89 protein-coding genes, 3 tRNA genes and 3 rRNA genes (2 of these 95 only partly in view) are annotated in these 115,343 nt (G+C 46.7%); 57 read left to right on the top strand and 38 right to left on the bottom strand.

All coding sequences use genetic code 11. From position 1 onward, the window contains the following. From J2S36_RS03900 to J2S36_RS03875, 6 genes are all read left to right on the top strand, one after another. Positions 1-759, top strand: the 3' portion of a protein-coding gene (locus J2S36_RS03900) for a hypothetical protein (protein WP_309955766.1). The gene continues 102 nt to the left of window position 1, outside the view; 759 of the gene's 861 nt are visible here — the last part of the coding sequence; its start codon lies off the left edge, out of view; its stop codon occupies positions 757-759. Between the two features lie 34 nt (positions 760-793). Beyond that, positions 794-1,822: a VirB6/TrbL-like conjugal transfer protein, CD1112 family gene (locus J2S36_RS03895; protein WP_309955765.1), complete on the top strand. Its 1,029-nt coding sequence runs from the start codon at positions 794-796 to the stop codon at positions 1,820-1,822. 40 nt (positions 1,823-1,862) lie between these two features. Then, positions 1,863-2,651 (top strand): LPD11 domain-containing protein, encoded by a 789-nt coding sequence (locus J2S36_RS03890; RefSeq protein WP_309955763.1) that lies wholly within the window; start codon positions 1,863-1,865, stop codon positions 2,649-2,651. Between the two features lie 48 nt (positions 2,652-2,699). Next, complete coding sequence (locus J2S36_RS03885; RefSeq protein ID WP_309955761.1) at positions 2,700-3,278, top strand: hypothetical protein; 579 nt, start codon at positions 2,700-2,702, stop codon at positions 3,276-3,278. Between the two features lie 94 nt (positions 3,279-3,372). Then, positions 3,373-3,975, top strand: a complete 603-nt coding sequence (locus J2S36_RS03880) for a hypothetical protein (RefSeq protein ID WP_309955759.1) — start codon at positions 3,373-3,375, stop codon at positions 3,973-3,975. A 16-nt stretch (positions 3,976-3,991) separates the two neighbouring features. Further along, positions 3,992-4,387, top strand: coding sequence for a hypothetical protein (locus J2S36_RS03875; protein ID WP_309955757.1), 396 nt, complete (start codon positions 3,992-3,994; stop codon positions 4,385-4,387). 194 nt (positions 4,388-4,581) lie between these two features. On the opposite strand, the gene J2S36_RS03870 is transcribed toward J2S36_RS03875, so the two are convergent. Genes J2S36_RS03870 through J2S36_RS03860 form a run of 3 tightly spaced genes read right to left on the bottom strand, consistent with a single transcriptional unit; the run spans position 4,582 to position 6,718 of the window. Continuing rightward, the gene (locus J2S36_RS03870) at positions 4,582-5,103 is read right to left on the bottom strand and encodes a hypothetical protein (RefSeq protein ID WP_309955755.1); all 522 of its coding nucleotides are present in this window, start codon (positions 5,101-5,103) and stop codon (positions 4,582-4,584) included. Between the two features lie 45 nt (positions 5,104-5,148). Beyond that, positions 5,149-6,339, bottom strand: a complete 1,191-nt coding sequence (locus J2S36_RS03865) for a relaxase/mobilization nuclease domain-containing protein (RefSeq protein WP_309955751.1) — start codon at positions 6,337-6,339, stop codon at positions 5,149-5,151. Further along, entirely contained in the window at positions 6,326-6,718 is a 393-nt protein-coding gene (locus J2S36_RS03860) for a plasmid mobilization protein (RefSeq protein ID WP_309955749.1), read from the bottom strand. The genes J2S36_RS03865 and J2S36_RS03860 overlap by 14 nt, the downstream gene beginning before the upstream one ends. A gap of 1,168 nt (positions 6,719-7,886) precedes the next feature. Between J2S36_RS03860 and J2S36_RS03855 the strand changes: the two genes are divergently transcribed. Genes J2S36_RS03855 through J2S36_RS03845 form a run of 3 tightly spaced genes read left to right on the top strand, consistent with a single transcriptional unit; the run spans position 7,887 to position 8,990 of the window. Continuing rightward, complete coding sequence (locus tag J2S36_RS03855; RefSeq protein WP_309955747.1) at positions 7,887-8,135, top strand: hypothetical protein; 249 nt, start codon at positions 7,887-7,889, stop codon at positions 8,133-8,135. Between the two features lie 24 nt (positions 8,136-8,159). Continuing rightward, complete coding sequence (locus J2S36_RS03850; protein WP_309955745.1) at positions 8,160-8,480, top strand: hypothetical protein; 321 nt, start codon at positions 8,160-8,162, stop codon at positions 8,478-8,480. Between the two features lie 51 nt (positions 8,481-8,531). Continuing rightward, on the top strand, positions 8,532-8,990 hold the full coding sequence (locus tag J2S36_RS03845) for a hypothetical protein (RefSeq protein WP_309955743.1): 459 nt from the start codon (positions 8,532-8,534) through the stop codon (positions 8,988-8,990). Positions 8,991-9,162: 172 nt separating this feature from the next. On the opposite strand, the gene J2S36_RS03840 is transcribed toward J2S36_RS03845, so the two are convergent. The 10 genes from J2S36_RS03840 to J2S36_RS03795 form a co-directional block, all read right to left on the bottom strand. Then, entirely contained in the window at positions 9,163-10,191 is a 1,029-nt protein-coding gene (locus tag J2S36_RS03840) for a HipA domain-containing protein (protein WP_309955742.1), read from the bottom strand. Between the two features lie 88 nt (positions 10,192-10,279). After that, a complete protein-coding gene (locus J2S36_RS03835) occupies positions 10,280-10,552 on the bottom strand; it encodes a hypothetical protein (protein ID WP_309955741.1) in 273 nt (90 codons plus the stop codon). A gap of 325 nt (positions 10,553-10,877) precedes the next feature. Then, on the bottom strand, positions 10,878-11,099 hold the full coding sequence (locus tag J2S36_RS03830) for a hypothetical protein (RefSeq protein ID WP_309955738.1): 222 nt from the start codon (positions 11,097-11,099) through the stop codon (positions 10,878-10,880). A 6-nt stretch (positions 11,100-11,105) separates the two neighbouring features. Further along, on the bottom strand, positions 11,106-11,390 hold the full coding sequence (locus J2S36_RS03825; RefSeq protein WP_309955736.1) for a hypothetical protein: 285 nt from the start codon (positions 11,388-11,390) through the stop codon (positions 11,106-11,108). Between the two features lie 32 nt (positions 11,391-11,422). Beyond that, positions 11,423-11,755, bottom strand: coding sequence for a hypothetical protein (locus J2S36_RS03820; RefSeq protein ID WP_309955734.1), 333 nt, complete (start codon positions 11,753-11,755; stop codon positions 11,423-11,425). Between the two features lie 10 nt (positions 11,756-11,765). Further along, entirely contained in the window at positions 11,766-12,530 is a 765-nt protein-coding gene (locus J2S36_RS03815) for a ParA family protein (RefSeq protein ID WP_309955731.1), read from the bottom strand. Positions 12,531-12,590: 60 nt separating this feature from the next. After that, complete coding sequence (locus J2S36_RS03810) at positions 12,591-13,511, bottom strand: tyrosine-type recombinase/integrase (protein ID WP_309955729.1); 921 nt, start codon at positions 13,509-13,511, stop codon at positions 12,591-12,593. A 425-nt stretch (positions 13,512-13,936) separates the two neighbouring features. Beyond that, positions 13,937-14,710, bottom strand: a complete 774-nt coding sequence (locus J2S36_RS03805; RefSeq protein WP_309957475.1) for a dihydrofolate reductase — start codon at positions 14,708-14,710, stop codon at positions 13,937-13,939. 130 nt (positions 14,711-14,840) lie between these two features. Next, positions 14,841-15,656: a thymidylate synthase gene (locus tag J2S36_RS03800; RefSeq protein ID WP_309955727.1), complete on the bottom strand. Its 816-nt coding sequence runs from the start codon at positions 15,654-15,656 to the stop codon at positions 14,841-14,843. Positions 15,657-15,717: 61 nt separating this feature from the next. After that, on the bottom strand, positions 15,718-16,440 hold the full coding sequence (locus J2S36_RS03795) for an SRPBCC family protein (protein ID WP_309955725.1): 723 nt from the start codon (positions 16,438-16,440) through the stop codon (positions 15,718-15,720). A 153-nt stretch (positions 16,441-16,593) separates the two neighbouring features. Between J2S36_RS03795 and J2S36_RS03790 the strand changes: the two genes are divergently transcribed. After that, positions 16,594-18,216 carry a GAF domain-containing sensor histidine kinase gene (locus J2S36_RS03790; RefSeq protein ID WP_309955723.1) on the top strand — a complete coding sequence of 541 codons (1,623 nt, stop codon included), beginning with the start codon at positions 16,594-16,596 and terminating at the stop codon, positions 18,214-18,216. 176 nt (positions 18,217-18,392) lie between these two features. Here J2S36_RS03790 and J2S36_RS03785 read toward each other — a convergent pair whose 3' ends face one another. From J2S36_RS03785 to J2S36_RS03765, 5 genes are all read right to left on the bottom strand, one after another. Continuing rightward, positions 18,393-18,635 (bottom strand): WhiB family transcriptional regulator, encoded by a 243-nt coding sequence (locus J2S36_RS03785; protein ID WP_309955721.1) that lies wholly within the window; start codon positions 18,633-18,635, stop codon positions 18,393-18,395. Positions 18,636-18,910: 275 nt separating this feature from the next. Then, the gene (locus J2S36_RS03780) at positions 18,911-21,613 is read right to left on the bottom strand and encodes an ABC transporter permease (protein WP_309955719.1); all 2,703 of its coding nucleotides are present in this window, start codon (positions 21,611-21,613) and stop codon (positions 18,911-18,913) included. Positions 21,614-21,622: 9 nt separating this feature from the next. Further along, the gene (locus J2S36_RS03775; RefSeq protein ID WP_309955717.1) at positions 21,623-22,396 is read right to left on the bottom strand and encodes an ATP-binding cassette domain-containing protein; all 774 of its coding nucleotides are present in this window, start codon (positions 22,394-22,396) and stop codon (positions 21,623-21,625) included. Between the two features lie 146 nt (positions 22,397-22,542). Next, positions 22,543-23,280 carry a response regulator gene (locus tag J2S36_RS03770; protein WP_309955715.1) on the bottom strand — a complete coding sequence of 246 codons (738 nt, stop codon included), beginning with the start codon at positions 23,278-23,280 and terminating at the stop codon, positions 22,543-22,545. A 25-nt stretch (positions 23,281-23,305) separates the two neighbouring features. Beyond that, complete coding sequence (locus J2S36_RS03765; RefSeq protein ID WP_309955713.1) at positions 23,306-24,574, bottom strand: sensor histidine kinase; 1,269 nt, start codon at positions 24,572-24,574, stop codon at positions 23,306-23,308. A 157-nt stretch (positions 24,575-24,731) separates the two neighbouring features. Between J2S36_RS03765 and J2S36_RS03760 the strand changes: the two genes are divergently transcribed. Beyond that, positions 24,732-27,356, top strand: coding sequence for an NAD-dependent DNA ligase LigA (locus J2S36_RS03760; protein ID WP_309955711.1), 2,625 nt, complete (start codon positions 24,732-24,734; stop codon positions 27,354-27,356). A 106-nt stretch (positions 27,357-27,462) separates the two neighbouring features. Here the strand turns inward: J2S36_RS03760 and J2S36_RS03755 are convergent, their stop codons facing one another. After that, positions 27,463-28,779 carry a phospholipase D-like domain-containing protein gene (locus J2S36_RS03755; protein ID WP_309955709.1) on the bottom strand — a complete coding sequence of 439 codons (1,317 nt, stop codon included), beginning with the start codon at positions 28,777-28,779 and terminating at the stop codon, positions 27,463-27,465. Positions 28,780-28,994: 215 nt separating this feature from the next. Between J2S36_RS03755 and gatC the strand changes: the two genes are divergently transcribed. From gatC to J2S36_RS03710, 9 genes are all read left to right on the top strand, one after another. Beyond that, positions 28,995-29,291 carry an Asp-tRNA(Asn)/Glu-tRNA(Gln) amidotransferase subunit GatC gene (gene gatC, locus J2S36_RS03750; protein ID WP_309955707.1) on the top strand — a complete coding sequence of 99 codons (297 nt, stop codon included), beginning with the start codon at positions 28,995-28,997 and terminating at the stop codon, positions 29,289-29,291. A 36-nt stretch (positions 29,292-29,327) separates the two neighbouring features. Continuing rightward, positions 29,328-30,839: an Asp-tRNA(Asn)/Glu-tRNA(Gln) amidotransferase subunit GatA gene (gatA, locus tag J2S36_RS03745; RefSeq protein ID WP_309955705.1), complete on the top strand. Its 1,512-nt coding sequence runs from the start codon at positions 29,328-29,330 to the stop codon at positions 30,837-30,839. Continuing rightward, on the top strand, positions 30,839-32,332 hold the full coding sequence (gene gatB / locus J2S36_RS03740) for an Asp-tRNA(Asn)/Glu-tRNA(Gln) amidotransferase subunit GatB (protein ID WP_309955703.1): 1,494 nt from the start codon (positions 30,839-30,841) through the stop codon (positions 32,330-32,332). Before gatA ends, gatB begins: the two co-directional genes overlap by 1 nt. Continuing rightward, a complete protein-coding gene (locus tag J2S36_RS03735; protein WP_309955701.1) occupies positions 32,332-33,726 on the top strand; it encodes an NAD(P)-dependent malic enzyme in 1,395 nt (464 codons plus the stop codon). Before gatB ends, J2S36_RS03735 begins: the two co-directional genes overlap by 1 nt. An 831-nt stretch (positions 33,727-34,557) precedes the next feature. After that, positions 34,558-36,079 (top strand): 16S ribosomal RNA (locus J2S36_RS03730). Positions 36,080-36,323: 244 nt separating this feature from the next. Then, positions 36,324-39,409: ribosomal RNA gene (locus J2S36_RS03725) — 23S ribosomal RNA — on the top strand. A gap of 162 nt (positions 39,410-39,571) precedes the next feature. Next, positions 39,572-39,689 (top strand): 5S ribosomal RNA (gene rrf, locus J2S36_RS03720). The 16S, 23S and 5S rRNA genes sit together here, the layout of an rRNA operon. A gap of 323 nt (positions 39,690-40,012) precedes the next feature. Further along, entirely contained in the window at positions 40,013-45,013 is a 5,001-nt protein-coding gene (locus J2S36_RS03715) for a S8 family serine peptidase (protein ID WP_309955699.1), read from the top strand. A gap of 235 nt (positions 45,014-45,248) precedes the next feature. Continuing rightward, on the top strand, positions 45,249-46,607 hold the full coding sequence (locus J2S36_RS03710) for an MFS transporter (protein WP_309955696.1): 1,359 nt from the start codon (positions 45,249-45,251) through the stop codon (positions 46,605-46,607). 2 nt (positions 46,608-46,609) lie between these two features. Here the strand turns inward: J2S36_RS03710 and J2S36_RS03705 are convergent, their stop codons facing one another. Beyond that, entirely contained in the window at positions 46,610-47,614 is a 1,005-nt protein-coding gene (locus tag J2S36_RS03705) for a LacI family DNA-binding transcriptional regulator (RefSeq protein WP_309955694.1), read from the bottom strand. Between the two features lie 69 nt (positions 47,615-47,683). Here J2S36_RS03705 and J2S36_RS03700 point away from each other — a divergent pair, with 69 nt between their 5' ends. The 4 genes from J2S36_RS03700 (at position 47,684) to J2S36_RS03685 (ending at position 53,446) form a co-directional block, all read left to right on the top strand. Then, entirely contained in the window at positions 47,684-49,129 is a 1,446-nt protein-coding gene (locus J2S36_RS03700) for a sulfatase-like hydrolase/transferase (RefSeq protein WP_309955692.1), read from the top strand. A gap of 114 nt (positions 49,130-49,243) precedes the next feature. Then, entirely contained in the window at positions 49,244-49,981 is a 738-nt protein-coding gene (locus tag J2S36_RS03695; protein WP_309955690.1) for a class I SAM-dependent methyltransferase, read from the top strand. Between the two features lie 133 nt (positions 49,982-50,114). Continuing rightward, on the top strand, positions 50,115-51,947 hold the full coding sequence (ilvD, locus tag J2S36_RS03690) for a dihydroxy-acid dehydratase (protein WP_309955689.1): 1,833 nt from the start codon (positions 50,115-50,117) through the stop codon (positions 51,945-51,947). Between the two features lie 170 nt (positions 51,948-52,117). Continuing rightward, positions 52,118-53,446 carry a threonine/serine exporter family protein gene (locus J2S36_RS03685; protein ID WP_309955687.1) on the top strand — a complete coding sequence of 443 codons (1,329 nt, stop codon included), beginning with the start codon at positions 52,118-52,120 and terminating at the stop codon, positions 53,444-53,446. Between the two features lie 131 nt (positions 53,447-53,577). Here the strand turns inward: J2S36_RS03685 and J2S36_RS03680 are convergent, their stop codons facing one another. Then, the gene (locus J2S36_RS03680) at positions 53,578-55,179 is read right to left on the bottom strand and encodes an aspartate:alanine exchanger family transporter (protein ID WP_309955685.1); all 1,602 of its coding nucleotides are present in this window, start codon (positions 55,177-55,179) and stop codon (positions 53,578-53,580) included. 400 nt (positions 55,180-55,579) lie between these two features. Here J2S36_RS03680 and J2S36_RS03675 point away from each other — a divergent pair, with 400 nt between their 5' ends. The 4 genes from J2S36_RS03675 to J2S36_RS03660 all read left to right on the top strand — a co-directional run bounded on the left by J2S36_RS03675 (position 55,580) and on the right by J2S36_RS03660 (position 59,323). Continuing rightward, positions 55,580-57,415 carry an acetolactate synthase large subunit gene (locus J2S36_RS03675; protein WP_309955684.1) on the top strand — a complete coding sequence of 612 codons (1,836 nt, stop codon included), beginning with the start codon at positions 55,580-55,582 and terminating at the stop codon, positions 57,413-57,415. Positions 57,416-57,436: 21 nt separating this feature from the next. Then, on the top strand, positions 57,437-57,961 hold the full coding sequence (gene ilvN / locus J2S36_RS03670; protein WP_309955682.1) for an acetolactate synthase small subunit: 525 nt from the start codon (positions 57,437-57,439) through the stop codon (positions 57,959-57,961). A gap of 84 nt (positions 57,962-58,045) precedes the next feature. Then, complete coding sequence (gene ilvC, locus J2S36_RS03665; RefSeq protein WP_309955680.1) at positions 58,046-59,071, top strand: ketol-acid reductoisomerase; 1,026 nt, start codon at positions 58,046-58,048, stop codon at positions 59,069-59,071. 120 nt (positions 59,072-59,191) lie between these two features. Next, on the top strand, positions 59,192-59,323 hold the full coding sequence (locus J2S36_RS03660; RefSeq protein WP_309955678.1) for a hypothetical protein: 132 nt from the start codon (positions 59,192-59,194) through the stop codon (positions 59,321-59,323). Between the two features lie 149 nt (positions 59,324-59,472). Here J2S36_RS03660 and J2S36_RS03655 read toward each other — a convergent pair whose 3' ends face one another. After that, a complete protein-coding gene (locus J2S36_RS03655) occupies positions 59,473-59,964 on the bottom strand; it encodes a hypothetical protein (protein ID WP_309955676.1) in 492 nt (163 codons plus the stop codon). 170 nt (positions 59,965-60,134) lie between these two features. Between J2S36_RS03655 and J2S36_RS03650 the strand changes: the two genes are divergently transcribed. The 5 genes from J2S36_RS03650 to pflA all read left to right on the top strand — a co-directional run bounded on the left by J2S36_RS03650 (position 60,135) and on the right by pflA (position 66,433). Then, positions 60,135-61,250, top strand: coding sequence for a 3-isopropylmalate dehydrogenase (locus tag J2S36_RS03650; protein WP_309955674.1), 1,116 nt, complete (start codon positions 60,135-60,137; stop codon positions 61,248-61,250). Positions 61,251-61,342: 92 nt separating this feature from the next. Then, on the top strand, positions 61,343-62,494 hold the full coding sequence (locus tag J2S36_RS03645) for a branched-chain amino acid aminotransferase (protein WP_309955672.1): 1,152 nt from the start codon (positions 61,343-61,345) through the stop codon (positions 62,492-62,494). Between the two features lie 392 nt (positions 62,495-62,886). Then, a complete protein-coding gene (gene pflB, locus J2S36_RS03640; protein ID WP_309955670.1) occupies positions 62,887-64,983 on the top strand; it encodes a formate C-acetyltransferase in 2,097 nt (698 codons plus the stop codon). Positions 64,984-65,134: 151 nt separating this feature from the next. Beyond that, positions 65,135-65,383, top strand: coding sequence for an autonomous glycyl radical cofactor GrcA2 (gene grcA2, locus J2S36_RS03635; protein WP_309955668.1), 249 nt, complete (start codon positions 65,135-65,137; stop codon positions 65,381-65,383). A gap of 159 nt (positions 65,384-65,542) precedes the next feature. Beyond that, on the top strand, positions 65,543-66,433 hold the full coding sequence (pflA, locus tag J2S36_RS03630; RefSeq protein WP_309955666.1) for a pyruvate formate-lyase-activating protein: 891 nt from the start codon (positions 65,543-65,545) through the stop codon (positions 66,431-66,433). Positions 66,434-66,606: 173 nt separating this feature from the next. Here the strand turns inward: pflA and J2S36_RS03625 are convergent, their stop codons facing one another. Further along, positions 66,607-67,377 carry a YggS family pyridoxal phosphate-dependent enzyme gene (locus J2S36_RS03625; protein WP_309955664.1) on the bottom strand — a complete coding sequence of 257 codons (771 nt, stop codon included), beginning with the start codon at positions 67,375-67,377 and terminating at the stop codon, positions 66,607-66,609. 133 nt (positions 67,378-67,510) lie between these two features. On the opposite strand from J2S36_RS03625, the gene J2S36_RS03620 reads away from it, so the two are divergent. From J2S36_RS03620 to J2S36_RS03610, 3 genes are all read left to right on the top strand, one after another. Further along, positions 67,511-67,633 (top strand): hypothetical protein, encoded by a 123-nt coding sequence (locus J2S36_RS03620; RefSeq protein ID WP_309955661.1) that lies wholly within the window; start codon positions 67,511-67,513, stop codon positions 67,631-67,633. A gap of 16 nt (positions 67,634-67,649) precedes the next feature. After that, positions 67,650-68,852, top strand: coding sequence for a cobalamin-independent methionine synthase II family protein (locus tag J2S36_RS03615; protein ID WP_309955659.1), 1,203 nt, complete (start codon positions 67,650-67,652; stop codon positions 68,850-68,852). 353 nt (positions 68,853-69,205) lie between these two features. After that, on the top strand, positions 69,206-71,368 hold the full coding sequence (locus J2S36_RS03610) for a beta-glucosidase family protein (RefSeq protein ID WP_309955657.1): 2,163 nt from the start codon (positions 69,206-69,208) through the stop codon (positions 71,366-71,368). 161 nt (positions 71,369-71,529) lie between these two features. Here J2S36_RS03610 and J2S36_RS03605 read toward each other — a convergent pair whose 3' ends face one another. The 3 genes from J2S36_RS03605 to J2S36_RS03595 all read right to left on the bottom strand — a co-directional run bounded on the left by J2S36_RS03605 (position 71,530) and on the right by J2S36_RS03595 (position 76,698). Then, positions 71,530-74,322: a DEAD/DEAH box helicase gene (locus tag J2S36_RS03605; protein WP_309955655.1), complete on the bottom strand. Its 2,793-nt coding sequence runs from the start codon at positions 74,320-74,322 to the stop codon at positions 71,530-71,532. A gap of 143 nt (positions 74,323-74,465) precedes the next feature. Further along, positions 74,466-75,830 carry an MFS transporter gene (locus J2S36_RS03600; protein WP_309955653.1) on the bottom strand — a complete coding sequence of 455 codons (1,365 nt, stop codon included), beginning with the start codon at positions 75,828-75,830 and terminating at the stop codon, positions 74,466-74,468. A gap of 130 nt (positions 75,831-75,960) precedes the next feature. Further along, complete coding sequence (locus J2S36_RS03595; RefSeq protein ID WP_309955651.1) at positions 75,961-76,698, bottom strand: glycerophosphodiester phosphodiesterase family protein; 738 nt, start codon at positions 76,696-76,698, stop codon at positions 75,961-75,963. Between the two features lie 331 nt (positions 76,699-77,029). Here J2S36_RS03595 and orn point away from each other — a divergent pair, with 331 nt between their 5' ends. Beyond that, entirely contained in the window at positions 77,030-77,689 is a 660-nt protein-coding gene (orn, locus tag J2S36_RS03590) for an oligoribonuclease (RefSeq protein ID WP_309955649.1), read from the top strand. Between the two features lie 233 nt (positions 77,690-77,922). On the opposite strand, the gene J2S36_RS03585 is transcribed toward orn, so the two are convergent. After that, positions 77,923-77,995 (bottom strand) — tRNA-His (locus tag J2S36_RS03585). 163 nt (positions 77,996-78,158) lie between these two features. After that, on the bottom strand, positions 78,159-79,088 hold the full coding sequence (locus J2S36_RS03580) for an ATP-grasp domain-containing protein (protein WP_309957473.1): 930 nt from the start codon (positions 79,086-79,088) through the stop codon (positions 78,159-78,161). A gap of 18 nt (positions 79,089-79,106) precedes the next feature. Here J2S36_RS03580 and J2S36_RS03575 point away from each other — a divergent pair, with 18 nt between their 5' ends. The 9 genes from J2S36_RS03575 (at position 79,107) to pyrB (ending at position 89,104) form a co-directional block, all read left to right on the top strand. Continuing rightward, positions 79,107-79,325, top strand: a complete 219-nt coding sequence (locus J2S36_RS03575) for a hypothetical protein (RefSeq protein ID WP_309955647.1) — start codon at positions 79,107-79,109, stop codon at positions 79,323-79,325. Positions 79,326-79,422: 97 nt separating this feature from the next. After that, a tRNA-Lys gene (locus J2S36_RS03570) sits at positions 79,423-79,495 on the top strand. 605 nt (positions 79,496-80,100) lie between these two features. After that, positions 80,101-81,357 carry a dihydroorotase gene (locus tag J2S36_RS03565; RefSeq protein ID WP_309955646.1) on the top strand — a complete coding sequence of 419 codons (1,257 nt, stop codon included), beginning with the start codon at positions 80,101-80,103 and terminating at the stop codon, positions 81,355-81,357. A gap of 111 nt (positions 81,358-81,468) precedes the next feature. Next, complete coding sequence (gene carB, locus J2S36_RS03560) at positions 81,469-84,672, top strand: carbamoyl-phosphate synthase large subunit (RefSeq protein ID WP_309955644.1); 3,204 nt, start codon at positions 81,469-81,471, stop codon at positions 84,670-84,672. After that, positions 84,669-85,517: a dihydroorotate dehydrogenase electron transfer subunit gene (locus tag J2S36_RS03555; RefSeq protein WP_309955641.1), complete on the top strand. Its 849-nt coding sequence runs from the start codon at positions 84,669-84,671 to the stop codon at positions 85,515-85,517. The genes carB and J2S36_RS03555 overlap by 4 nt, the downstream gene beginning before the upstream one ends. Beyond that, positions 85,514-86,476, top strand: a complete 963-nt coding sequence (locus tag J2S36_RS03550) for a dihydroorotate dehydrogenase (RefSeq protein ID WP_309955639.1) — start codon at positions 85,514-85,516, stop codon at positions 86,474-86,476. Before J2S36_RS03555 ends, J2S36_RS03550 begins: the two co-directional genes overlap by 4 nt. 76 nt (positions 86,477-86,552) lie before the next feature. Continuing rightward, positions 86,553-87,254: an orotidine-5'-phosphate decarboxylase gene (gene pyrF, locus J2S36_RS03545; RefSeq protein ID WP_309955637.1), complete on the top strand. Its 702-nt coding sequence runs from the start codon at positions 86,553-86,555 to the stop codon at positions 87,252-87,254. A 34-nt stretch (positions 87,255-87,288) separates the two neighbouring features. After that, positions 87,289-87,936, top strand: a complete 648-nt coding sequence (gene pyrE / locus J2S36_RS03540) for an orotate phosphoribosyltransferase (protein ID WP_309955635.1) — start codon at positions 87,289-87,291, stop codon at positions 87,934-87,936. Positions 87,937-87,994: 58 nt separating this feature from the next. Further along, complete coding sequence (pyrB, locus tag J2S36_RS03535; RefSeq protein WP_309955633.1) at positions 87,995-89,104, top strand: aspartate carbamoyltransferase; 1,110 nt, start codon at positions 87,995-87,997, stop codon at positions 89,102-89,104. Positions 89,105-89,209: 105 nt separating this feature from the next. Here pyrB and J2S36_RS03530 read toward each other — a convergent pair. After that, positions 89,210-89,285 (bottom strand) — tRNA-Arg (locus tag J2S36_RS03530). A 274-nt stretch (positions 89,286-89,559) separates the two neighbouring features. On the opposite strand from J2S36_RS03530, the gene J2S36_RS03525 reads away from it, so the two are divergent. The 5 genes from J2S36_RS03525 to J2S36_RS03505 all read left to right on the top strand — a co-directional run bounded on the left by J2S36_RS03525 (position 89,560) and on the right by J2S36_RS03505 (position 95,743). Beyond that, on the top strand, positions 89,560-91,128 hold the full coding sequence (locus tag J2S36_RS03525) for a GTPase domain-containing protein (protein WP_309955631.1): 1,569 nt from the start codon (positions 89,560-89,562) through the stop codon (positions 91,126-91,128). A 133-nt stretch (positions 91,129-91,261) separates the two neighbouring features. Next, positions 91,262-92,728: a GTP-binding protein gene (locus tag J2S36_RS03520; RefSeq protein WP_309955629.1), complete on the top strand. Its 1,467-nt coding sequence runs from the start codon at positions 91,262-91,264 to the stop codon at positions 92,726-92,728. 199 nt (positions 92,729-92,927) lie between these two features. Next, entirely contained in the window at positions 92,928-93,554 is a 627-nt protein-coding gene (locus J2S36_RS03515) for a single-stranded DNA-binding protein (RefSeq protein WP_309955627.1), read from the top strand. A 226-nt stretch (positions 93,555-93,780) separates the two neighbouring features. Next, positions 93,781-95,463, top strand: a complete 1,683-nt coding sequence (gene ettA, locus J2S36_RS03510; RefSeq protein ID WP_309955624.1) for an energy-dependent translational throttle protein EttA — start codon at positions 93,781-93,783, stop codon at positions 95,461-95,463. Positions 95,464-95,548: 85 nt separating this feature from the next. Further along, complete coding sequence (locus J2S36_RS03505) at positions 95,549-95,743, top strand: hypothetical protein (RefSeq protein WP_309955622.1); 195 nt, start codon at positions 95,549-95,551, stop codon at positions 95,741-95,743. Between the two features lie 68 nt (positions 95,744-95,811). Here J2S36_RS03505 and J2S36_RS03500 read toward each other — a convergent pair whose 3' ends face one another. Next, positions 95,812-96,723: an acyl-CoA thioesterase gene (locus tag J2S36_RS03500; RefSeq protein ID WP_309955620.1), complete on the bottom strand. Its 912-nt coding sequence runs from the start codon at positions 96,721-96,723 to the stop codon at positions 95,812-95,814. Between the two features lie 387 nt (positions 96,724-97,110). Here J2S36_RS03500 and malQ point away from each other — a divergent pair, with 387 nt between their 5' ends. Beyond that, positions 97,111-99,282 (top strand): 4-alpha-glucanotransferase, encoded by a 2,172-nt coding sequence (malQ, locus tag J2S36_RS03495; RefSeq protein ID WP_309955618.1) that lies wholly within the window; start codon positions 97,111-97,113, stop codon positions 99,280-99,282. A gap of 92 nt (positions 99,283-99,374) precedes the next feature. Beyond that, entirely contained in the window at positions 99,375-99,659 is a 285-nt protein-coding gene (locus J2S36_RS03490; RefSeq protein WP_309955615.1) for a PTS sugar transporter subunit IIB, read from the top strand. A 288-nt stretch (positions 99,660-99,947) separates the two neighbouring features. On the opposite strand, the gene pepN is transcribed toward J2S36_RS03490, so the two are convergent. Next, entirely contained in the window at positions 99,948-102,551 is a 2,604-nt protein-coding gene (gene pepN, locus J2S36_RS03485) for an aminopeptidase N (RefSeq protein ID WP_309955613.1), read from the bottom strand. Between the two features lie 101 nt (positions 102,552-102,652). Beyond that, complete coding sequence (locus J2S36_RS03480; protein ID WP_309955611.1) at positions 102,653-104,710, bottom strand: M13 family metallopeptidase; 2,058 nt, start codon at positions 104,708-104,710, stop codon at positions 102,653-102,655. A 74-nt stretch (positions 104,711-104,784) separates the two neighbouring features. On the opposite strand from J2S36_RS03480, the gene J2S36_RS03475 reads away from it, so the two are divergent. Next, entirely contained in the window at positions 104,785-105,240 is a 456-nt protein-coding gene (locus tag J2S36_RS03475) for a ribose-5-phosphate isomerase (protein ID WP_309955609.1), read from the top strand. 101 nt (positions 105,241-105,341) lie between these two features. On the opposite strand, the gene epsC is transcribed toward J2S36_RS03475, so the two are convergent. The 3 genes from epsC to J2S36_RS03460 all read right to left on the bottom strand — a co-directional run bounded on the left by epsC (position 105,342) and on the right by J2S36_RS03460 (position 108,193). Next, positions 105,342-105,914 carry a serine O-acetyltransferase EpsC gene (epsC, locus tag J2S36_RS03470; protein WP_309955607.1) on the bottom strand — a complete coding sequence of 191 codons (573 nt, stop codon included), beginning with the start codon at positions 105,912-105,914 and terminating at the stop codon, positions 105,342-105,344. A gap of 140 nt (positions 105,915-106,054) precedes the next feature. Continuing rightward, positions 106,055-106,990 carry a cysteine synthase A gene (gene cysK, locus J2S36_RS03465; protein ID WP_309955606.1) on the bottom strand — a complete coding sequence of 312 codons (936 nt, stop codon included), beginning with the start codon at positions 106,988-106,990 and terminating at the stop codon, positions 106,055-106,057. A 555-nt stretch (positions 106,991-107,545) separates the two neighbouring features. Further along, entirely contained in the window at positions 107,546-108,193 is a 648-nt protein-coding gene (locus J2S36_RS03460) for a YigZ family protein (RefSeq protein ID WP_309955604.1), read from the bottom strand. Positions 108,194-108,462: 269 nt separating this feature from the next. Here J2S36_RS03460 and rpmF point away from each other — a divergent pair, with 269 nt between their 5' ends. Beyond that, entirely contained in the window at positions 108,463-108,624 is a 162-nt protein-coding gene (gene rpmF / locus J2S36_RS03455; RefSeq protein WP_309955603.1) for a 50S ribosomal protein L32, read from the top strand. A gap of 105 nt (positions 108,625-108,729) precedes the next feature. Here the strand turns inward: rpmF and J2S36_RS03450 are convergent, their stop codons facing one another. The 3 genes from J2S36_RS03450 to J2S36_RS03440 all read right to left on the bottom strand — a co-directional run bounded on the left by J2S36_RS03450 (position 108,730) and on the right by J2S36_RS03440 (position 112,948). After that, entirely contained in the window at positions 108,730-108,918 is a 189-nt protein-coding gene (locus J2S36_RS03450; protein ID WP_309955601.1) for a hypothetical protein, read from the bottom strand. 242 nt (positions 108,919-109,160) lie between these two features. Next, positions 109,161-110,954: an amino acid ABC transporter ATP-binding/permease protein gene (locus tag J2S36_RS03445; protein ID WP_309955599.1), complete on the bottom strand. Its 1,794-nt coding sequence runs from the start codon at positions 110,952-110,954 to the stop codon at positions 109,161-109,163. Further along, positions 110,954-112,948: an ABC transporter ATP-binding protein/permease gene (locus J2S36_RS03440; protein WP_309955596.1), complete on the bottom strand. Its 1,995-nt coding sequence runs from the start codon at positions 112,946-112,948 to the stop codon at positions 110,954-110,956. The genes J2S36_RS03445 and J2S36_RS03440 overlap by 1 nt, the downstream gene beginning before the upstream one ends. 315 nt (positions 112,949-113,263) lie before the next feature. On the opposite strand from J2S36_RS03440, the gene putP reads away from it, so the two are divergent. Together putP and J2S36_RS03430 are read left to right on the top strand one after the other, a co-directional pair. Next, entirely contained in the window at positions 113,264-114,835 is a 1,572-nt protein-coding gene (gene putP / locus J2S36_RS03435; RefSeq protein ID WP_309955593.1) for a sodium/proline symporter PutP, read from the top strand. A 228-nt stretch (positions 114,836-115,063) separates the two neighbouring features. Next, positions 115,064-115,343: the 5' end (the start) of a bifunctional proline dehydrogenase/L-glutamate gamma-semialdehyde dehydrogenase gene (locus J2S36_RS03430; RefSeq protein ID WP_309955589.1), read on the top strand. 3,200 nt of this gene lie beyond the right edge of the window; only the first 280 of its 3,480 coding nucleotides appear in the window; its start codon is at positions 115,064-115,066; the stop codon falls past the right edge of the window.

Genomic DNA, 115,343 nt, shown 5'->3' with positions numbered 1-115,343 from the left:
AAAGTGTCATACCATCGTGCGGAAACAGCTAAAGAAGTAGAAGTATCAAAACAAGAGAGGAAAACAAAAGAAGGATCTCTCGAAGTAGATGCTGTTTCTTTGACCGATAAGCAAAAAAGCATTATCGAAAAGTATGATGGAAAAACAAAAGAAATTATTCAGATTCTGATTTCGAAACCGTGGGTGAGTCAGGATAATAAAAATGTCATTACTTTTCATGACAATTATTTTGAAGAATCTATTAATGGCACTATTATGAAGGTTCCTTTTGCCATTAGTGCTATAGAAGAAAGCAGTAACGGGTCAGATACGCTCATTAACACTCTCGTTTTTGAAACAGATGTGAAAACTCATGTAGTTATTTTTACGCAAATGAAAGCAAAGAGTGCCACCGATAGCGGGGTTTCCACGCTTCTTTCCAACACTTTATTTAAGCAAGTCAATACTGCTTATAGTCGGGTAGAAACTTTTACTAAGGTAACGATTAATGGCTTGAATAACGAAGCCACCATGCTTTTAGGAAACATTTCTGAGCTTTCTACAAAACTGAGTGAATGGTGTGCAACGCATTATCCTACGATGACAACAGCGGTATGGAACAAAAATATGAGCCTTTCTTTCAATGAAAAAACGATGACAGTTACGACAGCTTTCTTTCTTGGAGTTTCCACCGATGATGCCAGTAATCCACGCTCACGTGCTCCGCTCGTGACCGTTATTTTTGACAAATCCGCTAATACTTACACATTCAAAATGTAAAAACAACAACGAATAAAAGGAAGGAGGGTTTTCAATGGATATTTTGAACAAAATTAGTGAGCATAAGAGTAAGAGCGCGAAAGCAGTGGTCGCTATTTTTAGTGGCAGTTTATTTTTTCTTTTATTTTCCACACCTGCTTATGCTTATGATGGCGGGGCGTGGTGGTGGGACGTCGGCGGAAAAATTAGCAATATGGTTTGCATATGGTTACTTGATTTGGCTGAGTGGGTTTTCAATGGGTATTTTGAGCTTGTTACTGCCACGACGAACGTGAGTTATTTAAGTGGGACTTTTTCGACTTTGTTTGGGTCAGAAAGCGTCTATGGTCTTGTTGAAACAGTTCATTCTGCTGCCGTGATTCCTTTAGCGGAATCAATTCTTGCGCTTTTTATGCTGGTACAGCTTGTGAAGATAAGTCAGAGGATTGATGCTACTGCAACGTTGCCTGCGGTGAAAGATATCGTCATACTTGCAGTTGCTTACGTTATTTTTCATTGGCTGATAGTTAATTCGCTTGAGATTATGGCAGCTATTTTTGATGAATTTAACAAGATTGTTACTTCGTTGCAAGGTAACCCTGCAATTCAAAAGCTTTCTGTCGATTTTTCATCTATTAATTTAGATGATGTGACTGTTGGGAATTGCTTTGTGTTAGTTATATGTGGGATTTTGTCTTATTTTGTAGGGCTTGTAGCTTACGTTATTTCCCTGCTGGTTTCAATGGCGCGGATCATTCAGGCTTATGTTTTTGCAGCTTTTTCGGCGTTACCAGTAGCGCTTTTGGGTTTTGAAGAAACGCGGCAAACTGGCATCAATTTTATGAAGAATTTTTGTGCGCTTTGCCTTGCAGGTGCGATTATCATGTTTTTGTTTATTTCTTATCCGATTATTATTGCAAGTACTGTCGCAACCGTTGGCAGCGATGCTTTCAACGGTATTGCGCAAGGAGCCACTGATCAAACACCTATTTATTCATTATTGACTTGGCTTAGTATGTCCATTCTTTTATGCATCGGGTTAGTTAGGTCAGGTGCGTGGGCGAAAGAAATTATTGGAAGCTAACTTCGCTCCCTAAATACTTATTGAAAGAGAATGATTTATTATGACTAATTTAGACACTCTAGAAACTGTGCCAAAAGGATTCACGGTTATCGAAGTTGATTTGGGTGACTTTGGTGGACAGAATGCTGATTCTGGGGTTTACATGATTTTTTCAGACGATCTAGCAGATAGTCTTGCTGTGCGTGGTGAACAAGCAGATCGTTTAGAAGTAGACACGATCAAGGATGAAATCCGTAACCGGTTGATTGAGCATTTTGAAGAAATGTATGGCGAAGAGAATGAATTTATATATGAAATGGCTGATAAAGTCATTGATTCAAACTTTACTATGGTCAATCCCTGCGTCATGCACGTAGCAACAGCGAACATTGTCAATGAAAAAGGCTATGAGCAAGCTTTTGAAGACCAGTGGAAAGACTATCTAATAGAACACCGATGCAGTGCCATTAATGCTTCAGATTTAATTCATTATTATAACTTCTTAGACCGCTTGCAATCTGATTGTAAGTATTATCTTGGTGCTTGTGTAGAGGATCAGGTAGATATGGTTATTGCTCAAAAGCATCTGTGGGCTGGCACAATCGAAGGACAAATAGACAAGATGCGGGAGATATATGAAAATCTTCCTGAAAATGAAAAACCAGTATGGCTTTCTTTGTCTGACATTAACGAGTATGAGAAGAAAATGCTCGCTGCTCGTGACAAGAACATTCCTTCCCACAATAAAATTTCGCAAAGCCTTAGCTCTCTTGTCAAGGAAACACAAAATGCATCCGACAGTTTACGACAAGATAATGCACAAAATCGTAACAATAGTCATGAAAGATGAAACGGAAAACTTACACCAAACTTTAATAAATAGAATAGGAGAATATTGATGATAGAAAAAGAACCAGTGCAGAACATTGCCCATGATGAGGCACTCTCTCAGCAGGACTTTTCTTCTCTGGAAGAATTAGAAGCGTGGGAAGATGGTTGGCAGAAGAATAATTTTGCGCATATAAAAATACCGGCAGCCTTTTTAACTCCTCACACCATGACTGCTAAGGATGGGCGTGAGTTTGATAAAGCATTTGTTTCTTTCCCAAAAGGAACAAAAATTAATGGCGTAGATATTGGCAGTTTTTCTTGTGATGTTTTTGTGAGCGACCGTATGAAACAGCAAATGTTGAATGGTGAGGCTGTGACACTTTCTTTTAAGGGAAACGAGCCTGTATCTATTTGGATTGGGAAAAAGGATAGTGAACAGTATCCGTACAAGCAGTTTCATGTCAAGCCTTGGGATCTTGTCAAAGGAATCAAACGACAACTGGATGCTTACAAGGAAAGTAAAGTTACAGAGCGCAGTGAAGAACAGTTTAAACCTAATAGTCTTTCTTCAGCCGTGAAAGATGCTCGCAGTGCGTCTAATGCGCTTACTCAGAAAGATCAAAACAGTCAAACAGTAGATAGATAGGCAAAGTAGCATAATAATTCAATAAAAAGGCAGTCCTATTTCATTGTAATTTTAAGTGGGGCTGCCTTACTTAATACGCTTATGTGGGTGATGTATGAGAATTGAAGTTTTATACAAGAATCATTGTTATGAAGAGTTTGACTCTAATATTCACACTGCCTCAGAACCCTACAAGCAGGGGGTGAATATTTTAACTGATTGGATACTTTATCTAGACAAACTGGTGGAACGGGGAATTGTGCTTGTTGAGCATTGGCATGACGTTAAAAACAGCGTTTCTACTGTGGATATTGACGGCTTTTCTATTCCCGTTGCTCGTCGTAGTTTAGGCTCTGCTATTCTTCTTGTCGCGCCACATGAGCTGAATGAAGTTGTGTGGCTGAAAAAGGACGGTGAGAAAATCTTATGGAGAGAAGGCGAAGACCTTATCAATGGGGAACGGTTCTTCGCTATGGAACAGCTCTGCTACTCAGACAGTTCGGTAATATCCATCAACAAGCGTGCTCTTGCCGTATTTGATTATCTTACTAATGCTCACCCAGAAGAATCTAGTGAGCAGATTGCGTCGAGTATGGGTTACACTCTTTCAACTATTGAACGTATCCGTGATGCGGAAATAGCACAGATAGACCTAAATGAAACTAATACCGCCGATTTAGAAACAAACGGCGGTATTGAAGAGTATGCTTTTTCTTAGACTTAGGAAGGGAATAATGGTTATGTTGAAAAAATCTATCAAACTAGCAGCTCTACTCCTCGCTACAAGCGTTATATCTGCCTGCAATAGTAATAGTTCGAGCAACGGTTATGTAGGTGATTGGCATGCTGTAGAAGATCCCGATGGAATTCATTTTACTCTTCACCCTGATAAGACATTCGAAATTTTTGCTAAAAATGATTATTACAAGGGGGAGTATAAGATTGAAAATCAGCGACTGTGTATGTACATAAGTGCTTCACAAAACTTCTGCGGAGAGGTTAAAACCGTTGATAACATTAACATTTTAGATATGGGTGGTGGTCATCGTATGGTGCAGGGAAAGGAAAATGCTGAGAAACTACATAGCGAAGGTATTAGCAAATCGGATAGTAAAAAGAAAAAGAAATAGTATTCGATACCGACAGCGTATGTCATCTCAGTGGGATTCATTCCCTCGCGTATCTGTTACCTAAATAGAGCTGTATGTAATATGCCTACTTTGCAGCACATATCAGCTTCCTATTTAGGTAAATTTATATTGCTGTATTCCCATGCTTTTTAGTGATTGTGATACGAAATTATCTTCATTTTAGGTATTGTTTGTTACTTAAAGTTGTAGATGAGTAAGCCGACGATGAGTAGTTGCATCAGCCATGTTGTGACGGGAATAAACATACTCTGGCGACTGCTTCTTTTTAATCGTTCCGTGCGTTTTTGGGCTTGCTCTACCAATGTTTGAACATAGGTGACATATTTTTCTTGTGCTTTATTCAGATGGCTGATTGTCATTTTTTCTGCTTTTTTGTGTGCTTGACTTACACCGTTGAGTGTCAATTGTTGTGCAAATGATTCAATATCACTTATTTCCTTTTTGATGACACGGATTTCTTCAACCATCTTGTTTATGCTGCTTAACACTTGTTCCTGACGTTTTTGATATTCATACAAAAGATGTTCCATCCGGGCAGTGTCATTTCGTCCATGTGTATCATCTGTCGCAAGTTTTTCTCGTGCCTTGATAGCCTCTTTCGTTGTCTCACTCAGTGATGGTTTATTTTTAGATGTCTGTTTTTGTTCGTTATCTTGCTCATTCATGTGTGTTAATTTTTTAGAATCAACTGCCATAATTCACCCCTACGCGTTTATAGCAACATTGTAGCTATAAACTTTTTATTTCTTCTTATCCTTATTATTAAGCATCTTCTGTTGCTTTTGCTTTTGTCGTTGCTGTTGTTGGTAGCTATGTTTGCGTTCTGGTCGTCCTGAGAGTTTTATCTTGTGTGGTGTTCCTGTAAGGCTGGTTCGTAGTTCGTCTGCGCCTCGCCAGTAGGCAAGAATATATTTCTTTATCTGTTGATCGTTAGCGATTTCTGTGGGTGGTTTTGGTAAAGAAAACTGCGGTATCTTATCTATGTTTTTTCCATCTGTTTTCAGTGCTTGTAGTTGTTTACGATAAGCAAGGTATTGTTCTTTAATTGTGTTCTTATAGTCGTTTCTCATTGCTTCTAAAGTGCTAGGCGGAAGTCCGTTATCTTGTCGTAAAGCATAGGGTGCTAATTCAGCATCAAGTTTGATGACGGAGAAAGAATAGTTAGCGTTGTCTCTATCGGTTGCATACATTCGTCCGTGTCTAAACTCCGTGTCTACGCCCCAGCTTTCTAAAAGTGTACGATAATCGACAAGATCTTCTGCCTTTTTTGCTGCGATGCGAAGTAGTTCTCGCAAATTTGTTTTATAAGAAGCTATCCCTTTTTCCTCTAAATTTTTTTCAACCTGTGAGGTTTGCTTATGGTGAACTATAGAATTTATTTTCCCTTCTTGTACCTGTTTTAGATCCCATTTTGCGTCCATCTTACGGATTCTTGAAGCTCTTGCTTTTTTCGCTTTAACACCTAATCCTTCATGTAAACGTTTCCCCGTTGCAAGGTCACTGCGATTGATGACCATGTGTACGGCATAGCGATGTGTTTGATCTTCTTTGCAGTATTCGTTATGTAAAGCAAGCACGATTTGCTGATTTGGATAATAGGTTTGGATATATTCTTTCGCATAACGCATACAATCATTTGGAGATAATTTTCCACCATTAACATCGCATTCATCAGGATTAAAACCTAAAATTTGATGATACAAAATTGTATTCTTAGCTTCTTCTCCGTCCTTGCCTTTGCGTGATGCTTTATTATGACCGAACATGTCTCTGGTCTGTGACATGAATGATGTCCACTGTTTTATATTGTCGCAGGCTTCCATGTTTTGTGATTCACGAAGAAGAACCTTCTCATCATTATTAATATAGTTACGTAAATTTTTCTGATGAGATGTTCCACTTATAACGCTTCGCTGTTTAATAATCGTCATTCGGATGGCTCGTTTCTTTAAAGTGAAGATTATTTTTTTCTAACTCTTGTTGAAGATTGGTTAAGATAATGTTTCCCTTTTTTAAGAGTTTTATTTCCTCATCTAAAACTTTTTGTGCTTCCCTGATATGGAATTTTGATAACTGATATGTGTTTAAAAACTTCATGTACTGATTCAAATTTGTTCCTTGTTTTGTCAGTTCGTAAACGAACTGGCGAACAGGTTTAACATCAATCAGTTTGATGTTTGAATCATCAGAATAGATACACGTTCCACGGATAAAAGAAGAAACACTCATTCCTGATTTATGAGCTTTTTGCTCTAAAATCTTTTTCTCATTTTCACTGACACGTAATTCAAATCTATACGTTCTACTCACTATAAAAACCTATTTCTTTCTTCCACTGTTCACTAAAAACTGTTGGCAATATCGTATATGCCAAGCTGTTTTTTTATTTCGTCTTTATATAAAAGGCTCCCTAAGAGCTACACTATCTAACCCCTCGCTTGTGTCTTTATTGTAAACATTTTATGGCATCAGTTGTTATTAAAAGAACACGCGGTTGTAAAATCTTTCCTGTTATTGTGCGCTCCTGGAACAAATAGAAACGATCTACGTTAATCATTTTTTCTTTAGAATTGTTCGGGATCAATGTTGAAAAGTTTTCGTTTCTATCCAAGAAAAAATTTTCATCCTGACATCAAAATAGTGAATCACGTTCATAAAATAATGTCAGTATGATTCCCAAAACACTTATCTCATTCTTCAATAATTTCATGAGTAGTGTCGCCACTGTTCACTAAAAACTGTTGGCAATATCGTATATGCCAAGCTGTTTTTTTATTTCGTCTTTATATAAAAGGCTCCCTAAGAGCTACACAAAGCGACCCTAGCACGCCTCGCAGAGCAAGATCGAAGTGAACGTACAAATGCGGCATAGCCGCTTTTGTACGGACGCTTCGTACATCTTGCTAGTGAGTGCGTGCCTTCAGGTACGTGCGAGAGATTGCGTGGTATTTGGGTTGAGTGTCGCCACTCAGTCCAAATACCACGCAATCGGATCAGTCACCGATGAAGAAGAATGAAGTCAATGTGGAAAATGAAAAATTCTCTTGTAGCTATGTCGCCATAGTTACAAGAGAATTTTTATTTTATTTGCTTATTTCTATTTTTATGACGATTAATAAAATTTTATTTACTTGGGATGGTGAAAAATAAGCAGTGAATAGAATTAAATAAATAACTTTGATTAGCATTCAAGTTTTAATGAAATTTAAGATTTTGTTTCTGAAATTTATGCCTCATAATCTAGTTCTTCTCTTATTTAATTAGCGTATTAATTGTGTGGTATTTCCCTTGTTTCTAAACGATACTTTTTCATTAGATATATTAAATTGTTATGAATTAACAAACTAATTTGCAATAATTATTTTCTTTTTTGTTTTTCAATTTTTCTTGCTCACATTTCATATATCGAATCGATATGGAATCCGATATACTTTAATAGTTCATAGTCTTCAATATGTAAGAAAAGAAAGGTACTCATATGCCCCGCAGGAAGACGGCTTTAACGATCGCTGATATTGATATGAAGATTGAAAATGGGAAAAAACAGCTTCAATCACTTGTCCAGCAGCGGCAGGAATTAATAGAGAAAGAAAAAGGTTTGATTGCTATTGCGAGTATCTTTACTGAAGTATTCGACTGTTCGTATCAAGACATTGGTATTGAAAAATTACGTACCTATCTCAATGATCGTTATGACGAAGTGAAAGAAACAGTAATCTGTAACTAAGTATTTTAGTGGTGGAGGTTTTTCGTGAATGGGGTAAGCAAGGGTTATTGTTTTGAGATTGTTTTTGATGAAAATATAGCTATGCGATGTGGTGAATCTGTTGATGATTGGTATGGGGATGTAGCTGATATTGTTATGCCTTGGGGTGTGCAGGAAATAAGCCGTGGTGTATGGTCTCCGATCCGTGGCGTTAGGGCTGATGATCTTTCTACACACTCTTTCGCGTTGTGTGCCTTGGAAAAATCTAAGTGGTTTATGGAACGTGTAAAAGAAGTGAAAATTTTTGAAGATGGTGTGCAGACAAGTGAACTTTTAGAGGTGCTGCATCGTCACCAGTTTGTGTAGTCACTATTAGTTTAACGATTACCCATTATTGATATTGTTAAAGGTAGAGGGATGGCAATAACTCGTAAGGCTTTTAACTTTGATTTCGATATAAGCCAGCTAAAAGAGCATTACCCATCAGCTAGTCCTTTTGGATATAAGCGGGCATGGTCGGATGTTAAAACATTTATGGAATCACATGGGTTTCAACATTCACAGTATTCAGGATATGAATCTGCACAACTTTTAGACGATTTTGAAGCATATCGTATTTTTTATGGTTTGCAAGAAAAATATCCGTGGTTTTCTCAATGCGCACGAGTTGCTACTATGACCGATATTGGTAAACGCCATGATGTTCTCAGCTACCTGAAAGAGCATGAAAAGGAAAACGGTTTAGCAACGTCTCCTGCGAGAGACGAGAAAACTTCTCTTGCTGGTGAGATTAACATGGCTCGGTGTGCTGCGCAGGAACTTAATGCAGAATGTTCTTTATTTAGTCAGACTAGAGAGCACTTCACTATTCTTTAGACTCTTTTCCGTGTTTGAGGAAACATGGAAAAGAGTCTGACGCACCACGCTATTGACCTGCCCTCATAGGTGAATCGTGTGAAGGTAGAAACAGACAAGCATTGATGGACAACAGGTATTCCCGAATCAATGGATTGATAGCTCTCTGTTTCTATATCTGTTTTTAGATATATTATCTTTCTAGTTCATCATGATTAAGTACTGCATCCTTTGACAGTTGCTTTGATGCTGTACGTGCATTCTTCACTGCATTCTCTAACGATAATATGTTTTCTTTATCGAGTTGATTCTTTTGAATTTCTTTTGCTACAGGATATAGAACTTCATTTAATCTAATATGCAAAATTGATTTATAAAATTCTTTTTGTTCCAAAGGCATAACAGAAAGATTGCCATATTTTTCGGGAATACTATCAATTAAATCATCAATCTTTTGAAGATTAACTCGTTCAGCAAAGCGTAATAAAGCTAGATTACAGTCTGAATTTACTTGGCTTTTTATAAATTCAAAAGGATTGATTTTATGTGATTCATTCCTGTTATCTAAAAATTTGAAGGCACAAACAGGAGCATGATAAGCATCTTCACGAATTAAATTAACATCGTGAATGCGCCTTTCCATTTGTATAATTCCGCGTTTGTTAAAAAAGGCATTCCCATTGTCATAAACAGGAGCTAATTTTTGATTGCCAGTACTTTCGTCAATCAAAATACCCCAATTACCATTGTTGCGGTCATTATTGCCAATAAAAGCATCGACTATAAACATATCCCAAAACCATTCAGAAGCATTACCTACTTCTTGTAAATTTTCTTGTCCTGAAATAGTGTCAAGGACTTCTTCTAATAATGTTTCTGACCCTGTTCCACTAATAGATGCTAAATCGGATGGCATATAAGCATTCTTTATCTCGTTGAATGGAAATAGTCTTGCGATTTTTTGACCATTCTTGTAAGTGAAATCTTTACAAGCTACTACAACTTTTCCATTGTATTGACCTAGAAGAGTTTCATGAACAGGAATCCCTAATGTCTCATAAATTTTTGAACCTAAATATTCACTTAATGGACTAGTTGTATAAGAAAGTTGTCTCTTTTTATAGTCTCGTGTTGATTTAGGCATTTTCAACATCCAAATGTCGTTATCGTGAAAAATGGCAAATTTTACGCCAGCATCTCCACCATAAAAGATATTTCTCATTCTTTTAGATTCATTAAAATCAATGAAAGATATCATTCAACCCACCAGCCTTTAATCTCTTTTATTTTATTTTTCGACTTCTATGGGGTTAGTATACATGACGATCAAACGCCCACTCGTCATTTAAAGCCTCATCTAGCGTTGCGTAAGAGCCATATTTGTAGACAAGATTTCCATCAAAATCGATTTCAACCCCTGCCCATACATCGATAAGCTCCGCAAAGCCGAAAATAGTATCTTCACTAGCGCAATCAACAAAAAATTCAAGCGTATCCCACTGTTCTCTACCGCCCCCGCCAGCGACGATTTGCACAAAATGTACGCACTCACCAGAACGTAATTTTTGTAAAAAGTTTTCCATTTTTAATCTCCTTCTTGATCCCTGTCTTGTGTGACATTTGTTTTTGCCTGCTGGCGAGAATGTAATGAATGGCTCTAGTGGGCAGGTTGTGCAACCCGTAGGGTGGCAGTAGTGTTTTGTGTATGCACATCACATGGAAACGAAGTTGGAATGTGAATGTGTGTCACAAAACCAGCGGATGCCAACACTTGTGTTTGCGCGTTCTGCATAAGAGCCAATAATGGAATGCCAGCAGGAACAACAAAAACATTCAGAAAAATAATGCTCTGCTCAATAAGGCAGAGCATTCCGAATTAAAATATCTGTTCCTTTTCTTTAAAGAGTTTTATTTCTTATTCCAAGTTTCTTGAAGTGATTCTCTCGAAATCTTAACGATTAGAGTAGCGAAATCGATTCCGAGGATTTCCCCTTGAACAAGTAGACTTGTATTAAAATCTTCTTCAGCTTCGTACTTCTTTTGATCCTCGATATAGGCTTTGCGCTCTTTCGCGAGCTTTTCAAGGATGAGATCGAGTTCTCTAAGAGTCAAAATTTTGTCGTAGTTCATGCTGCTCTACTTTCCCTCTAATTTATCGAAGTGTTTTTCTAGCCGGTCAATAGCATGTGCTGCCTCACTCAAGCGGATAAGAAGATCAAGTTTTGCTTGAAAATCTTGTGAATCAATCACGTTTTTCACTATTTCGCTTTCGCGTTTTTGAATCGTTAAATAGTCTCTATATCGGATGAAGTTAAAAGCGTTTATAATGTCGTGGCTAACTAATTTTTGATATATTTCTTTTCTGGATGAATCAGCATTTTTATAATGGTATAGATGTGCTTTTCGAGAAATTTTTCCCATGATTTAACTCCTTTTTCTTTTCCTTAAATTTTCTAGATTAGCGGTAGCCGTGGTACATGCCCGGCTGGTAGTGATTCAAATCGTGTGCCGTTATTGTGGGCGTTTTCTATTTCCTCGACAGTGCTTTCTAAGATTCCTGCTGCCCATGCAGAAAGAGATTGCGCCTTTGCCCCTGGCTTATATTGGGCTAAATAAGCGGAGCGAATCCTGCCCATCAAATCTTTTGAAAGCCGAATCGTAAACTTAGTCTGCTGCTCGCTGGCGTAGTCAGTAGTGCTGGCTTTGCTGGCGTGGCTGGCTGTGCTGTCAATGATTGGATCTTTAACGGTGGCTTTGCTTAATAAATTAGTATTTGGAATTTTCATTACTTTTTCCTTACCTGCTTCGAATTGTTTGATATATCTGTGTAAAAGCGTTTTGTGTAATTTCATCGATAAACGGGATTGGCTGGTGGCTGGTTGCTGCGCGTGCGATCGCTTCACGTTCTGGAATAGGTGGTTTTATAATGTATTTCCCGTAATATTTTTCAAGATTTTCCAGCCAATGCTTGCGGTCTTTCCGGTCATCACGATAAGCATTGACCGCTATTCCGCTTAGCCGTAGCTGCGGATTGTAATGCGCTCTTACTTGCGCGATAGTCTCAACAATTTCAGCTACACCGTCAAAGCTGGTTTCACGCGGTGTTGTCACCACAAGTGCCTTATCGCAAGCCACAAGAGCATTAGTAGTCAACATGCCAAGAGATGGCGGGCAGTCAATGACTACATGGTCATAATCAAACCGTAGAGCGTCTACCAAGGTGCGGATGCGGCTTTCTCTGCCGAGAGAGGTATCCGTTTCGCGCGACGCAAGTAGGCGATCAGCTGGAAGAACATCAATAAACCAGTTATTTACATTCGGTTCAATAGCTTGCAAAGCTATCTCTCCAGATGCTCCTGAAGCAATGGCTGCAAGAACGTCATTTAACGTCAGACCTTGCGAATCTAACTCAATCCCTACAGTTGTAGTCGCATTCCCTTGTGGGTCTGCGTCAATTAAAAGCACTCGCTTCACACCTTCTTCAGAAAGCATTTGTGCAAGATTAGTTGCAAGCGTGGTTTTACCGACCCCGCCTTTTTGGTTGCAAATCGAAATGATCATTTTTCCTCCTAAATTACGACGCTGCCAGTAGTGCTGGCTTTGCTGGCATGGCTGGCTTGTTTATATGGCAATTGAAATGACGGTATTGCGCACCGCGTCTTTCGGTGGCTCCACATACCTTTGAGTAGTAGACACATCTGCGTGACCTAGTAGGCGTTGTACTGTGATGAGATCTCGGTCTTTTCGATAAGACTGAGTACCAAAGCGATGCCGGAGAGTATGCAAAGTCCATTTTCCAGGTAAAGCATTTGCGCCAATCTTGCTGACCCACCGGGCAGATAGATGCCCATCTTTCCCTCCTGTGAAAATCCAGCCGGTAATCGGATCTGCTTGTACAAGCAAAGCCCTGTGCATTTCAGGAACTAGCGGTAGTAGTCTTATTCGCCCGCCTTTCCCGTTAATCCTTAATGAGTAATCAAATAAGTCAGGCACAATATCATCAATATGCAGCCGAGAAATCTCATCTGCCCGTAAACCAAGATTCCCAGCCAGCCGTAAAATTAACTTTGTGCGGGGACTCTCTGCTTTTTCCAATGCTTGAATGTAAATATCTTCCGGAGTTGGTCTAGGGGGTGGAACTAACCGGCGTACTGAAGGAAGCCGTTTAGCAGGATCTTCACACTTGTATTTTTCTGCATACCATGCAAAGAAAGCACGCAAAGTAATGTAAGCACAGTGCCTGGTTTCTGCTGCCCACGTCTTTTGCCCGCAATAATCAAAAATCATTTCTTCAGTAACTTTGGCAGGTGGCAAATTAAACGCTCTGGCGAAATACCGCATTCTCCTTATTCGCGTATCTATAGTGCGTTCTGCTTTATTAGCAGCATTCAGATAGATTGCCCATAATTTTAATTCTTCTTCCCAGCCCTCTGGGACACTCATCATTTGTAATCTCATGATGTAATCATGCGGTGCAAACCGGAAAGAAAAAATATTTGCTGGCTTTGCTGGCGTGGCTGGTGCTGCCGTAGATGCTGGCATTATTTGGATGTGTAACATCTGCCCACGCCCAAACGTGCTAAATAAGCAAGTTTTATAATTAGAATAAGTGTCGTATGAAAAATAAAACCGGAGGTCGCAGGTTCAAATCCTGTCTCCGCAACTGATACAAGATCCCTGGACTCGTAAGAGTTCGGGGATTTTGCTTTTTCAAAAGCAACCGACTCATTCGGTAGGAGATCTTCAATGTCGAGATCGAGAAACGCAGCAGTTTTCACAAGGTCAGTGACCGACCAACCTGCACGTCCGGGCTAAGTGCCATAAGACCCACATTTTGGCGCTTAGCCCCGCGAAAATCACAAATAGAGACGCTCTGGGAAACTCAGATAGTAATGCGCTAAGCTCCGAAAATTGGGGACGAGCGGAATAATCGGTTTGTTGTTTGCCGGCGGAGAAAAGATTGCTCGTTATTGGATGTGCTCAAAGATATCTTGCAGCCGCGTAATCAACTGGGAAACTTGGAGTTTTCGCCCAATCTCAGCATCTTTGCCAGCTGCTTGTCGGATTTCGTTTTTGGTTTCCGTACTAGTTGCAGTATCTGCAAGAGTTGCACCACGCACAGAAGTTTCGGTGCGGAATGCGCGCCCAGCCGCCAAATCGCGCTGAGACATCCGGAAACTCTTATTTGCATAAAGCGAAAAACGATATTGGATTCCATCAGCGCTCGTATGCCATCCCCGATTTGGGGAAGCTACACACAAATCCCAGTCAAGCCCAAAATCCGGTGCATATGCGTACTGGGCAGATCCAACCTGCGCAAATTTTTTATTATTTTCCACTTGCGCCATTTCACTAGCTGAGGCGTCTCGATCAACAGCATAATCTACATCCGTTACCAGTAACACATCAGCGTATGCAAGTGTTTGTGCATAAATTTGTGCTCCACCCATCACCCACAGAATTTTGTCCGGATTTTCAGATCCGGCACGGGAAAGCAGCTTTTCCAGTTGATTCCCAACGACGGCTCCCGCTGCATGAAAATTCGGATCCCGTGTGAGAACATAATTGACCCGCTGTGGCAAAGGGCGTACCTTCGGCGGAAGCGAATCCCACGTTTTACGCCCCATCAATACCGGATTACCTGCAGTAACTTGCTTAAACAATGCCAAATCTGCTGGTAAATGCCACGGAAGTGCGCCGTTTTTTCCGATTATTCGATTGTGCCCCTGCGCCCAAATCATGCCAATCAACGTAAAAATTCTCCTAAATAAAATTATTGTGGGTGAAGCAAACCGTGCAGCACGGGAATGCGTATATCACTGGAGTTACCGCAGGAAGCAGCGCATCTTTTCGCGCGTACATGAGCAAAGCTCAGACGGCTACTGGCGCAGTTATCGCCGGATGATGCTGATATCCATGCGATGCTGCAATATCGTCCATTTCGTATTCAAAGATCGACGGAGCCCGTTTTAATTCGAGCTCTGGAAATGGGTACGGCTCGCGAGAAAGTTGCTCACGTACTTGCCCCAAATGGTTCAGATAGAGATGGCAATCGCCACCCGTCCAGATAAATTCGCCAACTTCCAGTCCGCATTGTTGCGCGATCATATGTGTGAGCAGTGAATAGGAAGCAATATTGAATGGCACCCCCAGGAACAAATCTGCTGAACGCTGATAAAGCTGGCAGGAAAGTTTTCCGTCAGCCACATAAAACTGGAAAAAGGCATGGCAGGGCATGAGTGCCATTTCGTCTAAATCTGCCACATTCCATGCCGATACGATCATGCGTCGTGAATCTGGATTAGTTTTCAAAGTATCAATAAGGCCAGCTATTTGATCAATGTGTGTACCGTCGGGTGCAGGCCAGGAACGCCACTGGTAACCGTACACTGGACCAAGTTCGCCGTCCTTATCAGCCCATTCATCCCAAATCGTGATTCCGCGTTCTTGCAGCCATTTTACGTTGGTGTCGCCACGTAAAAACCAAAGCAGCTCGCCTTTTATTGCTTTCATTGCCACAAATTTTGTGGTGATCCGCGGAAAACCCTCGGCGGCTAGATCGTAGCGTAATTGCCTGCCAAACACTGAAAGTGTACCGGTGCCGGTACGATCACCTTTTTGTGTTCCGTGATCAAGCACGTCTTGCAATAAATCTTCGTATTGCCGGTTGATTGGTTTTTTGCTCATGGGCTCATTTTAGGTGATAAATGCGGGGAATTGCTGAATCATGAGTTTAATTACTGGGGAACTATTGCTGTGCAACGAAAATCGGCAGCTTGTTTTTTGCAATCTGCATAATCAAATCATGATCAGCGCGCAAGATTTCTGGAATCAACTTGCTTGCAGCAGTCTCGATCGTTTTCCCCAAGAACGGAATTTGCGCGTTAAACTCACCGAGATATTTAATTGTGACGTGCGGGAGTTGCGATTTGTTTCGTGCACAAACATTTTGATTACCATGATGTTCCGGATTTTCTCTCGGTTCACTATCCGATATTGCAATTCCTGCGGCAGTATTGACGAAGTTTTCTTGACTCCCTGTAGAACGCGTATTTTCTGTATTTTCAATCTCAGCACATCCGGTGATTGTGAGCGGAACACCGATAATGCGTACCGCAAAATTAAGTGTTCCAGGTGTCGCAGGCTGAGGAATAGTGGAAACCTGATTCAGCTGAATCGCTGGCGGAGTGTATTTTGTGCGCACCTGTAATTGCAGCTCATCACGAAGTAGTAACTGCACTTGAGGCGGCAAATCATGACGAGCAAGTTTTAGTGCAAAGACGGTTTCGCAGATATTGCCGTCTGCATTACGATCCTGTGTGAACTGGCATCTGAGGGAAGCTGCGGAAGTGCGATCTTTTTTAATTTGTTGTAATGCCTGTATGCGAGCATCGATCAACTCTCGCGAAGCAAGAATTGCGCAAAGCTGTACGCGAGTAAGTGGAAAATGATCTGTGATTTCAATTTTCATATCTTCTATTTTGCAAAACTTTTTGTAAAATTTGCGAATGAATTTCAGCAGAAAGTAAAAGTCCCTTGCTGATGAGTGTTTTGCGCAAATAGAAAATGAGAATATTGGCAGACGGTCTTCACATCTGGACCCAAAACCGTCTAGAGTAAATACGTGCCTACATTGACGAATATTCTTGAAAGCGCCGGATACGCGCAGCAGCACACAAATGAATGGCTGCACCAACTGATCGGTGATTGGCAAGCGATTGCTGATCTTGCATTCGCGGATTTGATTTTATTCATCCCGCAAGATGATGATTTTATTGTCGGCGCACATACTCGCCCGGCAACGGCTGCAACCCTTCTTGAGCATGATGTGATTGGTGAGTATGCACGTATTTTGGGTGACGATATCTATCACGGCTTGCAGGCTGCTTATTCCACTGGGGAGATTGCGCAATTCACAAAAGATTTAGTAACTCATAAATTCGTTCCAGTAAATCTCGGTGCTCGCTTTGCGGAGCAAGATTCAGCAGCTCAGGGGATTAAAGCGGCTGATTTGCAGCATCCCGCTGTGCCCAATGCGGAGGGATACAGCAGCGATACTGAAGAAAGCGGGCAAGATCATTTCGCTGCCGATGCATTTGGCGCTGGCAGCAGAAGCAAAGTAGACGATCCGCAAAAGGAGATAATTGCACGCCCGATTGCGGTAATGCATGTTATTTCTGCCGTCTTCCCAGATCTTTCTCCAACACAGTTGCACCAAAATTATGGCGAAGTTTCAGATAATCTGCTTGCGATGATCACTACCGGAGAATTTCCAATGGAAGGTACTCCTTCCAGCTATCGCCACGGTACTCCACGAGTATCAGACGGTGTGATCAGCATGGATGCTGACGGTGAAGTGCTCTATGCAAGTCCTAATTCAGTCTCACATTTCCGGCGGCTCGGGATCGATAAACCGTTGGTCGGGCAAGTGCTTGCGCAGACTGTTTCGGAGTTGATCACTGATAATCAAGTGCCAGACGAACAATTGCCGCTTGTGTTGATGGGGCGTGCTGCATGGGTGAGTGAATTTGATTCACATGGTGTAATTATTTCGATGCGTGCGCTTCCTTTGAAATTGCGCGGAGAAAAACTTGGTGCAGTGTTATTGACTCGCGATATTACGGAATTACGCCGTCAAGAGGCGAAAATTCATTCGAAGGACGCCACGATTCGCGAAATCAACCATCGGGTGAAGAATAATTTACAGACAGTATCGGCGCTTTTACGGCTGCAGGCACGCCGTGCAACGAATAGCGAAAGCCGAGAGGCTTTGGAACAAGCGCAGCGGCGCGTTGCAATGATCGCGATCGTACATGAAGGACTTTCGCAGACAATCGATGAAGTAGTCGAATTCGATAATGTCTTTGGCTCTTTGCTGCGGATGATCCGTGATGTGGCAGTTACCGAAAATGCGGTCGAATTTGAATTTCAAGGAAGTTTTGGACGTATCCGAGCTGAGCAAGCGACGGCGCTCGCAGTTGTAGTTAATGAGTTGATTTCAAATGCGATTGAACATGGTGTGCCAAATGGGGGCAGAGTTATCTTGGAAGCCCGGCGTGATGAGGAAAAACTTGAATTGAAAGTGTTGGATAACGGTGATGGGATCGGTGATGGAAACTTAGGCAGCGGGCTTGGTACGCAGATCGTGCAAACTTTGGTACGAGCGGAATTGAATGGAACTATTGCATGGCGAAATGGTGATGACGGCGGCACAGTAGTTGTAGCAAAACTGCAGATGCGTAAATAGTTTTGGCTCCCAGCAAAGATTGGGAGCCAAAGAAAACATTTTCGATCACGTTAATCCGATATCAGACGTTGCGCAATACGTATTTATTACTGGATCGTAAATTCAGTTTTGAAAACGATCACCATACAGACGAAATTACTTGGATGCTGAAAGTTATGAGGAGCAAAATTATCTGATTACGCGCGGCGACGTGCAGTACGGCGTCTAATTGCGCGCCGTTCTTCTTCGCCCATGCCACCCCAAACACCGGCATCCTGGTTTGTATCAAGCGCCCACTTTAGGCATGTTTCCATTACAGTGCAGGTGCGGCAAATGCGCTTTGCTTGTTCCGCTTGTGCCATTGCTGGTCCGGAGCTTCCAATTGGGAAGAAAAGTTCTGGGTCTTGATCCAAGCATGCTGCTTTGTGGCGCCAATCCATCTCCGTATATCTCCTTGAGGTGCGTATCTAAAATCTATTTTTGTTGAAATTATGATACGTGATGCATTTGCGATTATTTGTGATTTAATCGCTTTCCAATTTTTTCGACTTTACTAACTTTCGCAGGTTTTTAGCGATGAGTAAAGGGGTAAAACTGTGATTATTAGCAAGGTGACTTTGTGAAAAAAAGAAACGTCTTTTGATGAAGTGTGTTATTACAACATCTTTGCACTGATGCATATAGTGAGTAGTTTTAGAACATGAATTTGATTTTGTTACTCAGATAGTTGCCGTGTTGTTTCCAGATGAATCCGCATAGTTAATCCCACGATCATGATTGAGATGAGTGCAAGAATTGCTGCATAGCTCCAAGGAAGGAGCGGGAAGAATGATTCTGTTGTCGCAGTAAGAAAATTATTTGCAATGATCGTACCGCTGATGAATCCTACGCCGATTCCGCTAAATGAGGTCAGTGCAATGAGTCCAAGTGAATTTACAATAGCTGATTTGATCAGGCGTTGCCGTGATATTCCCAGACTCGTAAAGAGACGTAATTGATATCGAGATGATTTGATCGCAGTTACAAACTTAGTTGCAAGATTTAGTAAAGCGAAAACTAGTGTAAAACTCAATAAAAGGGTGGTGAGCCTGGTTGCAATATGGTTATGCACGATTGGCATAGCTGTTTGCGTGGCAATAGCTATCCGCATTGACGGCAGCTTAGTTTGCAAATCTAGCAGGTCTTTGTAGCTTTCTGCGAAATTTGCCTTTCCTTCCGGGGTGAGCCTGATCCAATAAAAGGACTGCAAAATATCACTTGTTTGGCGCGATTGCAGGTTTGCAACTTTTTCTGTTTTTTCACCGAGCGCCAAATTTTGCAGAATCTTATGTGCGTCTGCAGGCGCGATGAGTGGTTTTTTCACATCAGCAAATTCGAGTTGAAAGTCGAGTTTTGTTTTTCTTAACGGTGTGTCTGGTATTTCGATATGAACTAGCGGGGATTTTTGGGGAGCGATCCAATTGTAACTATTGGGAAGCACGATGGTGCCTTGCGGTACTTCTATATTGGCTGACGGATTCGCATCTTGAACAAAAGTTAATAAATCCTGATCGGCTACTGAAAGTGGCACGTCATTAATTAACTGTTTTCCGTCAGCGAGCAGGTGTGCGTTAAAAGTATGAATTTGCGCAACTTTTGCAATATTGGGTTGTTGCCTGAAAAGCTGCAAAATATTCGCTTCACTGATTTGATGCGAAAATGCGGATGCTGCAGTGTCTTGCGTAAACATTACATCGTAGGGAGCAGACTTTTCGTTATTTATTTCAGCTTGGAAATCGTTTATATGTGCAGTTGTCGAAAGGGTGACCATCGCAGTAGTGATCCCGAAAATGAAAATTGCTGAAAGCTGCACTTCTTTCGTATGGAAATAATTGAGTTTTAAATAGTGACGGGGCTTTTTGAAAAAACGGTGCAAAATTATCGGGAAAATACTGATGAGGAATTTTTGAATACCAAATGCGATCAAGAGACCGGTAATTACCACCAGCGTGATATTAGTTAAGTGCGTAAGGTTTTCGATATTTGCGCCGATGCCCGCTACTTGTAGCAGATTCTCTGTGATGATGGCGAGATAATAGGTACCAAAAGAAATTACGAAACAGAAAAATAATACTTCTAATCCGGATAGTTTAATACTGATTTTTCGCATCGCTGGAAGCAGATTTTTCCGGGTCGATTTGGCTTGCTCTGATGCTGTTGATTCAGGTTTTTTGATTTTTTGTGCCTGGATATTCTCGGTGTTGTACACGTTTATATCGCTGATTTTCGGCATCCGAGATTCTCGTGAAAATGCCATGATCAGTGGCGTACTGATCATGATTGCGATAGCTAGCAGTGCATAGGTGAAAATAATTGTGCACAGATATTCTGCAATGTGCACTTGTGGGAAATTTACAATGAATGCACTGGCTGGTGTGGTTTTCAGATATGAAATTGTGATCACCGAAATTGCGCGGCCTAATGCAATTCCCAATGCTGTTGCGACTGCAGTAAACAAAAGCAGTTCACCGGTGATGAGCAGGATCAATAGGTGAGGGCGGGAACCAATACTCTCAAGAAGCTTGCCAAGCGGTTTACGCTTGATGATCATATTGCGCAGATTCATTAAAATGAGGAAGAAGCAAAGCAGTACGGGAACGTTTAGCACCCAATTAATAGATATGATGAGGTAATCGATTGCTTCTTTTTGATCTGCGTATTCCAGTTCTGAAAGTTGTGATTGCGGAATTAGCGGATGCTGGGTAATTGTGGAGATTTCGGTGATCAGAGTTTCGAGATCAAGCGCATCTTCCCCTTGAATTTCGATAAAATGATTGGCGTCAACAGCTTGCGGTGATGATCCTGGTGGTTGGAGTGCAGATAAGTCAGGTGTAAAAATCTCGAATCGGCTGGGGCTTTTTACGAAGGGGCTTCTCTGAGCGATCCCAGTGATTTTGACGGTGCTGGTTTTAATCACGTTTGATTGATCATAAACGAGCGTGATTTCATCTCCTACTTTGGTCTTGAGACTTTGTGCGGCGGCTGCACTGATGAGAATTTCGTTTGCTTTTTGGGGAATTCTTCCTGGCGAAACTACTAATGCATGAAAATAATTTGGGGTAAGTGAAAAAGCGCTGACGGAAGATGCATGGGGACCTTTGATTGCCTGCAAAGGAACAGTGCAATTTGCAGACGCATTCTTTACCCCCGGAAGTGCTGCTATCTTTGTGATTGTTTCATACAGTGGAAGCGCAGACTCAACAGCAATTGCATCTACTCCAGCCGAAGTTTTTGCAACTGAAGTTTGCAGACTTGCATTGAGAAAAGTCGGTGCCGTCACTTGTAAAAAGATGAAGATCGTCGCAATTATGAGTGCTGTGAAAGAGCTGAGATAGTAACGCCATGAACGAAGTGTGAATGCTTTGATCAAATGCAGCATCAATCCTCCTCAGGAGTTGAGTGCTTCAAGTGCGAAGAGAACGGTACGCGTGGTGGGGGATTCAATTTCGCCCACGAGCTGCGAGTCTTGCATCAAATAGGCTGTATCTGCAATTGCAGTGGCGGATGGAAGATCTGTCGAGAAAAGCACAGTGATTTGTTTTTCGCGTGCTGCAATTTGGAGGAATGAGAGTAATTGTTGTTGTTCTTGTGGCGAAATAGCAGCTACCGGATTGAATGCAAGCAATATTGGATTGCCAGTGAGAAAAGCGCGGGCAATTGCAACTTTTCGTGCTGCAAAAAGAGATAATTCTTCAGGATAAGCGGTAAGGATGTGATTCAGCTTAAAAAGTTGTGTGATACTTTCAAAGTCGTATCTTGAAATCTCTTTTTTCGCAAGTATGAATGGGAGTTCAAGATTCTCCTGTACCTGTAAATCGGGAATTAAATTATCAGATTCAAAGACGAATGAGATCAAATTGCGGCGGAAGGAAAGAATCTCATCGCGAGTAAGGGTAGTTAGATCAGTTCCTGCTACAACCACTTCTCCAGCATCAACTTTTTGCAGTCCGCCAATGATCTCTAAAAGATTGCTTTTCCCTGATCCGGAAAAACCAAAAACGGCTCCGATTTTTCCGGATGCTAATGAAAATTCTGCATTTCGGATGACGATTTTTCGCCCCTGCGCCGAAAGTATCTTTTTTGATACACCACGTAAACAAATTGCGGCTTTGGGAGATTCAATTTGCGTGATCGAGGATTGTACGTTGATAGAAGTACTCATTGTGCTGTTTTCTCTTCGATGGGGGGGGGAGTGCACTAGCTTGCAATTTGGTAGCGGCAACGAAATTGCAAACTGCCAGTAAAGTTTGCTTGTTACAGACTACAAATCCAATGGGAACTAAATTTACACAGTCAGCTTTGCCCCTGCTAGTCCAAATCAGTTTCTCCTGGCTTTACTAAGCCCGCCTGGAAAGCCACCACTACCGCCTGCACACGATCTCTTACCCCGAGTTTGGCGAAGATCCGCCCGACATGGGTCTTGATGGTAGCTTCTGCAAGAAATAGTTCTTCAGCAATTTCCGTATTTGATTTTCCGCGCGCGGCAAGCCCCAACACTTGTAGTTCACGTTCGGAAAGCCCGTCTAAAAGCTGTGGATTGATCAGCCGTTTTTGCGCTGCACTAGCAGCAATATGAGCTACGAGGCGTTTTGTTGACGAAGGTGCGATGACGGCATCGCCTTTGTGAATTGTGCGAATTGCAGTAAGTAAATCATCTGGTGGTGCATCCTTCAATAGGAAGCCAGAAGCTCCCGCTTCAATTGCGCTCATCACGTATTCGTCCAAATCAAAAGTAGTGAGAACAATTATTTTTGGCTGTACGCCATGTGCGAAGTGGCTAGCGACAATTTTTTCAGTTGTTTCAATTCCGTCCATTACTGGCATCCGGACATCCATCAGCACTACATCGGTGGGGATTAAGGCTAAGCGATTCAACGCTTGTTGCCCGTCTCCAGCTTCGGCTACTACCTGCATATCGTCTTGAGAATCAATGACCATTGCCAATCCAGAGCGAACGAGGGCTTGATCGTCAACCAAGGCGACACGAATCACCGAAGAATGATCCATTTCTGGTATCTGATCTTTCGGCTGTGCAATACTCTCCATAGTTTTACTCGTCTCTTTTTCTCGTTTATATTTCGTCCGGGCGCTTATTTCCGCGACTCGTTTCCTGTGATTGAAGATACTTAGAGCTTACTCTCTTAATGCTGTCTTGTTGAGTTTCGGCAGGAAATGGAATCACTGCTTTGACACGGAAGCCGCCCTGGGCTTTTGCCCCTGCCTCAATCGTTCCGCCAAATACAGCGGCTCTCTCGCGCATGCCAATTAACCCGTGCCCGTGTCCGTCATTCTTCGTTGCAGCTCCTCTGCCGTCATCAATAATTTCTAACGAGATATTATTTTCTTCCCATTTTAGGATGACTGCGATTGCGGCATTAGGGCCAGCATGTTTCATTGAATTTGTGAGCGCTTCCTGGCAAATTCGATACAGCGCATTCCCTAAACCAACCGGTAAGGAACGTGGTTGGCCAATGCGGATATACGAAATTTCTTTTCCGGCATCTTTGATTCGCGAGATCAGTTCCGCAATATCCGTTCCGATTGGTTGCGGACGCAGTTGTTGTGCACTTTCTTTCGGATCACGCAAGACACCGATAATCGATCTGATATCAGCTAATGCTGCACGTGACATTTCGGCAATATTCTCAAGTGCAGCTGCGGCAGCTTGCGGGTTTGCTTTCGCCGCATACCGTCCGCCATCAGCTTGGGTGATCACCACTGACAAAGTATGTGCAACGATATCGTGCATTTCGCGCGCAATTCGTGTGCGTTCAGCTGCTACTGCAATCTCGGCATTGTGGATTTCATTTCTTGCAGATGCAATTTCTTGACGTTGTAAAGCGGCTAACTGTTCATTACGGAGACGTTTGAGGCTCCCAAGTAGTGCTGTGATCAAGAGTATCGTCTCGCTAAGAAGCAGGATCACAGTAGAATTAAGCGTCATTTGGGAAATGAAGAAAGGTAAAGAAAGAAGTGCTCCTCCGATCAACGCGGCTATTAAACTTGCAAGACGTGCTGGTACGCTACCGTGAACTGAAACATAATATAAAGCAAATATCAGGCATGCATCAGCGGGGAGTAAAAAAGTAGGAGAAATCAGATAGCGAATCAATAGTGCGGAAAAAATTACAAAAGTGGACGTATTTGGAAAACCAGAGCGAAGTGCGAAGGCGAAACAACTGAAGATTCCGGCGAGAATAATTGTGATATTCCCCAACGGTGTAAGCCACGCGGAAACAGCATGAAAAGAAAGTAACCAGAGGACGAAAGCGAGTAATGCGAAGAGCACATCCACTGGAAACTGCGCGCGTTTTAGCTGAAGTTTCTGCTCAAGATTCATGCATCTCACAATACCTTAGCGCATCCCGAAAATTTCTGTGACTTTTTGCTGCAGCACCATTGAACTGGAAATATGTGCAAATATTAGGTGTTTATCGATCGAATTAAGATAAATATGAAAGATATACGAGATCTCTGAAACATGAGATGATGAGAAAGTGGAAAGAGAATTTAAGATGCTCCCGGAAAATGAGCCGTCACGAACACGGGGGAATGATGAAAATGCATCGTCTGCACAAAATCAAATGCATCCCCCGCAGGAAATCATCTTGCAATGGCAGGAGCTTGCAGCACAATTGACGCGCGCGCAAGACGCATATCATTCCGGGGCAGAGCCAATTATGGTAGATGCTGAATACGATCGATTGATCCACCAGTTACGGATACTCGAAGACGAATATCCATTGCTTTGGAAACCTACATCGCCATCAATGCGTGTGGGAGCGAAACCGACGAAGAATGGTATGCGCCAGCTGACCCACCGCAATCGGCTCTATTCCCTGCAAGATGTTTTTTCACGAACCGAATTACGTGATTGGTACGATAATATTTGCACGCAAATCCCGGAAAATTCACGTTTCACAGTTGAAGTGAAAGTTGACGGGGTAGCCCTGAATCTCACCTATCGTGACGGGGTCCTTGATACGGCAGCAACCCGGGGCGACGGCAGTGTCGGCGAAGATGTGACGAAAAATGCGCTGGCGATAGCCGATATCCCGCAGCAACTTCAAGGTCAAGATATCCCGCAAATTGTGGAGATCCGTGGTGAGGTCTTTTTCCCAATTGCAGCCTTCCACGAATTTAATGCCCTGGTTGAGCAGCGCAATGCGCAGATCGAAATTCGCAACCAGCAGGTAAAAGTGGAAAATGCCCGCATTCGTAAAGAAAACGCAAAGCTTCGTGCCGAAAATGAGCAACTTCCAGAAGATCAACGCCACATATTGCAGCCGCTGATTCGGGCAGAAGGAAAACTGAAAACTTTCGCGAACCCGCGAAATGCCGCTGCTGGATCGCTTCGTCAAGATGATAATACTGGTTTCGCAATCAGATCACTTAGTTTTGTGGCGCATGGTATTGGTGCGATCGAAGGTGCTTCCCCCGCGCTGGGAGAGCGTCTTATGCTACAGGAAAATGTGTATGCACAATTCCAGGAATGGGGTTTGCCGATTTCACCGCAAACCGAAATAGTTGATTCGTTTGCACAGATTGAAGCGTTTTTAGAAAAATACGAATATGCGCGCACCAGTCTCGCGCACGAATTTGACGGTGTTGTGATCAAGATCGAAAATCGGCAGATTCAAGATTTGCTTGGTTATACTTCACGCGTTCCAAAATGGGCTGTTGCGTTCAAATTTCCGCCTACTGAAGTGCAAACACGGCTTCTTGATATTCGCGTGCAAGTGGGGCGCACAGGTCGTGTCACTCCTTATGCCGTGATGGAGCCAGTACAGGTAGACGGTTCAACAGTAACGCAAGCGACATTGCATAATCCCACCGAGGTTGCCCGAAAAGGCGTGAAAATTGGTGATCTCGTGATCTTGCGAAAAGCAGGCGATATTATTCCGGAAGTCGTTGGTCCAATTTTGGATGCGCGCGATGGCTCTGAACGTGAGTTCATCATGCCACAGAAATGCCCGGCATGTGGTGGAAAAGTTGCGCCTGCAAAGGAAGGCGACGCAGATTGGCGTTGTCACAATGCGCATTCCTGCCCAGCTCAGCTGACACAAAGAATCATCCATATCGGCTCGCGCGGAGCCCTTGATATTGAAGCGCTCGGAGAAGAAACAGGCACTTGGCTTGCTGATCCTGACCGCCTGCGGGAAACTGCGCTACTTGCATTCGTGCGCGGTAAACAGCTCATTATTGAAGATTTTACTGCCGTGAATCCCGCCGATCAGCGGCAGCCGATCCAATGCACGAAAGCAGAATTAATTGAACTGGGCGTGATCGATACAAACGGCATGATTCTTGACCAGGAAAATATTGTGCCGCCCAAAGTGGCACGCAAGCTGGGAATCCCGGCAGCGCAGAAACCGATTCTAAATACAGAGGCGCAACTTTTTGCGCTCCATGCGGCGGAATTGAAAGATATCTGGCAGTGGCAAGAAATCAAGGAAAACGGAGAACTTACTGGGAATTATCGCTATCAACGTGCGGCGTGGACAAAACCCAAAATCGATCTGGCCACAAATACCGTCATCGTGGAATCTGAGCCAATGAAGAATGTCTGTACGATGCTGGCAGAATTAGAGCAGGCAAAAGAAAAAGAACTTTGGCGGCAGCTCGTGGCATTGAATATTCGTCATCTTGGACCAGTTGCGGCGAAAGTGCTTGCGCGAAAATTTGGCTCATTAGCGGCGATCGAAGCTGCTGAGCTGGATCAGTTGAAAGGCGAAGGTATTGGTGATGTGATTGCCGCTTCAATATCTGAATGGTTGCGGATCGAGTGGCATCGAGAAATCGTGCAGGCATGGCGAGAGTGCGGGGTGCGTTTTGCTGATGATGTGGTGGCGCAAACTGCAGAAATCGCGCAAGTGCCGCAGACACTAGCTGGAAAAATTGTGGTCGCCACTGGCACGCTTGAAAAATTTACCCGTGATTCGGTGAAGGAAGCGATCGAAGCGCATGGTGGTAAGGCAACGAGTTCTGTTTCGAGAAAGACGGACTATCTGGTGGCAGGTGCAAAAGCTGGTTCAAAGGCACTAAAAGCTGAACAGTTTGGAATTCCGGTTTTAGATGAAAAGCAGTTTATTGAGCTGCTTGATACTGGTGAATACAGCTGAGCGGATCAAGTTAAGCCTGTTGATCCGCTCACCATGCGAAATGTGGTTTAGCGGCAGAAATGTGAAATATCGGTCTGAATCAGCTACTTTGCTCCGATTCAGCGGGTTAAAGGAGCGGACCTAGAGGGCGTAAAATCCGTTCGCCGAGTTTTGCTAATTTTCCGCGTTGTTCCCATCTTTCGAGTGTTACCTCAACTGAGTTGCTCAAGTCTACCGCGAAAATCTTTTCCATCTTGCGCGCCATCTCATCGCTAAAAATATCCATATTGATTTCAAAATTTCCAGCCATCGAAAGACGATCGATATTTGTGGTGCCAATAGTGCTCCACGCGCCGTCAGCCGTCATCGTTTTTGCGTGCACCATCGCATCTTTGAACCAGAAAATCCGAACTCCCGCTTTCAGCAGTTCGGCATAATATGGGCGTCCAACCCAGTCGGCAACAATATGGTTTGAATAACGCGGAATTAAAATTCGCACGTCAACACCGCGTTTTGCGGCTTGTTTTAGCGAGTGGCGGAGCCCTTCGTCAGGAATGAAATATCCCATCGTGATCCAGATTCGGTGGGAAGCACGATTGATTGCTTCCAAATAAAGTGCGCGCACTGGATAGGAATTGAAGGCAGGCGTATTTGCGACGGCACGTACTTGCGGATTCCATTCGATTGCGCCACTGTCAGGAATTGCTGGATGATGTTTGCGGGAATGATACATATTCCACATATCGATGAATGAACTTTCTAATTCCCAAACCTGTGGACCAGTGATCCGGATATGCGTATCGCGCCATTGTTTTTTGTAAATTTTCCCGATATTGTATCCTCCTACAAAGCCGAGTTTGCCGTCAATACAGAGAATCTTGCGGTGATCGCGCCCTTTCTGCCGTGGGTTGCCGGTAAAGATTCCTGGACGGATCAAAGGGAACCGAATCACATGCAAATTCGGGAGTTTGGGGTAACGCCGAAAACTTGGTGGTTGATTCAGATTGCCCCAAGTGTCGATGATGATATACACCTCGACACCGCGCAGTGCTGCCTGGATCAGTGCTTTCCGATACGCTTTCCCAACCTCATCTGCTTTCATGATAAAAATTTCAAAATAGATATGGCTCTTTGCTTTGCGAATTGCCTCAAGTTGCGCACGGTAAAGATGCGCGCCGTAAGTGTAGACTGTGATTTCACCTTTCGGAGTATTGACATCCTGTGGCATGAGGAAAGGGAACGTATTTGAGGGGGGATGGCGCTGCTTGCGCCGTTCATCAATTGCCGTCACTGTAGCGATCGCAGTTGCTTGCGTAAGTAATGCGCCACCAATCCCGATCCGGAGCGCTTTCTTGATGCGTTCTTTTGTGAGTGCATCTTTTCCAGCCAGTAGCGGGCAGCTAACTTTTTTTGTAATTATTTCACGCAAGTTCATATTGTTCATGTTAGTCGAATTTTGTTGGTAATCATTCTAACGAAAGGAATTGCGCTGTTTGGATGCATCTTCGGATGCTTCTTTTCCCAAATATCAGGGTTCGCTCCCGCGTTGCGGATTTCTACATGGCAGAGGCGGTACTGTGCAAAACGTTTTGTGTTCGCTGCGCGCTCAGCAAGCGAACTGGTTCACGCCTTTTTGACGGCAGGCATTACACTAAAGGTATGTCTAGTTTTAGTAAAGAAGAGGTCAAGCGAGTAGCTGACCTAGCACGTATTGCCCTGACGGAAGAAGAAATTGCGCAATTTGCTGGAGAGCTTGGTGTGATTTCTGAGTCTGTCGCTAAAATTTCCGCAGTAGTTTCCGACGATATCCCAGCTACATCACATCCGATCCCGCTTACTAATGTATGGCGTGAAGATGAAATTGGCGCGGGTATCGACCGCGAAGAAGTTCTTGCCGGGGCGCCAGATTCCCAAGACGGCAAGTTTAAGGTGCCGTCAATTCTGGGTGAAGAATAATAATTACGGATCGTAATCTAAGGAATAACAATAAATATGACCATCAAAGAAGAACTGTGCCGGAAAAGCGCCCATGAGCTGGCGCAATTACTGCGTGCAGGTGAAGTTACCGCTGTCGAAGTGACGCAAGCTTTTTTGCATCAGATTGAAAAGCTGAATCCAGTGCTGAATGCGTATCTCTACGTGGATGCAGCAGGCGCTTTGCAAGCTGCCGCAGCTGTGGATGAAGATCGTGCAGCAGGCAAGGAGCTACCGCCATTTGCAGGTGTGCCAGTGGCAATCAAGGATAATATTTGCCAACGTGGAATCCCGACCACTTGTGGTTCACGGATGCTTGAAGGCTGGAAGCCGCCATACGATGCTACTGTGGTGCAGCAGATTCACAAGGCTCGCCTCCCAATTCTTGGACACACCAATATGGATGAATTTGCAATGGGCTCATCCACCGAACATTCGGCTTTTGGTCCGACTCGGAATCCGTGGGATCCGTCGCGGATCCCTGGTGGTTCTGGAGGCGGATCGGCAGCTGCCGTCAGTGCATATCTTGCACCTTGGGCTTTGGGCACAGATACGGGTGGTTCGATTCGCCAGCCGTCATCAGTTACGGGAACAGTCGGTACAAAACCGACCTACGGGAAAATTTCGCGTTATGGTGTAGTTGCAATGGCATCATCACTTGACCAAGTTGGGCCAGTTGCGCGTTCAGTTGCTGATGCTGCTGCTTTGCAGGAAATCCTTTCTGCGCACGATCCATTTGATTCAACTTCGTTACCGGAAAAAGATCTGGATTTGCATACTGGTGTAGAAGCTGGTTTGGCGGCAAAAGATCTGCAAGGTAAGCGCTTTGGCGTAGTCAAAGAATTGATTACTGACGGATATGAATCTGGCGTGATTGCGGTATTCCAGGAGATTCGCGCTGCACTCGAAGCACGCGGTGCGCAAGTCGTGGAAGTGTCTTGCCCGTCCTTTGAACATGCGCTTGCAGCATACTATTTGATTATGCCAGCGGAAGTTTCTTCAAATCTGGCACGTTTTGATGGTGTGCGCTACGGTAATCGCGCACTTCCAGAATCCGGTGCGATTACAGCTGAATCTATGATGAGCGCAACGCGTGGCGCAAACTTTGGTGCCGAAGTGAAGCGGCGAATTATTCTTGGTACGCACGTGCTGTCAGCCGGGTTTTTTGATGCTTACTATGGCGCGGCGCAAAAGGTACGGACACTTGTGCAGCGAGATTTGGCGAAAGCCTTTGAAAAGTGCGATGTGCTAATTTCTCCGACCTCACCGGTCGTAGCTTTCCCCTTTGGCGCAAAAGCTGATCCAATGGCGATGTACATCAACGATATTGCTACGATTCCTGCAAATCTTGCGGGGGCTCCGGCGATCAGTGTGCCGGCTGGTCTTTCTGACGGATTGCCTGTTGGAATCCAAATTATCGCGCAGGCACATGAAGATCCGAAACTATATGCATATGCGGCAATGGTTGAAGCAGTTGCTGATCCGGCAGGCGCGCAGTGCCCAGTAGAAAAATTGGAGGCAGCAGAATAATGGATGAACTCATGGATTACGCGGATGTAGTGGAAAATTACGATCCGGTTCTTGGCTTGGAAGTGCACGTTGAGCTGGGTACAAAGACGAAAATGTTTGATGCTGCGCCAAATGCGTTCGGTGGTGCACCAAATACTTTCGTTACTCCTGTGTCGCTTGGACTGCCAGGTGCGTTGCCCGTCGTCAATAAGAAAGCAATTGAATATGCGATTCGGCTTGGTCTGGCGTTGAATTGTGAAATCGCTGAATCTTGCCGCTTCGCAAGAAAGAATTATTTCTATCCAGATTTGTGTAAGAATTTCCAGACTTCACAATCTGATGAGCCGATTGCGTTCAATGGGTACCTTGATGTGGAATTGGCTGACGGTGAAGTTTTCCGCGTCGATATCGAGCGCGCGCACGTAGAAGAAGATGCTGGTAAGAATACGCATATTGGTGGAGAAGGGCGGATCCACGGCGCTGATCACTCGTTAGTTGATTACAACCGTGCTGGCGTGCCGTTGGTGGAAATCGTGACTCGCCCAATTGCTGGTGCAGGAGCTCGCGCACCAGAAGTTGCAGCAGCATATGTGCAGGCAATCCGTGATATTGCGCGTGCAATTGGAGTGTCTGAGGCGCGAATGGAGCGTGGAAATGTGCGCGCTGACGTGAATGTTTCACTGCGTCCAACCCCAGATTCGCCACTCGGTACACGTACTGAGACGAAGAATGTGAACTCATTCCGTTCGATTGCAAAAGCTGTTGAATATGAAATGTGCCGGCAGGCTGCTGTGCTTGCGTCTGGGCAACTGGTGCTGCAAGAAACTCGTCACTGGCAGGAATCTGACGGAACTACGCTTGCCGGGCGGGTGAAGTCGGATGCAGATGATTACCGATATTTCCCGGAGCCAGATTTAGTACCGCTTGCGCCAAGCCGCGAATGGGTGGAGGAAATTCGTGCTTCGCTGCCAGAATTACCTGCCGTAAAACGGAAGCGGTTGAAGGAAGAATGGGGTATTTCTGATTTGGAGATGCGCGATATCGTGAATGCGGGTGCGCTGATCCTGATTGAAGAAACAGTGAAAGCAGGTGCCTCTTCCGCTGGTGCCCGCAAGTGGTGGATGGGTGAATTGGCTCGTTACGCGAAAGATCACGAACTGGATCTGGATGCGGTTCCAGTTTCGATCACGGACGTAGCTGAGTTAGATCAACTTGTAACCAGTGGCAAGCTGACGGATAAACTGGCGCGGCAAGCTCTCGAAGGAGTACTGGCTGGTGAGGGCAATCCTGGCGAAGTGGTTGCAAAACGTGGTCTGGAAGTTGTTTCAAATGACGACGACCTGTTGGCTATTATCGATGCAGCACTTGCTGCGCAGCCAGATGTAGTTGAAAAGATTCGTGACGGAAAACTGCAGGCAGCTGGTGCGATCGTAGGTATTGTCATGAAAGAAACACAAGGAAAAGCGGATGCCGCTCGCGCTCGCGAATTGATTTTAGATCGGGTGAATAATTAATGAAAAGTATTGTTCCTTCATATTCAGTGACGATGCGTTGCAAGATTCCATTTGAATCAAAAGCTACGCCTGCATTGATTCAGTTGATCACGCAGTATGGGGCGCTGGTTTATGGTGTCGATACGGTAAAGACGAGTGCACATCACATTACGGTTGATGTGACGACCTACTGCGATGATTTTGCACATGCAAAAATGATTCGTGAACGTCTTGAGACGCAAGAACATATAAGTGTGCTTGGGATGCACGATGCAGTAGCGCAGGTGCATTTGGGCGGTAAAATTGAGACTGGTTTACGTCGTCCGCTCAAGACGCGTCAGGATTTAGGGCGGATTTACACTCCTGGTGTGGCTCGGATTTGCGATATGATCCATGAGGATCCTGAGAAGGCGTACAAATTTACTTCCAAACGAAATACGGTAGCCGTTGTTACTGACGGTACGGCCGTCCTGGGACTGGGCGATATTGGTCCTGCAGCCGCAATGCCAGTGATGGAAGGGAAAGCAGCGTTATTTAAGAATTTTGCAAATGTTGACGCGTGGCCAATTTGTTTAGATACAAAAGATACCGATGAGATCGTTTCAATCGTGAAGGCGATCGCGCCCGGATTTGGTGGGATCAATTTGGAAGATATCTCTGCACCGCGCTGTTTTGAAATTGAGCGGCGGTTACGTGCAGAGCTGGATATCCCGGTATTCCATGACGATCAGCATGGTACTGCGGTAGTCACACTGGCAGCTTTGATCAACGCTTTGAAAGTTGTTGGTAAGAAGATTTCCGATGTGAAGATCGTGGTTTCTGGTGTGGGGGCAGCAGGCAATGCAATTATTCGGTTGCTGTTGAAGGAAGGCGCAAAAGATATTATCGGTTGTGGGCGTGCAGGATCACTTGGACGTTTCCGTCAAGAAGCAGATCCTGATCGTCAGTGGCTGGCTGAGAATACTAATCCGCGTAATGTTGAAGGGTCGCTGAAAGAAGTTTTAGTCGGCGCAGATGTATTTATCGGTGTTTCTTCAGGAAATATCTTAGATCCGGAAGATATTGGAACTATGGCGTCTGATGCAATCGTTTTTGCGATGGCGAACCCTACTCCGGAAGTGGATCCGATTGCGGCAGCAAAATACGCGAAGGTAGTTGCCACGGGGCGTTCGGATTTCCCGAACCAGATTAACAATGTGCTGGTATTCCCCGGACTTTTCCGCGGCTTGTTAGATTTGCGTGCAAAGGCAATTGATGTTGACTTGTTGTCTGTAGCAGCACGCGCGATTGCGCAAGAAGTGGAACCTGATCAGCTGAATGCAAACTATATTGTGCCAGGTGTGTTCCATCCGGATATGGCTTACCATGTGGCTGACGCAATCAAGCAGACGTTTGCACAGGATGATGAAAGCTGATTTAAGAGTCCATATTTGAACTTATATGTAAGCTGGGATCAGCGAAGTTCAGTTTTGGTGGGAGCAGATTTTGTTTTTCAAAGTCTGCTCCCATTTTGTTTCTGTATGAGGAAATTTTGCTGTTATTGCGATTGTTGGCAGCAAAATTTAGAACTGGGCAAGACGGAGTTCTTTGGTAAGTGGACGGCAGTGGCTACGTAATCGGTATTTATGGATGCAAATGTAGTTCTTGCATCTGGATAGAATATGCATCTATGTAAATAAATTGGAACAGTCAAATTAATTTGATGTGATTTCTGGTGAAACGGTATTCGATAAGTGGAAATTGGCGTTAAAAAGCCGTTTACGACTCTTGTGGCGATGCACACCCTGGAAAAATTTGCGTGATGTGTTGTTTGTGGGTAGAGTATTTATTCGTTGCGAGGGCGATGGAGATTCTTGGGGCTTTGGTTTTGAGGGTTTTGGTTGTTCTTGTGGTGTGCTTCACTGGGGCTGGTTTGGGTTTTGGTTTGACTCGGGTTTGGTTTTGGTGGTAAGCTTATGAAGTTGCTGCTTCGGGTGGCTGTCCTGGTTTTTGGGGTGGTTGCTTGGGTGTTGGTGTGTTGTTTGGAATCTCAATAGTGTGTCAGCTTTTTATGATGATGTTTTTTTGGGCTGGCTGGTTTGATGGTCTGACTTTTTGTGGGTTGGGTTGTTGGGTTGGTTGGTCTGTTTTTTGCCTGGCTGATTTTTTTGGTTGGGTTTTTTGTTTTGCCAGTTTTTCTGGTTTTTTGAGTCTGTTTTTGGGCTTTCCTTTATTGATTGGATGCCTTTTTTTGGGTGTTTGGTTTTTGTTTGGAGAGTTTGATCCTGGCTCAGGACGAACGCTGGCGGCGTGCTTAACACATGCAAGTCGAACGATGAAGCGGAAAGTTTTCTTTTTGTGGATTAGTGGCGAACGGGTGAGTAATACGTGAGTAACCTGCCCTCTTCTCTGGGATAAGCCTTGGAAACGGGGTCTAATACTGGATATTCTGCTTTAACCGCATGGTTTTTGTTGGAAAGGGTTTCTGGTGGGGGATGGGCTCACGGCCTATCAGCTTGTTGGTGGGGTGATGGCCTACCAAGGCTTCGACGGGTAGCCGGCCTGAGAGGGTGACCGGCCACATTGGGACTGAGATACGGCCCAGACTCCTACGGGAGGCAGCAGTGGGGAATATTGCACAATGGACGCAAGTCTGATGCAGCGACGCCGCGTGGGGGATGAAGGCTTTCGGGTTGTAAACTCCTTTCAGTACAGAAGAAGCGTAAGTGACGGTATGTGCAGAAGAAGCGCCGGCTAACTACGTGCCAGCAGCCGCGGTAATACGTAGGGCGCGAGCGTTGTCCGGAATTATTGGGCGTAAAGAGCTCGTAGGCGGTTTGTCGCGTCTGCTGTGTAAGACCGGGGCTTAACTCCGGGGCTGCAGTGGGTACGGGCAGGCTAGAGTGCGGTAGGGGTAACTGGAATTCCTGGTGTAGCGGTGGAATGCGCAGATATCAGGAGGAACACCGATGGCGAAGGCAGGTTACTGGGCCGTTACTGACGCTGAGGAGCGAAAGCATGGGGAGCGAACAGGATTAGATACCCTGGTAGTCCATGCCGTAAACGTTGGGCACTAGGTGTGGGGCCTTTCCACGGGTTCTGCGCCGTAGCTAACGCATTAAGTGCCCCGCCTGGGGAGTACGGCCGCAAGGCTAAAACTCAAAGGAATTGACGGGGGCCCGCACAAGCGGCGGAGCATGCGGATTAATTCGATGCAACGCGAAGAACCTTACCAAGGCTTGACATACACTGGAATACTGCAGAGATGTGGTAGCCTTCGGGCTGGTGTACAGGTGGTGCATGGTTGTCGTCAGCTCGTGTCGTGAGATGTTGGGTTAAGTCCCGCAACGAGCGCAACCCTTGTCTTGTGTTGCCAGCACGTTATGGTGGGGACTCACGAGAGACTGCCGGGGTTAACTCGGAGGAAGGTGGGGATGACGTCAAATCATCATGCCCCTTATGTCTTGGGCTTCACGCATGCTACAATGGCTGGTACAGAGGGATGCGATTCCGTGAGGTTGAGCGGATCCCTTAAAGCCAGTCTCAGTTCGGATTGGGGTCTGCAACTCGACCCCATGAAGTCGGAGTCGCTAGTAATCGCAGATCAGCAACGCTGCGGTGAATACGTTCTCGGGCCTTGTACACACCGCCCGTCACGTCACGAAAGTTGGTAACACCCGAAGCCCGTGGCCTAACTTTTTGGGGGAGCGGTCGAAGGTGGGATTAGCGATTGGGACGAAGTCGTAACAAGGTAGCCGTACCGGAAGGTGCGGCTGGATCACCTCCTTTCTAGGGAGCCTTTGGTCACTGTTTTTTGTCTAGTTGGTGGCTGGCCTTGCTTTTTGTGGGGTTTTGGTTTTCTTGTGGGCGTCATTGTTTTTAGTTGGCATGCTGTTGGGTTTCGGGGTAACACCTGGTTTGACTGCTTGGGCTGATGGATGCTTTTTTGGTGTTTGTTGGTTTGGTGTTGGTTTGGTGGTTGAGAATTGTATAGTGGACGCGAGCATCTTTGGTTTTTAATCAATTTGTTTTGTTGTAAGTGTTTAAGGGCGTTCGGTGGATGCCTTGGCACGCATGGCCGATGAAGGACGTTGTAGCCTGCGATATGCCTCGGGGAGTTGGCAAACGAGCTGTGATCCGAGGATTTCCGAATGGGGGAACCTGGCTGGGGTTATGCCCAGTTACCGGCATCTGAATGTATAGGGTGTTTGGGGGTAACGCAGGGAAGTGAAACATCTTAGTACCTGCAGGAAAAGATATTGCGTGAGTAGTGGCGAGCGAAAGCGTAGGAGGCTAAACCGGGTGTGTGTGATAGCATCGGGCGTTGCACATTCGGGGTTGTGGGACCGTCTTGGACCTTCCGATAAGGGTCTGGCGAGTGATAAAATCAGGGCATAGATGAAAAGGTTGGGAAGCCTTACCGTAGTGGGTGATAGTCCCGTAGTTGAAATGTTTTGGTCTTGTTGGCGTGTTTTCCCAAGTAGCACGGGACTCGTGAAATTTCGTGTGAATCTGCAAAGACCACTTTGTAAGCCTAAATACTGTGCGTGACCGATAGTGGATTAGTACCGTGAGGGAATGGTGAAAAGTACCCCGGGAGGGGAGTGAAATAGTACCTGAAACCGGACGCTTACAATCCGTCAGAGCCTTCTTTGTGGGGGTGATGGCGTGCCTTTTGAAGAATGAGCCTGAGAGTTAGTGGCATGTAGCGAGGTTAACCCGTGTGGGGGAGTCGTAGCGAAAGCGAGTTTTAAAAAGCGTTTAGTTGCATGTTCTAGACCCGAAGCGGGGTGATCTACCCATGGCCAGTGTGAAGCACGTGTAAGAGCGTGTGGAGGCGCGAACCCACTTCAGTTGAAAATGGAGGGGATGAGCTGTGGGTAGGGGTGAAAGGCCAATCAAACTCCGTGATAGCTGGTTCTCCCCGAAATGCATTTAGGTGCAGCGTTGCGTGTTGCTTGCCGGAGGTAGAGCTACTGGATGGCTGATGGCCCTTATCGGGGTACTGAGGTCAGCCAAACTCCGAATGCCGGTTTAAGTTAGCGTGGCAGTGAGACTGCGGGGGATAAGCTCCGTAGTCGAGAGGGAAACAGCCCAGATCATCGGTTAAGGCCCCTAAGCGTGTGCTAAGTGGGAAAGGATGTGGAGTTGCTGTGACAACCAGGAGGTTGGCTTAGAAGCAGCCATCCTTGAAAGAGTGCGTAATAGCTCACTGGTCAAGTGATTCTGCGCCGACAATGTAGCGGGGCTAAGTACACCGCCGAAACCGTGGCAGCAATTTTTTATTGTTGGGTAGGGGAGCGTCGTGCATGAGGTGAAGCAGTCGTGTGAACGGTTGTGGATTGTGTGCGAGTGAGAATTCAGGCATGAGTAACGAATGAAGGGTGAGAATCCCTTCCGCCGTATGACCAAGGGTTCCAGGGCCAGGTTGTTCCGCCCTGGGTTAGTCGGGTCCTAAGGCGAGGCCGACAGGCGTAGTCGATGGGCAACCAGTTGTTATTCTGGTACCGGCGAAGAACCGTCCGTGCTGAAGCTTGTGATACTAACCATCCAATCCTGGCTTTCTTCCTTTTGGGTTGAGAGTTTTGGTGCGCGTGGGAACTGATCTTGTGGTAGGCAAGCGTGTTAACAGGGGTGACGCACAGTGGTAGCTTCCGCGTGGCTTATGGCTTGCCACGTTTAACAGCGCAGCCCGTTTCTTAGGTAAATCCGGGAGACTTTGTGGGTGAGGCTGGATGATGACCGCATTTTTTGTGGGAAGTAGGGTGATCCTGTGGTGCCAAGAAAAGCCTCGACGTTAGGTTCTAGCCGCCCGTACCCTAAACCGACACAGGTGGTCGAGTAGAGTATACTAAGGCGTTCGAGTGAATCGTGGTTAAGGAACTCGGCAAAATACCTCCGTAACTTTGGAAGAAGGAGGACCGGATACTTGAAGCTCTTTTACGGGCTAGGGTTGATGGTGGCACAAACCAGGGAGAAGCGACTGTTTATCAAAAACATAGGTCTGTGCGAACACGTAAGTGGATGTATACGGACTGACGCCTGCCCGGTGCTGGAAGGTTAAGAGGACTGGTTAGCCCTTTTTGGGCGAAGCTGAGAATTTAAGCCCCAGTAAACGGCGGTGGTAACTATAACCATCCTAAGGTAGCGAAATTCCTTGTCGGGTAAGTTCCGACCTGCACGAATGGCGTAACGACTTCTCCACTGTCTCAACCGCGAACTCGGTGAAATTGCATTACGAGTAAAGATGCTCGTTACGCGCAGAAGGACGGAAAGACCCCGGGACCTTTACTATAGCTTGGTATTGGTGTTTGGTACGGTTTGTGTAGGATAGGTGGGAGACTTTGAAGCATTAACGCCAGTTAGTGTGGAGTCATTGTTGAAATACCACTCTGATCGTGCTGGATGTCTAACCTTGGACCATGATCTGGTTCAGGGACAGTGCCTGGTGGGTAGTTTAACTGGGGCGGTTGCCTCCTAAAATGTAACGGAGGCGCTCAAAGGTTCCCTCAGCCTGGTTGGCAATCAGGTGTTGAGTGTAAGTGTACAAGGGAGCTTGACTGTGAGACCGACAGGTCGAGCAGGTACGAAAGTAGGAACTAGTGATCCGGCGGTGGCTTGTGGAAGCGCCGTCGCTCAACGGATAAAAGGTACCCCGGGGATAACAGGCTGATCCTGCCCAAGAGTTCATATCGACGGCATGGTTTGGCACCTCGATGTCGGCTCGTCGCATCCTGGGGCTGGAGTAGGTCCCAAGGGTTGGGCTGTTCGCCCATTAAAGCGGCACGCGAGCTGGGTTCAGAACGTCGTGAGACAGTTCGGTCCCTATCCTCTGCGCGCGTATGAGAATTGAGAAGGGCTGTCCCTAGTACGAGAGGACCGGGATGGACAAACCTCTGGTGTGCCAGTTGTACCGCCAGGTGCATGGCTGGTTTGCTACGTTTGGAAAGGATAACCGCTGAAAGCATCTAAGTGGGAAGCCTGCTTCAAGATAAATTCTCGATACACTCTTTCGAGTGTGGAAGGCCCCCTATAGACCATGGGGTTGATAGGCCAGAAGTGGAAGCATGGTAACGTGTGTAGAGCTGACTGGTACTAATGGCCGATCACTTCATTATAAAACGATTAAAAAAATTTCTTTTGCAACGCGTCTACTATACAATTCTGAACCACCAAACAAAGAACACACACACATATATATGTGTTTAGCGTGTATACGTGTGGAGAGTAGTCAGATTTATGACACATATCTAGATATGAGTATGTGTACCCCAAAGTTTTGACGGTGGTCATAGCAGCAGGGAAACGCCCAGTATCCATCCCGAACCTGGAAGCTAAGCCTGCAAGCGCCGATGGTACTGCACCCGCCAGGGTGTGGGAGAGTAGGACACTGCCGTCACCAAAAATTAAATACACAATAGTTTAAAACCCCCACACAAGCCTCCTCCTGAAATACCAGAGAGCACACGTGTGGGGGTTTTAAAAAAAACAACACCCAAAAAAAGATGGGGTTAAAAACCAACAACACAAAAGAATAAAACGGCTTAAAAACCAACAATACAAAACAAAAACAAAAAGAAAAAAAGAAGAGTGAAGAGAGGAAAAATCCTCTCTTATTTTTTTTGTTTTACAGGCTTATTCATCTCAACAACCGGATAAACCACCCACCTACCTGCACTTTCCACCATAATAAAAAAACCGATTGACGAAAGAGCAGATTTTATGAAATTACCACGCATACTTAGTGTAATCACATCAGTTTCGCTTCTTATCGCAGCTATTCCCAATGCGGTAGCAGCACCAGAAGCACCTCCGCTACCGCCAGATAATAATTTTTCAAGTGCGGTATCTGGCGAAAATATTCGTGTACTAGTTACTTTGAAAGACCAACCAAGATTACCCGGTGAATTTGGTTCAGATACTAGTTACGTCCAAAAACAAGCAAATGCATTTGCAAGTAAATATGGATTTCAGGTTGATCGGAAATTTAGTTATCTTGTAAACGCGATTTCCGGATCAATTGCGGCCCAAGAAATTAGCCATTTGAAACTTGATCCAGCTGTTGCCGCTGTTGAAAAACTGCGCATCTACTATCCTTTAATGGAAAGCGCTAGCACTTTGTCTGGCTCACAGAAGGCACGTAAAGATTTTGGTGTAGACGGGGCCGGTACGGTGATTTCAATCATTGATACTGGTGTAGATATTCATCATCAAGATATGCGATTGGATCCAGATGTAGCTCCACGGATCGCTCCGAGCGAAGGCTTTACCCCAAAGGTTCCATACGGCTACAATTTCGCTGACGAAAATAATATCGTGAAAGACACTACAGCTTCGCAGCATGGGATGCATGTAGCTGGTATCGCGGCAGCTAACGGTGGCAAAGAGGCGAATGTTGCGAAAAATTCACGAATGAATGGGATCGCGCCAAACGCACAAATTCTCGCCATGAAAGTGTTCTCAAATGACCCGAATAAAAAAGGCGCGGGTGCTGACGATGTGATGGCAGCAATTGAAGAATCAGTTAAGCGGGGCGCTGACGTAATCAATCTTTCCTTAGGATATCCGAACGGGCACGAAGCGCAGAATATTGGTGAACAGCGCGCGATCGAAAATGCTCGTGCTGCAGGGGTTGAAGTTATTGTCGCTGCAGGAAATGAAGGCCAAAACGGCTCACCCACTGGAGAAAACAATGATGCGCTGGGCATGCTCGATGACGGCACTGTTGCCTCACCATCAACTGGTGTTGGAGCCTGGTCGGTTGCTTCGATCGAAAATCAGCTGATCGTAAATTCGCTCGGTATCGCAAGAAATACTAAAGCTACACACAAGTTCGGCTTTGATTTACAAACCGGCACTGCTGATGGACAAGAACATGAATTAGTTGATGCTGGTGTTGGCAGCTTTAACGATACTTTCGGAAAAGATTTTTCTGGTAAATACGTGCTGATTCAACGTGGCGGAATGCAAGGTGAAAATCCAATCACCTTCAAAGACAAATTTACAAATGCACAAATCGCAAAAGCTGCTGGCGTGATCATCTACAACCATGCTAAAGGCGGTGACGATTTGCCTGGGATGGGCGGAATTGAGAGCTTCAAAATTCCCGGTATCGCAATCGGGCACAGCGATGGCGTGAAATTGAAAGAACTAATTTCGCAAGGGCTTACCAAAATCAAACTCACTGACGCTCATATTTCACGTACTAACCCAAATGCAATGCGTCCATCTGCATTTTCCTCATGGGGATCTGCCCCAGAACTTGGATTCAAACCGGAAATTTCCGGTATTGGCGGAAACGTCTACTCCACAGTCAATGATCATAAATATGCTACAAAATCAGGCACTTCCATGGCTGCTCCGTATGTTGCTGGTGTGAGTGCACTTATGATCGAAAAAAATACGCAAAAATTTCCAAAGCTAAAGCGGAAAGAACTTGTGGCGCGGAATCGGATTGCACTATCAAATACCGCATCGATTCTAAAACATGATGATATTCCGTTTGCACCGCGGCAAATCGGAGCAGGTTTAGTCCAGACGGATGCTGCTCTGCGTACCTCAGTGCTTGCGACTGTTGACGATTCTCCAGTTCTCGCGCTACGGGAAGTAAAAGGCACTCGTGATTTTACCGTCACACTCGAAAACGAAGCCGACCATGAATTCACCTTTACTCCAGGCGCTACCTGTGTAGTGAATGAAAATAATTCACTTACAGAAACTGCAAATACGCATTGTTCAACTAGCGATACGATTGCGGCAGAAGTTTCAGAGATAAAAGTTCCGGCAAAAGGAACTGCAAAGGTAAAATACACGCTGAAAGTCAGTGGCGCAGATCATTGGACACAAGGCTGGGTAACATTCAAGTCAAAAGATCCGCAGCAACCTGATTTGGCACTCCCATATCTCGGTTTTGCAGGAGACTGGAACGCAGAGCGGATCATCGATACCCCACGCTATGCCGGGTTTGATCAGCCAATTCTTGACCGTCTGGAAAAGAACCCAACTATTACTTCGCTCTACACGCAGATCAATCAAGGAGAGTACACTTTTCGCGACGGTGAACAGTTTATTTCGCCTAATGGTGACGGACTTGCCGATGTGATTTATGCGAAAGTAGCGATGTTACGCAACGCAAAAGAAGTCAAAATCACAGTTGTTGATGAGGATAAAAAGCTTGTGCGCGCGATCGGAAAGCAGGACGATGTGGTGCGTCCAACGATTAAAGCGCAACTTGCAGAAATGACGAATGCGATGCAAACGGATTTTTCGTCGATCGTTTTTGACGGGAAAAAGTATGATCAGCGCAAAGCCAGCTTTGAAAATGTGGCTGATGGTAAATATTTCTTCCGCATCGAGGCGAGGATGGGGGCAGAGTATGAACCGCAGATCCTTGATTTGCCATTTGCAATTGATCGTGTAGCGCCGAAAGTTGAAGTACTTTCGATCCAAAAGAATGCTGCAGGAAATTATGAAGTAAAAGTTTCAGCAACGGATAATGCTTCTGGAGTAAATGCAGTACAGGGCAGATTCACTTGGCCGTCAAGTATAATTACGAAAGACGAAACGATGAAGGATAAAACGCCAGCTGACGGCGTGCATACTTTGATCGTGAATGGACCGATTGCGGAAAAGGTCGGCTATTTTGAAATTTACGCATCAGATTTGGCTACGAATGTGGTGCGTAAAACGGTAATGGTCAGTGACCGGGCGCTAATTGTGGAATCTGCAGACACATTAGCACAAATCGGCACGATCAATGCTTCTGCACAGTCGGAGCAAACTGACGAGATTTTAGTGCAGAATGGAAAGCTAGTGCTCACTGGACGGGCTGGTGAAAAGGTGCGGCGAGTGCGTGCGGGTGATGCGCTTACTGATGTGCCAGAAAGTGGTCGTTTTGAGATCCGTCCGTCAGTGATCGAAGGTGAAAATACTGTTGTCGTAGCAGGCTTGGATACTGCCGGGAATGTAGTTGCGAAGCAGAGTTTCACGTTTACATATGACGGCACTGCTCCCCAATTTTCGCTTAGTGAACCAGCAGGATGGCCAAAGGTGTTGGCACGGTCAGTGAACGGAAAAGTGAAGATTAAAGGTAAAGTAACAGATAATCTTTCACCAGTAAGCAATGTGATGATCGACGGCGAAAGTTTCCCGGTAGCTGAAGATGGCAGTTTTAGTGCAGAGATTTCTGTGGCAGACGGCAGCCCAGCAATTATGCTGAGTGCTTTTGATAAAGCTTGGAACAAAGCGGAGGCGATAGTCCGTCTGGAAAATCCAGATCCGCAGGCAGCTCCACTCCAATTGCTGGCGAATCTTGGGTTTGCACAAGCCTTTAATGTTGTTTCAGGGGAAAATGACGCCTTGCAGCAAAAATCGGAAGATGTAGCCGCAAATGGTCTTTATACCTTCATGTATAAAGGCAAATTCAATCGGATGCCGCAGAAATTTATTGTTGCCGGGAATGATGTATCGGTAGCTCCCGACGGTAGTTTTGAAACTGAAATTAGTCTTCGTGAGGGGATTACTGATGTAAATGTGCAGATTATAGATGTGGACGGTGCCGAGATCGCGAATACCCAGATGAAGGTACTGCTTGATTTGCATGCTCCAAATGTAGAATTTACGAAGCCGCAGATCGATGCAGATGGAGCACTTTATTTGCATCATGCTGGAGATGTGGAATTTTCTGGTTCGGTTGCTGATAACGCTTTTGGCTACCAGCTGACGATCAACGGCAATGCTGTGGAACGCTTTTTGAGTTATGAAGATCCAGATCGTGACGCTGGTAAGCGAGATTTCACGCATCTTGTAACGGCTGAAGATGGAGATAAGCTGCTTGTAGTGTTGAAAGACCATTTCGATAATACGTATCTGCGGATGATCCCTGTAGTCGTCGATAATATTGCTCCTGAGGTTACTGTCAGTGGACTTGCTGACGGGGACGTCCGATATTTTGATCCGGAAGCAAACGGAAATGCTGATCTGAATCAAAATGCAGGTGCGGCAGTATCAGCAAAGGTGCAAGTAAAGGATGCGAATTTGCAGCATATTGCGCTCTATGTGGATGGTAAACTTGTCACAACGAAGCAGGTTGCGCTGGTTCCAGCAGCAGGGGCAGTAACGAAGATCTCGGAAGGATTCGGGAAGCGAAAGCCGCCAGCAAATGGCGATAATCGTGGGGATCAAGCGCGGGCAGCTGCTGATTCGGATGCTGATAATGCAGCGGGAAGTGATCTTTCGAGAGCTGCACATGATGCAACTGAAAAGCCGCAGCAGGAGCTAAGTTTCACGCTTACGCAGAATTTTGCGCCCGGTGAGCATCGTATTTTCGTGGAAGCACGCGATAAAGCGGGTAATACGCAAGTTCAGCAGCTAAGTTTTACTGTAAAGCAGTTAAGCGTACCTGAAAAGGAGCAAAAGCCCGGTGCTGGAAGTGGTGAAGTGATCGTGCCTGGAATTGATCAACAGGATTTAGTTCCGTTGCCTGAATCGAAGCCGCAGGGCTGGGATACGTGGATTCCGTCAGTTATTGTGCCGAGTGCCGAGGCGGGCCGGATATCCGAACGCGGTCAGAGCAGACAGCAGGATCTAGCTTCAGCAATGGCAGAGCGGGCGAAAATGATTGCGGCAACTGGCGCGAATACGGCGCTTGTCTTATTCCTTGCAACGCTACTCGTAGTTACAAGTATTACGGTGCGGAGAATCCAAACGAGGATTGAAAAGTGAAACTTTAGTTTCTTAGTTTAATCCAGTAGATGGTCGTCAGATCGGGCAAATGGAGATGTATCAGCAGCCTGTCTGACGGCCATCTGCTTTTAATAGCTTTCTCCTGCGGGTGAAAGTATCGGGGTGAATATCTGAAAAGTGCTCATTGGAAAAGCTTGCAGCAAAAAATTATCACGTGATAACATTTGGTAAATCAACAATGGTTGTTGATGATGTACTCAAAGAGGAGTTCATTATGAAAAGTCCAAATACTCCGCAATCTGAAATTGCGGAAAAGGATGCTCGATTTATTAAGAAACACGCGTCCACGCTGATTGCCTTTGGCGAGTTTATCGACGGCTATGATCTCGCAGTTATTGGTGTTGCGATGGTCTTTCTGTCTTCGTCATTTGCCTTATCGCCGGTAGATAAAGGATTGCTGGTTGCAATCTCATTTCTTGGGACAGCGGTTGGATTGATTGTTTTCGGTGATTTGTCTGATCGAATTGGTCGGAAACGTGTCTTTGCTTTTAATCTCTGGATTTTTATCGTAACTGCGTTATTGGCAGGTGCGATTACGCAGGTGTGGATGCTTTGGGTGCTGCGTTTTCTGATCGGTGTAGCTGTGGGGATGGATTTATCTACATCTGCAGCTTACCTTGCGGAAATTGCACCAAAAGCTCGGCGGGGGCGGGTCACTGGTTCATTGCTCAATATCATGATGGTTGCTGGGGCGCTATTTGCAATTCTTCTTGCAATGTTCCTGTATTGGGCAGTGCCACAAAATCATCATGATTGGATTTGGCGTGGAATGTTTGTGTTCGCCGCAGTACCTGCAGCGATTGTGTTATTTTTGCGAAAGCGTCTGCCAGAATCTCCCCGGTGGTTATTACAAAATGGTCAAACTGAACGCGCTTGGGTGATTATTCGTGCGCTAGGGATTGAAGATGAAATGCGTCAAGCAAAGCCACGGAAAAGTAACCGTGAATACCGAAAGTTGTTTCATGGCGAAGCACGCAGAAGAGTACTGGTCTGTACGGCTTTCTTCATGCTAAATTCAACTGCAGGCCCGGTCGTGTCGTTCCTCGGTCCGGTGATTTTCCAGGAGGCGGGAGTACCGGCTTCCGCTAATTTAACAGTTTCACTATTGGCCAATCTCGTCGCTTTTATTGCACTTTTCATTGGGGCGTATTTTATCGATCGCGTAAATCGTCGTAATCTCGGGATGGTTACCGCCTTGATTCTTACGCTTGCAGCTGCTGCTTTAGGGCTCTTTGGTGCATTGACGAACGTGGTGCTGTTTGCGGCATTTATTGTTTGGAGTTTTACGACATATTTTGGGCCAGGAATGCTTGCGCTGGTTTGGTCCGTCGAAGCTTATCCAACGGAATTGCGCGGATTTGGTGCCGGATTAACACAGTCGATGGCGCGAGTGATGTCTGCGATCGTGTCTTTCCTAGTGCCAATTCTTGTGGCGGAATACGGATATTACGCAATCGCTCCTTTTGCGATCGTCTATTTGCTGATGTTCATTCTGGTCTTAATGAATCCGTGGCTTGCTTCGACTGCAGAAAGCCTTGAAGAGGTATCTGAAGGAAGTTTGTATCAGGAGTAATCTCAACTCTGACTAGTGGAGCGAAGTGGGCGTGCTTTAGTAGGTAGTGTGAAAACCTGGCCGGGGATCAACGGCAGGTTTTCATCTATCTGCTGCAACAGCAGTTCGATAGCTTTTGTGGCAGCTGCAGCTAATGGCCATTCAATAGTGGAAAATGGTTTCGACGGGATCGAATATAAATCAGTAATATCGCCGAAACCGAATACTGGTACGTCAATTTCTGATTTTTTGGAGGTGTGGCTGAAAAAATGGACGATGCCGCTTGCGAGCTGGTCATTACATGCGAATATTAAATCTGGGTTTAGCTTTGTGATGTGTGCTCCTGAATTGAATCCGTCAGCGGGGAGCCAGCCGTCGGCAATCACTAAGTTTGCGTCAGGAAAAACTTCTTGAAATGCGGCTATTCTGCCAGATTGTTCGCCAGGTCCGCTAATGATTAAGGGGTTGGAAATATTCTTTTGCGGAATCAAATCAAGCATTTGTAATACTCCGGGGCGTTCATCAATCACGATCGAGGTCACATCTGGATTATGCGGAATTGGAAGGCCGGTATTGATCCAGACGGAGGGAGTTTCACTTAAGTCGAGGAGCGTTTGAACTGAGCGTATCGCTGATCCATCACGAAGTATTGCGCCGGCTAAATCTACTTCTCGTAATGTATCTTGAACTGTTTCAAGCGGGTCGCCGTTAATTAAGATGGGAAGAATGAAATATCCAGCATTACGTGCCGCGTCAATGGCGCTAGTGAGGAGTTCGTTAAATACAGGAAGACGAAGGGAAATTGGTACTTCGGTAGTGAAGAAAGCGATGATGCGACTTTTTTGATATCGAAAATTTCGAGCCGATGCCCGAGGGATATAGCCAATCTGCTTCGCGGCAGCTTTCACTTTTGCTTCTGTGAGTTTGGAGAAGCCAAGTTCGCGGCCTCTACCGTTCATAATATGCGAAACAGTTGCGAGGGAAACTCCTGCCAGTTTTGCAACATCTGAACGGGTCGCTCGCGGCATCGGCTTAATCCTCTCAGTATTTGAATACACGTTTCTCTTTGATGTTAGACAAGGAAATGAATTACTGCAATGAAGACTAATTTCGTGATAGTGATAACTGATGATCAAGGCCCGTGGGCGATCAGCGAGCATTGGCCTGAGCTGAAAACACCAAATCTTGATTTGCTTGCAGCGGAGTCTGCTGTTTTCAATAACTTTTATTGTGCTTCTCCTGTTTGCTCTCCTGCGCGGGGTTCACTCTTGACCGGTCGGATGCCGTCAGCGCACGGGATTCATGATTGGCTTGTGGGAGGTCGTCATCCTGATGACCGAGAAGCTAATTTTTTGGCAGGCATGATCACATTGCCAGAGGTGCTGAAAGAGAATGGGTATACCTGCGCAATGGTCGGAAAATGGCATGTGGGCACGTCTCGGCAACCGGCCGCAGGCTTCGATTACTGGTATGCACATCGCTATGGGGGTGGGCCTTATTATGATGCGCCGATTTGGAGTGCGGACGGTACAGAAACAACTGAGCCGGAATATTTTACTGACGCAATTGCGCGAGAGGCATGTGCTTTTCTGAAACAACATCAGGAAGGTGAGAATCATGACGAATCTGCTGAGAAACCGTTTTTCCTGCTCGTTAATTTCACTGCACCACATTCTCCTTGGATCGATAATCATCCCAAAGAGTTGCTTGATCTTTATCAAGACACAGATTTTCCTTCGATCCCCCGGGAAGAGCCGCATCCGTGGGCGCTTACATATAACGATTTTCCTGATGCTTTTGCTGATCCAGTGCCAAGTTTGCGCGGATACGCGGCTGCATTGTCTGGTGTTGATCGTGCTGTGGGCGCGATTCGTGAGTGTCTGAGGCAGATAGCTGCGAGTGATAATACAGTGTTTGCGTATATGTCTGATAATGGCTTTAGCTGCGGGCAACATGGTCTGTGGGGGAAAGGAAATGGTACTTATCCGCTCAATTTTTGGGAAAATTCTGTGCGAGTGCCATTTTTTATTCATCTGCCAGGGCAGACGGATCGCATAAATGTGTCCAACCATGTTTCATCATGCAGCTTGTATGAGACGATCTGTGAAATTGCAGGAGTAGCTGCCCCTGCAGATTCACTGCGGGCTGCCAGGTCGATTGCTGATTTGGTGCGCGGTCAGAAAAGGCGTGATGACGAGACTGTAGTAGTTTTTGATGAATATGGTGGCGGGAGGATGATGCGGCAGGGAAATTTGAAGTTTATTGATCGTTATGACGGGCCGCAAGAGTTATATGATTTGGAAAATGATCCTGAAGAACGTTTTAATTTGGCGGAAGAGCCGGAATGGGCAGAAGTGAAGGAGCATCTTGCGCAAATTCTTAGCTCTTGGTTTGCAGCGCACGAAATTGAGGTAAATTCTGCTTATGATCGGAATATTCGGGGCAGAGGGCAAATTCATCCGCCGCGGATGGGTTTTTCTGATGCACGGACGTACATTTGGGAGGAAGTATCACTTGATGGTGATCATACCCATCAGAAGTAGCAAATAGTGCAAGGCAAGTGTGAAATAATTTTTCGCTACCTTTGACTATCTGGATATATTTATCAAAGTAATATTTTGCTGATCCATGAATGTTATTTCGATAGTTGGTTGATAGTGGCAAAGAATCCGTATGAATTGATCACTGACGGCGCGCAAGCATATCTTGATGTACGTCCTGGATACCCCGACGAGCTTGTTGCCGCGCTCGATATTTATCAAGGTGTGAAAGTGGCAGATATTGGTGCTGGTACAGGAAAACTGACAGCACAAATTTGCTCTCGCACTGCGCAAGTATGGGCGGTTGAACCGTCAGCCGAGATGGAAAGCGCATTTTTCCAGGCGCTTCCAGATTTTCCGCGCTCGCGATTCGTTTCTGCAAGGGCGGAAAATACTGGTTTTTCGCGCCGTGAATTTGATATTGTCTCCTACGGGCAGTGCTGGCATTGGCTTGATGCGCCTGCGGCAAGCCGGGAGGCGGCGAGGATCTTGCGAGCAAATGGGAAGATTGCTATTTTCTGCAATCAGCTTAATGTCTCAATCCCGTGGGTTTTGCAATTAACTCGGATCATGCGCTCGGGGGATATCCAAAAAATCTCAAAGCCGCCGCAGCTTACGCGAGATTTTGGGAAACTGCAGCTGAATAGTGTTGATTGGACTGATTATTTGAGTGTGCGTGAAGTAATGCTGCTTGGTACGACGCGTGCATCCTGGATCAAGTCGAATCCGGAAGATCGTGCGCGGATGCAGGATAATCTGCGCTGGTATTTATGTGACGAGCTTGGGTATGGTGAAGCAGAAAAAGTTCCTTTACCGTATCAAACTTATCTCTGGCTGGCGGAAAAGAAATATTAAATTGGTTTGAAACTATATTTTCACCTGAATTTGGTGCAGGATCTGGCGCGCATGTTTCATGTGGTGAAAGGGAAAGAAATTTCCATGGAAGTACCCGCTAAGATAGTGAAAACACGATTTTCAGGAGAGTTTTATGGTTCAGCTGCGATCTGCAACATCTACATCTGGGCGCAATATGGCTGGTGCGCGTGCACTCTGGCGTGCTACTGGAATGAAGTCTGAGGATTTTGGGAAGCCGATTATTGCGGTAGTGAATTCTTTTACACAATTTGTGCCGGGTCACGTACATCTCAAAGAGCTTGGTCAGCTGGTGATCAATGAAATTGAAAAAGCAGGCGGGGTTGGCAAAGAGTTTAATACGATCGCAGTTGATGATGGGATCGCAATGGGGCATGGCGGAATGCTTTATTCGCTTCCGTCACGTGAGTTGATTGCTGATTCTGTAGAATACATGGTCAATGCGCATTGTGCTGATGCGCTCGTGTGTATCTCGAATTGCGATAAGGTCACGCCGGGGATGCTGATGGCTGCGATGCGGTTGAATATCCCGGTAGTTTTCGTCTCAGGTGGCCCAATGGAAGCTGGTAAGCCAGTGCCTGGAGTCCTTGATCACCAAATTGATTTGGTTGATGCAATGGCTATTTCGGCGAATGAGGCGGTAAGTGATACTGATCTTGCGCAGATAGAGCTGAATGCATGCCCCACCTGTGGTTCTTGTTCAGGGATGTTCACTGCTAATTCGATGAATTGTTTGAGTGAAGCGCTTGGCTTATCACTGCCCGGAAATGGTTCTACACTTGCAACGGCAAAACGGCGAAAGCAGCTCTTTCAGGATGCTGGAAAGTTGATCGTTGAATTATGTAGAAAGTATTACGGGGAAGATGATACGTCAGTATTGCCCCGGTCAATTGCCACACGTGCAGCATTCTTGAATGCGATGGCGATGGATATTGCTATGGGTGGTTCGAGCAATACTGTATTGCACACTTTAGCGATTGCTCGTGAAGGCGAAGTAGATTTTACGATGGCTGATATCGATCAAATATCTCGGAAAGTGCCATGTTTGGCAAAAGTGGCTCCGAATAGTACGCAGTATCATATGGAAGATTTTCATCGTGCTGGTGGGATCCCGGCAATTCTGGGTGAGCTTTTTCGTGGCGGATTATTGCAGCGAAATGTGCATGCGATACATGCAAATAGTCTTAGTGAATGGCTGGCAAAATGGGATATTCGGAGTGCAAATCCAAGTGCAGAAGCGCTTGAATTATTCCATGTGGCGCCAGGTGGGGTGCGCACTACACTTCCGTTTTCGCAAGATCGCCGTTGGGAGAGTTTAGATCTTGATCAGAAAGATGGATGTATTCGCAGTGTTGAACATGCCTATACGGCAGACGGTGGACTATGTATGCTATTTGGAAATCTTGCTGAAGATGGAGCGGTAATCAAAACTGCCGGAATTGGTGAGGAACTTTTTCAGTTTTCTGGGCCGGCACGAGTGCTTGATTCGCAAGAACAAGCAATTGAATTTATTCTTGGGAAAAAAGTAAATCATGGTGATGTGATTGTAATCCGGTATGAGGGGCCAAAAGGTGGGCCAGGAATGCAGGAAATGCTTTATCCTACTTCATTCCTGAAAGGTCTTGGATTTGGGAAGAGCTGTGCGTTGATTACAGATGGGCGTTTTTCTGGAGGTACTTCCGGTTTGAGTATTGGGCATATCTCGCCAGAAGCTGCAGCTGGAGGGCTAATTGGGCTTGTTGAAGATGGAGATATAATTTCGATCAACGTGCCTGAGCGGAAACTGGAACTAGAAGTATCAGCGGAGGAAATTGCGCGCCGGCGCGCAGCAAAAGGAGATCTGCCATGGAAACCGGATCGGCAGCGCGAAGTTTCAAAAGCTTTACGAGTGTATGGCGCAATGGCCACCTCGGCAGCATTTGGTGCGGTTCGTGAGGAGCCGAAGTGATCTCTCGGCCAGGCAATGAAGGATGCATCGGTTTTGTGGCGCTGATCTTTGCTGCGGTTGATGAAAGTGAGCCTCATTGCAAAGGTCTTTGTACTTATCCGTAGTGTTTTTATTTGCTATAAACTCTTGACCGGTAAAAACAGTTTCCAGTTGCAGAAAGAATGCAAAAGATGGATAAACATGAAGTTGAAGTAGTTGCACAAAGGCGCGAATCCTTACGTGAAAAATCGCAAGTATTGCTTTTGCTGGGCACAATATTACTTAATTGCGGAGCAGGAGCGTATCGCGTAAAGTCAGCGATGGCGCGTGCAGCAAAAGCACTCGGGCTCACAAAACATGAATCACAAGTGTCGCTATATGCAATTACGACGATGTCGTGGCAGGGCGAGGAATCGTGTTCTGGATTTGCAGAGCAACGTTATATTGGAATTAACTCGCATAAGCTTGATCGTGTGGCGCATCTGGTATCCACGCTTGAAGAAAATATTACTGCGAGAGAGCTGCGGGCGCGTTTGCAGGATCTTGCGAGCCATGATCGGCATTACACGCTCTGGCAGACGGTATGGGCTTCAGCTATTGCCTGTGCCGGCTTCTGTTTTCTCAATAACGGGCGTGTAATTGAATGTAGTCTCGTTTTTTTGGCTGCTGGTATTGGGCAGCTGGTGCGTAAATTACTGCTGCAACGGCATGCTGCGCACTTCTTAGTGTGGGTAATTTGTGGTATTGCTTCAACGATTCTTTATGTAGCTGGACTCGCCATTATTGTATCTGCTGGTCTGGGTGAATTTGGCGCACATGAATACGGTATTATTTCATCAGTATTGTATTTGATTCCGGGTTTTCCGCTGACTACAGCAATGCTTGATTTTGTGCGTGGTGATTTCCAATCGGCAATTAACCGTTTCGCTTATTGCATTATGGTGCTTGGTTCTGCTGGGCTGTCAATTTGGTTTGTTGCACATATCTTTTCATGGAATGTGAATGGTGTTTCTCCAGAGCCATTGAGTTTGCCTTTAATGTATTTGCTTCGTATTTTAACGTCCTTCGTTGCGGCATATGGATTCGCGGTACTCTTTAATGCCACGTGGAAAGTTTGCCTTGCTGCAGCGACCGTAGGCGCTTTCGCTAACGCCGGGCGGATCTTCCTGCAAGAGTTTGCAAATGTGCCATGGCATGTAGCGGTTGGGTTTGCCGCTTTTGTAATTGGAATAATTGCCACTTTCATTGCCTGGAATACTGCGCATTCGCGTGTTTCGCTTTCAGTGCCTGCTGTTGTGATCATGATTCCGGGTGTTCCTTTTTATCGTGGGCTCGTGGCAATCAACGAAGGGGCAATCAACTATGCTCTGCAAAATATCTTTGAAGTATTCTTTGTTGTAATGGCAATTGGGATGGGGCTTGCCTTTTCACGAGTATTGCTTGACGAAGGCTGGCGGAAGGATAAAGATACTTCACAGTTACCACAAGAATTACACCGGACGCGCTCCGATAGCGTATAAGTTTCCAGCCGTTGCGCTCAGCTGGTTGGAAGTTTGGGGCGCAAGATTAGCTGATTTTGGCAGCATAAAATTGTGGCTTTGCACTTGATGAATTAAATGTGCAAAGCCACAATTTTAGTATTTCCAGGAAACTACATTCCGGCGAAAGCGCCAAGTACTTGCGCGATGAAAATCTTTGCAATCATTGCTACCGGGTACACCATTGCATAGCCGAGGGCAACTTGCGGATTAAACTTAGTCCGATCGTTTGCAAAAGCGAGTACTGCGGGCTGTGTCTGAGCGCCTCCGAGAGAACCAGCAATTTGCATTGCGGGCGAATTGGTGAATAAACGTAGCGAGAAATAGAGGGCAGCTCCGACGATTGAAGTAATAATTGCACCGAGAATGAAAATCTGGATCCACGCGCCGCCTGTAAATGCATTCAAAATTTGTGAACCAGCTGTTGTTCCTGCGTAAGCAAGGAAAATTAACAGACCGAGTTCAGATAGTACTTGGCAGGTAGTAAATGGGATCGTCGTGATCAGTTTTCCGATCCGGCCAATCTTTCCCATGATCAAGCCGACAATCAGTGTGCCGGCAGCTGAACCGATTGAGAAGGTCAGCCCGGATGGAGTGAGGAACTTAAATTCGCCAATCATGATCCCTAAAGCCATCCCGATGCCTAAGGCGAAGGGATTAATATCCGTCAAACCTCGCGAAGAATCGCCAAAATATCCGGAAATCTTTTTCATCGAATGGGTTGGTGCGATCACGCGCACCCGGTCACCAATGTAAACAGGCTCGTCAGGTGTGGCCATAATATCTGTATCGCCACGGCGGATTCGTGAAATCGTACCGCCAAATTTTTGTTCGATATTCAGTTCTGCAACGGTTAAACCGGAAAGTTTTGCATTTGAAAGCGTAATTCGTCGGAAATCAAGATAATGACGATTTTCCAGCAGGGAATGGCTTGAACCGTGCCCCATCAGTTCAATTGCATGCTTTACTTCATTTTCCGGACCAACCACCGTCACTAAATCATCCTTAAATAAGATGTCATCTGGAGTGGGGATATAGATTGGACCTACTTCTCCATGTCGGATCCGTGAAACTTTTACGTCCGGGCCGAGTTTACTCAAGATTTCGGCGATCTTTGGTTGATCAGCACGTTCCACACGAATCGTGCGATTTTTGATCTCCTGCTGTGCTGCAATATCGGACTTCGCCTTCGATAATGCGATCGCAGACCAAATCAGCATCCCGATCACACCAAAAAGATAGGCAATTGCGTATCCGACGGTGGCAGTTGCCGGATCACCAGAAGCGGAGCCGGCAGCTGCCAGCGCTGGAGTATTTGTGACAGCCCCGGAAAATGTACCAGCAATCATCGCCCAGCTCATTCCCATTGCGCTCCCAATCCCGGCAGCTGCGCCTGCGGCAAGTACGAAAGCAAGGATCATGAATATTACCGGTTTGATTGCCGAGCGTAGCGTGTTAAAGAAACGCGGACCAGACGAAATGCCAATTGCAAAGGCAAAAAGCGCTAGACCAAGCACGCCGAGGTCGTGTTCTACCTTGATTTCATATCCGTCTGCCAGTGCCCACGCGGTGAGTATAATCGAGAAAAACAGGACGGCAGCAGCTCCAAGCGAAATCCCCTTCACTCGGACCCACGAGAAAGTGATCCCAATGCCGATCAAGATGAAAAGGAGGAGCACCTGGTTCTCTGCCAGCGCATTAAAGATGATGGACATTTTTTTCCTTAATCAATCCAAAATAACGACGGCGGTGTCGTTTGGCGGACGCCTTGAAACCTTACAATGTTTTAGCCAAATTGCTTTTACATTATACAAAGTGCCGTCTTCTTTGCTCTATTGTATGCAAAATTATGTTAAATAGTTAGGACTTACTTCGGTGCTCTGCCGTTTCGGAGGAAGGAACGAGTATTTTTATCCAGTATTTAAGACAAATCGGATTTTTGTTTACCGGGAAGAAAAATCAGCATACGCTAAGAGCATGGAAATCAAGATTCTAGTCGTCATTATCTAGCGCATCAGCAGATGTGACGATTGCTGGTGCGCTAACCCCTCGAAAAGAAGTCGAGGGGTTTTTGTTACCCAAATCTGCTTAGAAGCAAAGAAGAAAGGGAACACAATGGGGTTTGCTAAAACCGCAGGAGAGACTGCGATTGAGAACTTGCCATCGCAAATTGCGACGGCGCTCGCAAAGCCAGAAATTCGTGAAGCATCCACGGGTGCACGCTCAATTATTCGTGCGCTTGAAGAGCTCGGGGTGACGGATGTATTTGGGCTTCCGGGTGGAGCAATTCTTCCCACTTATGATCCACTTCTTGATTCGCGCCAAATTCGCCATATCCTGGTGCGGCATGAGCAGGGAGCCGGGCATGCTGCCGAAGGATATGCGGTTTCCACAGGGAAAGTAGGAGTTTGCTTTGCAACTTCCGGGCCAGGAGCGACTAATCTGGTGACGGCATTACTAGATGCAAATCTTGATTCGGTCCCAATTGTTGCGATCACCGGGCAAGTGGCAGCAAGTTCAATTGGCACGGACGCATTCCAGGAAGCAGATATTATCGGTGCTGCTCTCCCGCTTACGAAACATTCTTTTTTGATTACCGATGCGGCAGAAATTCCGCAGCGTATCGTGGAAGCTTTCTATATTGCGCAATCGGGGCGCCCAGGGCCAGTGTTGGTAGATATCACCAAATCGGCACAAAATGCTGCGTGCGAATTTGTGTGGCCGCCAAAAATGTCACTTCCGGGATATCATCCGCATCATCGCGTGAATGATACCAAGATCATGGAAGCGGTACAGGCAATTTACGCAGCCAAGCGTCCGGTGATCTATGCTGGCGGAGGAGTGATTCGCGCTGGTGCAAGTGATCAGCTGCAAAAATTTGTGGAGCTGATGAATATTCCGGTTGTTACTACGCTCAATGCGCGCGGCGCTTTTCCTGATCGTGATCGGCATTGCCTGGGGATGCCGGGCATGCATGGTACTGTGCCGGCAGTGCTTGCAATGCAAAAAGCAGATTTGATTATTGCACTGGGAGCTCGATTTGATGATCGCGTGACCGGAAAAGTGGATAGTTTCGCACCGCACGCAAAAGTGATTCATGCTGATATTGATCCAGCTGAAATAAATAAGATTCGGCATGCTGATTATCCGTTAATCGGCGATGTGCGCGATACTCTTGATGCCTTGGTTCATGCTTGTATCGATAATCTTGACTCGTCGAAGCAGGCTGATCTTGCGCCGTGGTGGGATTTTATCGATTCACTGAAAAATACTTACCCGGTGGGGTATGAACTGCCTGAAGATGGACTCCTGAGCCCGCAATTTGTGATCGAAAGGCTGGGAGTGCACGCTCCAGATGCATTTTTTACCACGGGTGTGGGGCAGCACCAGATGTGGGCGCAGCAATATCTGAAGTGTGATCACCCGCGCCGCTTCATCACTTCCTGCGGGGCTGGCACAATGGGATTTGGCGTGCCATCAGCGATGGGGGTAAAGGTTGGTAATCCAGAACAAGTGGTGTGGTGTATTGACGGTGATGGCTCATTCCAGATGACGAACCAGGAACTCACCACCTGCCGATTGAATAATATTCCCATCAAAGTTGCGTTGATCAATAATTCTTCACTGGGAATGGTGCGTCAATGGCAAAAGCTTTTTTACAACGAACGGTATTCAAATACTGAGCTGAATACGGGTGCTGGGAAGGCGCGGATTCCGAATTTTGAAAAGCTTGCTGCCGCATACGATTGCATCGGGATCCGTGTTGAAAAAGCTGCGGATGTAGATGCGGCGATCGCTCAGGCAATGCAGATCAATGATCGGCCGGTAGTGGTTGAATTCGTAGTATCACCTGATGCGATGATTTGGCCGATGGTACCGGCTGGAGTATCGAATGATGAAATCTATTACGCGCGTGATCAACGGCCAGATTTTGGAACAGACGAAGAATAAACGGCAGGAAGAGTTATAAACATGGGAACACGTCATATTTTCTCAGTGCTGGTTGAAAATAAGCCTGGTGTGCTTGCACGTGTATCAGGGTTATTTGCCCGTCGTGCATTTAATATTCATTCGCTTGCAGTTGGGCCAACCGAAGATCAGGCACTTTCGCGGATCACGCTTGTGGTAGACGCAGCTGATATTCCGCTTGAACAAATTAAGCATCAGCTGAACAAGCTCGTCAATATTATTCATCTTGAGCAACTTGATCCCGATACATCAGTGCAGCGACGGCTGCTCCTGGTGAAAGTTGCAGCTAATGATCAAAATCGGACGAATGTGATGCAAGTAGTGGAGATGTTCCGTGCGCACATTGTTGACGTGGATCCAGCTGTGCTCACGATTGAAGCGACAGGATCAGAGCAGAAGATTCAAGCATTTTTGAAAGCACTTGAGCCATATGGGGTGAAAGAGATCGTGCAATCAGGATCGGTGGCGATTGGTCGTGGTGCGCATTCGATTTCAGAACAGGTGCTGAAAGTGTTGCGGGAAAATTAAGTAGTGATAGTTTCGCAGCCAGATTGCGTGATGCAGAAAAAATAAAACCAAAAGTAAGATTCAAGAAAAACTGAAGGAGTAATAATGGCACAGGTATTTTATGATCAAGATGCTGATTTGGCAGTATTGCAGGGAAAGAAAGTGGCCGTCATTGGATATGGTTCACAGGGGCATGCGCATGCATTGAATTTGCGAGATTCTGGTGTGGATGTGGTTGTGGGATTACGCCCGGATTCAAAATCGGTCGCAAAAGCTACAGAGCAGGGTTTAACGGTGGCAAGTGTAGCTGAGGCTACTGCACAGGCTGACGTGGTGATGATTTTGGCTCCAGATCAGCATCAACGCAATCTCTACGCCACCGATATTGAACCGAATTTGAAGCCGGGAGCTGCACTTTTCTTCGCACATGGGTTTAATATTCGGTTTGGATATATTCAAGTGCGCGGTGCGCATGATGTATGTATGGTTGCGCCAAAGGGGCCGGGGCATACTGTGCGTCGGCAGTTTGTGGCGGGCCGTGGTGTGCCGGCAATTGCGGCAGTGGAGCAAGACGCCTCCGGGCAGGCATGGGCGCTCGCGCTTGCTTATGCGAAAGCGATCGGCGCTACCCGTGCTGGTGTGATTAAGACTACTTTCACTGAAGAAACGGAAACTGATCTTTTTGGTGAGCAGGCAGTGCTTTGCGGCGGTGTGGCAAAACTGATCCAGTATGGTTTTGAAACACTCACTGAAGCCGGGTATCAGCCAGAGATTGCGTATTTTGAAGTTCTGCATGAAATGAAGCTGATTGTAGATTTGATTAACGAGGGCGGGCTTTCCAAGATGCGTTGGTCGATTTCAGATACAGCAGAATATGGTGATTACGTTTCTGGTGCGCGGGTGATCACTCCAGCTGTCAAGGAAAATATGCAAGAGGTGCTTGCTGATATTCGCAATGGTGCTTTCGCAAAGCGCTTTATTGACGATCAAAATGCGGGGGCAGAAGAATTTGCGCAAATGCGTGCTGCAGGTGAAGGGCATAGCATTGAGCAGGTTGGTGGGCAGCTGCGGAAGATGTTTGCCTGGGATAGCAAAGATGAGGATTACGTAGACGGGCAAGCTGGGCGATGAGTAACTGCGCTATTGCTTGATCTTTTCAAGTGAAGTTGTGGGAGGATCTCAAACTAGATCCTCCCACATTTTTTCTGCATAGCTGAGAGAGAAATGATCCGGTTTGGGTATATTAGAACTATGAGTGAGCAGAAAATCAACGAGATCCAGTATCGAAAACCGTCAATTCACCGAAAAATAGTTGCCTTGCTGCTAATTTTTGCACTTGCAGGATCTGCATTCGTTAGTGCAGTGGCACTTTTCATCAACTGATAGCGGGTATTCTCCGTGCTTCGATAATGGGCATACTGCTGTGGTGCGGGATAATACTAGTAAATATCAGCTTGGGTTGGTTGAGATTAAAATGAAATCCTGAACCAACCCAAGTTTTTAATTATTTTATTGCAGCGAAATATGAAAGCTTAGTGCTGTTCAATGGATAAGCATTCGCTTAGTGTGCGATCAAAAATTTCGGTATCTGTCTCGCTAAGAGTTGCAGATACTAGCTTATCGATATCTTTTGAAGCAATCACTGCGGCGTATTCTGCAGAAATATGTGGATAGCTTTTTGCGGCGAGGCATTGTGCATAAGCGAAAAGCACTGATTTATCTTCGGCATCATCAGGATCAGTGCCGTCGCTCTCTAAGGCTGCGATAATGCCTGTTTTATAAGCTGTGAAAGCAACTTTTCCAGTTTCGTTAGGTGGATTTGGAATATTTTCTAAATGTGTTAAGCCTGCTGTGGAAAGCTCATCTGAAGCTGCGGCATCATTTTTGGGTGCCGTTTTGGTGGTCGCACGGGGCGATGTATTTTCTTTGCTTTCGTTATTTAGCGCATGCTCGCTGCATGCGCTAAGCGTACAAAGTAGGCCAATGCACGCGATTGCGGCACTCAGACGTCGAATTATCGCCATGGTTTTCTCCTGGGAAAGCTGAACATTGGTGTACAGTTTAGCACTTCACTGTTGGATTGGTTCAACTTCAAATCTGTAGAGATCAACGTTGAATAGGCTCCTGATAAAGAATTGTGATCAGTATCTGGAAGAGGGTATCTCAAATTCTGAAGTCTCGTTAGAATTATTGCATGGTAGAGAAAAGTGTGACGGGAAATAATCACGATACCGGTGTGAAAGAAATCAAAATCGGAGTAATTCCAGGGGACGGGATCGGTCCGGAAGTAATTTCCGAAGCATTGAAAGTGTTTCAGAAAGTTACTGCGCATACCGAGACGGTTTTTCGGCTACAGCATTTTGATTTTGGTGCGCAGCGCTATTTAAAGACTGGCGAAGTATTGCCTGAATCAGAGTACGCCCAGCTCAAAGAGATGGATGCGATTTTACTCGGCGCAGTTGGGGATCCAGCTTTGCCTTCCGGATTGCTTGAACGCGGTTTGCTGCTAAAACTCCGTTTCGATTTTGACCATTACGTGAATCTGCGTCCGGCAAAATACTACGATGGTGTATTCTCGCCGTTAGTCAATCCACAAGGTACTGATTTCGTGGTGGTGCGAGAAGGTACGGAAGGGCTTTATTGTGGAAATGGAGGGGTGATCCGTCTCGATACTCCGCAGGAGATCGCAACCGAAGTATCGGTAAATACTGCATACGGAGTGGAGCGAGTGGTGCGTTTTGCATTTGAGCAGGCGATGGCTCGGCGCCAGAAACTTACTTTAGTGCATAAACACAATGTGCTTGTGCATGCAGGGCATTTGTGGCGGCGCACTGTAGAGCGGATCGGTCAAGAATTTTCTGCAGTGGAAACTGAATACTTGCATGTTGATGCGGCAACGATCCATCTCGTCACCGATCCGCAGCGATTCGATGTGATCGTGACGGACAACCTTTTTGGAGATATCCTCACCGACGAAGCTGGCGCAATCACAGGCGGGATCGGTTTAGCGGCTTCCGCCAATTTGAACCCTACGCGCAAATATCCTTCGATGTTTGAGCCGGTGCATGGATCAGCTCCCGATATTGCCGGGAAGCAGCTTGCAGATCCTACGGCTGCAATTCTTTCCGTAGCTTTAATGTTTGATTTCCTTGGTTTCCCGGATCTTGCGAAATGCGTGGAAGATGCTGTGGAGCAGGATCTGCGGGTGCGGGCAGAGGTGGAGCAAACAGGTGGAAAACTAAACCGTGCTACGAGCGAAATTGGCACTGCGATCGCATCTTTGACGGGAGCTAAAAATTGCGGTCAATAGCGCGCTTTGCCATTGGCAGCTAAAATTTACGTGTCGCAATTGATAGTGTAAAAATATAAGATTTGATTTTAACTCCGCGAAAAGGATCAAGTATGGTACGTCATCTTACAGAACTCGAAAAACTCGCTGGTGCACCTTTGCCTGCTGCTTCTGAAATAGCTGATATCTTCCGCCGTGACGATACTGCGAAATTAAAATCGGCGGCAGAATATGAACGGATCATGCGGGATTTGGCATTTGGGGTAGATTTTACTGATCATATGGCGCGGGCTGTGTGGACGGTGGAGGAAGGCTGGGCGCAAAAAGAGATTACCCAGTATGCTCCGCTTTCGCTGGATCCGGCTGCTGCTGTATTGCACTATGGGCAAGAGGTGTTTGAGGGAATCAAGGCATACCGGCATGCTGACGGCTCGGTCTGGACTTTCCGTCCTGCGTATAACGCTGCGCGATTAAATATGTCGAATCGGCGCTTGGCGATTCCAGAATTACCAGTGGAAGATTTCTTAGCTTCCTTAGTCGGGTTGATTCGTGCGGATCAAAAATGGGTTCCGGAAGGTGCGGGCGCTTCACTGTATTTACGTCCATTTATTATTGCGACGGAAGCGTTCCTCGGGGTGCGGGCGGCGAAACGCTACGATTATCTTGTGATCGCATCTCCGTCAGGCCCTTACTTTAAGAACGGTTTTGAGCCAATCAACGTGTGGGTTGATCGCGAATATCATCGTGCTGGACCGGGCGGCATGGGAAATGTGAAAACTGGCGGCAATTACGCTGCATCGCTCTTGCCGAAGGTGGTTGCCCATGAAAATGGTTATGACGAAGTGCTTTTCATGGATGCAGCTACAAATACTTATCTTGATGAACTAGGCGGGATGAACGTATTTGTGGTGAAAGCTGATGGAAGCGTAGCTACACCGGAGCTGACGGGGAATATCCTTCCGGGTGGTACGCGAGCTTCAATTATTGAACTGCTTACTGATATAGGGGTAGAGGTGCGTGAGGAGCGGATCGCTTTAACACAGTTACTTGCGCAGATTTCGGCTGGAGAAGTAGTGGAGATGTTTGCTTGTGGGACGGCTGCCGTGGTGACCCCAATTGGTTCTTTGACGGGCACAGACTTTTCGGTAGAAGTGCCGAGTGGGGAATTGACCAGGCGGATTCACGATGAGATCACAGCGATTCAGACAGGGAAGCAGCCAGATCGTTTTGGTTGGTTGTATCAGCTTGCAGGATCTGATCGCTGAGCGAACTTTGCTGCAAGTGCAGCTGTGGTGAGATCTGTATTCGGGAAAGGTTGCGTTTTGGCGGCAAAGTAGCTGCAGATCGTGGATTTTGCACTATTTGGAGATGCAGGCGTCTGGGGCAAAAGCCCTTGGTGCTGTGTGATGGCTCTCAATACCTGACGAGTATTGGCTAAATCAAGCGAATCTCAAGATGTGAGTTGCGTCGGATTGCCTGCGTTAAGTGGAGCATTTTTATAGAATGGAATCAATCGAATTAATACGCTGTCGCTGTGGTGGCTTGCTCTGGTTTCGATCGAAGTTTGCCACCGCGTGTAGCGGTGGTGTGTTGGTTTAATACAGATTCGAAGAACATTCGATGACGATTTCACAGATGATATTAAGGAGCGATGCTCGTGGCTAACACAGCAGCTACCGATGCTCCCCAAGAATTTGCCGGTTGGGCAGGTTTTAAGGGTGAAGCTTGGAAAAACGCAATTGATGTGCGTGATTTTATCCAGAAGAATTACACCCCGTATGAAGGCGATGATTCTTTCCTTGCAGGCGCTACCGAAAAGACGCTGAATCTTTGGAAGACGCTTGATGAGGAATATCTTTCCGTAGAGCGGAAGCAGCGTGTCTACGATGTCGATACAGAAATTCCAGCCGATGTTGACGCATTTGGTCCTGGATATATTTCTGAAGATGATGATGTAGTGGTTGGTCTTCAAACAGACGTACCATTGAAGCGCGCAATGATGCCAAACGGTGGTTGGCGCATGGTGAAGCAGGCAATCAAGGAAGCTGGCAAAGAAGTAAATTCTGAGGTTGAAAAAATCTTCACGCAATATCGCAAGACGCATAACGATGCTGTCTTTGATATTTACACTCCACGCATCCGTGCTGCGCGTTCTTCGCATATTATTACTGGTCTGCCAGATGCGTATGGTCGCGGACGAATCATTGGTGATTACCGTCGTGTAGCGCTTTATGGTGTGGATTATCTGATTCAGGAAAAGCAGGCTGCAAAGGATGCGGTTGCTGATCAGCCTTTCTCTGAGCATTGGGCACGTTACCGTGAAGAGCATTCAGAGCAAATCAAGGCATTGCTAAAGCTGAAGAAGATGGCGGAGAGCTATGGTTTTGATATTTCGCAGCCAGCTACCACCGCAAAAGAAGCAGTGCAGTGGACCTATTTCGCATATCTCGGTTCAGTAAAGAGCCAAGATGGTGCAGCGATGAGCTTTGGTCGGCTTTCCGGCTTTTTTGACTGCTACTTTGAACGTGATTTGCGCAATGGTGTAATCACTGAAGAAGAAGCCCAGGAAATTATTGATGCGCTCGTGATTAAACTGCGTATTGTCCGGTTCTTGCGCACGATTGATTACGATCAAATTTTCTCTGGCGATCCATATTGGGCTACCTGGTCAGATGGCGGTATGGGCGAAGACGGTCGGACGCTTGTAACGAAGACCTCCTTCCGGCTATTGCAGACCTTGCGGAACCTTGGTCCTGCTCCTGAACCAAATATCACAATTTTCTGGAACGAAGATTTGCCTGACGGATACAAGCGTTTCTGTGCAGAAATTTCGATTCTTACGTCCTCTGTACAATACGAAGCTGATGATCAGATCCGCTGCCACTGGGGTGACGATGCAGCCATTGCTTGCTGTGTTTCGCCAATGCGTGTTGGCAAGCAGATGCAATTCTTCGGTGCACGCGTGAATACCGCAAAGGCACTCCTATACGCGATCAATGGTGGCCGTGATGAAGTTTCTGGCAAGCAGATCGTAAGCGGTTTTACTCCGCTCGAAGGCGATGGCCCACTTGATTTTGATGAAGTTTGGGAAAAGTATGAAGAGATGCTTGACTGGGTGGTTGGCACCTATGTGGAAGCTCTCAATATCATCCACTATTGCCATGATCGTTATGCTTATGAAGCAATCGAGATGGCATTGCATGATTCAGAAATCTTGCGCACCATGGGGTGTGGTATCGCAGGGCTTTCGATCGTGGCTGATTCACTTTCCGCGATCAAGTATGCAACCGTTACTCCGATCCGTGATGAAACCGGCCTTGTAGTTGATTACAAGACTGAGGGCGAATTCCCGCGCTACGGTAACGATGATGACCGTGCAGACGATATCGCTGCCACGATCGTGCATACCGTGATGGCTAAGATCCGTCAAATTCCAATGTATCGTGATGCTATTCCAACGCAATCTGTGCTGACCATTACCTCCAATGTGGTGTATGGAAAGGCTACCGGCTCATTCCCGTCAGGGCATCAGGCAGGTACCCCGTTTGCGCCTGGCGCAAATCCGGAAAATGGTGCAGATACTCACGGAATGTTGGCTTCAATGCTTTCAGTTGGAAAGCTTGATTACGACGATGCACTCGACGGTATTTCGCTGACGAACACGATCGTGCCTTCTTCGCTTGGTCGCAACCTTGACGAGCAGATCACAAATCTGGTGGGCATTATGGATGCAGGTTTCGTCCCGGAAAACTAAAGCTGAATAAAGTGGTTGCTCCGGTTTCGGATAAATTCTGGAGCAACCATGAAATTGAACCGAACCAAAACAGAATCAACCAAAGCTTCAAAGTGAAAGCCACTACGAAGCAAAAGTTTCCCAGCAGGGAAGCAGAAAACGGAGTAAGAAAATGGCAATGACATACGCAGAGCGCGAAGCTTCAATGAAGGCTGCACGTGTGGAGAAAGACGGTACAAAGGGTCTTTACCATGCAAATATCAATGTTTTGAATCGCGAAACTCTTGAAGATGCAATGGAACATCCAGAAAAGTACCCACAGCTGACGGTACGTGTTTCCGGTTATGCTGTGAACTTCGTTCGCCTCACCCGCGAACAGCAGCTTGACGTGATTTCTCGTACTTTCCACCAGGGAATGTAAGCTGTTGGTTTAATTTCTTTCGCTCTGGCGCTTTTCTGATCTGAGTTGGCGTGAGCAAAGATGATTAAACTAAAGATCCTTGTAGTGCGGCGGCATCCTTGCCGCCGCACTACCCATTTGATTTGCAAATAGTCTAGGCAAAGTCTGGAGTTAGACGTAATGAGTAAGGTGCCGATTCGATTTTCTTCAGAAGGATCTACCGGTGAATATCGTCCTGAACCTTCTGAAATTGAAGTGCCACGTCTCGATGGGGCAGGGATTGACGGTATTGAACCGGCAGAAGATCTTGGTCGTAGTGAACATTTGAAAGCTGTGCGTGCGGGCGAAGTCGGTTCAATCCATTCTTGGGAACTCGTTACTGCTGTCGATGGTCCAGGTACTCGGATGACGACCTTCTTTTCAGGTTGTCCACTACGTTGCGTTTATTGCCATAATCCTGACACACTCCAAATGCGTGACGGGACTGCTGTGACAGCTGAAGCGTTACTGAAAAAAATCAAGCGATATCGTGCTGTTTTTCGCACTTCCGGTGGAGGCGTGACTTTTTCTGGTGGAGAACCTTTGTTTCAACCGGCTTTTCTTGCTCATTTGTTGCGTGAGTGTAAAAAGCTTGGGATACATACAGCGATCGACACTTCCGGTTTTTTGGGTGCTGCACTCACCGATGAGATGATGGAAAATCTCGACTTGGTACTGTTAGACGTAAAAAGCGGAATTTCAGAAACATATAAACGAACTACAGATCGTGAGCTAGAGCCGACACTCCGCTTCGGGAAACGCTTGTCTGATGCGGGAAAACCAATATGGGTTCGTTTTGTGTTGGTACCAGGTTGGACGGATGCTCCAGAAAATGTGGAGGCTGTAGCTGATATCGTAGCGAAATGGAAGAGCGTGGAGCGTGTAGAAGTGCTTCCATTTCATCAAATGGCCCGAGATAAATGGGATAATCTTGGGCTTGAATACCAGCTTGAAGCAGTTGAGCCGCCGTCAAAAGAAGCAACTGAGCAAGTTCGCGAAGTATTTCGTGCTCGTGGTCTGCTGACTTTCTAACACATCAGGATTTTGCATTTTTCAAGTTTACGCTGATTATTATGAGTGCTGTTTAATCGGCGAATCGCTATTGTATTCGGCTTTAGCAGGGGTGGGGTGATGGATTTATCCATCACCCCACCCCTGAAAACTTGCCACCGGTAATTGCTGCCGAATTATTTCATCAGGTGCGATTATTTCATCGGGCGCGCACCGAAAATCGCCGTGCCAATACGCACCTCAGTGCTGCCGTGGGCAATTGCCAGTTCTAGATCGCCCGTCATGCCCATCGAAAGGGTTTTTGCATTGGCGCATTCGGGGATCTGCTGCAGTTCTCTGCTCAGTTCGTGCACACACGCAAATGACTGGGCAACTAGCTGCGGATCAGCTGAATTTGCGCCAATCGTCATCAGTCCTGCAATCTGCACATGCGGGAGTTTGCAGATTTGGTGCGCTAATTCGAGCAGCTGCGCTGGATTACAGCCATGCTGCGTGAGCGCTCCGGATGAGTTTACTTGCAGTAGAATGGGGTACTGCGATTGTGTAGTTACTTCGCCAGCGCTGATTCGAGCTGCTTGCCGCCGGTTGATTTGTGCGGCAAGCTTAAAAGTATCTACAGTATCGATACGCTGCGCATACTGCATTGCATGGCGCAATTTATTCGACTGAACATGGCCGATAACTGTAGTCGTGTGTGAAAAATCGAGTGAACCTGATGTGCCGATGCCGAAATTTAATGCGTTCTGGGCAGATTGCTGTAAACCACACTCGGCAGCAACCAATTGTGGCACCAAATTATGCCCAAAGAAACGTGCACCAGCTTGCATCGCAGTGATCAGGTTTTCAATGGGTTGATATTTTGCGGCAAGCATTAGTTTTACTGTGCCAATTTCGCGCCCGGCAGCAGCTTCGGCTTGCGCAATTCGCGCACGTACAGATTCTATATTTCCAACAATGTCAATCACTCTCGCAACTTTATCACTGCGTGCAGGAGAATATCTGGGCAATGATGCGCGAGAAAATTAGAGTTGCTGGATCGTCTGCGAAGCACTAAAAAATCGCGCTAACCGATTTATTTGCAATAAATAAGGTGTCTTAGTGCGTAAGACAGCGCAGGTCAGATGGATTTTCGCTGCTAAAGTGAAAATGCGTAATGATTCATTGCTGAAAGATTACGCCGTCGATATTATTGCGATATCGATGATCCAAAGAAAATCTTGACAATTTGGGAGAAATCATGAATTCACCAATTCAAATCACTCACGTAGGTTCGCTTCCGCGTCCCGAGGCGTTGCTCACTGCAAATAATCGCGTGGCTGCAGGTGAGATGGAGATGGGTGAACTTGATTCGATTTTAACTACCGCAGTGGAAGATGTGGTGCGCAAGCAAGTGGAGCTCGGAATCGATATCGTCAATGACGGCGAATACGGGCATGCTACCTCTGGCGCAGTAGATTATGGCGCCTGGTGGAATTACTCTTTTTACCGGATCGGTGGTTTGACAATGACGGATGTTGATCGTTGGGCAAACCCGGAGCGTGTGCGTTCGACCCCAGGAAATATTCGTTTGACTTCGTTTCCAGATCGACGCGACCGTGCGCGCTTCAACGAGGCTTATACGGATCCGTCATCAGGAATTTTTACTGGACGGGCAAAAGTAGCAAATCCGAAAATCACAGATAAGATCACTTATACCGGGCAAGACCTGGTGCAGCGCGATGTGCGTTTGTTGCGGTCAGCAATGGAAAAGACGGGAGCAAAGCAAGGGTTCATTGCAGCGATTTCTCCCGGTTCAGCTGCGCGCTTGCCGAATGAATATTATGCTGATGAAAAAGCATTACTTTCTGATATGGCGGACGCTTTGGCTGTGGAATATCGTGCGATCACGGATGCCGGTTTGATTGTGCAGATTGATGCTCCAGATTTGGCTGAAGCTTGGGATCAGATCAATCCAGAACCGAGTGTGGAAGATTTTCAGGCTTGGTTGCAGTTACGGATTGATGCAATCAACCAGGCACTAGTCGGAATTGATCCGGAATTAGTGCGGCTGCATATTTGTTGGGGCTCATGGCACGGGCCACATACTACTGATATTGATTTTGCGCATATTGTAGATCAATGTTTGCAGGTAAAGGCAAAGAGTTTTTCATTTGAAGCGGCATCCCCGCGGCATGCGCATGAATGGCGCATTTGGGAAGAGCGCGAATTAGGGCAGCGGAAATTAGTGCCGGGATTAGTCTCACATTCAACAAATATTGTTGAGCATCCACAGCTTGTGGCGGAGAGATTAGAACGCTTTGCCGCTGTGGTAGGAGCTGAGAATCTGATTGCCTCCACAGATTGTGGTTTGGGCGGGCGGATTCACCGGCAAATTGCCTGGGCAAAATTGGAAGCACTGGCAGAAGGAACACAGATCGCAAATCAGCGTCTCGGATCATAAAATGAACGAACGGCTGCGTCTTCGGGCGCAGCCGTTCACAAATTTCACGAGTATTTCATGGAGTAATGATAAAAGTTTGCGACTAGGCAATAATCGCTAATTGCTAAATAATGACTTTGAATTTCGATAGCAGATGTTCGCAGTAGTGATAGCTGTTACAATTTGATTACCGACCAAAGCGCAGCGTGGCGCGCTTGCCATCGTTTCCGCCCATGATTTTGAATCTGCGAAGTAATTTGAGATTTGATTTTCGATGGGCACAAATATCGTTCGGTAATTTTGCGATTCGGCAAAATTACTGAAGCAAATTGCGGTTTGCAGTAACACTGCAAAAATCAGAAAGGGAAATGCCTGTGGCGATAACTGAACGTCCGTGGATGGATGAATCGCTCACTGACCGTGAGCGCGCTGAAAAGCTAGTTGAAAACATGACTTTGGAGCAGAAAATTGCCCAGCTCCACGGTGGAATGGAAACTATCGATATCTATTCCGTCTCGAATGAAATTGATCCTGAAGACGAAGAAGCAATGGCACAACTTGCGATGCAAATTCGGATCGAACGGCATGTTCCAGAACTTCCAGAACTTGGAATCCCGCGATTCCGGATCACTAATGGTCCAGTAGGGGTTGGGATGGGGGATGGCACTCCGTCGCCGCCTGCTACTGCGTTGCCGATGACGATCGGTGTGGCAGCGTCATTTGATCCGGAACTTGCATATAAATACGGGGATATTATTGGGCAGGAAACTTCTGATTTAGGTCAGCATGTACTTGAAGGACCAGGCGTATGCTTGCATCGCACCACTACCGCGGGGCGGAATTTTGAGTATTTCTCAGAAGATCCGTATCTCAGTGGCGTAATGGGTGTGGAAGTGACGAAGGCGATTCAGTCACACAATATTATTGCGATGGCCAAGCACTTCGCGGTAAATGATCAAGAATATGAGCGCTTCCGCACTAATGTGGAAGTAGATGAGAAAACTTTGCGCGAAATGTATCTCCTACCATTTGAGATGGTGGTTAAGGACGGCAAAGTGGCAGCGATCATGAGTGCATACAATCGCGTCCGTGGTACTTACGCAACTGAAAATCGCTATTTGCTCAATGACGTATTGCGTCGGGACTGGGGATTTGAAGGATATGTCCAATCTGATTTCTGGTCTGCACGCTCTGCTGGTCCTTCCTTGAATGCTGGTTTGGATCATGAAATGCCGGATGCAAAGTGGTTTAACGAGAAAAACCTGAAGGCAGCGCTGAATGATACTTCTACCGAAATTGAGCTGATTGATCGTGCGCTGATCCGGCGCTATACGCAAATGTTCCGCTTCGGGCATTTTGATACTGTTTATAATCCGGTAGCGATCGATGCACAAGCACATGGTGCGATTTCGCGTGAGATCGGTGCCGAGATGGCAGTGCTGTTGAAGAATGCAGAGCAAATTTTGCCACTTGATCCAAATACTGCCGGATCGATTTTGATTGTTGGGCAAGATAAATTCGCGGGGAAAGCATGCCAAGGCGGAGGCGGATCTTCCAAAGTTGATCCGCTCTATACGGTTGATCCGGAACCAGGTTTGCGCGATGTGATCGCAGACTTAGGAGGAACTGCAACGGTTGAGAGCTTTATCGTGGAACGCGATCTGAGCAATCTTGCGGATGCTGTTGCAGCTGCCCGAAAGGCTGATACCGTCCTGATCATGGCTGGTTTGATCGCTACTGAAGGTGCGGATATGCCGTATCTGGTGATGCCACATCAGCAAAATGAGATGGTAGCTCAGTTGTTGGAAGCAAACCAGCATACTGTGGTGGTTTTGAAGTCCTCAGCTCCAATGGTAATGCCGTGGATCGACGACGCCAGCACGATTCTTGAAGTTTGGAATCAAGGCGCGGAAGACGGTCATGTGGTTGGCGATTTGATTTTCGGTTCAGTGAATCCTTCCGGTAAGGTTCCGACCACTTATCCAAAGACGGAAAATGACTGGATTGGTCATGAACACGAAGAACGTTACCCAGGTGTGGATCTTGGTGAAGGCTATAATACGATCACCTATTCCGAGGGTGTAATGATGGGGTACCGCTGGTTCCAGCATGAAAATATTACTCCTGCATTCCCATTCGGCTATGGTTTGTCGTATACCACATTTGCGATTTCTGATGTGGCTTGCGAATCGTCTGTTACTGCTGCAAACGGTGAACTGCGAGGTGCAGGTAAGCTGATCGTGAAAGCTCGCGTTACTAATACTGGCGAAGTTTCAGGGAAGGAAGTAGTGCAGGTCTATCTTGGTTTGCCTGGTGCAGGTGAGCCAAAGAAGCGTCTTGTTGGGTTCTCGAAGGTAGAATTGGCTGCTGGTGAGAGCACTGAGGTGGAAATTGTGATTGATGCAGCTGCAAGTAATCATCCGCTATCAGTATGGAGTGATTGCGTTCGTGATTTCGTAGTGCCTGCAGGTGAATTCAAAGTTTATGTCGGGACCCATGTGGAAGATGATGCAAATATCTTGCATTTCACTGCGTAAATAAGGATGTGAAGCGTGCACCTCTTGCCTGAAAAGAGGTGCACGCTTTGCTGTATTTTCCAGGAGCCGAAATAGATTTGATGCCATCAGTATCAATCAGGAAAACCATTTTCGACGCTTGCATGATTTGAAGCATCGAAGCACTTGTATTTATGCATGAATTAGCGTTGGCCAAAGTTGATCAGCTGCAAGATGAGCTCGTCAGCCGCATCAGAGGCGTCGAGATCTACATAAGCCCAAAGCGCCCACGCCAAATCATCTTCTCCGTCATCAAGCACTTGAATCGCCAGCCAGATCCGGCCAGTAGCATGACTCTCCAATAATTCCATCGCCAAAGTGTCATCAATTCCAGCCTGCAATAAATCCGCAAGTGCCGGATCTTCCAATACTTGGAAATATTTCTCAGAACGAGCCGCCGTATCAGTGCCGAGATAATCGTATTCAGCAAAATATTGGTCTACCGCTGTAGCCCAACGGTTAAAATCCCAGCCGTGAACATTAGCTGCAGCAGTGAGATAATCAAGATCATCGCGATCAATTGCTTCCACAAAACTGAACATTTGATTGCGGATCGCACGACGCAATTTATGTTTATTTCGTGAGAAACTGATTTTTCCGTCAGCATTCGCACCAAAAGCAAGCTCGGTGCCTGAGGTGCCATCGTCAGATTCATTTTCGTTAAAACTGGAAAAGGCTGCATCGCTACCAGAATTTATTTCTCCGCGTGCTAATGCTTCCCATTCGTCAAGTAAGGAAGAATCAATCGAGCGTACAAGTTTTCCGAGCCAATCAATAATTGCATTTATTTCGTCAGAGCGCACATCATGAGGAAGGATCTGACGTAATGCGCGGTATGTATCAGTTAAATAGCGCAGTAGCACTCCTTCGGAGCGTGCCAGATCGTAGCGTGACACAAACTCGGTGAATGTCATTGCTTCTTCTACCATCTGCCGTACGATCGATTTGGGTGAAAGCTGGTGGGAACGCACCCACGGATTCGTTTGCGCATAAATTTCTAAAGCTGGTTTCAATAATTCAGCAAGCGGCTGCGGATATGAAATTTCATCTACGATCTGGATCCGCTCATAATAGTCTACGCCTTCATTTTTGAGGCGATTGATTACTTTTCCGCGCTTAGCTTTTTGCTGTGCAATCAATACCGGTAAAGGGTCTTCTTGTACTGCTTCAATTACGGAAAGTACGTCCAGGGAGTAGGAAGGGGAGAGTGGATCAAGCAAATCAAGTGCCGAAAGCGCAAACGGAGACAGTGGTGCATTTAGGGCAAAATCACTCGGCACATCTTTTCGGAAATGAATCGTATGGTTTCCGTTTTGGGGATCAAAATTTGAGTGATTGGAGCAACCTGCGGCAGAATTGGAGCTATTTTGGGCGGGATGCAAAGATGCAGGCATTCCATAAGCATCACATTTGTGGGCAGTGCGCCAATCGCGGTTTTCGTGCTGAATTACTTCGGCTCGGCGTAAAGACGTGTAAATTTCGATTGCCTGCCGAATGAGCAGATTCCGCTCAGTGCTTGGTTCATGATTTTGAGTCAGCAGGCTGACGGCTGCCCGTACTGGATCTGGGCGTTGGAGCAAATTTAGGATCGTGGCATGATTGATCCTAAATTGCGATTTTAGTGTTTCCGGTTCTTTCTGCTGCAAAGTTTCAAAGGTTTTTTCAGACCAGGTGAGTTTTCCTTCCTCCGGTTTTACTTTCTGCACGCGTTTCAGTTTTTGCGCATCATCGCCAGCATTCCGGATGCGGCGCGCATTTTCGATCTCATGATCAGGGGCCTGCACAATCACATAACCGATGGTATCGAAACCAGCTCTGCCAGCGCGCCCTGCAATTTGATGAAATTCGCGGGCATTTAAGTGCCGCATTTTATTTCCGTCAAATTTTGTGAGACTCGTGATCAGCACTGTGCGAATCGGTACATTGATTCCTACTCCGAGAGTGTCCGTGCCGCAAATGACATTTAATAATCCTGCTTGTGTTAAACGTTCTACTAGTCGGCGATAGCGCGGTAACAACCCGGCATGATGCACGCCAATGCCTTTGCGTAAAAGCTTCGAGAGCACTTTCCCGAATCCGGCACCAAACTTATAATTTTCTAAGACTGCTGCAATCTGCAATTTTTGTTCTTTTGCAACCAGGCTCATTGAGAGCAGCTGTTGCGCAGTAGAAATAGCTTCACGCTGTGCAAAATGTACCACATAAACCGGGGCAAGATGCGTGGTGACGAGTTCCTGAATCACTTCGCCAAGCGGATTGGTTGACCAGGAATAATGTAAAGGCACGGGGCGGATCGCATCGTCGATCACACTCACATTACGTCCGGTGCGCTTGTGTAAGTCTTTTTCCAGCCAACTGGTATCGCCGAGCGTGGCGGAAAGAAGGACTTGCTGTGCTTGCGGTAATTCAAGGAGTGGTACTTGCCAGGCCCATCCGCGTTGCGGGTCTGCATAGAAATGAAACTCGTCCATCACGACCATCCCGCAGTCTGCATTTTCCCCTTCGCGCAGCGCAATATTTGCCAAAATTTCAGATGTTGCACAAATAATCGGGGCGTTTGCGTTGATTGCTGAGTCTCCCGTCACCATGCCCACATTGTGCGCGCCAAAATATCGAATCAACTCGAAAAATTTTTCTGATACTAAGGCTTTTAATGGAGCAGTGTAGTAGGCGGTCACACCCGTCGCCAGTGCAGTGAAAAGCGCTTGCATCGCAATCAGCGATTTTCCAGAACCAGTGGGGGTAGCGACGATCACATGATCTCCTGCGACGATCCCAAGTAGTGCATCTGATTGGTGGGGATACATCGTTTTTCCAGTGCTGGCAACCCAATCGGTAAATGCTGCTGCGATTTCCTCGGCAGGAGGTGAAAAACCGTGGGCATCTTCAAGATGATCAAGAGCAAGATTTAAGGCAGGAGCGTTGTGGGTGTTCATAGTTTTAAGTTTAGCTGCTAAAACGTATTAACAGTTGATGCAAAAGCATAGCTATGATTTTGCAATATTTTGGATAAAGTTGCAGCTGGTGTACCTCCTCTTAGAGATACACCAGCTAAAATGTCTTGAAATTAATTTTGTAATTAGCTCTGCTTAGCTGCTGGCAATTCCGTTTCGGAAATAATTTTCTGATTGCTCATCCGCCTATTGATAATCGCTAGGATCAATGCGCAGGAAGCACCGGCAGCAGCTACTACAACTGTAATTAACAGTACAATCTGATAGCCGTCATATGGATTATCTTTGTAGTGCTCTACGATTCCGGCGGTCATTGGGTGCGCCCAGAATACGGAAGCGTAGGCGGCAAAAGAACCTACAGACATCGCTGAACCAGAAATCTGCTCGGGCAGATGCAATTCTGCAATTGGTGCCAGAATCACTGCCTTACCCATAAATACCCCTACTGCCATCACCATCAAGAGCACCATTGCTGGCCACATCATATTGGGGTCTGCTGGCAGCCAGTAAACGCAGAATGCTCCTGCCGTCGTAATCGTGAGTGCTACACCGAGCATGACGGTTGATGATTTGAATACATAATCAGCAACAATTCCAGATACTAAACCTGCAAATACGCCCACAAGCCCAGTGTTAAAAATACCGAAGATTCCGGCTACTGAATCTGATGCGTTAAATACGAGTTTTACATAAGGAGCTGAGAGGTAAATCAGATTCACGTAAGTCCAGTAGATGCACATTGCAGCTAAACCGGCAAGCCAGACGCGAGGCTTTGCAAGTACTTGAAGTAAACCAGCTAATGCCGCCATATTCTTGCCCGCAGTTTTTTCGCCAATCTGCACTGATTCGGCAATTGCATTTTTTGGCAAGAAACGCAACAGCGCGATCACAATCGGCACAAGCAGCAATGCGTATCCCGCACCAAAGATTTTTAAAACAATGGTAGTTTGCGCAGGGAACAAACCGATTACTGTGATTACTACGAGATTCATCACTACTTCAAGTCCGCGACGGATTGTTTCAAGCAACCCCATTGCGAGCCCGCGTCCTTTGCTGTTATCGTCAGCTGATACAAACACAACCCCATTCACAACAGCAGGCCATCCGATTGCATCCCAGATACCCCAGCTGATGGCGATAGCAACCATCACGTTGAATGGAAGATTGGGGATGAGGAAGAGGATTAAGAATGTTACAAGACGCCATCCAGCAAAAGCAATGAGAATTGAGCGAATCGTAAAACGATTATTCACCCAACCTGCAGGTACGTAAAAGAACATTGCAATTCCAATCCAGCCCATCAAGATGCCGAATTGGTCAATACCAATTCCCAAAGATTCGGTGAGGGGAAGAATCAAGGCGCCCTTAAATGCTTCAAAAGATACATATACAAGCTGACCGGTGAGTACCACCGTCAAAAATGCGCCAATTTTGCCGCGCCGTAAAAATGAGGGAATACGTGACTTGGAAGTCGCAAGATTTTCATTCATGATTATTTTCCTAGTAGTGATTGTTTGAAAAAGTGTGCAAAAAATTCCACCCGATGTATAGGCAAAAGAAAAACGCCTAGTACGGGTTAGTGAATATCGTGATAATTATTGGCAGGAGCTCAGATTAGGCCTAGAATTCGTGAGCAATATCTGTAAAGACCCCAGTTGCACCCCAATTGAATAACTCGTTTGCGCGAGCTTTACTATTTACTGTCCAGACGTTCACTCCGTATCCTGCGGCACGGAATGTTTGCACCATTTGCTGCGTGAGTCCAGTATTTTCGGGATGAATATAGCTTGCGCCTACAAGTTCAAGGATTGAACGCCAGTCTGGCCAGAGATTTTCTTTTACAAAGAGCGCGCCAATTGGAATATCTGGACGGCGTTCGTGTACGTGATGGAGCAGAAGATGGTTGAAGCTGGAGATAATGATTTCTCGTTCCGGATCGAGACGTTCCAGCTCTGCGAGTGTATTTTCGATCAATTGGAGTGAAGTGTCTTTTCCGCGCTCGTTTGATTTCAGTTCAATATTTGCATTTAAGCCAGTCTCGTTCATTAACTCGACGAGTTGTCTGAGAGTTGGCATTGGCTCACCTGCATATTCGCGCGAGAACCACGCACCGGCATCAATTTTGGGTAGATCTTCAATGGATAAATCATAAAAGTATCCTGATTTATTTGTGGTGCGATCGAGCAGGGTATCGTGGATGATCACGGGAGTGCCGTCACCAAGAATATCCACATCGGTTTCAAACCATTTTCCGCCCTGATCGGCGGTCATGCGAATTGCGGAAAGTGTATTTTCTGGTGCAAGCGTATTTAGTCCGCGATGTGCAATTATTTCCCGGTTGAGAATTTGATGTTTCATTTTGCCTAACTATCTTTATTCGTCATTGAGTGCCAGATATGATCTATATGAGCCAAGATAATTGCATCACTGCAGCATCTTGAATTGTAAAATAGATTATCTAAAAGATACAACAACACCTTTTATGCATAGTGAAAATATCGCGAAATGGGAATCTGTCCATGTTCAGCGGTTTTATATGTACATTTGTGCAAAGATTAGGTTTGTGAATTGCAAAGTATCTGAGCTGTTTGCGTGTGCATATAAAGCTGATACAGCTGCAGCTTGAGGTGTTTCAAAGCAAAACTGTGCGAATACAGGATCAGGGGAAGCAGTTTGCTATGCTTGAGAAGTGAATAATTTTACTGCGCAGAATAGTCCAATTGTTTGGATCGATTGTGAAATGACGGGTCTGGATCTTGAGCGTGATGAGCTTTGTGAAATCGCGGTAGTAGTGACGGATTCAGAGCTGAACCCTTATGATACTGGATTGGATTTGGTGATTCGCCCAGGTGCTGCAGCCGTAGCGCAGATGAATCCTTTTGTGCGGAAGATGCATACAAAAACTAATCTGATTCACGAATGGGATGAAGGGCTTTCGGTAGCGCAGGCGCAGGCGCAGGTTTTGGAATATATCAAACGGTTTGTGCCAGAAGCGGGGAAAGCGCATCTAGGTGGAAATTCTGTTGGTACTGATAAGAATTTCTTGCTTAAGCAGATGCCTGAGCTGGTTGATTACCTACATTATCGGATCATTGACGTTTCGTCGATCAAGGAATTGGTAAAACGCTGGTATCCGCGAGTTTATTTTGCTGCGCCGGAAAAAACAGGCGGGCACCGTGCGCTTGGTGATATTTATGATTCCATTGACGAGCTGCGTTATTACCGGGGAGTGTTAATGCCAGACGGGGAGGGGCCGTCGAGTGCTGAGGCAAAGGATGTAGCTGAAGAAATTTTGGCGGACTTGACGGCAAAGCGGGCTGCCGCAGCGCATACTCGTTTATCGCAGTAAATTGGAGAGTACGGATTCTTTAAGTAGGGACTGTTTATCTGAGTTAAACGTCTTCCAGCCCAGATGCCGGATAGTCGGCTATTAGCGGTGAGTCTTTTGTAGTTTCGAAAAATTGCTGATCCGTCAGAGGATGGAAATAGACAGGAATGCAATATTTGATTTGCTGTAACGCGGGGATAGCTTAAATATTAGAAATCGCAACCAGGATGGTTGCGATTTCTAATATTTAGTTGGGTGGCTAACGGGACTTGAACCCGCGACCCCCTGGACCACAACCAGGTGCTCTACCGACTGAGCTATAGCCACCATATTTGTGCAATCTGCAGTATGCAGTAGCAACGAATAGAAACTATATCAAAAGCTATGACGCTGTGCCTAATCGTTTTTTCGAGAAAGCTCGTGAAAGGCGTCACCTGTGTTTTGATTTTCGGCATCAATTGGGGGTTTGTTGAGATTTGGTTTGTTTAGCTCACCAAAAAATACGGGTCTGAATCGCGTCGGCAAAACGAGTTAAGTGTTCGTCATTTGCTGAAAGGTATAGGGAGGAATCGATCAGTGAAATTTCCATCACGTAAAATTCCGATTCGGAGTGCTCATCTCCACGTACGATATCTACACGGTTGAATAAAAGGAGCTCGTCATGCCCGGAAGTTTCTTTAATATATGCGTGGAGGGCTGAGCGGATCTTCTCGCCCCAGCGCCATGTTTCAGCTGACGCATTACCTACATGGGTGATTTCGTCAACTACATTGGTTTCTTCTACTGTGCGGAACCGTGGGTGAAGCATTGGCTCTTTTTCGACCTGATAAGAGGCTAGCCCGTTGAGGTAAATCAGCGATGTTTCACCTTGCCGGTCAATCACGTCGAGGTATCGCTGCACCATTACCGTTCGACCGTGCCGCAGTTCGTGTAGTGCGTGATTGATTGCTTCACCGCGTGAACGTGGATCAGTGGCAGTGTATCGTCCAGTACCACGCCCGCCAGAGGAAATCGCAGGCTTTACTACAAAGTCTCCGGAAGCGGGAAAGCGTGAATGGATTTGCTGTTTTGTAAGATTCTGCCCGGGTTCGAGCCAGAGTGTCGGGATTGTTGGCAGGCCGTGCTTTTGGAGGGCTTGCAGATAGTGTTTATCTGTATTCCATGTCATAGTGTCGGCAGAGTTAAGGATGCGCGGCACTGAGTGTGCCCACTTTACGAAGTTATCGCGGTCTTGGGCATAGTCGCGTACTGAGCGGACTACTACCACCCCTGCTTCATCCCAATTTACGCTCGGGTCATCCCAAACTGCGATGCGTGGTTCAATGCCTCGTTCACGCAGAGCGTCTGGGAGATTTTCTTCGTCTTTGTCGAGGTTTGGGAATTGAGAACTTGTGGCGAGAGTGACGATTGGAGCGGACAAGTTACGTTGCACCTACCTGTGTCTGAATCAGAAGTTGGGTTTTATTCAAGATTAATGATTTTAAGTGTATGCTACGGCAAAGAGTTAAGTGAAACGCGATTTGGGGTATTCTCAATAGCTCGGGAAATGGTGCGCAGCACGGTAGCTGTGTGGCTTGGTGCAAGCAAAGAATTTCATTGCGCAGTGCTTTATGACTCGATTGTTGGGGAAATGAATAAGGCATTAAAAATGTGGTAGGTGAAATTTAAGCCTTGCTAGTGGGTGAGGTCACAATAAAAAATGCGAATCGGACTTGCTTATTTTTATCTTGTTTACTAAAGTAACTTCATGTTGCGCACCGCTAGCTCAACTGGCAGAGCATCTGACTCTTAATCAGAGGGTTCTGGGTTCGAGTCCCAGGCGGTGTACGAATCGAAAGAGGCATCCAGTTCGGATGTCTCTTTTGTTGTTTTTATCGAATTTTTGGTATCTCATTATTTGGTTTTCATTTCCAGTATGTGGCGCTCATTTTGCGAACCATATTTTTGACTGCTATGGTTACTTCAGCTTAATTCCAAGCAGTGTGTATTTCAAAAAGAATTAGGTGCGTAAAAGGAGAGACGATGCGAAAGATCCACAACTTCTGTGGTTTTGATTCGCTGATTTCTTTTTTCGCTTTGGTGGCAAAGAAGGAGTATTCCTCGCTGCGAAAATTTATTTCGAACATTACACGCCAGTTGCCTACGGCTTTGCTTTTTGCCAATGATTCTTGGATCCCAACGAGTTCTTGGAAACTTGGAGCAGATAATTTTCCAAAGCGGTCAATGTATCGTTTGCAGTTTCTGATTTCCAAAAACGATAATCAATTGAATTCGTTATTTAATTTTTCGATTTTCGCCTTGGCTTTTCAGCCAAGGCTTTTTTGTACCCAAATTTGCCAATATTTCAGCTTTCGCGCTGAAGGGATGATGCGAAAAATTTTAGACATCTGGGGTGTATCGCAAATGCGTATTTGTATTGAAGGAGAAACAAAATGAAACCAATTCAGCGGCTTGCACAATTTGCAAGCACGGCAGTTTGCAGCGAAAGTGCTGCTTCCGTTTTGCTGCAACAGATACGTGCTGCACAGGAGCAGGGGAAAATTTCGCAAAATGTGGCAGTATTCCCCGGATTTTGTGATGTGCATGTGCATTTGCGTGAACCTGGGCAAACATACAAAGAAACAATTGCTACTGGTACTGCTGCTTGCGCCCGCGGCGGGTTTACTACCGTTGGGGCGATGCCAAATCTCGATCCAGTACCAGACTCTCTTCCGGCACTTGAACTTGAATTAGCAGCGATCAAGCGCTCATCGCTGATTGAGACGCTCCCGTATGCGGCTTTTACAAAAAATGAAGCTGGTGTGGAGCTATCTGATATCGCTGAGCTTGCACCACAAGTAATTGGATTTTCTGACGATGGACACGGGGTAGATGGAACTGCGTTGATGCAAAAAGGTTTGCAGCAACTCGCTAAAGCCGGCTCGATAATCGCCGTCCACGCAGAAGATGGCGAGCTACGCCCGCAAAATTCGTGTATTAATGACGGACCCTATGCTGCAAAACACGGTCTGATCGGAATTCCAAAAACTGCTGAATATCGCCAAATTGAGCGCGATATCCAACTCTTGCGTGAACTCAAAGCAGCCGGGATCATGCCAAAGTATCATGTGTGCCATATTTCATGCGGTGAATCTGCGGATTTGATTCGGCAAGCGCGTGCAGAAGGGCTTGATGTATCATGCGAAACCGCAATGCATTACTTACTGATCGATGAATCAATGTTGATCGATGACGGCAGATTTAAAATGAATCCGCCATTGCGTGAACCGGCAGACCGGATTGCGCTTATTGCAGCGCTCATTGACGGCACAATCGAGATGATCGCCACCGACCATGCGCCACATTCGACTGCTGAAAAATCGCGTGGTTTGCGAGATTCAGCATTCGGTGTAGTGGGAGTCGAGATATCCTTCCCGCTTTTTTATACCCACTTTGTGCGTACTGAAAAAATCAGCCTTGAGCGGGCAATCGAACTATTTTCTACAGTAGGACGAAATAGATTCGGTATTCCTGCGCGTGATAATGACTTCACGATCTGGGATTTGGATGCACAATACGAAATCGATCCGCAAGATTTTCTTTCGCTCGGCCGAGCGACCCCTTTTGCAGGGCAAAAAGTTTTTGGAAAATGCCTCGCTACATTCCATAACGGAACGATGGTCTACCAAGATCCGATCTTTTCTGCTTGATCCCCGCATAATCTGGCAAAAATAAGTGAATTTTTGCAGCCCGTTCACAAAATTTATCAAACGTAAAACAAAACATCGTCAAGAGAAAAAATACAAATATAAGGAGCAAACATGCCAAAGAATACTGAAGTGAAAACTGTGCTGATTATCGGTTCAGGACCGATCGTGATTGGCCAGGCTGCCGAATTTGACTACGCTGGCACACAAGCATGTCTGGCTCTGAAAGAAGAAGGCTATCGGGTGATTCTGGTTAATTCCAATCCGGCTACGATTATGACGGATTCGCAAATTGCCGATCGCGTTTACATGGAACCACTGACCCTTGAGTATGTGGCAAAAATTATTCGGATGGAACGGCCAGATGCGATCGTTCCCGGAATTGGCGGGCAAACGGGTTTGAACCTTGCAATGCAGCTGGAAAAGAAAGGGATCCTGGCAGAGTGCGGTGTGAAATTGCTTGGTACCCCGTTTGAATCTATTGAGCGTGCAGAAGACCGTGAAGAATTTAAGGAGCTTTGTGAATCAATCGGCGAGCCGGTGATCGCATCTGAAATTGCTTACTCAGTAGCAGAAGCGCTGGTGGCAGCGGAAAATATCGGATATCCAGTGGTGCTTCGTCCAGCTTTCACTCTTGGCGGCACCGGCGGCGGTTTTGCGCATAACCCAGAGGAGCTGGCGGAAATGATGCACAATGCATTGCAGCTCTCGCCAGTACATCAAGTATTAATTGAAAAGTCGATCCTCGGTTTCAAAGAAATCGAATTTGAAGTAATGCGTGATTCTGCTGATAAAACGATTTGTATCTGCTCAATGGAAAATATTGATCCGGTAGGCGTGCATACTGGAGATTCGGTAGTGGTAGCACCAGCACTTTCACTCAGTGAACACGATCTAAATATGCTGAAAAATGCGGCATTCAAACTGATTCGGGCACTGAAAATCGAAGGTGGATGCAATGTGCAATTTGCGCTTGATCCTGCATCCTCAAAGTATTTCCTGATCGAAGTTAATCCACGCGTTTCACGTTCGTCAGCACTCGCTTCAAAGGCCTCAGGATATCCGATTGCGCGGGTGACGGCAAAGGTTGCAATGGGGATGGAACTGGCAGAGATCCCGGTAGCTGGTACAAATGCGGCGAAAGATCCAGAGCTTGACTATCTTGTTGCAAAATTCCCGCGCTTTCCTTTCGATAAATTCACTGATGCCCCGAATCTGCTCGGTACGCAGATGAAAGCAACGGGCGAAGTGATGGGGATTGGTGCGAATCTTGAAGAATGTATTTTGAAATCAGTGCGCTCGCTGGAAATTGGTGTCGATCATCTGGCGATGCCGAAATTTACTGAAATGAGCGAAGCTGAACTTTGGGAATATGTGCGTGATTTCCGTTCAGACACAATTTTTGCGGTTACCGAATTGATCCGTCGCGGCGGTGAAATTGCCAGAATCCATGAAATTACCATGATCACTGAGCTTTTCCTCGCATCATTTGCAAAAATCGTGGCAATGGAAGAAAAGCTGATCGCAAATAAGGGAGATTTTGCCACGCTGCGTGAAGCAAAAATGATTGGCTTTGCTGATTCGGTGATCGCGCGGCTCTGGAACAGTGATGAAATCTCGATTTACAATCAGCGTAAAGAAGCCGGTCTGACCCCAGCTTTCAAAATGGTGGATACGCTCAAAGCGGGTGCATATGTGCCATATTTCTACTCTTCATACAGCGGTGAGAATGAATCTGTACTCACTGCGAAGCAGAAAGTGATCGTGCTCGGAGCTGGGCCAATTCGGATTGGGCAAGGCGTCGAGTTTGATTACTCCTCGGTACATGCAATCAAAACGATTCGTGAAGCGGGATATGAAGCAATTATTATCAACGATAATCCGGAAACTGTTTCCACTGATTACACCACGGCAGATAAGCTTTATTTTGAGCCATTGACAGTAGAAGACGTATTAGCGATCGTTGATTTTGAGCAGCCGATTGGCGTGATCACTTCCCTCGGCGGGCAGACGGCAATCAATCTTGCTGGTCCGCTTGCTGCGCGCGGGGTAAAACTGCTGGGGACATCATTGGCAGCGATAAATCGTGCAGAAGATCGCGATGAATTTGAGCATCTCCTTTCGGAACTGGGAATTCCGCAAGCTCCTGGGAAAGCCGTCACAAATGTGGAAGACGGAGTGAAAATCGCAAACGAAGTCGGTTATCCGGTGTTGGTACGACCTTCGTTCGTGCTTGGTGGACGGGCGATGCGAGTGGTGGGCGATGATGCGCAACTGCGGCATTACTTGCATGAGGGGCTTGAAATAGATGAAGATCGTCCAGTGCTCGTCGATAAATATATTGCCGGGAAAGAACTTGAAGTGGATGCGATCTGCGATGGGAAAGATGTATTTGTAGCTGGCATCATGGAACTTGTTGAGCATACGGGTGTGCATTCAGGGGATTCCATCTCGGTCTACCCGAGTTTCTCTGTGTCAGGGCAAATCAAAGGCCAAATTTTGCGGTACACGAAAGCCCTCGGACTGGCGATCGGGATCGAAGGACTCTTCAATGTACAATTCATCGTTGACGAATCGGAACGCGTCTATATTATCGAAGTGAATCCGCGTTCTTCGCGCACTGTGCCTTTCCTTTCGAAGGTGACCGGATTTGGTCTGCCTGCGATTGCAACCCGGGTGATCCTTGGCGAATCCTTGAAAGAACAAGGGATTTTTGAGCTTTATCCGGAAGAGCGTGATCGTGTATTTGTGAAAGCCCCAGTGTTTTCCTTCAACAAGATCAAAGGGCTTGATGCTTATCTTTCGCCGGAAATGAAATCTACGGGTGAAGCGATCGGCTACGATGATGATCTCAATCGTGCCTTGTATAAGGCGTTGCAAGCTGCTGGTATGAAATTGCAAAATTATGGAACTGTGCTTGCCACAATTGCTGAACAGGATAAAGAGCGCAGTCTGCAGTTGATCCGCCGATTCTATGACTTGGGATTCAATATTGCGGCTACCTCTGGTACTGCCGATTTCTTGAAGGAGAACGGAATCCGTACACGCAAGTTGGCGAAAATCTCTGACGGTTCACCAGAAATTATTGAAGAAATTGAGCGCGGGCACCTTGCCTATATCGTCAATACGCAAGATTTGAAAGAATCAAGCAAAGTTTCTGACGGGGCGCTGATTCGTGCGAAAGCTTCTGAGTTTTCCGTCACGCTACTTACTTCGCTCGACACGGTGAAAGTGCTGCTTGACGTGCTGGAAGAAATCACACTAACAGCCTCTACGATCGATGCTCCACGCGGCGGAGCGAAGAAAATAGTGCGGTGAAAACAGTGCAGCTGGTTGAATCCCAAATAGAGCTCCGGACGCGAGCGAGAATACTGGAAATCAGTGACCTGACTTCGCAGATATTTCTGCTTAAGCTCGGCTGTGAAAGATTTCCAGATGCCCGGGCAGGGCAATTTGTAAACCTTTCGATCCCTGGATTTTTTCTCCGTCGGCCATTCGCGATCGCAGATTTACGACGGGATGCTGATGGGTCAGTGGAATTGAGCGTGATTGTGGCACGCGTAGGTGGTGGCACAATCACGCTGGGAGATTTGCCTGCCGGGAGTGAAATTTCGCTGCTCGGTCCGCTTGGCAATGGTTTTGATCTGCAACAGATCGTTGCGGAGCAAAGTGCTCAGCCCATCTTGATTGGAGGCGGATCGGGGATTCCGCCGTTGTATCTCCTGGCGAAAGAGCTTGTAGCACGGGGAATAAAGCCACAAGTCTGCTTAGGATTCCGAAGTGCTGACGCGGTTTATTTTGCGGCAGAATTTGCAGAGCTGGGAGCTGCGGTAACGGTTACGACCGAAGACGGTAGCTTTGGAGTTCCGGGATATGCGACGAGCATTCTTCCGCAGTACGCACAAAATGTGTTTGCTTGCGGACCGCTGGGGATGTTGCAAGTTGTCCAGAAATGGGCAGCACATGCTGCAACGGTTGCGCTGCAAACAGCCATGCCCAAACCGAAAGTGCAATTAAGCCTGGAAGCGCATATGGGTTGCGGATTCGGTGCCTGCCTTGGCTGCACAATAAACACTGTGCGTGGATTGGAACGCGTATGCCTGGAGGGGCCGGTATTTGAAAGTAAAGATGTGTATTTCGCAAAACAGGAGGTGCATGCATGAGCGGCACCATTAGCAGCTGCAAATCTGGGATTACGGAGAAAGATCGGCTCACCGTAGAACTTTGCGGGATCAAACTGGCAAATCCAATTATCCCAGCATCCGGTACTTTTGGTTTTGGTGCTGAATTTGCCCGGCTGTGGGATATCAATGAACTAGGCACATTCTCTTTTAAGGGGACGACGGCACAACCGCGTGAAGGTAATGCGCAACCGCGGGTAGCTGATGCACCTGGCGGGATGCTGAATGCGATCGGATTGGCAAATCCGGGGGTGGAAGAAGTTCTGGAAAAAACTCTGCCAAATCTGGAGCAGTATTTTCACAAACCGGTAATGGCAAATGTGGCTGGATTTTCCCTTGCTGAATTTCGCACGGTAGCACAGAAACTATCGCAAGCTGCGCAAGTCGGATGGCTGGAAATCAACATCTCATGCCCTAATGTGCACGAAGGTGGAAAAAATTTTGCCGATGATCCGCAAGCAGCAGCTGAAGTTTGCCGCGCAGTGAAAGAAGTGACGGATAAACCGGTGATCATGAAACTTGCACCAAATGCTGGCAATACGGTGGAAACCGCATTGGCGTGTCAGGAAGCTGGAGCTGATGCACTCAGTCTGGTGAATACTTTCGTCGGGATGCGGTTGGATTTGCGTACCGGAAAGCCGATCCTTGCCAACCGCACCGGCGGAGTATCTGGACCGGGCATATTCCCAATAGCGTTGCGAATGGTTTGGGACGTGAGTCGTGCTGTCAATCTTCCAGTGGTTGGGATCGGTGGCGTGAAATCTGCTGAAGATGTGATCGAGATGATGCATGCAGGAGCTTGCGCGGTGCAAATCGGTACGGCAAATCTGCTCGACCCATATATTTGCCGCGATATTATCCGAAAATTACCGCAAACTATGGATCGTTTGGGGATTTCCTGCCTTGCAGACTTAAATCCAAATGCAAAACCTGGCAGCTGATGTAGGGCTTTGCTGGAACAATGCCGCTAAGAGCGGAAATTAAAAATAGTGGAAACGCTAAAAGAAGGGGAAAGAAATGAATCGAGACGTAATTATTGCCTGCGATTTTGCCTCGCAGGAGGAGCTATTTGAATTTCTTGCAAAATTTGATGATGTGCATCCGAAACCATTTTTGAAAGTCGGGATGGAACTCTTTTATGCTGCTGGGCCGCAAATCGTGAAAGAAATCAAAGCACGGGGGCATAAAATTTTTCTCGATTTGAAATTGCATGATATTCCACAGACTGTGAAAAAGACGATGCGGGTGTTGTCTGAGTTGGACGTGGATTTAACAAATCTTCATTGTGCGGGTGGGATCGAAATGATGCGGGCAGCGCTCGCTGGTCTTACGCGTGCAGATGGCACACGTCCGCTCTTGATTGGAGTTACGCAGTTGACTTCAACCAGTCAGGAAACTCTGGAGCAGGAGTTACTGATTGCGCGGCCAATTGCTGAAGTAGTACGTGAATATGCGTCCAATGCGCAAAAAGCAGGGCTGGACGGTGTGGTGTGTTCACCGCTTGAAGCCGCAACAGTACACGCTGATCTAGGTGCAAAATTCCTGACCGTCACGCCGGGGATTCGTTTTCCAGACGCTGCTGCTGATGATCAGCATCGTGTTACTACACCAGCTCAGGCACATGATTTGGGTGCGGACTTTATTGTTGTTGGGCGGCCAATTACGCAAGCAGCAGATCCCGTAGCTGCGTATAAACGTTGTGTAACAGAATTTTGCTAATGCTTTAAGCGAGAAATAAAAACTAGGAGTCATAATGGAAAATCAGGAAATTTCGCAAATCGTTGCAGCTGCATTGCTTGAAATCAAAGCCGTCTTCTTACGTCCAGAAACCCCATTTACCTGGGCATCTGGAATCAAAAGCCCGATTTATACCGATAATCGGCTTGTGCTCACTGCTGTGAAGCAACGCAATATAGTGGCAGATGCGCTTGCGCAACGGATCCGCGAAGTTTATCCACAAGTTGAAGTGGTGATGGGGACGGCAACCGCTGGTATCGCCCATGCGGCGCTCGCAGCTGATCGGCTCGGCTTGCCGATGGGATATGTGCGCTCGGCAGCGAAGGATCATGGGCGTGCGAACCGGATTGAAGGCCGTCTGGAAAAAGGGCAAAAAGTAGTGGTCGTAGAAGATTTGATTTCTACTGGCGGGTCAGTGATCGAAGTTGTGGAAGCTTTGCGTGAAGCCGGTGCGGAAGTGTTAGGAGTGATCGCGCTTTTCACTTACGGGATGGAGAAAGCAAAAAGCGCAATGGATGCGGCAAAACTTCAGCTAACTACACTCACAACTTTCGATGACGTAGTACAAAAAGCCGTGGTAGATGGCTTAATTAAAGCCGAAGATCGGGCACGTTTGTTCGCTTTCCGGGATGATCCACGTGACGAATCGTGGATGGGGAAGTGAAGCACAGTATCGCTGTGGGAAAAGTGTTTAGGCAAACTACAGAATGGAATGAAAAGTAATGCGAAGCATCATTGATATTACTGATTTGTCCGTCACAGAGATTACTAAATTGATCGAAGCATCATTACAAATACTGCACGATCCGCAGGCATATCAAAATAATGCTGCGGGGAAAATACTTGCTACTTTGTTTTATGAGCCTTCTACTCGCACTCGCTTAAGCTTTGAATCTGCGATGTATGGAATTGGTGGTCAAGTAATTTCAGTAGCTGCAGCGAGTAATTCCTCAGCTGTAAAAGGCGAAACGATTTCTGATACGTTGCAAGTAGTTTCAAATTATGCGGATATTGTGGCAATTCGACATCCAAACGATGGGGCCGCGCTTGTAGCTGCGCAAGCTGCGAGTGTGCCGGTGATCAATGCGGGGGATGGCAGTCATTTGCATCCCACGCAGACATTAGCTGATTTGCTTACGATTTATCGGCATTTTGGGCGGCTTTCAGGATTGACGATCGTGTGTGTTGGCGATCTGCTCTATGGGCGTACCGTGCACTCTTTGCTGCACGCGTTAGCACGCTATGAAAATAATCGTTTTGTGTTGGTCAGCCCGGATGAGCTTAGGCTGCCCGCTGATCTTCGAAATTCGCTGAATCAGGCAGGGATTTTGGTGGAAGAAACAGCGAGTTTAGCGCAAGCAATCGTTCATGCTGATGTCATTTATATGACGCGAGTGCAGCAAGAACGCTTTGCGGATAAAGCCGAGTATGAGCGCTTGAAAGATTCCTTCCGGCTCGATCCTAAAATGATGAAAAATGCGCCTGAAACGGCAATCGTATTGCATCCGCTTCCACGTGTGAATGAGATCGCAAAGGGGCTTGATCAAGATCCGCGGGCGAAATATTTTGAGCAGACGCTAAATGGGAAATTGATCCGGACGGCGTTGATTGATTTCCTTCTCGCGGATGCGGCAAATGATCCGCAGCCGAATCCGCGACCTGAACTGCTCGATGCGGTTTGTCTCACAAATGCTCGTGCTGGAGCTGATGCACCGGAGAGTCTCCAGAGCTGCGTAAATAAACGGTGTGTGAGTCATATCGAGCGCGAAATCGAAATCTGGGCCAAGCAGCCGGGCAATATTTGTGTTTATTGTGACGGCTTGTTGCGATAAACACAAATCCGGAGCTGTGGAAAATAAAAGTGGATCGCGGGGCGTTCATTGGCGCGCCGCGATCCGTTAGATTCACAAAGAAGTATTGCAGATATCTGGTAAACCTGGTGCCCCAAGCCCGACTCGAACGGGCAACCTACGGATTAGAAGGCCGTTGCTCTATCCATTGAGCTATTGGGGCGCACACGTATTTCAATGATTTTGAAACCGTCTCACCCTATTTTAGATGCTGGCGCCGAAAAGCGAAAACTCACCATGCGTAGTCAAAATAAAAGGTACTTGCAAATTAATGAAATTAGGTAGAATATGGATAGTTTTCTTTACGTGCAGCATGAGTGCGGCGTAAAGCTTATTTGTTTATTTAATACTGATAATACTGACGGGAATCACTTCAGCTGATTTTTATTGATGCGCTGCAGCCGTCAGGCGATATGAGATTTGCAGCAGGAAGAGCGGTGGCCAAAGTGAAACGTGAAAATAAGGCTCTGGCTGACCTCACTAAAGCAACTATTGCAACCCTCCGGCAGGCTAAATTCCCGCTGATTATGCCTGGTTCGGCGGAACTTACCCAAGCGTGTGAAACGCTTTTAATCCAACTGCAAACCCGTTTTTTGCCGCAAGTGACGGCTGATGCGTTCCCCGTAGTTGTAGTATTTGGCGGATCGTCGGGCGCAGGAAAATCTACACTTGTGAATTCGATTCTCGGTACGCAGATCACTCCAGCTTCGATTATCCGTCCCACTACTACTGAACCAGTGCTAGTAGTGCATCCTGATGATGCTGCCGCAATTAAAGCGCATCCGCTTTCTGAGTTTACGAAAGTGGTGGTGGACGAAAACGCAATCGCCGGTCTGGTACTGGTGGATGCTCCAGATTTAGATACAATCAATAAAAAGAACCAGGCGCTTTCGCGGCGTTTGCTCGAATGTGCCGATTTGTGGGTGTTTACCACTACCGCTGCGCGTTATGGTGATGCAATTGCCTGGCAAACACTGGAACTGGCAGATCAGCGGGGGATCACTTGTGCGGTTGTCTTGAATCGACTCCCGGAGAGAGCCGCGACGGCCGTGCGTGAAGATTTACGAAAACGTCTAATTACTGCCGATTTAGCGGGCTCCCCGTTGTTTGTGATCCCGGATTATTCGCCAATGGAAGGCTTATTGCAGGCGCAAACTGTGGCTGAGATAAAGAACTGGCTGGTTTTGCTGGCACAAACTACACTCGCAGAAACTGTTGCAGCGCGAACTATGCAAGCACTGCTGCCAACTTTACGAGCCGAGCTAAAATTACTCGCAGAAGGTATTGAAGCGCAGGCAAATGCGCTCACCGATTTGCAAGATCAGGCACGCGAAGCTGCAGCAGCACCATTAATGAAACTTACTACAAATGCACGTGCGGGAAGATTTGGTCAGGGGGCACCGACGGCTGCATGGCTTGCATTAGCATCAACAGGTACACCGCTTGCAGCGATGGTCGGAGCTAACGGGGCAAAACCGTCCCTTTTGCAAAGGTTGCGCAGTAACCGTGAGAAACGCGATATTGCCATCAGAAAACTTTTTGACACAGTTTTGGCTGGAATCCAAGCGGCATTGTTCCAGGCGTTGGTGACCACTCAGGAAAGAATTGAGCGTGAATGGGAAAATGACGTGGTGGATACAAAGGATTTCATTGCGTCAGGCAAAGAAAATGTGGAGCTGCTGCAAATTACGCACACTGCAATTAAGCAGTGGCAGGTGTTGTTAAAAAGTATTGCGCAGAATTCGCGCCGTCATTGTTGGCTTTCCAGCTCGGGAAATGCCGCATTGATCGGATCGGCAGCGGCAGGTATTTCCGGGGTGATGAAACTGGCGGTGCAGTTTGATTTGGAAAGTGATGTGCGGCAGGCACGAAGAGCTCTTGCTGATTGTATGACACAGGCAGTTGAGCAAATAGTTGCGGGCTATAATGCGAAATTAGCGAATATAAAGCTGCTCGATCCGACTAGTTTGCAACTGCGTGCGGCCGAATTTGCTGATCGGATCTGAGTGAATCGTGTAGCACACAGCGAAATTGTGGAACTGCAGCTGTGATTTATACTTTGGTGGTCGAAATTTTGTATTTGTATTTAGTTACGAGTCTTGTGAATAGTAGATCAAGGATGCGGGAAAAGGAAAGATGATGTTTGAATTGCTCGCGCAAGAAGCGAATCTCAGTCCGCGCAGGCTGTATCGGCGGATCTGGCATTTGCGTGAATTTATTGATCTCAGCGCAGGGGCAGCTGATGAGTATTTGCTTGCGCGCGCAACTGCAAGTCTTGACCGGGTGGAGGAGAGAGCGCAGTTAGGCGCAGAATTTACGGTTGCTGCATTAGTGGGCGGTACCGGATCTGGTAAATCGACTCTTTTCAATTCACTTACTGATCTCGATTTTGCTGACGACGGTGAGATTCGCCCGACTACCGAACGTGCAGCTGCCTGCACTTGGAAAGCAAAAGCGGATGGACTGCTGGATCATCTGAATGTAGATACAGATCGCAGAATTGAGCATGGATCGATTCTCACTCCCGTGCCAGATGAGCTTGAAGGCTTGATCCTGCTTGATTTGCCTGATTTTGATTCGGTCAAATTTACTAATTCGCTTACTGTGACGCGTTTGATGCCGATGCTGGATGTACTGATTTGGGTAGTTGATCCACAAAAGTATGCAGATCAGCTCCTGCATCGTGATTATTTACAAAATCTTCGTGGTAGATCACGGCAAATGATTGTCGTAATGAATCACATTGATACTGTGATTCCGGCACAAGTTCCAGAATTAATGGCTAATTTACGGCAATTGCTGGATGCTGATGGGCTTGCAAATGTTCCTGCCTATCCGATTTCAGCGCTCGAAAAAACTGGTTTGGAGCCTTTGCAGGCGCATTTACGGAAAGCGCTTGCAACACCGTCGATGAATTTGATTACTGCTGCTGCGCAAGTTGATGAAGTAGGCCGACTGCTGGAAGGTACCGTTGGTTTTCTAGAAACAAAGTTAGTTGATTTTGCTGTAGCTAAAACGGAAGTTGTGCAGCAGCTGATGCGTGCTTCTGGCGTACCAACGGTGATCGAGCAGATTTCACGGGCGGCAGATAAACTTTCAGGCGCTGCCTTTGCTGCGCCGATCCAGCCTGCTCCGTCACTTCTGGGCGCGATTCGCGATGGATGGATCGCACAGGCGAATACTGGGCTACCGCAGCGGTGGGCGAAATTAGGTGAAACGGCAGTTGCTCCGTTGGAGCGGATCCGTCGGCAAGTGGGAAAAGTGTATGAAAGTGTTGTGCTGCCGCAGATTTCCCAAAAGCCGCTTTGGATTGGTGTGATCTTTGCGTTGGTGATTTTCGTTGCGGGAGTTTTGGCGGCAATTTTTGCTGTTCCAGATCTGGCGCTGATCGCCCGGGTTGGAGTGTGTGCTGTAGGAGTTGTGCTTGCCGGAACAATTTATTTGTTTGCGCGATATTGGGTGCGGAAAACTGCGCGGAGAGCAGCACGGAAATATGAAGCACAGCTGGTCGATCAACTTGGTTTGGTAGTGCAGGAACAACTGATTGATGGGCTAGCTGCGGTTCGCGCAAAATATTCTCGGGCGGTTGATCTGCTCAATCGTTAGCGGTTTGCATGCTGAATATCCCTGAAGGCAGCAGTGTTCTCTTGATTTGTGTGCTTGGCACTTGAGATCTGCTTTGCCGTCTTTCCACAGTTGAATTTTAGGTTCTGGATCTGCACAGCAAATATGGTGCGAATGATTTTATTTTGCCGTCGCGAGCAGAATCTTCATGTCTCGAAAATAATCTGAACAGGAGAAGCAGATGGCAAATAATGAAACTGTGATCACCATTCGTGGCTGGGCGGGCGCAGCTCCCACCCTTTACCGCAATGAATCAACTACTTCCCATGGAACTGGAGGGAATGTGAGTAGAGCGTCAGCCGTTTTGAATGTTGGCGTTACTCCGCGTAATTTCAGTCGGAAGAGCGGGCAATATGAAGACGGCGAGACAGCATGGTATTCGGTGCGGAGCTTTGGGAAACTTGCCGAAAATGTTGCAGCATGTGTGCAGAAAGGTGCCCCGCTATTGGTGCGTGGGAAGCTTACTGCACGTTCGTTTCAAGCCAAAGATGGCACTACGCGAATCAATCAGGTAATTATTGCTGATGCGATTGGAATCGAATTAAATTCTGGAACTGCCACATATCAGCGGGGCAATGCAGTTCAAGTAAATCCAGCAAACAGTATCGTAGCTCAGGATTTTACAGCTAATCCGCTAGGTGAAAACTCGCATCAGAGCGGATCGCGGGAAACGGTCATGGAGTCAGTAGGTGATAGTTATGATCCTTGGGAAGTTTGTACAAGCTCGGAAAATTGTTTTTCGGAAGACCCGGTAGCAACTGATTTTGCTGGTCAAAAAAGTGGAGTTGCTGAGTTCGCTAAGGTGTAGCCAATTGGTGCATCGGCTGAGATTTGCTTGCTTTGAAAATTATCTTTTGTTGTGGTTTTGCAAGCGCTCCGTTTATGGTTAGGCTTTATTATGTAACGGTAAATGCGGGTTGAGAGGTTTCTGTGAAGAATAAAGATCGCTGCTTTCTGGTAAGTAAAGCAATTATTGTTCACAGTGCGGATCCCATTAATACTGTAAATAAAATCAGCTAAAGAATCGGAGAGACGTGGCCGAATATATTTATTCGATGGTGCGTGCACGCAAAACCGTCGGCGATAAAGTGATCTTGAATGATGTCACAATGGCATTTTTGCCGGGTGCAAAAATTGGGATGGTGGGTCCAAATGGTGCAGGTAAATCCACAATTTTGAAAATTATGGCTGGTCTGGATGAACCTTCTAATGGGCAGGCCCGCTTAACTCCTGGATATTCGGTGGGGATCTTGATGCAAGAACCGCCGCTTACTGAAGATAAAACGGTACTGGAAAATGTGCAGGAAGCTGCTGGCGAGATGTTTGCCAAGGTTGCACGATTCAATGAAATTGGCGGACTGATGGCTGATCCTGATGCAGATTTTGATGCGCTGATGGATGAAATGGGTAAATTGCAAACAGAGATTGATGCGGCGAATGCGTGGGATCTCGATTCGCAGTTACATCAGGCGATGGATGCATTGCGCTGCCCGCCACCAGATACGCCGGTGAATGTGCTTTCTGGCGGGGAACGACGTCGGGTGGCGCTGTGTAAGCTGTTGCTTGAAGCTCCAGATTTATTGCTACTTGACGAACCAACAAACCATTTAGATGCAGAATCAGTGGAATGGCTCGAACAACACCTGGCAAAGTATCCAGGCGCTGTGATTGCCGTTACGCACGATCGTTACTTCTTGGATCACGTAGCTGAGTGGATTGCTGAGGTCGATCGCGGGCAACTTTATCCGTATGAAGGAAACTATTCTACATACCTGGAGAAGAAGCAGGAACGCTTACAGGTACAGGGGAAGAAAGATGAGAAGCTGAAGAAGCGCTTGAAAGAAGAACTCGAATGGGTGCGTACTTCAGCAAAAGGACGGCAGGCAAAATCTAAAGCACGCTTGCAGCGCTATGAGGAAATGGCTGCGGAAGCTGAGCGGACACGTAAGCTTGATTTTGAAGAAATTCAGATTCCGCCAGGCCCGCGTCTAGGTAATCTGGTACTTGAGGCGACCAAATTGGAAAAAGGATTTGGTGCACGCACCCTCATCAAGGATCTTTCTTTCTCTTTGCCGCGCAACGGTATTGTGGGAATTATCGGGCCAAATGGTGTCGGAAAGACGACGCTGTTCAAAACAATCGTTGGTCTTGAACCACTTGATGGCGGAGAGCTAAAGATCGGTGAGACGGTAAAACTTTCTTATGTGGATCAGAACCGTGCCGGGATCGATCCAAATAAGAACGTCTGGGAAGTAGTCTCTGACGGGCTGGATTACATCAAAGTTGGCAATGTTGAAATGCCGTCGCGTGCATATGTCTCGGCTTTCGGATTTAAGGGAGCGGATCAGCAAAAGCCTGCTGGAGTGCTTTCTGGTGGTGAACGGAATCGTCTCAATCTTGCATTGACACTCAAGCAAGGTGGAAACGTGATCCTACTTGATGAACCTACCAACGATCTTGATGTGGAGACATTGAGCTCTCTCGAAAATGCGCTCTTAGAATTTCCTGGCTGTGCCGTTGTAATCACCCACGATCGCTGGTTCCTTGACCGCGTTGCTACGCATATTTTAGCTTGGGAGGGGACTGCGGAAGAGCCCTACAATTGGTACTGGTTTGAAGGAAACTTTGAATCTTACGAGAAGAACAAGATCGATCGTCTTGGTGCTGAGGCTGCGCGTCCGTCATCAATGGCTTATCGGAAGCTCACCCGCGATTGATCGCGCAAAATCAGAAAATAATTTATTGGGGTTCCATACTCGCAAGCAGCTATGGGCCCCAATAAATCGAAAGCAAAAAATGACTATGGACATTATTTATCTCATATCGGTAAGTATTTTGGTGCTTGCTGGAATTTTATTGGCAGGTGTCGGTGTAGTTTCGATTACCCATATTCTTCGGCACCCGCATGATCTTTCAGTGCAAAATCTCGAAGGTCCAGTGCGTGAATATCTGCTCACGGAAGAAGAACTGCAGGCTGCGAATCCGGTATTGCAATAGCCTGGCAGGCCAATCCAGTTGGCGAGCTAAAACAAGTAGATGAGAATTAAGTAAAACCGCAAAATAACTTATTTTGTTTTTACGCGGATCATTCCTTCTTGTGCCATTGAAGCGATATGTACGCCTTCCTGGAAGAATTTTGCCACGCTTAACCCGCGTCCGCCTTGGGCGGATGGGGAAGTAAGTTCGGCAAGAATCCAATGATTCAGATCCACATCGCGATGCCACCAAATTGTGTGATCAAGAGTTGCGAGAGAAAGCTGCGGATTTAGCCAGTACTGGCCGTGAGCGCGCATAATTGGCTCAAGCATAAATTGATCTGTGGCATACGCTAACATGGCCCGATGCAGAGTCTGATCAGCTCCTTGTGGCAGTGGTGAGCGGAGCTTAAACCAAATTTTGGTATTGGCGGTAGGATGCTTTTGCGGTTGTACCCAGATTGGTCCGGCTACATGTCGTAAATCTACAACATTATAACGATGCAAATATTTTGCGGCAGGAAAATCTAACGCGGCAAAGAAATCTACTGATGAATCGAGGGTATCTGGGGCAGGAGCAGTTGGCATTGGTGTGGCATGTTCTACGCCCGGCTGTACTTCTTGAAATGATGCACGTGCTGAAAAAATAGTGGCTTCATTTTGATATGCCAAAATTCGGCGTGTTGAAAAAGAATTCCCGTCCAGAACATCCACAACCTGTAGTTCTGTGGGAACCTCAACCTTTCCAGGGCGTAAAAATGCGGCGGTAATAGAGTGGATTGGTCTAGGCTGTGAAAGGATCTCGGTACTGCCGATTTTGATCGTGTCTGCGCTTGCAATGACGGCTTGCGCAAACACTTGCCCGCCATAAACACGATCAGTGAGATGACGGAGATTTGATCCGCGATAATATCTATTTGTTTCTTTCGTGAGGCGCAAAGTATTTAACACTGAAGCTAAAGGCTCAGTAAAACAATCTGGAATCTTAGTTATTTCTTGCATCTTTTCCAGCCAATCCGTTTCATGAAATGAGAGATGAACAAAAACGATTTTTCCTAACTTCCAAGCTAGCAGTGAAAAGCATTGATTCCATGCGGAAAATTTACTTTTTCGCAGGTAGCAAAGAAGGACTAAACTGATAACAGGAAATATTGAATGAGTGCCCGCTCACAGAATTCTTGCAAATTAGATTCGTCAGTTACTCTGCGAAATCAAAATTTATTAAGATGAGGAGCAGCATATGAAAGTGTATGGAACAGCATCGCGCGCAAAATGCTGAAAAGGTACAGCGGAAACTTTGAGGAGAATGCGGATTCACCTAATATGGGTGGCTCATCGAAGATAGTGAGCAATCCATTTGGCAATGCTGAGCAGCGAAGGAGCTAGGTAGTGGAAGTTACGGATCTTGCCGGATTGCAAGAGCTTGCACATGCATACGGCGTGGCGACAGAATTTTGGGGCTATGACGGCAAGCAAAAAATAGTACCGGCGCACACACTAGTGCAGGTACTTGCTGCGATGGGCGTTGAAAATATTAACGATGCTACGCTTGATGCGCTTATTGAACAACGACAGCTGCGTAACTGGTACCGGGTTTTGCCGCAAGTTGTGATTGCGCGCAATTCCGGAGAGACGCGAGTTGAGGTGCATGTGCCTCATGGTGCATCTGTCAGACTGGAAATAGAGCTTGAAAGCGGCGGTTGGCTCGGAATGCGTCAATGCGAAGATTTCACGATACCTCGTGAGATCGATGGAGTGTTGACTGGGCAGGCTGCATTCATTGTTCCACAAGGGATCGAGCTCGGTTACCACAAGCTACACGCTTATGTGAATGAAGGAACTGAAGATGCGCAGCATGAAACGGTAACGTTAATTGGAGTTCCGCATCGACTCCCGGCAGTTGATGCGCTTTATCATCCGGAAAGTAAACGCAGCTGGGGAATGATGGAGCAGCTCTATTCTGTACGCTCACGTGACTCCTGGGGAATTGGCGACTTGCGTGATCTATCGGAAACGTGTGCGATTTTTGGTGATTTCGGTGCTGATTTTGTATTAATCAATCCCTTGCATGCTGCACAGCCAACTGGGATAATCACCCCGTCGCCATATCTTCCTGTAACACGGCGCTTCTTCAATCCGATTTATATTCGTCCGGAAGATATTGCTGAGACGGCATATTTAAGTGTTTCTGAGCGTTCCTTGGTGGAATGGGCTGGAGAAAAAGTAAAGCAGCTCTCCTTAAAAAACACACTTATTGACCGTGATGCGGCATGGAAAGCCAAGCGTGAAGCATTAGAAGTAATTTTCCGTGTGCCGCGTTCTTATTCGCGTGAGCAAGAGTTTCGCCGATTCAAAGAACTTGAAGGCGAAGGTTTGGAAAATTTCGCACTCTGGTGCGCTATTTACGAAAAATATGCGGGTGCAATTCCATCGCAGTTAAGCGAAATCAACTCTCATGAAGTAAATCAGGAACGCCACGATCTTCGTGAGCGGACCGAATTCTGGGCATGGCTGCAATGGGTTATGGATCAGCAGCTTGCGCAAGCGCAGAAGTGTGCAAAAGCAGCTGGAATGCGCTATGGGATCTGCCATGATCTTGCTGTCGGGGTGCATCCTGAAGGATCTGACACTTGGAGTATTCCGCAAGCGTTCGCAAAAGGCGTGGGGGTAGGTGCGCCTCCGGATATGTACAATCAGCAGGGGCAGAACTGGAGCCAACCACCATGGAATCCAGCGGCTCTTGAAGCAATGGACTATACCCCATTGCGAGATATGGCACGTACAGTGCTACGGCATGCGGGGGCTTTACGTGTAGATCATGTGATGGGATTATTCCGGTTATGGTGGATTCCAAATGGTAATTCCGCAAAAGACGGTACGTATGTACGTTTCGATCATGAAGCGATGGTGGGTGTGCTGCTGCTAGAGGCATATCGCGCAGGTGCTGTGCTGATTGGTGAAGATTTAGGCACAGTAGAGCCTTGGGTGCGTGATTATTTGATCGATCGTGGGATTCTTGGTACGTCTGTGTTCTGGTTTGAGAAGCAGGATGACGGCACGCCATTACATGCAGATCAGTATCGGCGAGGAGTTTTCGCCACGGTTGATACGCACGATTTGCCGCCAGCGGCTGGTTATTTAGCTGAAGAACATGTTGATTTACGCGCGAAATTGGGTTTGCTTGAGCTAAGTGAAGCTGATACACGTGCACAGGCGCGGGAAGAGCGGAGGCAAGTGATTTCACGATTGAGCGAATACGGCTTATTGAGTGAGGAAAGTCTAGCTTCGATTGCGCAGGGGCGTGAACCAGCTACACAAGATCTAATTGAAGCAATGCATCTGTATATTGCACGTACAGCATCAGTACTGCTTGGTGTTTCTTTGACAGATGCAGTCGGCGAACGACGTGCACAAAATCAGCCTGGTACGGATCAAGAGTATCCAAATTGGCGGATTCCGCTTGCCGACGGTACAGAAAATGTGGTGCTTGTTGAAGATTTACCAGCCAATCCACGGTTGAAGTCTCTCGTGGAACGATTTACGGCTGAATTACGTTCATGATGTGTCAGCTCGATCTGGATCAGACTTTCCACGTACAGTATCTGTCGAAGGCCGAAATGAAAAGCAACAGAATCGCATAGGGTGACCAGGAATTGATAGATGAGCAGCTTGTGCCAGGGGATCTTAACTCTCTTGGTGGTGAAATTATTATTGCCTGTGGCGGGGTGGAGAATATTTTGGGTGCCGATTCGGTAGTTTCACGGCTGATTATTCAAATCGATTCTAATTTTTTGGTGAATGTGGAGCAGCTGCGCAAACTTGGAATTATCTCCGTTATTTTGCAACGAAGATTTATACATTTAGTAGTGGGTGAGTTGGCTGAGCCATTGCATTATCTCCTTGTGAAGCTGCTTGATTTAAGACCCGATGGATACTAGTTGTTATTGATATTTCAGCAATTTTCTTTTTCTTCCTGAATAATTGCGATAAATCGCAGGAGAGTTTTCTCCTGTAAAGTCTTGTAAATCCGTACAGTGCAACTTGATCGAATGATTTTGCGATAGGCGGGCAGATAAAAAAATTTGGTGGTTCCCATAATCGTGAACCACCAAATTTTTATTGCTGAAAATAGTATCGTGTTATCGAAGAGATCTTGGAAAGCATTGCAAGCTCATTGCTTGGCACTGATTCAGTTTTCGGTGCCAAGCAACGAGCTTGCAGATTCGCTATTGCGCATCACATATTTGGGCACGGACTGCGCGGCGTGCACTATCAAGTACTTCGGATACAAGTCGGCGAAGCGCTGGAGCTGCATCTTCATGCGTATTCATCCACGCATCTCCTACAGCGATAATGTCTATCCCAAGATCTGTGCGTCCAGCAAGTTTCGCGGGGAAGGCATATTCGATCATATTCGCTGCGATCTCTTTGGTGCGATCCTTCCATTGCGATTCAACGCTTGCGAAATATTTTTCCACGTATGGTACAAGCAATGCTGGGTCGCCGCCTGAGAATCCGAGACACAATGAGCGCTGTACTGCATTTGAAACTTTTCCACCAGTGAGATCTTCCCAAGCACGGGACTTTGCGGCGGCATCTGCTAGTGCGGCACGTGCACGTGCCGCACTAGCAGCACCAGAAGCAGTGTTATCACGCTCACTGCGCTCTGCTGCTACATCAGCCTCGGTAATCTGCCCGGCTGCAGCAAGCCGCTCAATTACTGCCCACCGCATCGCATTATCCATCTTGAGGCCTGCTGGTACTTCCTTGCCGATGAGCCAATTAGCAAATGTTTCCGCTTGCGGATCGGTTGCTAGCGCTACAGCGGAAAGCGCAATTTGCAGCTGACGGTCTGATCCTAGTTCACATGTATTCAGGATCTCGGAGAGACGCTGCCCGACTCGCGTTTGCAGTGCATCGCGCTTTTCTGGAGCACTGTAGAGATTAGTAGCCGTGGCAAGATTACCTCTGAGCGTTCGCAGTACCGTACCGTGATCTTCGATTTCTAATGCCTTTAGCACAAGCTCCGTATATTCATGTGCAGACATTTCACCGTCACGGCACATATCCCAAGCGGAGAATAGTACTAGGCTGCGCGCTAGGCGATCATCGAAGGCATTGATATTTTCAATCGCGTGCGCCATTGAGTGTGCATCAAGCCGAACTTTCGCATAAGCCCAATCGCCATCATTGATCAGCAGTAAATCTGGACGCTGGATCCCGGAAAGCTCAGCAACTTCCGTCAATTCGCCATCAATATCCAGCTCAACGCGCGCTACTTGTTGATACCGGCCTTCTTGGAGCGAATATCCAGCTACTGCGATGCGATGCGGGCGTAATGAAGCGCGGCCATCAGATTCTTGCCGAATCGCAAATCGACGGATTTTGCTGCCATCCATTTCAATTTCTGGGCGCAAGATATTGATGCCTGCTTCTTCCAGCCAAAGTTTTGACCATTTGCGCAAATCGCGCCCGGAAGCAGCTTCTAGTTCGACCAGCAAATCCTGCAAGGTAGCATTGCCCCAAGCCTTCTTTGCGAGATATTTTGCAACCCCAGCAACGAATGCTTCCCAACCTACATATGCCACTAGCTGTTGGAATACGGATGCGCCTTTACCGTATGTGATCCCATCAAAATTGACGAGAGTATCTTCAATATCACGAATATCTGCAGCAATTGGGTGAGTGGAAGGAAGCTGATCTTCGGCCTGCGCCCAATTCTTTTCGGAAGCATTGAAAGTAACCCAGGCATCCTTCCAGCGAGTAGTTTCAGCTGTAGCTACATGGCTCATATATTCTGCAAAGGATTCATTCAGCCAGAGATCATCCCACCATTTCATGGTGACAAAATCGCCGAACCACATATGCGCAAGCTCGTGCAGGATCGTTACTGCACGGCGCTCTACGAGTGCTTGTGTGGGACGATTCCGGAAAACATAATCATCGAGGATCGTGACACATCCTGGATGTTCCATTGCGCCTGCATTATATTCAGGCACAAAAATCTGATCATACTTGCGGAAAGGATACGGCTGCCGATATTGCTGCTCATAAAATGGCATGCCCTGCTTGGTGATTTCAATTACTTCATCGCCATCAAGGTATTCGGCGAGAGAGCGGCGTGCATACACTCCCATTGGGATTTCACGACCGTCAATCGATGTATAAGAACCTCTAGTACCTTCGTAAGGACCAGCGACAAGGCAGGTTAGGTAGGAGGAAATCCGCTCGGTTGGAGTGAATTCCCAGCGTGCGGTAGTCTCGCTTAAGATTTCCTTTTCCGGCGTGGGGGAGACTGAAAATACTTGCCAATGTGCCGGAGCGGTCACCACAAAAGTGAACTCAGCCTTCAAATCAGGCTGTTCAAAAACGGCATACATCCGCCGTGAATCTGCCACTTCAAATTGTGAATAAAGATAAACTTCGCCATCTACTGGATCAACTACACGGTGCAGACCTTCACCAGTATGGGAATATTCGCAAACAGAACGTACGATCAGCTCGTTTTCTGCCTGCAGATTTGGCAGTGGAATGCGTGAATCTGCATACGAGTCCACCGGAAGATGCACCCCATTGAGCACTATTTCTGATACAGATTGGGCAATCAGATCAATAAAGCTGCTTTCACCAGGCTGGGTCGCAGTGAACTTCACAGTGGTGATCGAATCAAAAGTTTCGGTTGAATTAGTAAGGTCTAATTCAACATGGTAAGTACTAGTTTGGAGCAGCTTTGCGCGTTCTGCTGCTTCAATTCGTGTGAGATTTTGCCCTGGCAAAATAAATCCTTTCAACTGAATAATAAACTTGCGCTCTGTGTGCCTGATTTGCATTAAACCAGGCACACAGACCAGTTCTCTTGTGATTTTGATTGTAAACGTGCCTTCCGCTGAAAATCATTTCCTTTTCACGAAAAACAGGTTAAGGCAGATAATTACCAAATACGGACACGTTCTTCTGGTGCAAGATAGAGCGCATCGCCTTCTTTCACATCAAATTCGGCAGCAAATGCATCCACATTTTTCACAACACCATTACATCTAAATTCCACTGGAGAATGCGGATCTACTGCCAGGAGCTGGATCGCGGTTTCGTCACGGTATTTTCCTTGCCAGATATGCGCATAGGAAAGAATCACACGCTGCAAACCGCTTAACCCCGAAATTTCTGGAGCACCCTTCGCGCCATCAAGATATCCCTCACGTTTCATCGCAATATCGTATGCTTTCAACGCAATCGACAGCCCGCCTAAATCTCCAATATTTTCGCCGAGTGTGAGTGCACCTTGCACATGATGCGGGGAGTCTGCTGGCAATTGAGCTGGCTTATATGCATCATATTGCCCGACGAGCGCTGCGGTTCGTTTTTCAAACTCAGCGCGGTCGCTATCCGTCCACCAATTATTTAGTCTGCCAGTGCCGTCGTACTTCGAGCCTTGATCATCAAAGCCATGCCCGATTTCATGCCCGATCACTGCGCCAATACCGCCATAATTCCAGGCCGCATCAGCTTGTGGATCAAAAAATGGAGGTTGCAAAATTGCTGCCGGGAAAACGATCTCATTAGCCACTGGATTATAGTAGGCATTCACCGTCTGCGGATACATATGCCATTCGCTGCGATCTATTGGCTTGCCGAGCTTTTCCAGTTCGCGTTCCCAGCCAAACATTGCGGCATTACGGATATTTCCCAGCAAATCATTTTGCTTTACCGAGAGTGCAGCATAATCCTTCCACTTCTCCGGGTATCCAATTTTCGTCACGAAACTTGCAAGTTTTTCGAGTGCCTTTACCTTCGTTTCTTCCGTCATCCAATCAAGAGATTTGATTGAAATCTCGTATGCGGAAAGTAAATCAGCTACTAGCTGTTGCATCTGCTGCTTATATGCAGGTGGGAAATGCCGTCGTACATATTCTTTTCCGATAGCTTCGCCCATCACGGTGTCAACCAGTGCCACGCCACGCTTCCACCGGTCACGCATTTCTTCCTGCCCGGAAAGGATCCTGCCGTAGAAGTTAAAACGCGCTTGTACTATTGGCTCGCTTAAGTATGGGGAACGGGCCAAGATTGTGTGCCAAACCATGTAGTACTGCAAATCGGTGATCGAAGTTTCGGCCCACAGAGTGGCAAACTTAGTGAGCTGATCTGCAGTATAAACGAGCAGTTGCGGTGCATTTTCAGCGGATAAACCGAGCGCTTCAAAACAAGGTAACCAATCAAAGCCAGGGGCACTCGCAATAAAATCGGCAAAGCTGAGCACGGTGTTTGTTGCTTCCGCATTACGCAGTTTCACAACGTCATAATGTGTGCTTGCAAGTTTCGTTTCAAAATCAAAAATCCGCGCAGCGGCTTTTGTGGCTTCTTCAGAGTCTACTTCACAGGCGAGCGAATAGAGCGTTGGAATAAATTCTTGGTATGCCTGACGGATCTGTGCATAGGATGCTTCACGGTAAAATGCTTCATCAGGTAATCCGAGCCCAGATTGTGAAATCCAAGTAATGTATTCTTCCGGGTTGTTGCGGTTGGCATCGATGTCAAGACCAAAAGGTGCATCCACTCCCGTCATGAGCATTTTGCCTAAAATGACGGCAAGCTGCTCATGGCTTTGCGCAGCTTGGATCTCGGCAAGTTCGCCTGCTAACGGCAGCACCCCTTGCGCATTGATTTCTGCTTCGCTCATAAAAGAAATATACAGATCAGCGATTTTCTGCTGCTCGGCTGAAAGCTGATCGGTATCAGCTTCCGTTTCCACGACTTTGCCGTCTTCATCCTTTGCGGCTGCAGCGGCGGTGAGCTCTTCAATAATTTCACGTACACGTGCTTCAGATCCGTTCCGCAATTCTTGGAATGATCCGGTACCAACCTGGTCGGCTGGGATTTCAGTCTGTGCAAACCATTTACCATTTACATGACGGAAAAGATCGTCTTGCGGACGAACCGTAGAATCAAGTTGAGATAGTACTTTTTCAGTTGTTACATCAATTTTAGTCATGTAAATAATACTAACTGGCGATGAATCTGCCTGGAAACTGAGCTTTCAAGATCGCGGTGCGTTATGCTAAGAGCATGCGTGTACATATTGCAACAGACCATGCAGGTTTTGAACTGAAAAATGAATTAGTGGCCTACCTTAACGAAAAAGGTATCACTGTAGCAGACCACGGATATCACGAATATGATCGCCTGGATGCGTATCCGCCAGTGTGTATTGCTTGTGCAAAAGCAGTGGCAGCTGATCCAGGATCGCTCGGAATTGTGATTGGTGGTTCTGGAAATGGCGAGCAAATTTCGGCGAATAAAGTTGCTGGGATCCGTGCTGCCCTAGTCTGGAATGAAGAAATTGCGATGCTTGCCCGGGAGCACAACAATGCGAATGTAATGTCGATTGGTGCGCGCCAGCATTCAGTCGAAGAAGTGAAGCGTTTCGTGGATGTATTTATCGGTACAGAGTATGACGCCGCATCGCGGCACCAATCACGAATCGAAATGATCAGCGACTTCGAGAATCAGCGCAACGCGTAAAAGCAGCAAATATCAGTATCTGAACATAACTAATTTGCTTGGAGCGATGGTCTGTGCCGTAGTTCCAAGCAAATTATAATGTTTTGCGGACGGCGCTGTTGCTAAATCAGTATCGCGGGGTCGATATTGTGGGCGAGTTTTCCAGTTGGCCGATTTTCAGCTGGAATCCCGATTGCGCTGTGGTTTGCTGGTACATCTTTTACTACTACAGCGTTGGCGCCGATTTTTGCATCATCGCCAATGTGGATTGGGCCTAATACTTTTGCTCCGGTGCCGATTGTGACGCGGTTGCCGATCGTTGGATGCCGTTTTCCTTTTTTCATTGACGTTCCGCCAAGTGTGGTGCCGTGAAAAATCAATACGTCTTCGCCAACTTCAGCCGTCTCACCAATCACTACTCCCATGCCGTGATCGATAAATAAACGCCGCCCGAGTTTGGCGCCAGGGTGGATCTCAATTCCAGTGATCGCCCGAGTGATTTGTGAGATGATCCTTGCCGGAAAGCGTAAAAGCAAACTTTTCCGCCACATTAAATTAGCTAAACGATATGCCCAAACAGCATGTACGCCTGGATAAAGTAGTGCGACTTCGATCGTTGAGCGTGCCGCTGGATCATGATCGACGACTGCTTGGAGGTCTTCAAGGAGTTGTTGGCGGAACGGAATTTGCTTCATATCGTGCCCTTAGGTTTTAGCGGTGAGTTTGAGCGGATCAGAAATCCCTTGAGGTTTTCGCTGATATTTTCAGAGCAGGCTTGGTGGCAGTGGATTCATCGCTTTCACTACCACCAAGCCTGCTCTGAAAAAATTCGTGATTATTCGGTGAGCCCTTCAAATAACGGAGTGGATACGTAACGCTCACCAAAATCAGGAAGGATCACAACGATGTTTTTACCTGCGTTTTCTTTCCGAGCTGCAAGCTGGATCCCAGCCCAGAGGGCCGCTCCGCCGCTAAGACCAGCAAGTACGCCTTCTTTGTGTGCTGCCGCGCGTGCCGTCTGCAGTGCATCTTCAAATTCGACGGTGATCACTTCGTGATAAAGTTCGGTGTCAAGTACTTCTGGGACAAAGTTTGCACCAATTCCTTGGATCTTATGCGGGCCTGCTTTTCCTTCGGAAAGCAGTGGAGAATCGGCAGGTTCAACTGCTACGATCTGCAAATCTGGATTTTGTTTGCGCAAATAGTGCCCTGCGCCAGTAATTGTGCCGCCAGTGCCGATTCCAGCTACGAAAATATCAACTTTTCCAGCCGTATCTTCCCAAATTTCTGGGCCGGTAGTGGCTTCGTGCTTTGCCGGGTTTGCGGTGTTTGCAAATTGGGATGCGAGTACCGCATTTTCAGTGTTTGCAACAATTTCTTTTGCTTTATCAACTGCTCCTTGCATGCCGCCTGCCGGTTCGGTAAGTACGAGTTCGGCACCAAATCCGCGCAGCAGCGCACGGCGTTCTTTTGACATCGAAGCTGGCATCGTCAAAATTACCTTGTAACCACGGGCGGCGCCAACCCAGGCAAGGGCAATACCAGTGTTACCAGAGGTAGCCTCCACGATCGTGCCACCTGGGCGAAGCTGACCTGATTCCTCTGCTGCATCGACAATTGCGACACCGATCCGGTCTTTCACCGAATTTGCAGGATTGTAAAATTCAAGTTTTGCTAGGATCGTGCCTTTAGCTTCTTCTCCGGCAATGCGATTCATCCGCACGAGAGGGGTCTTTCCGGTAAGTTCAGTAATGGAGTTATAGATTGGCATTTGAATTTCTTTCTATTTGTTTGGCAAGGAGAGTTGTAAATATTAGGTTTTTTGTGAAATAGCTGAGCTATTAATTCCTGACTTCTGGTTTAACGCTATCTGCCGATACAGATATTCCGGATAAAAATCACTATTTTTGATTTGATAGAAATGGAATATTGATAGCACCGTTGATGATCTGTAGCTGAGAAGCGGTAACGTCAACTATTTTGTGCTGAGCGCCAGGCATGCGCGACTGTGATCCCGAAGCTGAACAATGGAAATTTTGCATGCGCACAAGTAAAGCCGAGCGCTCTACTGACAGTGATGATGGCAACACGCGGTAAAAACAGATGGGATGCGAGTTGCGGTAAATTGCTGCATAATCGCCTCCATTAAATCCGTTGTATGATCGAAATAATTTATCTCTTTTGTGTAAGCGAAGCTGAGCTCCGCGCTATCTTGGTAACGATATTTACATAAATCCATATTTCGGTGCAAATTGAAAATTAAAGTTTCGCTGAGTGTGAAGCTGGCTGATTTCCGTGATTGATCGATTGTGTTTTAGCAGCCTTGCTAATTCAAGGTTTTAGCGGGGACTTCACGAATAATTGGTGCGATTACCGTGGGTGTGCATTGCCCGGATGTGATTTGGGCAAGTTGTGCCGAAAAATCCGCTACGTTAGAAATGGCGAGATTAAAGACGGCTTTTGTTGATTCATATTGCACATCGATTAAATCAAAATTTCGTCCGCGGAGCTCTGCTTCGAGACGGCCTGCAAGGTCGTGCCGTGCATTTACTTGGACATGTTTTAACTCGTGTGGAGTCAGGACGGGGGTGCCGCGCAGACATTCACGCACCGAGCTAGAGTAGGCGCGTACAAGCCCGCCGGTGCCAAGGAGCGTACCGCCAAAATAGCGCACTACGACGGCGGTGAGGTTGCTCAGATTAAAACCATTGAGTGTATCGAGCATGGGTCTTCCGGCGGTGCCAGAGGGTTCGCCGTCATCGGAAGAATGTTGGAGTGGCTGCGCGCCAGGCATAGAGATGATATAGGCGCTGCAGTGATGGCGTGCATCTGGAAATTCGTCACGAATTTCGTTAATGAATATTCGGGCGAGCTCTTGGGAATCTGTGCGACGGATGACGGTAATAAACTCTGAACGTTTGATTTCGATCGTGTGGCGAATTTCCGTTCCGGGTGCTAAAAGGAATGTGGGCATGGAGAAAGTCTATCGGTCTAGTGGTGGATGCGAAGATTTTTCGCCAAGTAGTAGTTCTTTTTGTACTTTATTTATATTTGTGGGTGGTGCTGCACACAAAATATTGCTATGCAATAGCGTTATTTCGGTTGGATACGCTAGACTATTCATCTGTGTGTTCTGTTTGCTGATTTCCCGAATCGGCTGATTCGAAATCGCACAGATCAAATCAGATACTTGAAACTGGAAACTTCGTTTTAGTTTCTGGAGGAATTGGAAGGAGCGGTGGAATGGCAGTTCCAAAGCGTAAGATGTCTCGCAGCAATACCCGCTCTCGTCGCTCCCAGTGGAAGGCTGAGCTCACTGAGCTGCAGACCGTCCGCGTTGGTGGTCGCGAGTTGCGTCTCCCACGTCGCCTAGCAAAGGCTGCGCAGAAGGGTTTGGTCGACTGATCGCCCTGTAGCCGTGGCTGCGGTAATTGAATACTTTAGCGGGGGTTTCAAGCTTTATGCTTGAAACCCCCGCTTTTCGGATCCGTTGAGTGTGTTAACCTCGGTTTATTCTTTGTTTTTGCTAGCGAAAACAAAGAATAAAACTCCGAGAAGTACTGCTACTGTAACAGCTGCTGGTAAAGCTTCCCTGATCGGATTTTCTGTGGGAAATAAGTAATTAAGACCCAATACAGTAAGAAAAGTTGTAATCCCGCCGATTAAAGCAACAATGACAGAGATGATTTTCTTGTTCATATTTCACCAGCTCCAGAAGAGAGAACCGCCCCAGTGCCTACAGCACCAGTAACGGCTCCAATCACGAGTGCTAGACCAGTTAATTTACTCGTGATGCTCATGACTAAATCTCCTTAAAAAGGCTGCCAATAATAAGCGGTTCAGGAATACTCCCTACCGTTAATGAGAATTATAATCATTAACGGGTTAAGGGTCAACAACAGTTAGGAGTAAATCACGTGACACTTTAGATAAACATATTATTATTTTTCACTGTGTGCACTTTCATCGTGGATGCGCTCTTTGTGTATTGCGTGCGCATCCGCCTCACGTGCCATTAGTCGGGCAATCACAGCCGATCCGCGGATTTGCTGGAGAGTTCCAATCGCCTGGATCTGCCCGTTATCAAGTACGATCACCTGATCTGTTTGAGTGAGACTTGCTGGGGAATGAGTTGATTCTAGAATCGTCAACCCCGGCAATGTGCGGCGGAGCCGATCTCGCACCCGATCCGCCTGGGTGGGGTCAAGATGTGATGTGTATTCATCGAGTAAAAGTACATCTGGATGAAGCAAAATTGCTCTTGCTAATGCCAGGCGTTGCCGCTGACCGCCGGAGAGCAGATTTGCGCTTGCACCTACCTGCAAATCTAATCCGCCGCGCGGTGCAAGCTCATCGCGTAGTTCTACTAGTTCTAAAACGTTCAGCAAATCTTCGTCATCCGCTTCTGGCACTGCCAAACGCAGATTTTCTGCGACGCTCATATTAAAGAGCGTGGCCGTCTGCTCTACTAAAAGTACACGGCGTAATTCTTTCTGAGAAATATCGGTTAAAGGTACTTTGGAAAATTGTATTGCACCATGGCTTGGATCAAAGTGCCTTGCAACCAATTTCAAAATTGTGGATTTTCCGCAGCCAGATGCGCCGATCAAACACGTATGACTTCCCGCAGGGATATCAAAACTGACCTGATCTAATGCTGGGCGCGTACCTGCACCATGATTCGGGTAATAGTAACTCACATTGTTGAATTTAATTGCTAAAGCACCGGCTGGAAGCGCTACTGGATTTTTGGAAAATTCAACCTGAGCTGATGTCTGTGCGATATCGTAGACGCGTTCAGCAGCTGCCAAAGAATTATCTAAATCCGCGGCAAAATCACGCACACCTGCCGTCACGCCAAAAAGACTCCATACAAGCACTGTGAAAATCCCTAAATGTACCAGCGGAACTTGTAGCTGAACCCCGGTGGCTGCCACGCCGAGTGTCGTCATGAGTGAAATCAGGACGGCGCTGCAATTCCGGATTGCGGTCCAATTACCGCGTGGATTTTGTTTTTTGCCCAAGCGAAGATCAAGATCGCGCAATTGTGTTAAACGTTCTTGAGTGTGACCGTATCCTGTTACTTCAGCCATGCCTTGAATTGAATCTGTTACATGTTGTGCAATCTCAGCACGGACGGTGCTGGCTGCTTGTGCGCTGGCAAAAGAGCGTTTTATCCCGAGTGCCGGAACCAGGAAAATACTCAGCAGCAGCCCGCAAGCGGCAATCATGCTCGGAGCCCAGCCAACGAATGGGCCGGTAACACACAAGGTAATTACCGGAACGGTAATAGCGGTGACGGCTGGCGCGAAGGTGTGCGCATAAAACACTTCAATCCGATCAATATCTTTTGTTGCGCGTAAAAGTAAATCGCCTGATTGATGCATATTCTGGGTGGCAATTGGGAGCATTGAACGGTAAAACTCAACACGCAGAATTTCCAGTGCTTTGAAAGCCACGAGATGCCCCAGAAAGTGTTCAAGATAATTACAAAAAGCCTTGAAAAGTGTGAGCGTAATCAGCACTAATATCCCACCCCAGAGCGGCAACGGGAAAATCCACTTTCCATTCGCGTCAGCGAATAATGAGCCAAGCATCCATCCGCCAAGGAAAAGGGTAAGTAGATGTGCGAAGAAGTAGAGATGCCGGAAAAGCGTAGAAAGCAGGAGTGGTTTGAGCACAGATTTAGTGACGGAAATCAGCCATTTGCTAATTCGGGAAATGCGTTTAATCATTAGTTTTCCTCTGCCTGAGTTACCGATGCAGCTTTATCTGCCGTTGCGGGAGTAGATAACTGTGTGTGCGGACCGCTGGAAATTGCGGTAGCACTTTCATTTTGTACTAAATACTGCGTGCCCAAATTCGCTAAGGCGAGTCGATGCGTCGCTAGGATGACAGTTTTTTCTGCGGCAAGTTGCATAAGCACCTGTTCAATTATTGCTTCAGATGCAAGATCGACTTGTGAAGTCGGCTCGTCAAAAATGAGTAATTCGCGGTTGGAAAGGATTGCGCGAGCAATTGAAATTCGCTGTGCTTGCCCGCCGGAAACTCTTGCTCCGCGCTCGCCTAAATCAGTATCTAATTGCTGTGGTAGTGAGCGGGCCCATGCTGCAAGAGAAACTTTCGCAAGCGCATCGTAAAGTTCGGCATCGCTAGCATTGGGCTTCGCCAAGCGCAGATTTTCTGCTAACGTACCGGAAAAAAGCCAGGTTTGTTGGCGTACCACAGCGCTTTTTGCACGGATCTCGTCTTGTGTATCGGCGCAAAGTTCGACCCCGCCGATGCGTATATCTCCTTCTGCGGGCACCAAATCTCCACCAATGATTGAAAGCAAAGTCGATTTTCCGCCACCTGATTTGCCAAGCAGTACTGTGGTAGTGCCAGCTGGAACTTGGAGATCTAGGTTGCGAAGTACCTTAGTTTTGCCGTCGTAGCTGAAATTTATGCCATCTAAAGAAATGAAATTTTCTGCAAGTTCGCCCGGGTTTGCTGCAAGCTGGCAATGCTGCTTTTGCCAGTTACTTTCACGCTGCATGAAATCGCGAATTGCGCGCATTCCGGCGCGTCCGCCGAGCCCAATATAGAAAAATCCGCCGACCTCATTGATCGGAGTGGTGAGTTGGGTAGTGAGCAGGATCAGTGCAAAACTTCCACCGATGCTCAATGCGCCAGCCTGGAACCGAAGATAGGCGAGCACTATTGCCAGCGTGACCAGGAACAGTGAAAATACAGCTTCCATCACAAAAAGCAGCAGTTGATTTCGGGCAAGTAGGCGCATTAACGCGACACGATTTGCTTCGCCGGTATTGGCCAATTTTTCGCCGGTAGTTTTGGCAGCATTGATGCCAACCAAAGTGGGCAGCCCTTGGATCGCTTCTAAAAATTGCCCAGCAAGCTGCTCACGCATTTGCCGCGAAGTATTTGAATCTTGCCGGAAAAGCTGTTGAAAGCCGCCAATTGCTAATGGTACGAGGGGGATGCAAAGAAAAAGGATCACGGCGCTCAGCCAGTCGATGAAAAATGCAATCACTGCAAGAGTTAAAAATGGAGTGAGAACAGCGCCAAATAGTTGACCGATATATCCTTGGCGATATGCGGTAACCCGTTCTACAGAATCAGTCAATGTGGAAAGGATCGATCCGGTTTCTGCGCCGTTGAAACGCGCTGGTCCGAGTCGGAAAGCCTGGTGCAATAAACCTTGCCGCATCCGTAATGACTCGCTGTGCATACTGCTGCGCTGTGCGATTCCCAAGAGGAAGGATCCCACAGCAGCTACTGCGATCCACATTGCGCCTGCTGTGATCCATGTTTGCAGTAAGATTTTCCCGTCACTAAAGAAGACTAAGCTAATTATTTCGCCAATCGAATATAGCGCGATAGCGCTCGCGATCGCTTGGATTGCAATTAGTAGCACTTGAATCCAAATCGCTGCATTTCCTGGCTGAAAGAAAGCGTTTTTGGCATTTTTCGGGGAAGAGTTTGCGGAATTTGTGGGTTTATCTGGAGTGTTTTGGGTGGGAGTAGCTGCAGTGCCAGAAGCGGTGAGCGGCTTTTGCTGTGTGTCAGTTTCGGTTTTCGATGACGAATCGTGGTGTTTCAACACTGTACTTCTTTGCTTCTTTCCTGTTCCTGGCGAATGATCAGCTAAACCTTGATCAGCTGCGAGTTGGCAAGCGTAAATACGCAAAGTCTCTGCGCTAGGTATTGCTGGCGATAGTTTCCATCTCATGATACTGATTCTTTGGTGGAAGAGCTATTGAGCATCTTCACATTTTTCTACGATTGTTTGGAAATATAGTGAATAATAGGTTTGTTTTTGAAAATTGAGAAAACTATGAAATCTTTACGTGAAATGTCTTAATATTGAGATATTCGTGGAAAACTCTTGTGTGACCCAGTGAACATCGGATAACGTGTTGGAAATAGGCACGAATAATCCTTATTGCAGGTTTGGGGTAAGCTCAGTGAAGCTGTTCCGGGAAGCTGTGATGAGCATGAATGGAAGCAATAAGTTACCCGAATACAAGCAGAGAAGGGAACCTAGATGAGTCAAATAACAGGTCAGGCAATTGCGATGATCATCTATTTCGTCGCCATGATTATTATTGGTATCTGGGCATATACGCGGACGAAAAATCTCGATGACTACATGCTCGGCGGACGCGATCTTGGCCCTGGCGTAGCTGCTCTCTCAGCAGGTGCTTCAGATATGTCAGGCTGGTTACTGATGGGACTTCCCGGTGCGCTGTACCTCAATGGGATCGTCGAAGGATGGATCGCGGTAGGGCTGACGATAGGCGCATGGACCTCTTGGAAAGTAGTGGCTCCCCGTCTGCGGTCATATACTCAGGTAGCTGGTAATTCAATTACTGTACCGTCATTCCTGGGGAATCGGTTACGTGACCAAACGCGTTCTGTGCGTGTGGTGGCGGGCATTATCATCTTCATCTTTTTTACCTTCTATGTTTCTTCGGGGATGGTTGCCGGAGGAACATTCTTTGAATCTGCCTTTGGGATGGACTATCACCTGGGGATGGTAATCGTGGCAGCAGTGGTAGTGCTTTACACGCTTGTGGGTGGATTCCTGGCAGTATCGTGGACGGATATGGTGCAAGGAATGATGATGCTGGTTGCCCTGCTTGCGGTGCCGATTGCGGGTGTGATTGCACTCGGTGGTTTTGATGCGCTTTCCGCAGGAGTGAGCGCAGTGAATCCAGATTTTCTTGCTCCATTCGGCAATGCCACTGCAATCGGTGTGATCTCCTCTTTAGCATGGGGGCTAGGATATTTCGGGCAGCCGCATATTATTGTGCGATATATGGCGTTGCGCTCACCAAAAGAAGCAAAACAAGCTCGCCGGATCGGCATCGGCTGGATGGCTTTATCGGTGATCGGTGCTGGTGGTACGGCAATCGTAGGGATCGCCTTAAATCATGTTGGCGTGATCAAAATTGGTGCGGGGCAGCATGAATCCGTCTTTATTGTGACTGGGCAAACACTTTTCCCGGCATTAGTGGCAGGATTTATGCTTGCGGCAATTCTCGCGGCGATCATGTCTACGATTTCCTCGCAGCTGCTCGTCACATCATCAGCCGTCGTAGAAGATATCCTCAATGCGAAAGGTGAGCGGCGGCGCGATGCGGCAAACTCGATTGTGATCGGGCGAATTGCGGTATTGCTCGTATCGGTATTAGCAGCAATCTTTGCATGGTTCAAAACCGACTCGATTTTGAATCTCGTGGCATTTGCATGGGCTGGATTTGGTGCAGCATTTGGTCCGATCGTATTGCTGGCACTCTACTATCGTAAGTTGACCTGGCAAGGTGCGCTTGCTGGAATGGTTTCTGGGGCTGCGGTAGTTGGCGTATGGGGTACCTTCAAATGGTTTGGTCTTTATGAAATTTTGCCGGCATTCATCATTGGGCTGCTCGTGGCATGGATAATTTCGCAGCTTACTTACTGTGAGAATGCGGAAATCAGTGCCGAATTTGCTGCAGCTGTGCGCTTATCTACTGCTGATTCTGCCGGGATTGAAGCTGAATTTAAGCCAGCAGCAAAGTTGGCGGCGCCAGTATTTGGGGCGGATGGGAATCTTTATCACGAAAAGGAAATCTAAAAGGCGTAGAGTGAAGCTCAGATCGACCCAAAATCGCGGGGAGTGAGGGATCGCGCAGTTTTATGATCGGATAGCTCAGGAGCGCAAATGATCAACACGGGAAGATTGGCAGCAAAGCACAGTAGCCAGGAAGCACGGAAAATTTAGCAAACTTGCCAAGAAGCAGTGCATGATTTTCCAGAATGTATTGCTTAAACCGAATAATTACCTAATGGAGGGTAGATTTTAATGGGTGGAAAACCAGAAAATTTTGATGCGATCGCAAAACGTGCAGTGAAGCGTGCCAAGTATTGGCTTGCAGAATCAAAAAAGTATCCAAATGATCGTGCAGCTGAACTCTTGGCAAAGACACTGAAAGATCCAAGCGGTTTGGATTTTACGGTCGAATTTGTGGACGGAGTGATTCGTCCGGAAGATAAAGCTGTGAGTGCGGATAAGATTGCGAAGCTCGCGGGGCAAGGCCCATCATTCTTACCGCAATATTTACAAGTGCCATTGAAAGTGGGCG

The organism is Arcanobacterium hippocoleae, from assembly GCF_031456295.1.
GTDB classification, from domain to species: domain Bacteria; phylum Actinomycetota; class Actinomycetes; order Actinomycetales; family Actinomycetaceae; genus Arcanobacterium_A; species Arcanobacterium_A hippocoleae.
Note: the sequence above shows the minus strand (reverse complement) of the source record. Positions and strands in the feature narration are given on the sequence as shown.

Coding starts and splice junctions, on each gene's coding strand:
- J2S36_RS03895 (WP_309955765.1), top strand. CDS start 794: ATGGATATTTTGAACAAAATTAGTGAGCATAAGAGTAAGAGCGCGAAA.
- J2S36_RS03890 (WP_309955763.1), top strand. CDS start 1,863: ATGACTAATTTAGACACTCTAGAAACTGTGCCAAAAGGATTCACGGTT.
- J2S36_RS03885 (WP_309955761.1), top strand. CDS start 2,700: ATGATAGAAAAAGAACCAGTGCAGAACATTGCCCATGATGAGGCACTC.
- J2S36_RS03880 (WP_309955759.1), top strand. CDS start 3,373: ATGAGAATTGAAGTTTTATACAAGAATCATTGTTATGAAGAGTTTGAC.
- J2S36_RS03875 (WP_309955757.1), top strand. CDS start 3,992: ATGGTTATGTTGAAAAAATCTATCAAACTAGCAGCTCTACTCCTCGCT.
- J2S36_RS03870 (WP_309955755.1), bottom strand. CDS start 5,103: ATGGCAGTTGATTCTAAAAAATTAACACACATGAATGAGCAAGATAAC.
- J2S36_RS03865 (WP_309955751.1), bottom strand. CDS start 6,339: ATGACGATTATTAAACAGCGAAGCGTTATAAGTGGAACATCTCATCAG.
- J2S36_RS03855 (WP_309955747.1), top strand. CDS start 7,887: ATGCCCCGCAGGAAGACGGCTTTAACGATCGCTGATATTGATATGAAG.
- J2S36_RS03845 (WP_309955743.1), top strand. CDS start 8,532: ATGGCAATAACTCGTAAGGCTTTTAACTTTGATTTCGATATAAGCCAG.
- J2S36_RS03840 (WP_309955742.1), bottom strand. CDS start 10,191: ATGAGAAATATCTTTTATGGTGGAGATGCTGGCGTAAAATTTGCCATT.
- J2S36_RS03835 (WP_309955741.1), bottom strand. CDS start 10,552: ATGGAAAACTTTTTACAAAAATTACGTTCTGGTGAGTGCGTACATTTT.
- J2S36_RS03830 (WP_309955738.1), bottom strand. CDS start 11,099: ATGAACTACGACAAAATTTTGACTCTTAGAGAACTCGATCTCATCCTT.
- J2S36_RS03825 (WP_309955736.1), bottom strand. CDS start 11,390: ATGGGAAAAATTTCTCGAAAAGCACATCTATACCATTATAAAAATGCT.
- J2S36_RS03820 (WP_309955734.1), bottom strand. CDS start 11,755: ATGAAAATTCCAAATACTAATTTATTAAGCAAAGCCACCGTTAAAGAT.
- J2S36_RS03815 (WP_309955731.1), bottom strand. CDS start 12,530: ATGATCATTTCGATTTGCAACCAAAAAGGCGGGGTCGGTAAAACCACG.
- J2S36_RS03810 (WP_309955729.1), bottom strand. CDS start 13,511: ATGCCAGCATCTACGGCAGCACCAGCCACGCCAGCAAAGCCAGCAAAT.
- J2S36_RS03805 (WP_309957475.1), bottom strand. CDS start 14,710: ATGATTTGGGCGCAGGGGCACAATCGAATAATCGGAAAAAACGGCGCA.
- J2S36_RS03800 (WP_309955727.1), bottom strand. CDS start 15,656: ATGAGCAAAAAACCAATCAACCGGCAATACGAAGATTTATTGCAAGAC.
- J2S36_RS03795 (WP_309955725.1), bottom strand. CDS start 16,440: ATGAAAATTGAAATCACAGATCATTTTCCACTTACTCGCGTACAGCTT.
- J2S36_RS03785 (WP_309955721.1), bottom strand. CDS start 18,635: ATGGATTGGCGCCACAAAGCAGCATGCTTGGATCAAGACCCAGAACTT.
- J2S36_RS03780 (WP_309955719.1), bottom strand. CDS start 21,613: ATGCTGCATTTGATCAAAGCATTCACACTTCGTTCATGGCGTTACTAT.
- J2S36_RS03775 (WP_309955717.1), bottom strand. CDS start 22,396: ATGAGTACTTCTATCAACGTACAATCCTCGATCACGCAAATTGAATCT.
- J2S36_RS03770 (WP_309955715.1), bottom strand. CDS start 23,280: ATGGAGAGTATTGCACAGCCGAAAGATCAGATACCAGAAATGGATCAT.
- J2S36_RS03765 (WP_309955713.1), bottom strand. CDS start 24,574: ATGAATCTTGAGCAGAAACTTCAGCTAAAACGCGCGCAGTTTCCAGTG.
- J2S36_RS03755 (WP_309955709.1), bottom strand. CDS start 28,779: ATGAACAATATGAACTTGCGTGAAATAATTACAAAAAAAGTTAGCTGC.
- gatC (WP_309955707.1), top strand. CDS start 28,995: ATGTCTAGTTTTAGTAAAGAAGAGGTCAAGCGAGTAGCTGACCTAGCA.
- gatA (WP_309955705.1), top strand. CDS start 29,328: ATGACCATCAAAGAAGAACTGTGCCGGAAAAGCGCCCATGAGCTGGCG.
- gatB (WP_309955703.1), top strand. CDS start 30,839: ATGGATGAACTCATGGATTACGCGGATGTAGTGGAAAATTACGATCCG.
- J2S36_RS03735 (WP_309955701.1), top strand. CDS start 32,332: ATGAAAAGTATTGTTCCTTCATATTCAGTGACGATGCGTTGCAAGATT.
- J2S36_RS03715 (WP_309955699.1), top strand. CDS start 40,013: ATGAAATTACCACGCATACTTAGTGTAATCACATCAGTTTCGCTTCTT.
- J2S36_RS03710 (WP_309955696.1), top strand. CDS start 45,249: ATGAAAAGTCCAAATACTCCGCAATCTGAAATTGCGGAAAAGGATGCT.
- J2S36_RS03705 (WP_309955694.1), bottom strand. CDS start 47,614: ATGCCGCGAGCGACCCGTTCAGATGTTGCAAAACTGGCAGGAGTTTCC.
- J2S36_RS03700 (WP_309955692.1), top strand. CDS start 47,684: ATGAAGACTAATTTCGTGATAGTGATAACTGATGATCAAGGCCCGTGG.
- ilvD (WP_309955689.1), top strand. CDS start 50,115: ATGGTTCAGCTGCGATCTGCAACATCTACATCTGGGCGCAATATGGCT.
- J2S36_RS03685 (WP_309955687.1), top strand. CDS start 52,118: ATGGATAAACATGAAGTTGAAGTAGTTGCACAAAGGCGCGAATCCTTA.
- J2S36_RS03680 (WP_309955685.1), bottom strand. CDS start 55,179: ATGTCCATCATCTTTAATGCGCTGGCAGAGAACCAGGTGCTCCTCCTT.
- J2S36_RS03675 (WP_309955684.1), top strand. CDS start 55,580: ATGGGGTTTGCTAAAACCGCAGGAGAGACTGCGATTGAGAACTTGCCA.
- ilvN (WP_309955682.1), top strand. CDS start 57,437: ATGGGAACACGTCATATTTTCTCAGTGCTGGTTGAAAATAAGCCTGGT.
- ilvC (WP_309955680.1), top strand. CDS start 58,046: ATGGCACAGGTATTTTATGATCAAGATGCTGATTTGGCAGTATTGCAG.
- J2S36_RS03660 (WP_309955678.1), top strand. CDS start 59,192: ATGAGTGAGCAGAAAATCAACGAGATCCAGTATCGAAAACCGTCAATT.
- J2S36_RS03655 (WP_309955676.1), bottom strand. CDS start 59,964: ATGGCGATAATTCGACGTCTGAGTGCCGCAATCGCGTGCATTGGCCTA.
- J2S36_RS03650 (WP_309955674.1), top strand. CDS start 60,135: ATGGTAGAGAAAAGTGTGACGGGAAATAATCACGATACCGGTGTGAAA.
- J2S36_RS03645 (WP_309955672.1), top strand. CDS start 61,343: ATGGTACGTCATCTTACAGAACTCGAAAAACTCGCTGGTGCACCTTTG.
- grcA2 (WP_309955668.1), top strand. CDS start 65,135: ATGGCAATGACATACGCAGAGCGCGAAGCTTCAATGAAGGCTGCACGT.
- pflA (WP_309955666.1), top strand. CDS start 65,543: ATGAGTAAGGTGCCGATTCGATTTTCTTCAGAAGGATCTACCGGTGAA.
- J2S36_RS03615 (WP_309955659.1), top strand. CDS start 67,650: ATGAATTCACCAATTCAAATCACTCACGTAGGTTCGCTTCCGCGTCCC.
- J2S36_RS03605 (WP_309955655.1), bottom strand. CDS start 74,322: ATGAACACCCACAACGCTCCTGCCTTAAATCTTGCTCTTGATCATCTT.
- J2S36_RS03600 (WP_309955653.1), bottom strand. CDS start 75,830: ATGAATGAAAATCTTGCGACTTCCAAGTCACGTATTCCCTCATTTTTA.
- J2S36_RS03595 (WP_309955651.1), bottom strand. CDS start 76,698: ATGAAACATCAAATTCTCAACCGGGAAATAATTGCACATCGCGGACTA.
- J2S36_RS03565 (WP_309955646.1), top strand. CDS start 80,101: ATGAAACCAATTCAGCGGCTTGCACAATTTGCAAGCACGGCAGTTTGC.
- carB (WP_309955644.1), top strand. CDS start 81,469: ATGCCAAAGAATACTGAAGTGAAAACTGTGCTGATTATCGGTTCAGGA.
- J2S36_RS03550 (WP_309955639.1), top strand. CDS start 85,514: ATGAGCGGCACCATTAGCAGCTGCAAATCTGGGATTACGGAGAAAGAT.
- pyrF (WP_309955637.1), top strand. CDS start 86,553: ATGAATCGAGACGTAATTATTGCCTGCGATTTTGCCTCGCAGGAGGAG.
- pyrE (WP_309955635.1), top strand. CDS start 87,289: ATGGAAAATCAGGAAATTTCGCAAATCGTTGCAGCTGCATTGCTTGAA.
- pyrB (WP_309955633.1), top strand. CDS start 87,995: ATGCGAAGCATCATTGATATTACTGATTTGTCCGTCACAGAGATTACT.
- J2S36_RS03520 (WP_309955629.1), top strand. CDS start 91,262: ATGTTTGAATTGCTCGCGCAAGAAGCGAATCTCAGTCCGCGCAGGCTG.
- J2S36_RS03515 (WP_309955627.1), top strand. CDS start 92,928: ATGGCAAATAATGAAACTGTGATCACCATTCGTGGCTGGGCGGGCGCA.
- J2S36_RS03505 (WP_309955622.1), top strand. CDS start 95,549: ATGGACATTATTTATCTCATATCGGTAAGTATTTTGGTGCTTGCTGGA.
- J2S36_RS03500 (WP_309955620.1), bottom strand. CDS start 96,723: ATGCAAGAAATAACTAAGATTCCAGATTGTTTTACTGAGCCTTTAGCT.
- pepN (WP_309955613.1), bottom strand. CDS start 102,551: ATGCAAATCAGGCACACAGAGCGCAAGTTTATTATTCAGTTGAAAGGA.
- J2S36_RS03480 (WP_309955611.1), bottom strand. CDS start 104,710: ATGACTAAAATTGATGTAACAACTGAAAAAGTACTATCTCAACTTGAT.
- J2S36_RS03475 (WP_309955609.1), top strand. CDS start 104,785: ATGCGTGTACATATTGCAACAGACCATGCAGGTTTTGAACTGAAAAAT.
- epsC (WP_309955607.1), bottom strand. CDS start 105,914: ATGAAGCAAATTCCGTTCCGCCAACAACTCCTTGAAGACCTCCAAGCA.
- cysK (WP_309955606.1), bottom strand. CDS start 106,990: ATGCCAATCTATAACTCCATTACTGAACTTACCGGAAAGACCCCTCTC.
- J2S36_RS03460 (WP_309955604.1), bottom strand. CDS start 108,193: ATGCCCACATTCCTTTTAGCACCCGGAACGGAAATTCGCCACACGATC.
- rpmF (WP_309955603.1), top strand. CDS start 108,463: ATGGCAGTTCCAAAGCGTAAGATGTCTCGCAGCAATACCCGCTCTCGT.
- J2S36_RS03450 (WP_309955601.1), bottom strand. CDS start 108,918: ATGAACAAGAAAATCATCTCTGTCATTGTTGCTTTAATCGGCGGGATT.
- J2S36_RS03445 (WP_309955599.1), bottom strand. CDS start 110,954: ATGATTAAACGCATTTCCCGAATTAGCAAATGGCTGATTTCCGTCACT.
- J2S36_RS03440 (WP_309955596.1), bottom strand. CDS start 112,948: ATGAGATGGAAACTATCGCCAGCAATACCTAGCGCAGAGACTTTGCGT.
- putP (WP_309955593.1), top strand. CDS start 113,264: ATGAGTCAAATAACAGGTCAGGCAATTGCGATGATCATCTATTTCGTC.